We start from the raw sequence: 113,296 nt of genomic DNA, 5'->3' as shown, positions 1-113,296 counted from the left end.
AGATTTTGTAATAGGCCGATGATGACGGCAGGCCGAAGGCCTTGGCGAAGTTATTCGCCTTGCCGACATCGAAGCTCCAGATTCCGAAGACCGAAGCCTTGGCGATGCCGGAGATACCAAAGGTGCCCTTCGTGACTTCCGTCCAGTTGATGATGACGAGACGGATGATTTCACCGAAGGCAAGCGTGACGATCGCCAGATAGTCACCGCGCAAGCGCAGCACCGGAAAGCCGAGGATGACGCCCCAAAGAGCCGCAAAGATGCCGGCGAGCGGCAGCAGCACCCAGAAGGACAGGCCGAAATGGGCCGAAAGCAGCGCATAGGAATAGGCACCGACCGCGTAGAAGGCGACATAACCGAGGTCGAGCAGCCCGGCGAGGCCGACGACAATGTTCAGACCCCAGGCGAGCATCACATAGATCAGGATCTGGATGCCGAAATTGTCCACCCACTTCAACGCGCCCTGCGGGCCGAGGAAATAGGCAGTGGCAAGCGGATAGACCAGAAGGAATACGAGCGCGATCTTCAGGAAATGCGTCCGGAAGAAGCCCTTATCCGTTGAAATATCCAGTTCACCATGACGCGCCTTCGAAAGCTTGCGCTGATCAAGATGCGGCCTGACAAAAACGACCATGATAAAACGGCCGATGGCAGCGACCAGCACGAAGACTGCCAGCAGACCCCAGCGCTGAACGACGATCAGCTCGTTGTTGATGTTCTGCTGCGTGCCGAGACCGACATAGAGAACGAACAGGCCAAGCGAGATGAGACCGGCGAAGAAGGCTTCCCTAAGCCCCTTCTGGACAAGCCCGGCGTTGGACTTGCCAGCGGAAGTATCGATGTTTGCCATGACTTATACCTTCTCGACTTCCGGCCGGCCGAGAATGCCCGTCGGCTTGAAGATCAGCACGAAAGCGAGGATGGCGAAGGTGGCGACATCCTTGTACGCGATGGTGAAATAGGCCGACCACAGGGATTCGATGAGACCGATCATCAACCCGCCGAGAACGGCGCCCGGCAGCGAGCCGATGCCCCCGAGAACCGCCGCTGTGAAGGCCTTCACGCCCGGAACGAAGCCGTCGTTGAACGAGGCGACACCGTAGTACATCAGGTACATCGTGCCGGCGACGGCAGCGAGTGCCGCACCCATGATGAAGGTGATGGAGATCGTCTGGTCGACATTGACGCCGAGCAGGGCTGCCATCTTGCGGTCTTGTTCCGTCGCGCGCTGGGCGCGCCCGAGTGCTGTCTTGTTGACGATGTACCAGAAGGCGGCAAGCAGGACGACGGTCACGATGATAATGATGATCTGCTTCAGCGAGATCGAGATATTGCCGACATTATAAACCGTGCCGACAAGTGGCGGAATCGGTTTGTTGCGTGGACCCTGCGTGACCTGGATGAAGTTCGATAGCGTGATCGACATGCCGATCGCGGTAATCAGCGGCGCCAGGCGAAAAGAACCGCGCAACGGGCGGTAGGCGACACGCTCGATCGTCCAATTCCACAAACTCGTCATCAGCATCGCGATCACAAGCATCGCCAGCAGCAGCACGGCTACCGGAAGACCTGCGAAGATGGATGTGAGAACGAGAAAGACGATAAGAGCAGCGAAGCCACCGAGCATGAAAATGTCGCCATGGGCGAAGTTGATCATGCCGATAATGCCGTAAACCATCGTATAGCCAATAGCCACAAGGCCATAGATGGATCCGAGAGTCAGCCCATTGAAGAGCTGCTGGACGAAATACTCCATATGTCATTTCCCCTGGATGCGAACCAAATTTAAGTTGCATCTCTTATTGGTTTTATCGCTCGTGCTTTCACACGAACCACTAGCTCGCATTGCATAGCGGTTTCGTTGGAAATGTGAAGACAAAAAGGATTTACCGCGTCAGAATCTTGGGTAAACAGGCCTAAATGGCGCAATTCAAACCAAAATCCACACAAAAGCGGCATCGTTTGGCAAATTTTTAGCCAGATCCGGCTTCGTCAATTAATCTTTGTGTACTGAACGAAACCGAAAATGTTCGCCCTCTGCGCAAACTGTTCCACAAGTAAGGAAGTTGACGAAATTTCAAACTCGAAGATGCCATCAATTGCAAATGGCATTTCACGGGCAAATGCTCATGACGTGCTTATGCAAACTGGCAAGCCCGTGCTAGTGTTATGGGGTTTCAGTGAAGGGATGCGGCAGCTCCCGGTATGCACTATATATGACACGGCGATCTCAAGACGAATTCGCAGACGAACGGCAGGAATATGCTGAGGACATTTGAACGGGCGGCGCTCGAAGCCGGCAAGGCTATTTTGGAGGTCTTCTGCCACGGCTGCCCGGTGGAAATGAAGGCTGATGAAAGCCCCGTGACGATCGCCGATCAGGAGGCCGAGCGCATCATACTGGCGCATCTGGAACGCGATTTCCCCGAGATCCCTGTCATCGCCGAGGAATCGGTAGCAGCTGGCAAAGTGCCTGATATCGCCGGAAACTCCTTCTTCCTTGTCGATCCGCTCGATGGCACCCGTGAATTCCTGGATAAGCGCCAGGAATTCACCGTCAACATCGCCTACGTGGAAAACGGCGTCCCCGTCGCCGGTATCGTCTATGCCCCAGCGCTCGGCATCGCTTTTTCCGGCGAGCGCGGAAGCGCGGAGAAGCTGATAATCGATGAAAACTTTGCGATAACAGAGAGAATGCCGATCAAGGTGCGCAAACAGCCGGCAGAGAGTATGGCGCTCGCGAGTTTCCGGCATGACAGCCCAGAGACCGGTCTTTTCCTCGCCAGGCATGCGATCTCCAAATGCACCAACATCGGCTCGTCCCTGAAATTCTGTCTGCTGGCAGAAGGCAAGGCCGACGTCTACCCACGCTTCACCCGCACCATGGAGTGGGATACCGCGGCCGGCGATGCGGTCTTGCGGGCAGCCGGTGGATCGACTGTCACGATGGATGGCCAGCCGCTCATCTACGGCAAAACCGGTGCATCTGCCGATTTCGACTTCGCAAATCCCCATTTCGTCTCCTGGGGTGGCACGAAGCCTGCGCTCAAGCGGGCGTGACGGTCGCCGAAGTTAGCGTCTCTTTCAGCTTCTTCGCAGTAATATTGCAGCAGGGCGATTTACATCGGCGCCTGGATGCCCTCCGGCTTGAAGAATCACCCGGCAGCTCCGGTCTCGGTCCTCAATTTGATTCAGAACCAACGCCCCCTTCCCTTCCCGCCGCATGCCCTCTCGACACAATGTCGCCACAATCGCCGCCGCGCACATCGTGTGACTTCGGTAACATCGCTGTGGCAGGCAGACATAATTATGATAGCTAAACCATAGTTTCGGAACACCAGTCCGGGCAATTCCACTCACTCCCATTCTGGTACAACAGGCGATAAATTCGATCTTGGCGGGACCGGGATCACCCCAGCCCCGCCGGGAATGGAGCGTTTTGGCACGGTGTAAGCCACGACTATCACAACCGTCGTTTGCTGTCTCGAATCTGCCAAGCACATATAATTCCTAATAAAAACCTCGGTTGAAAAATAAAACTCCTGATTTTGCATTAACTTAACGCAACTGCGAAGTTTGCTGCGATGCGAAATTTCTCTGGACTCGGTTAAACAAATGTCGCAAATTTAGGATGTAGTAGGGTTAAACGCCGCCTAACATTGTAGCGCCTTAATGTGGCGCTAACCAAGCCATCGAATGACACCCCGAAAGCTTCAAAATACAAAGGGTAGATCCTTGAGCGTCATGGACCTTAACAAAAGTATTTCTGAAGAGAGCTTTCGCGTTACGCCTGTTCATCAGGTCAACGCGAGGTTCCCAGTTGCCGCACTCGACAGCATCGTTCCGCCGCCTGCCTCCGTGCAGTTCGCGCTGAAACGAGCCTTCGATATTTTTGCCTCGATCAGCGCACTCATCGTGCTTGCTCCGCTTCTTCTGGTCGTCGCCGCCCTGATCAAGATGGACAGTCCCGGTCCGGTGCTTTTCAAGCAGACCCGTTGGGGCAAGAATTGCCGTTCCATCAAGGTCTACAAGTTCCGCTCGATGCGTACCGACATGTGCGACGTCACGGGCGTTGCCCAAACCGTGAAGAACGATCCACGCGTCACCCGCGTCGGCGCTTTCCTGCGTCGCTCGAACATTGATGAGTTGCCGCAGCTTCTCAACGTGCTGAAGGGTGACATGTCGGTTGTCGGACCGCGCTGCCATGCAATCGGCATGCGTGCCGGCGGCATGCTCTATGAAGAGCTGGTTCCGCAATATCATCACCGCCACGCCATGCGTCCCGGCATCACCGGTCTGGCGCAGATGCGCGGCCTGCGCGGCCCGACGGACCGCCCGGCCAAGGCCCGCGCCCGCATCGCCAGCGATCTCCATTATGTCGAGAACTTCTCGCTTATGATGGACATCCGCATCATCATCGGAACGCTGATTTCCGAGCTGAACGGCGGTAAAGGCTTCTGATTGGAAAAAAGCGTATCGGCTGTTAGAGCAGCCGATACCGGAATGCTCGGGCGACAGCCTGCATGCGGTTGACCGAATCCAGCTTGCGCATGGCGCTCTTCAGATATCCCACCACTGTATGCGATGAGAGATCGAGAATGATCGCAATTTCGTCGCTGCTCTTGCCCGCGGCCGACCAGCGCAGGCATTCGATCTCCCTCCGTGTGAGGCTTTCCGATGGCCGGTCTTCCGGCTTCTCGTCGCTCGGAAGCGTGTCCAGAAGCTCCATGCAGCCATAAAGCAGCGCCGTTGCTTCTTCGCGAGAGGGCATGGCACGCGTACCCGAAAAAGCGAAGATGTATTGTTTCAGGTCAGCGTCGTGCAGCGCGAAGGCGAAGGTATGCTTCAACCCGTGCATCTGAAACATCGTGTTCAGACGGCGGTTTTCCTGATTCGCTGCATTGCCGCCAAAAGGCCCCTCATCGCAGAAGACGGGCATGATGGTGCGCTTCATGACAGCAACCAGCTTGCTGCAATAGAAGAGGTCCGCCTCCTCGTAAAAGTTGACGAGACTCGGCGGCCAGTTGCTGATCAGCTTGTTTTCGAGAAAGGCCGTCCGGTCCCCGCGCGGGAACACGGAAAACAGGTGGAATTCGAACCCGGCAGCCTTCGTCAGCTCGTCCAGGCGGCTTGCGCCGTCGATGACGGAAATGCCCGTAGAACGGGCTCCGAAAGGCGAAAATGCGGTATCATCGGCGCAGTCGCGGACTGCGCGTTCACGTCTCTTCATTCTCTATGTTCCTTCACGGGCCTGGCTTCGGCTCGGCTCCGCAACCGGCCGCGGATTGGACGCGCCGGACGATCAGGAAAGACGGCGTTTGCTCCGCATCCGAAGGATACGAAGCATTCAAATGGCAATCTTTATTGATACTGCGAGAAGAACGGAGACGAAGTCTTTGCGCTCATGCTTATGTTGCAGCGCTTATAAAATTGCCTGGGAAAAATATGTAACATTTATTCCGCATGGCTCCCATGCAGCCGCCTCAAATTGACGTAACGGCAGGCGATCCGCAAATCACCCGCAACCGGCGTCTAAAGTTGTTATCAAAGTCTTACGATGAGTTTAGGCAATTTTTAAATGTGGCAAGTTAGAGTGGCGTCCGTGGTCTTGCGTTGTGTAGAGAGTCCAATGACCGAAATGATACGTCCCCGAGTAAAATATGTCATCGGCCCCGATGGCAGCCCCCTGACGATTGCGGATCTTCCGCCGCCAAATACGCGGCGCTGGGTCATCCGTCGCAAGGCAGAGGTTGTCGCGGCTGTTCGCGGTGGCCTGTTGAGCTTGGAAGAAGCCTGCGAGCGTTACACGCTCACTGTCGAAGAATTCCTTTCCTGGCAGTCCTCCATCAACAGCCATGGTCTCGCCGGCCTGCGCACCACGCGCATCCAGCAGTACCGCCACTGATCACGTTCCATTCGATTTGATTATTTCGGGCCGGACGCATTTCCCTCGAGGGAATGAAGAAGGCCCGAAATCATTGCCGAGGCCGCGCAACACCAGAGGCCGGGCTGCGTAAACGCATTCGCGAGTCCAGTCGTCTTCGCTGCCGCAATCACGATCGCGACGAGCAGCACGTCCATCATGGACCACTTGGACAGATGCGGCACGACGTTGCGATAAAACAGGCTGCCGGTGCTGCCGGCAGCCATGGATTCCGCCGCGACCCCGATCATCTTCAGAACCGGCAGCACAATCGAGACGAGCGCAACGAGTGCCGCAAGCGCCACGTCGCCGCCACCCCAGAGCGAGGCCACGATTTCCAGGAGCGACGGCGTCTCGTCGAAGAACCAGAGCTTCTCGAAGCGGACGAGCGGCAGGACAAGGCCAAGCGCCAGAAGAAACAGTGCTGCCACCAGCAGAACGGGCCGAATCGCTGAGAGCCTGTTCAATTTCCCGCCTCCTCTTTGAACACACTGTCTCCTGCCGCCACGGCTTGGCATGCCGATGCCGCCATGTCACGTTCCCGATCACATAATTCGTCAGGAGACAGACATGGATATTAGGATTGAGGAAAATACGTCGGGCGGCCGCTATGTTGCAGCGCTGGAAGGCCATGAAGCGGAAATGACCTATTCCCGCACATCGCCGAACCTGATCATCATCGATCATACCGGTGTGCCGGACGCCTTGCGCGGCAAGGGCGTCGGCCAGGCGCTCGCCCTTCATGCGGTTGAGGCCGCCCGAAAGGGCGGTTGGAAGATTATCCCGCTCTGCCCTTTCTTTAAATCACAGGCGCAGCGCCATCCCGAATGGAACGATGTGGTGAACTGATCGCGCCCGTTATCCGACGGAAACACCAAAAGCCATGCATGACGGACACCGCGCCCGTCATGCATGGCTTCTGTGGTTATCCCCAAGGCGCCGGGATCGGCGCCTGCAATATTCGTCAGGCCCGGGCGCGAACTGCGCCGTCGCGCTCTTCGAGCGCCGTTGCCCTGGCATATTCCGCCTGCATTTCCTCCAGCACCAGTTCCAGCGCCTCCTCCTGAACCTTCAGTTCCTTGATCGAAACCTGAAGATTGTCGGCGCGCTGACGTGCGGCCTTTGCAAAGGTCGGATATGCGAAGTGATTCGGGTCAGAAATACCGGACTTCTTTTCCTCGACGACGATCTGGCTCTCCAGATCCTTCGTCATCCGTTCAAATTCGGACATCATCATCTGCAACTGCTGCAGCTGACGACGTTTTTCGTTCACCTGAAACTCTTTCAGGCGAACGAGGCTCTCTCGCGACTTCATACGCATTACTCCCGTGATGCGAGACCCCGGCTCAACTTGAAACCGCCCTTACGCGCCGCTTTGACACGGTTTGCCGAAAAAATTCCTGCGATATTAACAAAAACCTACCGCTGGTAACCTTTCGTTTACGGGCATCGTTAATGATAGGCCCGATGATTTAAGGGTCGGTAAACACCAGGACAGGAATACCGAACCTTTTCATTGGCGAGTCAGATGAATCACTTAGCGCGGCTTCTTAATGTCATAGTTGAGAAATGTGTTTTGAGATTCTCATTGGAAAACAGTGAAATGGAAAAATTATTTAATAAATTCGATACACCTTGCCAGAGTGAATTAGAATTTGTTAACCATTTCGTGGCAGCTTCCAAATCACGTAGCTTATTCGGTATCGCGTAGGGGGCCATGCCACCTTTCGGCGGCGGTAAAGGGGATAATTATGCGGGTACTTCTCATTGAGGACGACAGCGCTACGGCGCAGAGTATCGAATTGATGCTCAAATCTGAGAGTTTTAATGTTTATACGACAGATCTCGGCGAAGAAGGCGTGGATCTGGGCAAGCTGTATGATTACGACATCATCCTTCTTGATCTGAACCTTCCCGACATGTCCGGATATGAAGTGCTTCGCACTCTCCGCCTGTCGAAAGTCAAGACACCGATCCTGATCCTCTCGGGCATGGCCGGCATCGAAGACAAGGTTCGTGGCCTCGGCTTCGGCGCCGACGACTACATGACGAAGCCGTTCCACAAGGACGAGCTCGTCGCCCGCATCCACGCCATCGTCCGCCGTTCTAAGGGCCATGCTCAGTCGGTCATCGTCACGGGCGAGCTTATCGTCAACCTCGACGCCAAGACCGTCGAAGTCGGCGGACAGCGCGTTCACCTGACGGGCAAGGAATACCAGATGCTGGAGCTTCTCTCGCTCCGCAAGGGCACCACGCTCACCAAGGAAATGTTCCTGAACCACCTTTACGGCGGTATGGACGAGCCGGAACTGAAGATCATCGACGTCTTCATCTGCAAGCTGCGCAAGAAGCTCGCAAATGCTGCCGGCGGCGCCAACTACATCGAAACCGTCTGGGGCCGCGGCTATGTGCTGCGCGAGCCCGATGGTGCCGAATACGCCGAAACCGCCTGATCCGCCGAATCCCCTTATCGAATAAAAAGTCCCGCCTCTCTGGCGGGACTTTTATTTTGTCGGGAATATGCGGAAAAAAAGCCGCCCAAAGGGACGGCCCCGTTAACGATTTACGCGACCTGCTCAGGCGGCGATTGCGCGATTTCCGAACACGGCGGTGAGGATCTTGCGGTCGAAGGGCTTGAGCAGGAAATCGGTGGCCCCTGCCCTCTTGCCGGCCATCAGCTTCTTCAGGTCGGCCTCGATGACACAATAGTAGATCTTCACCTCTTTGCCGCCGTCCATGGCACGGATGGCCGCAATAAGATCGAGTGCTCCCTCCATACCTGAATCGACGATCAGATATTCGGGAAGTTCGGCCTGGCAGTGCTGCAGCGCCTCTTCGGCACTCGAAGCTTCGCTGACCAGAAAATCGAGTTCGGAAAGGATTCGCTTGCCGACCTTGCGAACAATGTCCGAACTGTCGGTGATCATGAATCTCTGCATGGCGGCTCCTTATCCCTCGCGCTGTCTCCGTCGAGGGCCTTCCTAACCTTTGAGGATAGGTTCATCAGGCTAAGGAATCGTTACCGCCCCGCTTCGGTCAGCGATCGATGAACTAGGCTGCGGCGACCTTGGCTGTGAAGACGATCTCTTCGGCGCTGGCCGAATAATCCAGAATCATGCCGCATTCTTCCGCCAGCAGCACAGTGTAATAAGGCTGGATCGAATGCGCATCGATCGCTTCCTCGACGGTACCAGTGGCGATTTCGACGAATTTCGGCGGCATGCGCATCAATTTGCCCCTGGCGACGAGCCTGAAGCTGGCATCGAATTCCGGGTTTTCCAGCGTAATATCCAGATTGCCGCCGCGCGGAATGGAAGAATAGGCGACGAGGAAGAGATTGAGGAGCAGCTTGACCCTGTTCTTGGCGACGATCGCGCGCGGGCCGCTCCAGCTCACCTCGGTCTTCTTTTCGGCCACGGCAAAATCCTTGGCTGCACGTTCGGCCTCGCCGGTATCGATCGAGGCGCCGACGGAACCGGATGCACCGAAGGCAAGGCGAGCGAATTTGAGACGGACCGAAGCATTGAGCGCACTGGTGCGGATGAGATCCATCGCGTCCGAATCCGCTCCGCCTTCATCCAGAAGCTCCAGACCGTTATTGATCGCGCCGACCGGCGAGATCACGTCATGGCACACACGACTGCACAGAAGCGCAGCCAGGTCCGGGCCGGACAGAGTGAGATTCGGGTTCTTGGACATCATCGTCTCCTGAGGGCGGCAGTGTCATTCCGCCCGGTAGTGTGCCTGATCAAAATTGCGCGAAGTTTGCGACCGTACTCGTCGCCATAATGACACCATATTTGGTAAACCGATTGTTAAGACGATCGGCGCAAAATGCATCAAATGCCAATGCCCCGACAATGACGAATGGATGACATCATGCGCCTCCAATTTCTCGGAAGATTTATCGGCTTCTGCAAGTTGCTGACCGCTATCATGGTATCGTCGATGATGATTACGGGACAGGCCGCAGCGCAGCAGAACAACGGCCAGTACACGGTGCAGGAAATCGTCGATGCCGGTCACTCCTTCTTCGGCGAGACCAGCGGCGGCCTTGCCAAGGTCGTTGAAAGCGCCTTCCAGAAATACGGCCTGCCAAACGGCTACATTCTCGGCCAGGAAGGCGGCGGCGCCTTCATCGCCGGCCTCACTTACGGCGAAGGCCAGCTCAATACCAAGAATGCCGGCGAGCACCCGCTTTACTGGCAGGGTCCGTCTCTGGGTCTCGACTACGGCGGCCAGGGCTCGCGCGTCATGATGCTGGTCTACGACCTGCCCTCCATCGACTCCATCTATGCGCGCTTTGGCGGCGTCAGCGGATCCGCCTATGTCATCGCCGGCTTCGGTATGACGCTTCTCAAGAACAACAATGTTCTGGTCGTGCCGATCCGCACGGGCGTCGGCGCCCGCCTCGGCATCAATGTCGGCTATCTGAAAGTCACGCCGAACCCGACCTGGAACCCCTTCTGAAAAGCTGAAATCGGCGCTAATATCCTTGGGAATATGGTCTTGCCGGTGCCCGCAGCCTTGCCGATGCGCCTACTGCGTGCTTAATCAACCGGACTGACCCGTATCAACCTTCGAATCGATGGCCGCGCCGTGATCGAATATGCTCTCTTGTTCGGATTGGGCTTCCTGACCGCGGCCTTTCTCGTCTTTCTGGTCTCGCCTGCCGTCCACCGCCGCATCGTCTGGTATACTGAAAACCGCCTCAAGGCGACGATGCCGCTGAGCCCGCAGGAAGTGCGGGCTCAGAAGGATATGGTGCGCGCCCTCTACGCCGCTGAAAACGCCCGTACTGCGCAGGACCTTCATCGCGAACGCGAGAAGTCGCTTTCCCTGCAGCTTCGCCATGATTCCCTTGCCGTCGATGCCGGCAGGCTTGCCTCGGAAGTCAATGAGGCGCGCGCGCAGATCGGCGAGATGCAGGTGGAGGCTGCAGAACAGCGCTCACACCTGCGCAAGGATGAGAACTATATAAGCCAGTTGAAGACGAGCCTGCACATTGCCGAACAGGCGGGCGCCAACAAGGATGCCGAGCTGGAAACGCTGCGTGCCCGGCTTTCCAGGCTCGCGGAACAGACCGACAATCTGAAGATCGACCTTGCCGCGCGCGATACTGAGGCCGAGAGCCTGAAGTTCCGCACCAATGCCCTGCGCGACGAACGCGATACGATGCGCCAGGACATGACCGTACTGCAGAAGCGCGCCAAGGACGCCGAACAGAAGCTCAGCCAGCAGCAGCACATGGTCATTCGCCTGGAAGACAAGGCCGCCCGTGAGGCCGCCTCTGCCGCGGACAAGGAAGCCCTGCTCGGCCGCCGGCAACAGGAAATCGCCAAGCTGAAGGATCAGTTGAAGGCTGCCAATGCCGAACTCCGCAAGGCAGCCAAGGTGCTGCGTGATGCCGGCCTCTCCAAGGCTATTGCCGATCTGCCCGCCGAAACGACCGGTGAAGCAGAAACCTCTGAACTCGATCTCTCTGCTGTGACAGCGCAGATGAGCGACAATGTGCGCCGACGCAGTGCAGCACTTGCCGACCATCTGCAGAAGGCAAGAAACAATACCGGCCGTGATGGCGCTCTTCGCGAGGAAATCACCTCGATCGCCGCCAACGTGGTAGCGCTCACGGCGCTCAAGGAAGGCCCGTCCTCTCCGATCCTGCCCCTTCTGCCCGATGGCAGGGAGAAGAAGGGTGCAAACGATCGTGTGAACCTCGCGGACCGCGCAGCTGCTGTTATCGCCGATCCGCAGCGCTGAACCCGTCAGATACGCGCCATCGCCGAAGATATGGCAAAGAGCGCAATGCCCGTCGCCGTCGCCACGTTGAGACTATCCAGCCCTTCGGACTGCGGAATGTGTGCGCTGCGGAAACGGGAAAGCACCGCCTCTGGCAGCCCCTCGCCCTCGGTACCGACGACGAGCGCCATGCGATCAGAAGCCGGTATCTGCCGGATATCCGTCTCGCCACGTGGGGAAAGCGTCCAGATCGCAAAGCCGCGCTCGGCAAGACCAGAAAGAAGAGCGAGCGCATTGCCGCCGCGATGATAGGGCATGCTCAAAACCGAACCGACGGAAACGCGTAGCGCCTTGCGATAGAGCGGGTCACAGCAGGTCTCGTCGAAGAGGATCGCATCCGCCTTGAAGGCAGCGCCGTTGCGAAACATCGACCCCGCATTGTCGTGATTGGAAATGCCGCAACCGACGAGCACCAGCGCCTGCTCCGGCAGCGTATCGAGGAACACGGTTTGCGCCGGCTGTTCCCGGCGACCGAGCGCTAACACACCGCGATGCATGTTGAAGCCGACAATGCCGTCAAGAACATCGGCGTCCGCCACATAAACGGGCACGTCGTCGGGAAAGCGGTCGAGAATTTCCGCCACGCCGTCGAGCCGGTTGCGGAGCAGCAAGATCTTCTCCGCCGAAAATTCTCTGCCTGAGGCATGTGCCTCGGCGAGCATGCGCAACACGACCGTACCCTCGGCGATAAAGCGGTTCTGCCGGCCCGTCAGGTCGCGCTCGCGAATATCACGAAATTCCACAATACGCGGATCGTCGGCGCTTTCGATCGTGAGGGGCTGTCCGGCCATACCGGCCTCAATTGCCCGACAGCGTGATGTCAGCCACGATGCGGCTCGTTTTGATATCGAAGACTAAGGCCTTGCGCCTGCCGTTGACATCTGTGCCATAGAACAAGATCTGCCCGCCTGAAAGCGACGTCTGCTCGATCTTGAAGCCAAGCGGCAGTGAGGCCGTCGCACTCACCGGCGCGTCAGAGGGAACGCTGGAAGAGCCTGCAGATGCTGTGGTCTGGGAGGGTTCCGCGCGCGTCACCTTATAGACAACGGCGCCGAAGACCGCCATAAGGCTCACGAACATGATGGCGCCTGAGACGATCTGCAGGCGAACCATCTTGCGCCGGACATTTTCCATAGCCGGGTCGAGGGGCTTTTCTTCCTGCTCGTCGTCGGCTGGCTCGAATTTCGTCATCTATGGCGTCCCGTTCTAAAAATACGTCGGAGAAGAAGCGTCTTGAGCGACCCCTTTAAACAAGCAGATGACAATAGAAAAGTCCTGACCGCCGACGAGACAGCCGAAGGCCGCCTCGACGCATGGCTGACCGCGCAGGTTGGCGAGGAATTTTCCCGCAGCCGCATCAAGGCGCTGATCAAGGACGGGCAGGTCTTTTTGAAGGGCGCGCCGATTACCGATCCGCAACGGAAGGTGCGAGCCGGCGACAGCTACGAGATCACCCTGCCCGAGCCCGAAGATCCGGCCCCGAAGGGCGAGGACATTCCGCTCGATATCCTCTACGAAGATGAAGACGTCATCGTCATTTCCAAGCCGGCTGGCCTCGTCGTCCATCCCGGCCCTGGCAACTGGACGGGCACGCTCGTCAACGCGCTGATCCACCATTGCGGCGATACCCTCTCCGGCATCGGCGGTGTGCGCCGCCCCGGCATCGTTCACCGCCTCGACAAGGATACGACCGGCGTCATGGTCGTCGCCAAGAACGATATGGCGCATCGCCATCTCTCGCTGCAGTTCGCCGATCACGGCCGCACCATGCCGCTGGAACGCGCCTATCAGGCGATCGTCTGGGGCCGTCCGCGCTCGCTCTCGGGAACGATCGACGCGCCGCTCGGCCGTGCCACCGGCGACCGCACCCGCCGCGCCGTCAAGCGCCCTGAAAACGAGAGTGCCGACGAGGCGATCACCCATTACGAAGTGCTCGAGCGCTTCCATGAAAGCCCGGATGCGAGCGCGCTTGCCTCGCTCGTCGAATGCCACCTGGAAACCGGCCGCACGCACCAGATCCGCGTCCACATGGCCCATATCGGCCATCCGCTGCTGGGCGACGCCGTCTACGGCGCCGGCTTCAAGACCAAGGCCAATCTTCTGCCCGACGAGGCCCGCAAGGTCGTCAAGGCTTTCGACCGCCAAGCGCTGCATGCCTACATGCTGCAATTCGAGCATCCGCGCACCGGCGAGGTGATGCATTTCGAAGTGCCGCTGCCGGATGACATGGTGGAGCTAGCTGACGCCCTGCGCGGATGAGAAATGGCGGCTGCTATTTCTTGGAGCCAGCACTCAGGACCCGATGCGTGGCATTGTCGAGAGCGTGGCTGGTGTCGCGCCCGTCCTGCGCCAGTCCCCTGGCGGTGTTCCCACAGGATGAAAGAGCGGCCGAAAGCGAAAGCAGCAGGATGACGGCAAGGGCTGGTCTGATCATCTGGTTCCCCTCATCAAAGCGGCTGGGCAAGAGTGCCACCGTCACTGGAAAAATGCGGCAGCTGTCGGTAAAATCAATGCCCCTTGTTGGCTCCGGCAAAGGCCGGATAACACCCTCGTGAACGCCGAGGCGACCTTGAATCGCTGTTTCGCCATACTTATTTGTAAATAGACTTATTGCGGGCTTGGAGAGAGCCGCATGTCCCGGTTTGCCTTTAACGCGAGGGCGCGTTCCATCGGGAACCGGAATCCATATAAGGAGGGTGCATCATGGCCCGAAATAACTTGCCGTCTATTACCGCCGGCGAAGCCGGTCTCAATCGTTACCTGGACGAAATCCGTAAATTCCCGATGCTGGAGCCGCAGGAAGAGTACATGCTCGCCAAGCGTTACTCCGAGCACGGCGATCGCGACGCCGCCCACAGGCTCGTAACCAGCCATCTTCGCCTCGTCGCGAAGATCGCCATGGGCTATCGCGGCTACGGCCTGCCGATCGGTGAAGTCGTGTCGGAAGGTAACGTCGGCCTCATGCAGGCCGTCAAGAAGTTCGATCCGGAACGCGGTTTCCGTCTCGCCACCTATGCAATGTGGTGGATCAAGGCCTCGATCCAGGAATATATCCTGCGCTCATGGTCTCTGGTGAAGATGGGTACGACCGCCAACCAGAAGCGCCTGTTCTTCAACCTGCGCCGCCTGAAGGGCCGTATCCAGGCCATCGATGACGGCGACCTGAAACCGGAGCATGTGACCGAGATCGCGACAAAGCTGAACGTCTCCGAGGAAGAGGTCGTTTCGATGAACCGCCGCCTTTCCGGCGACGCTTCGTTGAACGCGCCGATCAAGGCCTCCGAGGGCGACAGCGGCCAGTGGCAGGATTGGCTCGTGGACGACCACGATAGCCAGGAAGACGTGCTGATCGAGCAGGACGAGCTCGATACCCGTCGCCGCATGCTGGCCAAGGCCATGAGCGTGCTGAACGACCGCGAACGCCGCATCTTCGAGGCTCGCCGCCTCGCCGAAGATCCGGTAACGCTGGAAGACCTTTCGGCCGAGTTCGACATCAGCCGCGAACGTGTCCGCCAGATCGAAGTCCGCGCCTTTGAAAAGGTGCAGGATGCGGTCCGCAAAGAAGCGCTGGAGCGTGCCAAGGCCGTGCGTGTGGTCGAAGCCACCGCGTAAGCCGATTGTGTCTGCATGAAATCAAAAAGGCGGGTCCTTGTGGCCCGCCTTTTGTTTTGCGCGCTTTTTGAGCTCCGAAAGCACCAGCCTTACTGGCTGGTGGAGAGGTCCCCGAGCGCAGTCCATTCCTTGATCGCCGTGGTAAAGGCATTCCCGCCGGTAGCGCCCTTCTGCATGGTCAGCAGCGCACGACGGCCGTTGCGGTAGGTGATTGGAATGTCGATCCAGTCGCGGGTGCCAAGCAGATCCAGATTGGCCTTGCGCGCATCCGGATAGTCGTTGAGCGCGATCATGTGGAAATCGTCGGTAATCTTGGCGGGCACGGCAATCAGCGGATCGCCGCGATCCTGTTCCGTGCGCTTCATCGAGATGCGCTGGACACTGTCGATGCTGCCCCCCTCGAAATTCGGCGGAACGGAGAATACGATCTCGACGAGATGGCTTGCCGGCAGCGACGGGTCGGAATTGCGCTTGAAGGTCAGGAGAGCAGAAAGGTTACGCTCCGGCACGGTGACGTTGCCCTGCACGGTGGCTTCCTGCCGGCCGTCTTGCCCGGCTTCATGCTGTATGGTCCAGACAATCGAACCTTCGATCGCCGTCGGCGAGCTTTCGCCGATCCGCTCTTCGTAGAGGAACATCTTTTCCGTGGTGCCGACTGGCGCATTCTGCGCCGGTGCAGCCACCGGACCATTCGGCGTCAGATTTTCGGCAGGCGCAGCATCGGACTGGACGCTCGGCGTGCTGGTATCGGCTGCAGCGACATTCTGCTCAGCAACCGACTTGCCTTCCGCCGTCGGCGTACCCGGCATTGCTGCCGCGCCGCTATCGACTTCTGTGCCATCGGCGAGCAGCCGCTGGGTGAACTTGGTATTGGCGGCCGAGCCGTCCAACGAGGCAACTTCCTGATTGGGCCGCGCCGGGGGCACCGCGGCACCCTGATTTGCCGGCGGCGTCGTGGCCGGCGTACTGCTCGGCGGCACCGGTGTTGTCGCCGGCGTGGCAGTTTCGTTGCGCACGGCTTGTGACGGTGCGGAGCTGACGAGGCCGTCGACCATCTCCTTCACCGCCTCGCGGTTCATCCAGCCGGCATAGGCACCACCACCGATAATGCCGAGCGTAACAAGGATCGCCAGAATGGTCCCAATGCCGAAGCGGCGACGCTTCGGCTCCATGCGGAAGCTCTTGCCCTGCATCTTGGAAGCAACGATCTGGTCCAGATCCATCGGCGGGTTGCCGTCGTCGTCATCGGCAACAGCAGCGTTGCGGCGGTCGTAACCGCGCAGCGCGCGCGCCTCACGCCAGCCTTCGCCTGGCGCGGCCGGTGCTGGAGCCGCAGAGCCGGAACCATTGCCGGCATGCACTTCGGCGAAGATATCGACGTCGTCGAAATGAGCCGAAGCCGGTGTCTTCTTGCCCGTGCCGGCCTCGATCGGCGGCAGATCGTCGAAAGCGGCCGCTTCCCAGGAGAAATTCTCCTTGGCTGCCGGCATGACGGCCGGCGAAGCGCCGTTTCCGAGCGTCGAGATGACCTCATCGAAAGCGCGTGCCGAAGCATCGGCGGGAACAGCAGGCGCAGCCTCGGCATAGGACTGGAGTTCTTCGCGCGCCCATTCGGTCTCGGCTTCCTGTGGCGCAGGGGCCGGCGTTTCCGCAGCCGGTTCGGACCACATGCGATCGAAATGCGCCGCCGCATCCGCAACAAGCGGCTCCTCGCGTGTATGCTCGACGAATTTCTCCACTTGCGGCGGCGGCTCGAAATCGGCCATCGGCTCTACGAGCCGGTTCGACGCACGCTCCATGCCGCGTGGAACCGGCTGTTGAATCTCTTCGTGCCGAAGCTCTTCTTCCACTTCGTGAACGGTTTCGGCCACCGGCTCGGCAGCGACCTCTTCGGGCAGCTGCTCTTCCGGATAGTGCTCTTCTGCAGGCTCATGAACGCGCCCGGGCTCGGCATGAATGTCTGCCTGCTCCGGCGCACGCCATTCCTCTGCTGGAGCCTCTTCCTCATGAGGCGGATGCCACTCGGCATGCTCGGGCACTACCTCTTCGGCGGAAGCGGCCGCATGAACGACCTCTTCCGGTTCGGCGGGCTGCTGCTCGGGGGCGGGATGTTCGGCTTCCTGCTGCTCATGGCTTTCATCAGCAGAGGCTTCGGTAACAGGCGCTGCCTCTGCGACAGACTCGTGTTCTAGAGCAGGTTCCTCTTGGGAGATCTCGGGCTCCGGAACGGCTGCGACCAGCTCTTCGACATCAGCGGCTTCTGCATGCTCGGCCTCGACGTCACGGATTGCGGCCTCGAGCTTGTCCAGCTGGCGTTGCAGCATGGCTTCCGGCGGACGCGGCTTCATGTTCTCGAGCTGCCGCTGCACAGCGCCGCGCGCACGCTCGTAGACCTTCACCCGCATCTCGGGCGTATTTTCAGACAGGCCGTCGACTGCCCGCCGAATAACTGCAATAAAATCCGCCATCAGTACTTTCTCAAGAAGTCCGGCACACTCCCGAACGGTCGCCCTAGGTGACCCGCGACATTAATCCTCAAACGGATCGGTCACAAGTATGGTGTCGTCACGCTCAGGACTTGTGGAAAGAAGCGCGACAGGCGCCCCGATCAGCTCTTCGACCTGGCGAACATATTTGATCGCCTGCGCCGGCAGATCCGCCCAGCTGCGGGCGCCGACCGTCGATTCCTTCCAGCCTTCCAGCGTAACGTAGATCGGCTCGACGCGAGCTTGCGCCGCCTGGCTTGCCGGAAGATGGTCGATCTGTTCGCCATCGAGCATGTAGCCGACGCAGATTTTCAATTCATCAAGGCCGTCGAGCACATCGAGCTTTGTCAGCGCAATCCCGCTGATGCCGTTGGTGGCGACCGACTGGCGCACGAGTGCGGCGTCGAACCAGCCGCAACGGCGCTTACGGCCCGTCACCGTGCCGAATTCGTGGCCCTTCTCGCCGAGGAACTGACCGATCTCGTCCGTCAGCTCGGTCGGGAACGGACCTTCGCCGACGCGCGTCGTATAGGCCTTGGTGATGCCGAGGATATAGCCGAGCGAACCCGGACCCATGCCCGAACCCGCAGCGGCCTGACCGGCCACGGTGTTGGACGAGGTCACGAAGGGATAGGTGCCGTGATCGATATCGAGCAGGCTGCCCTGCGCACCTTCGAAGAGGATGCGGGCGCCCTTGCGGCGCTGCTTGTCAAGGAACAGCCAGACCGTATCGCGGAAAGGCAGAACGCGGTCGGCGATCGACGTCAGTTCGTCCATGATCGTCTGGTGGCTGACTTCGGCAACGCCCAGACCACGGCGAAGTGCGTTGTGGTGGGTCAGGATGCGATCGACCTTGCCCGGCAGGGCTTCGAGATCGGCGAGATCCATCACGCGGATGGCGCGGCGGCCGACCTTGTCCTCATAGGCCGGGCCGATGCCGCGCCGCGTCGTGCCGATCTTGGTGCCGCTGTTGGATGCTGCATCTTCTCGGTAAGCATCGAGCTCGCGGTGCAGGGAAAGAATGAGGGTCGCGTTGTCGGCGATGCGCAGATTTTCCGGCGTGACCTTCACGCCCTGCGCTTCCAGCCGGCCGATCTCGGCGATCAGCGCATGCGGATCGACGACGACGCCGTTGCCGATGACGGCCATCTTGCCGGGGCGCACGACGCCGGAAGGCAAGAGCGAGAGCTTGTAGCTCGTGCCGTCGATGACGAGCGTATGGCCGGCATTGTGTCCGCCCTGATAGCGCACAACGATGTCAGCGCGTTCCGAAAGCCAATCGACAATCTTGCCCTTGCCTTCGTCACCCCACTGCGAACCGACTACGACCACGTTCGTCATCAAACTCTTCCTGTTACCGGCGGAGAACCGCACACCTGCTCAAACCCGCGCATCTATAAAGCTTTGTTTTTGGGAAAGCGACCCTGTTGTCACAGCAGATTCGGCTTTTTACGTGACAAATCAGCCGCCGGCAGGCTAAGCCCGGTCATAAAAGCCTGCCAGCGACGACCCAAAGACGACAGAGACGGGAAGATCACCCTTTGCAAGCCACAGCCTATATCTGCCTCGTCATTGCAACTCTTTGCTGGGGCGGAAATGCCGTTGCAGGCAAGCTGGCGCTCGGCCATGTCAGCCCGATGATGCTGACCTTCCTGCGCTGGTTCCTGGCAGCAGTTCTGATCGCCGCCGTTTCGCTGCCGCGGTTGAAGAAGGACTGGCCGGTGGTGCGCAAAAACCTGCCCCTCCTCTTCTTCTATGGCGTGATCGGCTACACGACCTTCAACGCCATGCTCTATTCGGCCGTGCAGTACACGACGGCGATCAATGTCGCCATCGAGCAGGCCGGCATTCCCATGCTGATCTTCCTGCTGAATTTCGTCTTTTTCCGCACCGGCGTTTCGCTGGCCCAGGTCGTCGGTTTCGGCATGACGCTCGTCGGCGTAGGACTGACGGCGGCCCATGGCGATCTCGTCACCCTGCTGCAGCTCAGCCTGAACCGCGGCGATGCGCTGATGCTGATCGCCGTCGCCGCCTATGCCGTCTATACGATCTTCCTGCGCTGGAAGCCTATCGTCGACTGGCGCACGCTGATGGCAATCCCAGCTCTCGGCGCGGCGCTGACCGCCCTGCCCTTGCTCTTGTGGGAAGCCTCCCGCGGCGCGGCCCAATGGCCTGACGCAGAAGGCTGGGCGATTGCCTTCTACACGGCGATCTTCGCTTCCCTGCTGGCGCAGATACTTTATATCAGAGGCGTCGAGGAAATCGGCGCCAATCGCGCCGGCCTGTTCATCAACCTCGTCCCGGTTTTCGGCACGCTGCTGTCCGTCGCCCTGCTCGGCGAAACGCTGCAGCTTTTCCACATGATTGCGCTGGCGCTGACACTCGGCGGCATCGCCATCGCCGAAAAGGGACGTCCGAAGGCTTCCGCAGCCACGGTGCCCGCTTCGCCTGTCGACTAACCAAGCTCCAGTGTCGTCACGCCATAGACGTTCTTCAGCGGGATTTCCGGCGCCGGACCGCGATACATGCGTGCGGTTTCCATGACCGGCTCGAGCCCCACGCTTTCCGCCAGCGAGATCGCCTCGGCATTGGCAGCGGGGATATCGATAAAGATCGACGCGCCGTGCGCCTGGGGGATGAGGCCGGCCAGAAGGGCGGCGGCACTGTCCGCATCACTGGCGAAAAGCGGACCGATCTTATAGCCTTCATAACAGCGGCGGATCGTGCCGTAACCGCGGATCTTGCCGCTCTTGCGCACGACGACCGAACTGCGCCCCTTGCGGCCCGTGCACCAGGCGGCAAGGAAAGCCGCACGAGGCTGCGGAAAAATGCCGCTGTCGTATCGCACAAGGCCTTCGAGCCGCGCATCGGGAACCGGCTGCGCGACGAGCGACGCCTGCGGCACCGATGTCGGCACGCCGCCATAGCGGATTGTCGTGTAGGCGGCGTCGAAACCGGCTTTGCGATAGGCTTCCTGCTGGGCGGCAACGCCATCGAGACCGATCGTACGGTCTCCCGCCGAAGCGATGCCGGCGTTCCAGATCGCCTTGCCGAAACCCCGGCCACGGAAATCGGGATGCACGATGTAAAGACCGAGGAAGGCGAAGGTATCGCCATATTTGACGACCGAAATGGAGCCGACCGGCACTTCGCCGATGGCACCAACGAAAAATCCGGAAGGATCGGCTTCATGGAATGCGATCGCATCGTCGAGGCCTGGATTCCAGCCCTCCTGACGTGCCCATTCCAGCGCAAGCTCCAGTTCACCGGGCCGCATGGAACGAACGGCAAATTCCGAATTCATGCAACCTTCCCAGATTGAAACCCGCAAGTCCATTCCGCGATCCACCAAGCAATCGTCAAGTCGATTGTCAATGTGCTCAGACCGGTCATGATGAACTCGCGTTCATGGCTTGAACGATGCGTGTCGTCGTTTTTCAATACAATGCAAAAGAACTTCGACCCCGCATTACCATGAAACAATGTAATTGCAATCTCAAGAAAATTACTGCGCCCGCAAGATGCTTCCGACGGGCGCAAATCGAAAGAGGGCAGCATCAAGTATTTAAGCTTCAGCGCAGAAGCGGACCCAGCGCTTCGGCAGCACCGATGGTCTGAGCAGCCTGGGTCAGAACGCTGTCGAAAACGAAGCCGACGGCAATGGTCAGCTGCCGCGAATAGGCTTTCAGCTCATATCCCTCGCTCTCGACCTGAGCCGGAGCGTGCAAAGCGAAAGGAACGTTCGGGCGAACGAAGCCGGCGCTCGTGGTCAACGGCTCCTCCGGCATATGACCGATGGCCGAGGTGTACATGAGGTCGCGGCCGAAACCACCCGGGCCAAAAGCAAAAGCCGACTGGCTTGCGGTCGATACAGTGATTGCGAGCGTCGCGGCAAGAAGAAGTCTGCTCATCTTGAAGTCCCCGTTTTCCAGGCGGCCGGGCGATGTCTGCCTGGCCGCAGCGCCGGTCGCATCTGTCCATGCCCGGCCGCTTTCATGAGGGTCACTCTACATGCCAGTATTTGCAGGGTTTTTAAGCCGATCCGTACAATTTTATTGAAACGCGATTTTTAGACTGCCGCTCTTCAAGCAGAAAACAATCTTTACCATACGCCTTGACGGGATCTTCGCATCCCTACTTCTAAGGTGCCTCAAAACGAAACAGGGGCAAAAACGATGCACGAAGTTCCAGTCAAATCCAGGATTATCCAGAACGTCTATTTCAGCCAGGAGGATGGGCGCCTGCGCATCTGCTTCCGCAACGGTGAAGAGCGCCTGTTCGAAGGCGTACCGGCCGACGACGTCAATACGATGGTGACGGCACCCTCGCCGGGTCAGTATTACATCGACCGAATCAGAAAACAGTACCGTCGCATCGCAGCTTAACGTGGCTCGATATTTTTTCCGGCGTGGCTTTAAATCGAATATGTCACGCTCCGGTCGAGATCGATTGCCACATCGGCGCGAGCCTTATAAATGATGACTTCCGTTGTCCGAGGTCTCGCGAACTGACGATGCCATCGTCTGATCAGAATATGAAACTGGCGCCGCAGCCGCGAAAGGGCCGCGCCGTCATGTGGCTGCTGATTGTTCTGTCCGTTTCGATAGTTGGCGCAACGGTGCTGCTGTCGAATGACATGCGGCACCTGAAGTCGCTGGCCCACTACTTCGGCATAGAGCTTTTCCCGCCCGCGGCACCTCCACCTCCCCCACCGCCCAAGATCTTCCGCCGCACCGAACCCGTCAGCATCAAGATCGCGCCGCGCATGTTCGACCCACCGCAGCCGGCGCTCGCGAGTGTTTTCCTGCGCACCTGGCGGATTTCCGGCCCGGCCATGTGCGAGGCACTGCGTTCTGCCGGCATCGAAACAAGCGAATGGGCGGAAACGGCCTTCAATTCCGATACGTTCGAATGCTCCTACGAACATATCTATAAGAAGGAGAAGGACCACGTCGTCAGCTCGCTCTTCCTCGTCGTGCGCGGCAATGGCAGAGGCACGATTACGAGCATGCGCGTGAAGCTCGTCGGTCCCGCGACCGACGGCAACGGACAGCTTGATCCGAGCATATTGCGCGTCTTCGAGACCATGCTGACGCAGCCGGCGTGGCTGGATTTCCATGATGCGCTGGCGGCAATCCGCAATCTCAGGGATGTGAAGGAGGAAGGCTTCGGTGCCCTCATCAACTTCACTCAGGAATATTCGCGGCCGGGCGCCTTCAACTTCACGCTCCTGCTTCAGGAGACCTCCGCCCAACAGCGCCGCACAAAGGATTATTTTTCCCCTAAGACCTGGTTGCCCGCGCCCAATCCCTCCTGGCAGGTGCCGGAACTCATCTTCTGGCGACGCGCCTGATCATTTCGCGCTGGCAACGAGCTGCACCTCAGGCATGTCGTTGAGCAGCCCGGCAAGATCCTGACCGTCCCGCCGGCAGAATCACCCGCGAGGACATCCCATTTCAAGGCCGGACGAAGCGCTCTGAACGCTCGCTGAAGGAGCATTGTTCCGCTGCAGGTTGCGCTTAATGGTCATAATGCTTTCGGGCTAATTTAGCGCGTCAAACTTCAGACGCATTTAACTCAAAATAGGTGCGGCCAAGCTCTTTCGATCCTTGACTTGAATCGGCCAGGGATTAGCTTTGACGCTGTCTTGAACCGCTCGTCGGATCCAGCAGCCACTTCTCTCGCGCTAAACACTTCGGGGAGTACCGCATGGAAACTAGACTGCAGTCCAAACTCATTGAAGCGATCAACTACAAGCGCGAGACCCGACACCTCACGCTCTATCTGACCAACGGCCAGCGCCGTCATTACGAAGATGTCCCTGAAGGCATCGTCGTCGGACTCGCCGCAGCTGCTTCTCCTGGTGACTTCTACATGAGCCAGATCCGGGGCCGCTTCCGCACGACCTGAAAGTACGGCACGCACCCAAGGCGTGCCGTCTCGGTGCATTGAGGATTACTTCGACGCATTCAACAGCTGGGCCATTCGCAACCGAGATTGGTTCTCTTCCATTCATCGATTGGATTTATACGGTCTGAGAAATCTCAGCCGGCCACACTGCGCGATTTGCCGTTGTGGCCGGTTGGTGCAAGAAGGCGCCCCGTATCGGCGGCGCTTGAGGGATAGCCGAGCGCAAAGCCCTGCAGGCTGTCGCAGCCGAGCCACGACAGCGTCACGGCATGAGCTTCGGTCTCCACCCCTTCGGCGATCACTTCTACACCGAGAGCCTTGGCGATTTCGACGATCGATCCGACCACACGCCTCTGCTCAGCCGATTCCACGACATCGGTGACGAGTTGGCGGTCGATTTTAAGTCGCTTCGGTTTCAGTCGTACCAGGCCGATGAGCGAGGCATGACCGGAACCGAAGTCATCGATCTCGATATCGATGCCCATCTGCTTGATGAGGTCGATATTGGCGAGGAATTTCTCATCGCAATCGTCGAGGAAGATCGTTTCCACCAACTCGAAGACGATGGCGCCCGGCGGAATAGCGAGCCGGCGCAGCTTGTCCAGCAGAGCTGGATCGGCAAGACGCGCAGGCGAGATATTCACGGCGATTCGCGGCACACTGCAACCCATGGCCTGCCAGGCGGCGCGATCTTCGAGCGCGCGCTGCAGGACCATGGCATCGATCTCTGCGGAAAGCCCATATTCGTCGGCAATGCGGAGGAAGACGCCCGGCGCAAGCACGCCCTTTTCCGGATGGTTCCAGCGTGCCAGCGCTTCCAGTCCGGTGATCTCGCGGGTGCGCGCATCGAGCTGAACCTGATAGTAGGGAACGACCTGACCCTGCTCCAGGGCTTGAGCGAGATCCTCGGCGAGGCGGCGCCTGCCCCGCAGGTCTTCCTGAAGCTGCCGGCTGAAAAATTCGATACGGTTGCGGCCGAGTTTTTTCGCCTGATAGAGTGCCAGATCGGATTCAGCGAGCAGATTGCGCGCCCGCCTGTCGCTGCTCCAGGATACGCCGATAGACGCGCCGGATTGTAGCATCTCCTGCCCGAAACGGATTTTCTTCCGCAATCGCCGCTGCACATCCTCGACGATAGCCTTCAGTTCGTCGAGGCCGACGAAGTTGATCAGCACGATGACGAATTCGTCACCGCCGACACGCGCCGCCATCCCATTTGCGGGAATGGCAGCGGCGATTCTGAGCGATGCCGCCCGCAACACGGCATCGCCGGCGGCGTGACCATGGCTGTCATTGATCTGTTTGAACTGGTCGAGATCGAGATGCAGAACGGCAAGCGTGGACACGCTCTTGTCCGTTGGCAGCCCGGCAAGCCGCTTGTCGAGCAGACGCCGGTTCGGCATCCCCGTCAGGTAGTCGTGGTCGGCCACATGCTCGATCCGCGCATTGCTTTCCTCAAGTGCCTGCGCCCGGGTCTCCGCCACCATCTTCTGCTTGCCGAGTTCGGCATTGAGCAATACGTCAGATGTCACGTCCCATTCCGCGCCGATGAAGGACGGAGTACCTTCCTCATCGACGTAAAAATGTGCACGCGACCTTAAATGCCTGATCTCTCCACTCGGCAGGATGATGCGAAACTGTGAGTCATAGGCACCGCGGGCGGCGACCGCTCGCTCGAAATCCTGCTCGGCCCGTTCCCGGTCCTCGGGATGCAAGGCATTCGACCAGAACCAGGTCGGCACTGTCCGATCCGCCTGGCCGGTACTATACAGGCGATGCATCTGCGCATCCCAGAGAATAACATCCCTGTTGATGCTGTGCTCCCACACACCGATCTGCGAAGCGTCCAGCGCAAGCTCCAGTCTCCGGAGAAGATTCTGGAACTCTCGCTCGGATCGCGTTGGTTTGTTCTCGGGCAATTCGGTTTCAGCCTTCGAAGCCTGCAAAACTCATAGTATAGTCGCAAGCCCCCATTAATGAAGCCTTTTCAGAAGTACCGAACTAGTTACTAGGTGAACTGTTCGTTACGACTGCCTCCTTTTCGATCAGTATTGTTTTAGCCGGAGAATACCCTCAATCAGTGATTGTGACGTGGTGGATTCTTGGCAATCTGCCGGAAGTCAGATGCCCCCTCGATGACAGCACCGTCCGAGAGCTGCGTCACCGAATTGCGGTAGATGCGCTGCCACGGCGTCGCATCGGTCGGTACTGGCGGAATTCCGTCGCCCTTGCGCCGCTCGATTTCGGCATCGTCGACCAGCATGTCGCAACGCCCATGGTTGAAATCGATGCGGACCATGTCGCCCGTCCGGAGCCAGGCAAGTCCACCGCCGGCGGCACTTTCGGGCGAAGCATTGAGGATCGAGGGGCTGTCCGAAGTGCCGGACTGGCGCCCGTCACCGATCGTCGGCAGGCTGTTGATACCACGCTTCAAGATATGATCCGGCGGCTGCATGTTGACCACTTCGGCAGACCCCGGCCAGCCGAGCGGACCGGCGCCGCGGATGACGAGGATCGTGTTCCCGTCGATACCAAGCTCCGGATCGTTGATGCGCTTGTGGTAATCTTCGGAGCCATCGAAAACGACGGCCTTGCCTTCGAACACGCCTTCGCGGCCCGGTTCCTGCAGATAACGCTTGCGGAAATCCTCGGAGACGACGCTCATTTTCATAATGGCGAAATCGAAGAGATTGCCCTTGAGCACAAGGAAACCGGCCCGCTCCTTCAAAGGCTCGTTGTAGGGCTTGATGACATCGCGGTCGCGCGCCTCACGTCCTCTCAGATTCTCGGCCATGGTCTTGCCGGTGACGGTGCGACAGTCCCCGTTCAGCTTATCCGCCTGCAGCAGCTCCCACATGACCGCAGGCGTGCCGCCGGCACGATGGAACTTCTCGCCAAGATAGGCCCCTGCCGGCTGCACATTCGCCAGCAGCGGAATGTCAAAGCCGTGCACCTGCCAGTCATCAGGATAAAGCTCGACGCCCGCATGTTTCGCCATGGCAGCAAGATGCGGCTGAGCGTTGGTCGAGCCACCGATTGCAGAATTGGTCTTGATGGCATTGAGGAAGGCGTCACGCGTCAGGATATCCGACGGCTTCAGGTCTTCGAACACGATCTCGACGGCGCGACGGCCGGTGCGATAGGCCATCTGGCCGCGTTCGCGATAGGCGGCGGGGATGTTGCCACAGCCCGTCAGTGACAAGCCGAGCGCCTCGGCCAGCGCATTCATTGTCGAGGCCGTGCCCATCGTGTTGCAATGACCGACGGAGGGTGCCGAATCGAGCGCCGTCTGCAGGAATTCCTCTTCGTCGATCTCGCCGGCCGCAAGCTTCCGCCGTGACTGCCAGATCGCCATCCCGGAGCCGGCAAGCTTGCCCTCGTGCCAGCCATCGAGCATCGGCCCGCCCGACAGAACGATGGCGGGAATATCAACCGTCGAAGCCGCCATGATCGCCGAAGGCGTTGTCTTGTCGCAGCCCGTCGTCAGCACGACACCGTCGAGCGGATAGCCGTAGAGGATTTCAACGAGGCCGAGATAGGCGAGATTGCGGTCGAGTGCTGCCGTCGGGCGCTTGCAGTTCTCGAAGATCGGATGGGTCGGAAATTCAATCGGGATGCCGCCCGCATCGCGGATGCCGTCACGAACGCGCTTGGCCAATTCGATATGGACGCGGTTGCAGGGCGTCAGGTCGCTGCCGCTCTGGGCAATGCCGATGATCGGCTTGCCAGACCGCAATTCCTCGGGCGTCACACCGTAATTCATGAAGCGCTCCAGATAGAGTGCCGTCATGTCGATATGATCGGGATTATCGAACCAGTCCTGCGAACGCAGGCGGCGTTTGGCGGTCTCGCTATCGGTCATCTCTTTCCTCCCGGTCGGGCATTCCTGTCTTCGAGATGGAGCAACAGGGCACTGTGATCCGTCTCACCGTTGCCTTTAGCAACAAATTCGGTGAATTCGGCATGCACCGCTTCCGTCAGCGGCAGCGTGAGGGACAAGGCCTTCGCCGTCGCCATGACCGCGTCGAGATCTTTCAACTGATTGGCTGAAGAACCGCCCGGCGCGAACTGCCGGTCGATCATGCGTTTGCCGTGGATTTCCAGAATGCGGCTGTCGGCAAAGCCGCCGCGCACGGCATCCCGGAACGCTGCCGGCGAACCACCGCCTGCCTCAATCAGCATCATCGCTTCTGCGACAGCGCCGATCGTCACTGCAACGATCTGCTGGTTGGCGAGCTTGGCAAGCTGCCCTGACCCATCAGGCCCGACATGGGTGACGCGCCCCATCGGCGCAAAGACATCAGCCAGTTCGGTAATGACGGAAGCATCCCCGCCCGCCATGATGGCAAGCGTCCCGGATGAGGCCCCGATCACGCCGCCGGAAACCGGCGCGTCGATATGGCGGATACCCCGTGCGGCAAGCTTCTCCGCATGCGCGCGCGCGAAAGGCGGCGCGATGGAACTCATGTCGATGACGACAGCGCCTGGTCTCATGGCCTCGACAGTGCCCATGTCGAACAGCACCTGTCCTACGGCCTGAGCATTGGTTAGCATGGAGATGACGATATCGGCTGCAGAGGCGGCTTCGGCGGGCGCGGAAGCGACATTGGCGCCATCGCTGGAAAGAGCCTCCGCCTTGGCGCGATCACGGTTCCAGACAGTGACGGAAAAGCCTGCGCCAAGCAGTCGCCGCACCATCGGCGCCCCCATGAGCCCGGTGCCGAGGAAAGCGATCTTGCGCTTTCCATCGTCTTTCGATGCGTGTGTCACCCAGCCCTCCCCGAACTGTTGCCTGCCCTTGATAATCTCCTCACCTCAGCATGCAACCGTTTTGATGGACGTAACGCATTTTTTGTCGGAGCGCTCAAAAACGAAACGGGCGAGGACTAAGGTCCCCGCCCGATTTACCCGACAAAGGAGAGGTTACTCCGCAGCGACCTTCATATGGTCGTCTTCGTCCTGCGGATGATTGTCGTTGTGCTGGATGAGCGGACGGTTGCCCGTCATCCGGCGCAGGAGCACATAGAACACCGGCGTCATGAAGATACCGAAGAAGGTCACGCCGATCATACCCGAGAACACCGCAACGCCCATGGCCGCGCGCATTTCCGAACCGGCACCAGTCGAAGTGACGAGCGGCACGACGCCCATGATGAAGGCCATGGAGGTCATGAGGATCGGGCGCAGGCGCAGACGGCTTGCCTCGATTGCGGCTTCCCGCGGCGTCCTGCCTTCGAACTCCAGTTCGCGGGCAAATTCCACGATCAGGATCGCGTTCTTGGCCGATAGACCGACAAGGACGACGAGGCCGATCTGCGTGAAGATGTTGTTGTCTCCACCGGTGAGCCAGACGCCCGTCAAGGCGGCAAGAACACCCATCGGCACGATCATGATGATCGCCAGTGGCAGCGTCAGGCTCTCATACTGGGCAGCGAGCACCAGGAAGACGAGCAGCAGGGCGAGCGGAAAGACGACGACGCTGGAGTTGCCGGCAAGGATCTGCTGGTAGGTCAGGTCGGTCCACTCGAAGTCGATGCCGGCAGGCAGCGTCTCATTCAGGATCTTTTCGATCGCAGCCTGTGCCTGCCCGGACGAGAAGCCCGGAGCCGGACCACCGTTGATATCGGCAGCGAGGAAGCCGTTATAACGGTTCGCACGTTCCGGACCTGTACTTGCATCCACCTTCAGGAGAGCTGCGAGCGGAATCATCTGGCCCGATGCCGAGCGAACCTTCAACTGACCGATATCTTCCGGCTGAGCACGGAACTTGGCATCGGCCTGTACACGAACGCTGTAGGTGCGGCCGAAAGCGTTGAAGTCGTTCACGTAGAGCGAACCGAGATAGATCTGCAGCGTCTGGAAGACATCAGTGACGGAGACTCCAAGCTGCTCGGCCTTGGCACGGTCGAGATCGGCATAGAGCTGCGGCACGTTGATCTGGAAGCTGGAGAACAGGCCAGCGAGTTCAGGCGTCTGATAGGCCTTGGCAAGCACCGCCTTGGTCGCCTCGTCAAGTGCTTGGTTGCCCAAGCCTGCGCGATCCTCGATCTGCAGTTTGAAACCGCCCGTCTGGCCGAGGCCGTTGACCGGCGGCGGCGGGAACATGGCGATGAAGGCATCCTGGATGGCGCCGAACTTCTGGTTCAGGGCCATGGCAATTGCCCCGCCCGAAAGATCGGGCGTCTTGCGCTCCTCGAAATCCTTTAACGTCACGAAGACGATGCCGGCATTCGACGAGTTGGTGAAGCCGTTGATCGACAGGCCCGGGAAGGCGATCGCGTTGGCAACGCCCGGCTGCGCCAGGGCGATGTCGGTCATGCGCTTGATGACGTCTTCCGTACGGTCCAGGCTTGCGGCATCCGGCAACTGGGCAAAGCCGATCAGATACTGCTTGTCCTGCGACGGCACGAAACCGCCCGGCACCGTATTGAAGATGCCGTAGGTCGCTCCGACCAGCGCAAGGTAGATCACCATGACGATGCTCTTGCGCGACACCAGACCACCGACGCCCTTGCCGTAGGCGTTCGAACCGGCGCCGAAAGCGCGGTTGAACCCGCGGAAGAACCAGCCGAAGATCGCATCCATGAACCGCGTCAGCCAGTCCTTCGGCGCATGATGCCCCTTCAGGAGAAGGGCGGCGAGAGCCGGAGACAGCGTCAGCGAATTGAAGGCTGAAATGACAGTCGAGATCGCGATCGTCAGCGCGAACTGGCGATAGAACTGACCCGACAGGCCGGAGATGAAGGCGAGCGGTACGAAGACCGCGACGAGTACCAGCGCGATCGCGATGATCGGGCCGGAGACTTCCTTCATGGCCTTGTAAGTCGCCTGGCGTGGACTGAGCCCGGCCTCGATGTTGCGTTCGACGTTTTCAACGACGACGATCGCGTCGTCCACGACGATACCGATCGCCAGCACCAGGCCGAAAAGGCTGAGCGCATTGATCGAGAAGCCGAACATATACATGACCGCGAACGTACCGATGATCGATACAGGAACGGCGATCAGCGGAATGATCGAGGCACGCCATGTCTGCAGGAACAGAATGACGACGAGAACGACGAGCGCGATGGCTTCGAGCAGCGTATCGATGACCTTCTCGATCGAGGCGCGAACGAACTTCGTCGTATCGTAGACGATCTCGTACTTCACGCCTGTCGGCATGGCCAACTGCAGCTCATCCATGGTCGCACGGACATTGTCGGCGATCTCGATGGCGTTCGAACCCGGCGCCTGGAGAACGGCGACAGCGACAGCCGGCTTGCCGTCGAGCAGCGAACGCAGCGTGTAGTCGGCGGCACCGAGTTCGATCCGGGCAACGTCGCGCAGGCGGGTGATTTCGCCATTGGCGCCCGTCTTGACGATGATGTTGCCGAATTCCTCGGGCGTGCGCAGACGGCCCTGGGCATTCACGTTGAGCTGGAGATCGACCCCCGGCTGGCTGGGAGAGGCGCCGATGATACCGGCAGCAGCCTGGACGTTCTGTGAGCTGATCGCGTTGCTGATGTCGCTGGCGGCAAGATTATGCTCGGCAGCCTTCTGCGGATCGATCCACACGCGCATCGAATAGTCGCCGGCGCCGAAGACCTGCACCTGGCCTACGCCGGCGATGCGGGCGAGCCGGTCCTTGATGTTCAGCGTCGCATAATTGCGCAGATAGGTGATGTCATGGCTGTTCCCATCGGAAACGAGGTTGACGACCATGATGAAGTCCGGCGAGCTCTTGACCGTGGTAATGCCGAGTGCACGAACTTCCGCCGGCAGGCGGGGTTCGGCCTGCGACACGCGGTTCTGAACGAGCTGTTGCGCCTTGTCCGGGTCGGTGCCGAGCTTGAAGGTGACCGTGACGTTCAAAACGCCGTCCGATGTCGCCTGGCTGGACATGTAGAGCATGCCCTCGACACCGTTGATCTGCTCTTCGAGCGGTGTGGCCACCGTTTCGGCAATGACGGTCGGGTTTGCGCCGGGATAGGTGGCGCGCACGACGATCGACGGCGGCACGACCTCGGGATATTCCGAGATCGGCAACGCCCTGAGGCCGATCAGGCCGGCGACCACGATGAGGACCGAAAGAACACCGGCAAACACCGGGCGGTCGACAAAGAATCTGGATATGTTCATTTTAAAGCCCTCTCCGGGGTGAACATGGATGCAAAATCCCTCTCCGGCGGTCTGAAGGCTCGCCGGCGGGTCATGTTATTTCGGCCAATGGCCCCTCCCTGAAGGAGGGGACTGCATCTTACTGAGCGGTCGCGACCTTCTCTTCCATCTGAGGTGCGACGACTGCACCCGGACGGATGCGCTGCAACCCATTGACGACGATTTTGTCGCCGACCTCGAGGCCGCCTTCGATCACGCGTTGGCCATCGAACAGCGAGCCGAGCTGGATCTGCCGGTAATTGACCTTGTTCTCACCGTCGACGACGAAGACAAACTTCTTGTCCTGGTCGGTGCCGACGGCCCGGTCACTGATGACGATCTTGTTCTCGGCCTTCGGCTGGCCCATGCGCACTCGCACGAACTGGCCGGGGATCAGCCTGCCACCGGGATTGTCGAAGACTGCCCGCACGGCAATGGTGCCGCTGGCAGCATCGACTTCGTTGTCGACGAGCTGAAGCTTGCCCTTGATCGGCGTTCCCTCATCGGCAAGCGTGCCGATTTCGACCGGGATCTGTTCAACCGCCGGCAATGCGGCGTCAGTTGCCGGAAGCTCCGAAAGAGCCTTCGTGACCATCTCTTCGCTCGCGTTGAAGCTTGCATAGATCGGATCGACGGAGACGAGCGTCGTCAGCTCAGGCGAGGCCGAGCCGGCGGCGACAATATTGCCGACCGTGACCTCGATCTTACCGATACGGCCGGAAACCGGTGCGCGAACCTGCGTGTAATCGAGATCGAGCTGCGCGGACTGGAGAGCCGCCTGTGCCGAACGCAGGCTCGCCTGGGCTTCGGCCAGCGTGCTCTGGCGCTGGTCGAGATCGCTCTGCGAGATTGTACGGTTGTCCGAGAGACGGCGTCCACGATCGAGTTCCGTCTGTGCCAGGCTGACCTTGGCTTCAGCCGAAGCGACCTGGCCCTGGGCCTGGGCGACGGCTGCCTGATAGGGGGCAGGATCGATGGCGAAAAGCAGGTCGCCTTGTTTCACCAAGGCACCTTCACGGAAATGCACGGACTGGATGGCACCCCCAACGCGGGGGCGGATCTGCACACGGTCGATAGCCTCAAGACGACCGGAGAAATTCTCCCAGTTCGTCACATCCCGGCTGGCGACGACGGCAACCGTCACCGGCACAGCGGGCGGCTGCGCAGGTTCGGAGGCGGCCGTGGCGGTTGCGCTCATCGGCAGTTCGAAAAAGATGGCAGCGGCCGAAACGGACGCAGCAACACCCAGACCGGCGCCCACCAGGGCCCAGCGCTTACTTCTGGACGTCATTGGTACTCTCCTTGCGGCCCCGAATGGCCGTAAAAAATCAGTTCGTCTTCAATGCAATTGTGGCTGAACGCTCACGTCCTGAAGGAAATCTCCGAAATGGCGGCTGACGTTGCCCTGCCACGTGGAAATCCCCTCAGATTTTCCGCCGTAAATGGATGGCCAACCTGTCCCGGCGGGAAGAACATGCTGGCGCACGCCAACGCCTGCCTTCTTCAGGCGAGCGGCGTAACCGATTGTTTCGTCATGCAGCGGATCATCCTCCGCCGTAAAAATCAGGGCCGGTGCAACACCTGATATACGCGAACAGAGGCATGGCGCAGCATAAGGATGGCAGCCGCCGCCGCTCAGATAATGGCTCCAGCCTTCAGTCCAGCGCTGGCGCATGCCGATCTTGTCCGCCTTGCGGATCGAAGACGTACCCATGAAAGGATCGAGAAGAGGAGAAATCAGGATCTGGCCGTCAAGCGCATCCGGAATCTGGTCACGCGCCTTTAGCGCGACGCCGGCAGCGACATTGCCACCCGCCTCTTCACCGGCGACGAAAAGCAGCGACTTGCGGTCACCAAGACCGGCTTTCTTGAGGGCAAGATAGGAAAGGATCGAGAAAGAAACTTCAAGCGCCTTCGGAAAAACGTTGCCCGACAGCGTGCTGTAATCGGCAGATACGACGATCGCACCCGCCTTTGCGAGGCTGCTGGCGATCGGGCGGTCGGCATTCGGATCGCTATCGAGGAATGCCCCGCCATGCAGATAGAGCACGATCGGCGGACCCTTGCCGAAATCGGCACCCATATAGACGCGCGCAGAAACGGGGCCAGCGGCCACCTTTTCCAGCACCATGTCTTTGATCTCGGGCACCATCGTCTCTATCTCTTTGCATATGACGGACAACGCCCGCCTCTTGCATTTTGAACCAAAAAGATATTGTTATTCAATTCGGGGAATAAGAAGCGATATCGCGATAACACTATTCCAAATTCCGAACAATGTTGCAACGCAAACTCCGGACTTGAACCGATGGATCAGCTCTCGGCAATGCGCGTCTTCATCCGCGTGGTGGAGACGGGCAATTTCACCCGCGCCGCCGACATGCTCGCCATGCCCAAGGCGACGGTGACCAATCTCATTCAGGGGCTGGAAGCGCATCTGCGCACCAAGCTTCTCAACCGCACGACGCGCCGGGTCATGGTGACGACGGACGGTGCCCTTTACTACGAACGCGCCGCACAGATCATTTCCGAACTTGAGGAGCTGGATGGCAGTCTTTCAAACTCTCAGAGCCTGCCGACGGGACGGTTGCGGGTCGAGATGGCCGGTGCCTTTGCCGACTCCATCATCGTGCCGGCGCTTTGCGATTTCTACCAGCGTTACCCTGATATCCGCATCGACCTCGGAGTCGGCGACCGCACTGTCGACTATCTCGCTGAGAACGTCGACTGTGCGCTGCGTGCCGGCACGCCGGCCGACCAGTCGCTGATCGCCAGACGCGTTTCCGAGATCGAGATGATCACCTGCGTTGCGCCTCTTTATGTCGAGAAATTCGGCCTGCCACAGCGGCCGGAAGAGCTTGAAACGGAACATTATTCCGTCAATTATTTCCGCGCCCAGAACAATCGCACGGTGCCTTTCGAATTTCGCAAGGACAATGAGGTTGTCGAGGTCAATCCGCGCTATATTGTCTCCGTCAATGACAGCCGCACCTACATGACCGCGGCCCTTGCCGGCCTCGGCCTCGCCCAGATTCCGATCTTCATGGCACGTGAACCACTGGCAAAAGGCGAGCTGGTTCAAACCCTGAAGGAATGGACGCGTGAGTCGCTGCCGCTCTACGTCGTCTATCCGCCGAACCGGCACCTCAGCAACAAGGTTCGCGTCTTCGTCGACTGGCTGGTGAAATTGCTGGCGGATGCGAATCTCAACGCCCGCTGAAAACGCCCGCTTACAAAAGAAAGCGGCCCGTGATGGGAGGGATAACCGTCACGGGCCTTGATCTGATGTCTTGAACTGAAGGTGTGTCGCACCGCAGGAAAGGCGCGGCAGGCCCTGGAGTGGAGGTCGGGACGCTGGCGGCGGTGTGCCACCCGCGTCCGTCTATCCTGATATAGGTGCGCTTAGCCGGATAGTAAGGGGCTGTACTCGGGAGACCGTTCACAACTTTGCGACAGGCGGTTATCTCCTGATAGCAGGCTTCAGCAGATCCTCGATACCGATGCGGCGGAAAAGTTCGGCCCGGACACGATCGGCAACGCCGTTGACGATTTCCGCACCGTCTTCCGACGGGTCGATATGTGTGCGGAACGGCCGCTTGCCGAAAGGCATATTCACCACGTCGACAATCGCAGTCGCAACGGAAGCAGCATTCGCATCGGCAGGTTCGAGCGAGGCAAGACCCTTCAACGCCAGTTCCGGCAGACCCCTATAGGGACCTTCGTTATATTCAGCAGCGCGGGCCGTATCGGCAGGCGAACCGGAATGGGCGAAGTGGTTCGTGCCCTTGGTGAAGGCGCCGGGAACGATGATCGTCGTTTCGATGCCCCAGCGGGTCAGTTCACTGGCATAGGAGACGGCAAGCGAGTCCATGGCGGCCTTGGCGGCGAAATAGGGAGCAAGATAGGGAGGCGTGCCGCCGCGGGTGCTCGAAGAGGAGACCCAGACGACCAGCCCCTGCCCCTGCTTGCGCAGATGCGGAAGCACTGCGCGGTTCACCCGCTGGGTCGAAAGCACGTTGATATCGAAAAGCTCGGCATATTGCTCCGGCGTGAAGGCTTCGGCCGGGCCGAAGGACATATGGCCGGCATTGTGGATGATCGTGTCGATATGGCCTTCGGCGGCGATCACCTTCGCGATACCGGCTTCGACGGAAGCATCGGAGGCAACATCCAGTTCGACAGCCTTCAGATCGACGCCGTTTTCCTTGGAGAAAGCTTCGACGGCCTCGACCTGCGGCCGGTTGCGGCATTCGGTTTCGCGCATCGAGGCATAAACGGTATGGCCGGCCTTGGCGAGCGCGCGGGCGGTAAGGGCGCCGAAGCCGCTGGAAGCGCCGGTGATGACGATGACTTGCTTGCTCATGATCCTGTTCCTTCTGTGAGTGGGTTGGCTGAAAGAATGCGAGGGAAAACGTTGGCGGCGCGTCACGCCGCCACGAAACCTGCGTCAGACCATGCCGCCATTGGCGCGCAGCACCTGACCATTGATCCATGCGCCGTCAGGGCCGGCGAGAAAGGCAACGACGCCAGCGATATCCTCAGGCGTGCCAAGGCGTTCGAGCGGGTTTGCCTTGGCAAGGCGATCGATCAGCTCGTCGGACTTGCCGTTGAGGAAGAGGTCGGTGCCTGTCGGGCCGGGAGCGACCGTATTGACGGTAATCCGGCGACCGCGCATTTCCTTCGACATGATAGCGCTCATCGTCTCGACGGCAGCCTTCGTGGCGGCATAGACGCTGTAGGTTTCCGGCTTCAGGCCGACGACCGAGCTCGAGAAGTTGATGACCCGGCCACCGTCATGCAGACGCTTGGCAGCCTCGCGCAGCGTGTTGAACGTACCCTTAAGGTTGACGCTGATCTGGCGGTCGAACGTCGCGTCGTCGACATCGGCAAGGCGGGAAAGCAGCATGATGCCGGCATTGTTGACGAGGACGTCGACACCGCCGAAGGCTGCTTCTGCAGCGCCGAACATACGGCGCACGGCCTCGGCATCGGCAACATCGGCCTGTGCCGTCAGCGCCTTGCCGCCGGCCTTTTCGATCTTCTGGGCCAGTTCTTCGGCAAGTGCCGCATTGCCTGAATAGTTGATGACGACGGTGAAGCCGTCCTTTGCGAGACGTTCGGCGATCGAAGCACCGATGCCGCGGGAAGCGCCGGTAACGAGAGCGACCTTGTTTTGATTGGCAGACATGTTCTTCTCCTTTGATTTCGGCGCCGCAGCGCCTTTTCGATGAGGAGAAGATGCCCCTTTCCACTTTGCGGATAATCAGCCATTATTCGGCATCACTATCCGGGAAATACGAACAAATAAGATGGACAGATTTGATGCCATGCGGGTCTTTTCCCGCGTCGTGGAGCGCCGCAGCTTCACGCTTGCCGCCGAAGATACCGGCTTGCCGCGCTCGACGGTGACAGATGCTGTCAAGCAGTTGGAGGCGCGCCTTGGCGTGCGTCTGCTCCAGCGCACGACGCGCCATGTCAGCCCGTCGCTCGACGGTGAGGCCTATTATCAGCGCTGCCTGTCGATCCTCGCCGACATCGAAGATGCCGAAGGCGCCTTTGTCGGCGCCAAGCCGAAAGGGCTGCTGCGGGTCGACGTTCATGGCACGCTTGCCCGGCACTTCGTGCTGCCGAGCCTGCCATCCTTCCTGGAGACCTATCCCGATATCGAGTTCTATATGAGCGAGGGTGACCGGCTGGTGGATCTGGTGCGCGAAGGCATCGATTGTGTGCTGCGCGTCGGCGTGCCGCAGGACAGCGACATGGTTGCGCGCCGCGTCGCCATGCTGGATGAGATTACTCTTGCCTCGCCGTCCTATATCGTCGCGTTCGGCAAGCCCGAACACCCTGATAGGCTCGATGCCCACCGCATGGTCGGCTTCCGCGCGACCGGCAGCGCCGGTCCGCTGCCGCTGGAATTCATCGTCGACGGCAGCGTTCGCAACATCGCCATTCCTGCGACCGTGACCGTCAATGCGGCCGAGAGCTACATTTCCGCCGCCCGCATGGGCCTCGGCATGATCCAGATCCCGCGCTATCACGCCGAGCACGATCTTGCCGCCGGCACTCTCGTCGAAGTGCTCGCCGATTTTCCGCTCACGCGGACGCCGGTATCGCTGCTTTATCCGCGAAACCGCCAGCTTTCGCCGCGCGTGCGCGTCTTCATCGATTGGCTCGTGAAGGTCTTTGCTCGACAAACCGCCGAAAACACGGTTCACTCATATTAGCGTTTTCGGAGGAACGGACATGGCACTCAGCGATATCATCGTCTACCAGACCGGTGAAGGCTTCGTCGTCGAGTTCGGCGGTGAAGGCGAAGACCGGATCGCGGTCACCCTGCGCGAAGCGCCCGATCTCACCCACGACAATGCCATTGCCAGAGCCAGAGCGCTGCTGACCTCTGCATTCGAACCCGTTCACGGTGATAGCGCCCGCAGCAAGGATGCCGCAATGCTGGAGGAGGAGTTGAACGAAGGGTTGGAGGATTCCTTCCCTGCAAGCGATCCGGTCTCCGTCACCGTCACCTCCATTCCAATGCGCGATCCCAACGCCGGACACTAAACCTGTGTCGAGACGATGTTATCGACGCGGACCTCACCGCGGACGACGCCACGCTCGGTGATCTCAGTGTGCGCCGCTTCTTCGATGACGGTATAGAGTTTTTCGTTGCGGAACGCGCTCGCATTCTTTGTCGACTTGTCTTCCGCCGGCGAACCGTCGATTTCCAGAAAATCGAGCTCGGCTTCTGCGGCGACGATACGTGCATCGCCAGGCGTCAGCGCCGCAACGACCACCACGCCATGGGAAGGCGCAAGATCCCAGTTGGGATCATCAGGAGCGGCGATAGGCACCAGCCGATAGAGCTTGAGATCATCCATGATCCATTTCCTTGCAATTGTTGGCTTGCGTTCCAAACGCCAGCCGGCAAATCATTGTTCCGGGTGGTGGATGAGCAAAGAGGATGTTATCGGCACTCTTCATGACAACCGACATGATCAATGGCGCGATCGGCGCCGGCCCGCTTGCCGGGGAAAGCCTGCGCCATTTCTTTGAACGTGATGCGATCGAGGTCGCCCGCGACCTGCTCGGCTGCCACCTCACAGTCAACGATGCAGGCGGGCGGATCACCGAGACGGAAGCCTATTACCCCGACGACCCGGCCTCCCACAGTTTCCGCGGACCGACCAAGCGCAACGGCGCCATGTATGGCCGTCCGGGCAATGTCTATATTTACCGCATCTACGGCATGTACTGGTGCCTGAACTTCGTCTGTTCACCGGGCTCGGCGGTGCTGATCCGTGCCCTGGAGCCGGAAATCGGCCTGCCGGCCATGATGGAGCGGCGGGGCACCGATGTGCTGGCGCAACTCTGCAGCGGCCCCGGCAAGCTCTGCCAGGCACTCGACATCGATATAGCCATCAACGACCGGACGCTCGACAAGCCGCCTTACGCGATCTCACCGTCTGCGCCCGTACCAATCGTCTCAGGCAAGCGCATAGGCATCACGAAAAATGCCGAAGTACCGTGGCGCTTCGGCATTCAGGGATCGCGATATCTGAGCAAGCCGTTCCGCTAATGGCGGAACTTCACTGTCACTCCATAACGGCGCTGTGGTCCATGGCCGGCGCAGCCTTCGGCTTGCGAAGCAGCAGCACCAGCGGCATGACGGCAAGCGACATCAGCATCAGCAGTTTGAAGTCGTCCATATAGGCGATGATGGTCGACTGCAGCGTGATGACGTCGTTGAGCGCCGCACGGCCGACCGCCGTCAAAGGACTGAGACTCTGCGCCGCCGTCGCATTGAAGGCGTGGTTGAACGGCGTCACATAGGCCGCGATCGACTCGTGATTGCTCTGCGTATTCTCGACGATCAGCGCCGAGACGATCGAGATGCCGACCGAGGAGCCAATGTTACGCGACAGATTGTAGAGGCCCGTCCCATCGCCGCGCATCTGGGCGGGGAGCGTCGCAAAGGCAATTGTCGTCAGCGGCACGAAGAGGAAACCGAGGCCGGCACCCTGGATGAAGCCGACCGAGATGATCGTCCACTGCGACACGTCAGGCGTCCAGCCGGTCATGTCGTACATTGCCCAGGCCGTCAGGCCGAGACCGAGCAGCAGCAGCCAGCGCGTATCCACCTTGCCGATCAACCGGCCGACGATGAACATGCAGAGCATGGTGCCGAGGCCGCGCGGTCCCATGACGACACCCGCGGTGATGACCGGATAGCCCATCAGCGTCTGCAGATACGGCGTCATCAGCGCCAGCGAGGCGAGATAGGTGATGCCGATCACAAAAATGAAGACCATGCTGACGGTAAAATTCTGGTCGAGGAACAGCCGCGGATTGACGAAGGATTTCTCCGCCGTCAGCGTATGCACTAGCAGCAGATAGAAAGCCGCGGCGCAGACGATCGCTTCGATCATGATTTCGCCGGAGGAAAACCAGTCGAGCTGCTCGCCGCGATCAAGAAAGAGCTGCAGCGCAGCGATGAACAGGCTCATCATCCCGAAGCCGAACCAGTCGAGCTTGGCGAGCGCATCCCTCTTCGTCTCCGAGACGAATATGACGATGCCGGCAAAGGCGAGCGCGCCGATCGGAATGTTGATGTAAAAGACCCAGCGCCAGCTGATATTGTCGGTAAGCCACCCCCCGATGACTGGCCCCAGAACCGGCCCGACCATGACCGAGACGCCAAATAGGGCCATGGCCGAGCCGCGCTCCTCGACGGAATAGATGTCGAGGAGGATGCCCTGAGAAAGGGGAACGAGCGAGGCGCCGAACAGGCCCTGCAGCAAGCGGAAAGCAACGATCTGCGGCAATGACTGCGCGAGACCGCAAAGAACGGAGGCGACGACGAAGCCGACGATTGCCGTCAGCAGCACGCGCTTGCGGCCGAACTTGGCGGCAAGAAAGCCCGACGGCGGCGTCATGATCGCGGCCGCGACGATATAGGAAGTCAAGACCCAGTTGATCTGGTCGGCGGAAGCCGAAACGCTGCCCTGGATATAGGGCAGCGCCACGTTGGCGATCGTCGTATCCAGCGCCTGCATGATGACGGCGAGAATGACGCAGGCCGTAATAGCGCCGCGATTGGCGACGGGGGTTGCCGGTGATGCAGGAGCATTGCTCATGGCCGTTACTCGTGGCTCTTGGCCTGGCCCAGAAGATTGCTGATGAAATCGGGAAGACCACGCGCATGGCCGGTATCGACATCGACGACCGTGCTCATGCCGACACGGAGCGGCGGTTTGCCCTGAGAGTCGTCGATGCTGACGCGCATCGGAATACGCTGTACGACCTTCACCCAGTTGCCGGTCGTGTTCTGTGCCGGCAGCAGCGAGAAGGAGGAACCGGAAGCCGGGCTGATGCTCTCGACCTTGCCCTTCCATAGGACGCCCGGATAGGTGTCGACGTAGATATCGACCGACTGGCCGGGCTTGACGTAGGTCAGCTCGGTTTCCTTCGGACTTGCGGCAATCCACAGGTGCGAGGTCGAAACCAGCGAGAAGGCCTGCTGCGAAGCCTGCAGATAGGAACCGACCTGCAGTGCGTTGACGTTGGTCACGATGCCATCGAAGGGTGCCTTGACGACGCTGTGGTCGAGCTCGCGCTGGGCGTTGTCGACCTGCGACTTGGCCTGCAGATAGAGCGGGTTTTCCTCGATCGGCTGGTCGGCATTGCCGCCGAGCTGGGCGAGCGTCGTTGCGGCTTCCGCCTTGGCGACGGAGACCTTCTGCTGCGCGGCCTCGAGATTGTGCTTGGCTTCGTCATAGGCCGATTGCGTCGCGCTGCCGTTGTTGACGAGGCTCTGCTGCCGGTCGAACTGATCCTGGTAATAGGGCAGATCGGCTTCGGCCTGGGTGATCTCGGCAAGCGACTGCTGGTAGCTGGCCTTGAGGTTCATGATCTGGTTGCGCTGCGCGCCGAGCTGCGCCTTGGCGCCGTCAAGCGCGATCCTGAAGGCGTCGGACTGCAGGCTGAAAAGCACCTGCCCCGCCTTGACCTGCTCGTTCTCGTGCACGTTGATCTGCGCGACGATGCCCGAAACATCGGTCGTGATGCCCACCATGTCCGCCTGGATATAGGCGTTATCGGTCGACATGACCTGACCGCCATTGACGTAATAATAGCCGCCGACGGCGAGCGCCACGGGCAGCAGGGCAAAGAGGACGGGGCGGGTGAAGCTGCGCCGGCGGCGGACCTTGTTGCCGCCAGGCGCAGCCACCGCGGCAGCCGCAGGCGCTGAATTGGATGAAGGCGCCTCAGCTACCGTTTCCGGTTGTTGGGGAATGTCTTTTTCTTCGACAGGGTTCTTGGCACTCGCATCGGACACGACGCGCAGCGGGGATTGGTCAGCCATGTTTCGTCTCATTCTCGGCGACCGGAGACCGGCACGCCTGCACCAGGTTCGTCTTCATTACGGACAGGATGTGGAAAAGCTGGTCGCGCTGTTCGGGCGTGACGCTTTCCAATGCTTCGCCGCGCGTCACGTCGCCGATCCCTCGCATTTCGGCGAGAATCGGATGAGCTGCTTCACGCATGTAAAGCAGCCAGATGCGCCGGTCGGTCGGGTGCTGGCGGCGCTCGATCAGGCCGCGCTCGGCAAGCTTGTCGAGGATGCGGACCAGCGTGATCGGCTCGATTTCGAGGATTTCGGCAAGCCCGCTCTGATGGATGCCCTCATTATTGGCGAGATAGGCAAGCGTCTGCCACTGAGACCGCGTCAGCCCAAGGTCCTTTGCGCGCTGCTCGAACCGCTTGCGAAGCAGACGGGCAACGTCGTGCAGAAGAAAACCGAGTGTCGGATTGTTGGTCATATACCTTCGCCGGCTAGTAATAAGCATCCTTATGATATTGGTAGATATATTGAGCATAGGCAGCGCACAAGGATGCAGCCTCAAGATTCCGCACCTGCGGCCAAAATGCCGCAGCCGGCACTAAGGGGAGCCTTCGATCCGGTCTTTCGAAAGATCCAAGCAGCGGCCGGAACTCGTCACAGCAATGTGATAAAGCGACACATCGGCGGAAATGCCGGGGTTTGGGGAACTCCAAATCAATGCAATCAATTGACGTTTGCAATTTTTGGATTCTCCCGTTTATAGTCTGCCTTCATAGAGTTAGGGGGAAGCAGAATTTTCTCCCTCCGGTTGATTTCGAGGCGCTGGCTTGCACCTGTCATCTTCCCGGCAGCCAAACATGAGTAGAATTCGGACTTAGGACGAAGGCTCATGCTTTCGTTCCAGCAGGTATGAACAGCTTATCTCAGGCATAGGTTCAGGCGGCTGCGTTCGGCCGCCCGCAAGGGGGACCGGAATGGCTTATTCACTTCGACAGACACTGGCGCTCGGCTGCTTCGCAGCCTTCCTGCCACTTATTGCCGAGGCGCAGCAGGCGCCTGCTCCCCCACCCGTCACCGTTGCCAAGCCCGTCGTGCGCGATGTGGTCGACAATGATGAGTTCATCGGCCGTTTCGAGCCTGTCGATGAGGTTTCCGTCCGCTCGCGCGTCGGTGGCTATCTGCAGGAGATCGACTTCACCGACGGCGCACTGGTGAAACAGGGCGACCGGCTCTTCGTCATCGATCAGCGGCCGTTTGTCACCGCGCTCAATCAGGCGAATGCCGCGCTCGAAGCGTCGAAATCGGCTCTGGTCTTTGCCGATGCGCAATATAAGCGCGCCCAGTCGCTTGCTTCGAGCGGCAGCCAGTCGGCGCAGACGCTGGACGATCGCCGCCGTGAATTCGATTCGGCGCAAGCCAATGTCCGCGGCGCTCAGGCTGCAGCCGATCGCGCGGCTCTCGACATGGAATATACGGAGATCACCGCGCCGCTTAGCGGCCGCATCGACCGGCGCCTGATCTCTGCCGGCAACCTCGTGCAGACAGATCAGACCGTGCTGACGACGATCGTCTCACTCGATCCGATCGATTTCTATTTCGATGTCGACGAGCGCCGCCTGCTGAACTTCGCCGACACGGCGCGCAAACTGGGCAAGGCTCTCCAGCAGGGCGGCGGCGGACTGGATGTAACCGTCACGATCTCGGATCCCAATGCCAAGCCGTTCCAGGGAAAACTCGATTTCGCCGAGAACCGGATCGACAACGAGAGCGGCACCATTCGTCTGCGTGCCCGCTTCCCCAATCCTGATCTCGTCCTTCAGCCCGGCCTCTTCGGCCGCATCCAGGTCGAAGCTTCTAACACCTATCAGGCCATTCTCGTCCCCGACGAGGCAATCGGTTCCGACCAGAATGAGCGCGTCGTTTATGTTGTCGCACCAGACGGCACGGTTTCGACCAAGCCCGTCCGGCCCGGCCCGCGGCTCTACGGCTACCGCGTCATTCGCGAAGGCCTCGACGGCACCGAGACGATCATTGTCAACGGCCTGATACGCGCCCGGCCCGGCGCAAAGGTAACACCTCAGATGACCGAACTGCCGAAGGAGCGGACAGACGCGCCGCCGGAAACCGCCGGTGCGGAGAGCAGCCAATGAGATTTGCCCATTTCTTCGTGGACCGGCCGATCTTTGCGGCCGTCATCTCCATTGTTCTTCTCGTCGTCGGCAGCATTGCCTACACGCAATTGCCGGTCTCCCAATATCCGGAGATCGCACCGCCGACCATCGTCGTGCGCACCTCCTATCCGGGCGCCGATCCGCAGACGATCGCCGACACGGTTTCGACCCCGCTCGAACAGCAGATCAACGGCGTCGAAGACATGCTCTACATGTCTTCCTACTCCAGCGCCGATGGCGCCATGTCGCTGACGATCACCTTCAAGCTCGGCACCGATCTCGACAAGGTTCAGGTGCTTGTGCAGAACCGCGTTTCCATCGCCCTGCCCCGCCTTCCCGATGAAGTCCAGCGGCTCGGCGTGACCACCGACAAGAGCTCGCCTGACCTGATGATGGTGGTGCATCTACTGTCGCCGTCGCACCGCTATGACCAGCTCTACGTCTCGAACTACGCCCGCAACCGCATACGCGACGTTCTCGTGCGCCTTGACGGCGTCGGCGACGTGCAGCTCTTCGGCGAGCGCCAGTATTCGATGCGAATCTGGCTGGATCCGGAAAAGCTCTCTGCCTACGGAATGACATCCGATGACGTCGTCGCCGCATTGAGAGACCAGAACGTCCAAGTATCTGGCGGCAAGATCGGCGCCCCGCCCGTCACCGGCAAGAATGCGTTCGAATATACGGTACGAACGGACGGACGCTTCTCGGACGTGCGGCAGTTCCGCTATGTCATTGTAAAATCGACAGCAACCGGCCGGCTCGTGGCCTTGCAGGATGTCGCCCGCATCGAACTTGGCGCACAGGATTACGTCACCAACAGCTATCTCAATAATGACCCGGCCGTCGCCCTCGGCATCTTTGCTCGACCGGGAACCAACGCACTGGATACCGCCCATCAGATCCAGGCCATCATGAAGGACCTGTCTCAGAATTTCCCGCAGGGGCTGGAATATCGCATCGTCTATGACACGACCGAATTCATCGCGGATTCGATCTACGAGGTCTATAGGACCATCGCTGAAGCGGCGATCCTCGTGGCGATCGTCGTCCTCGTTTTCCTGCAATCCTGGCGAACCGCCCTCATTCCGATCATCGCCATCCCCGTATCGCTGATCGGCACTTTCGCAGTCCTGCTCGCCTTTGGCTTCTCGCTCAACATGCTCACCCTGTTCGGCCTCGTACTGGCGATAGGTATCGTCGTCGACGATGCGATCGTAGTGGTGGAAAATGTCGAGCGAAACCTGGCGCGCGGCATGACGCCGAAACAGGCGGCGCACGTTACGATGGACGAAGTCGGAACCGCCGTCGTCGCCATCTCGCTGGTGCTGATCGCAGTGTTCGTGCCGACGGCCTTCATTCCGGGGATTTCCGGTCAGTTCTACAAACAGTTTGCGGTGACGATATCAGTCACCACGGCAATTTCCGCATTGAATTCACTGACCCTTTCGCCTGCGCTCGCAGGCATCTTGCTCAAAACCCATGATCATGAAAGCAAGCGCAAGAATATCTTCTCCCAGTTGGGGAGCGGTCTTGCAAATGGCTTCAACCGCGGCTTCGATCGAATGAGCTTGGGCTATTCCTGGATCGTCCGGCATCTGGTCAGCAGCTGGGTCGGATTGACCGCTTCGCTCGTCGTCTTCGCCGGCCTGCTGGGCGCGACCTGGTACATGGGCCAGAAGGTTCCCTCGGGCTTCATCCCGACCATGGACCAGGGTTATGCGATCGTCGTCATCCAGCTTCCGGACGGCGCCTCGCTGGCGCGTACCGACGCCGTCGTCAAACAGGTGGGTGACATCGCCCGCACGGTGCCAGGCGTCGGCAATGCCGTGCAATTTGCCGGCTTCAGCGGGGCGACCTTCACCAATGCCTCGAATGCCGGCGTCGTCTTCGTCCCGTTCAAATCCTTTGCCGAACGTGAAGAAGGCGGCGAGACCGCCAACAAGATCATCGGCGAGCTCTACGGCAAGCTTCAGAGCATCCAGGAAGCCTTCATCATTGCCATCCCGCCGCCATCCGTGCGTGGCGTCGGCAATTCGGGCGGCTTCAAGATGCAGATTTTGGATCTTGAGAGCTCTGACATGACGCGTGTCCTGGGTCTCGCTCGCCAGATGATGGGCGCCGCTGCAACGACCCCGGGACTGACCGGCGTCTTTACGACATTCTCAGATGCAAGCCCGCAATATTTCCTTGCAATCGACCGCGACAAGGCACGTTTCCTGAACGTGCCGATCCCCAATATCTTCAACGCATTGTCCATCAACCTTGGTGTCGCCTATGTGAACGATTTCAATGCGTTCGGGCGCGTCTACCAGGTTCGCGCCCAGGCTGACCGGCAATATCGCATGGAGAGGGACGACATTCTCGCGCTGAAGGTTCGATCGGCAACCGGCGCGCTGGTTCCGCTTGGCACTCTGATGGATATCCAGGATTCCAGCGGTCCGGCACTTGTCCAGCGCTACAACATGTATGTCTCGGTGCCGATTCAGGGCAACCCGACGCCCGGCACATCGACCGGCGACGCCATCAAGAAGATGGAAGCGCTGGCGGGGCAGATCCTGCCGCCGGGAACGAGCTTCGAGTGGACTGAGCTTGCCTATCAGGAAACCCACACCGGCAATACCGCAATCTATATCTTCGTCCTGTCGGTGATCTTCGTCTTCCTTGCGCTTGCGGCACAATATGAAAGCTGGGTCCTGCCTCTGGCGATCATCCTCATCGTTCCGCTCGCAGTGCTTGCCGCATTGATTGGCGTGTGGCTCAGGGGAATGGACAACAACGTCCTGACACAGATCGGCTTGATCGTGCTGATCGGTCTTGCTGCCAAGAACGCCATCCTGATCGTCGAGTTTGCAAGACAGGCAGAAGAAGAAGGGAAAAGCGTCGTGGATGCCGCAATCGAGGCAAGCCATCTTCGCCTGCGCCCGATCCTGATGACGGCCTTCGCCTTCATCTTCGGCGTTCTGCCGCTCGCCATCGCCACCGGCCCCGGTGCTGAAATGCGCCAGTCGCTCGGCACCGCCGTGTTCTCCGGCATGCTGGGGGTAACGATCTTCGGCCTGTTCCTGACGCCGGTCTTCTACGTCGTGCTGCGCCGCTGGCGCAAAAAGCCGGCGGAGGTGCCGGCTGCACATGCAGACGCCGAGGAAAACGCGGCCTGAGCGGGGCTTAGGTGGAGAATAGGTGAACCTGCCCCTGCCAGAAGCGGGCAACGGAGAGCTTGCCGCTCCTGAAGGCGCGGGTATCGAGGTTCAGCCGCATCGGCTGTACATCCGGCTGGTCGCTGGGTGTATGTCCGTGCACGATGAGTTTCGGCAGCGGCAGTGGGCTTTCCAGGAAACGCTGGCGGATGAAGGCCAGGTCGTCATCCGCTTGCTCTTCGAGCGTCACCCGCGGATCGATACCGGCATGCACGAAGACGACGTCAGGCGTGTCAAGCATGATCGGCATGGCGCGGATAAAGTCGATATGCGTATGCGGCAGCGATTGGCGGATGAAGGCGTCGAGCTGCGCACCGGAGCGGAAGACAAGCGGCAGATGATCGGGATCGAGACCGTAAGATCGCAGAAGCTCGGCAGCACCCATGGTCATCCAGTCGTCATAGGATGCCCAGCCGTCGATATAGTCGAGCATGACGATCTCATGGTTACCGGCAAGGCAGATGCGCTCGAAGCCTTCGGGCGCCGGATCCATGAGATGGCTGAGAACATGCGCCGATTGAGGGCCGCGATCGACATAATCGCCGAGCATGACGATGAGCTTGGTGCCCGGCAGATGCTCGGCATCGCGCACGATCGCCTCTTCCGCTTTCTGCAGCAGGTCGAGACGACCGTGCACGTCGCCGATGGCATAGGTCGGGATTTCGGCTATATCCATGCTCACGCGCGGACGCGGCTGACGTCCAGCCTTCGAACCCTCGCGGCTTCGTGCAAGAGAATCGCTCATCATCATTCCTGATCAGTTGGCCGTCCCTTAACCATAACTAGAGCATACGGCAAGTCGATCAAGCTGGTAGGAAAATTCGGCCGGTCGGGCTTTTGTGGAAAAACCGGTCTTACGCAAGCCGATGCAATCGCGCACTTTTTTAACATAAGGAAAGAGTGGCAGATGGGCACCGTATCGCAGTTGCACGACAATGTGCGCCCTCCGGCGCATCGCATCGAGACCGAGGAAGAAGCCGTTTCCACGGCCCGCGAGCTTGCGGCCGCCTTTCGCCGGCAGGCAAACGAGCGCGACATCAATCGCCTCATGCCCAATGCCGAGCTCGACACGCTCTCGCAATCCGGCCTGACGGCAATCACCGTGCCCCCGGAATATCAGGGGCTCGATGTTTCGAACGCCCTGCTCGCCGAGATCGTCGCCATCATCGCCGAAAGCGACGCCTCGATCGGCAACGTGCTGGCATCTCACTTCCGCGTGCTGGAAGGGCTGCGAAACCAGCCTTCGGAAGAGTTGAAGAGCACCCTCTTTGCCCGCGCACTGGACGGCGACCGCTTCGCCGCCACCCGCTTTAGCGAGCAGGCAGGCCTCGTTGCCGAAGGCTCCGGCTTTCGCCTGACAGGCCGGTCGGAACAGGCAGCAGCTATTCTCTTTTCCGACTGGATCGCCGTGGCAGCGATCGATCCCGGCGGCCGCAGGGTAACGCTCCATCTTCAGCGTGACAGCGACGAATTGCAGGCGGTGGACGATTGGGACGCCTTCGGCCTCCGCACCAACGGCACGGCAACGCTGATTGCCGGCAAGCTGCATGTAAATGCCGATACCGTCACCGCCGCCCTTTCCGGCGATCACGCAACGGAAAAATCTCTGGGCCTTCTGCTGCATGCAGCCGTCGGCCTCGGCATAGCCCGCGCCGCCTTTTCCGACCTGCTTCTCATGGCGAAGGACCCCTCTGCCTTCTCCAGCAAAATCGGCGAGCATGCAATCCGTATCGAAACCGCGACTGGAGCGCTGGAACAGGCCGGCCGCAAGCTTGATATCGCCCAGGTAAGCCCCGCCGGGGCAGCCATGGCGGAAGCCTGTTTCTCCGCCTCATCCGCCTGCCTCACGGCAACCGAGGTGGCGCTGGCAACGGCAAATGCTCTCTTCGAACTGGCTCGGGGCACAACGGGTAGCATAGCGCTCAACCTCGACCGTCACTGGAGGAACGCCCGTATCCACGACATGGCGATTCAACGCGAACCGCTGCTGAACGCAGCGGGAGCGCATATTCTGAAAATCAGCGAAAACTGAAGCAATTCCGGCAGAAGTGTGCAGCGGCTTTGCCGGAATTGCGGAAAAACGAAGAGAGCGGATCAGCTCGCGGCAGAAACCGGGACCTTTTCCTCGACCGTTTCGATGCCGCCACCGGCAACGAACTGCTCGAGTGTCATATTGTCGAGAATGGCGGCGATCGCGTCCCGGACTTCGGTCATCGAGCGCCGCACCTGACAGGTCTCGGGATCGGAACAATCATCGCAAGCCTCATAGGCCGTGCGGCTAGCACAGCGGATCGGCGCGAGCGGCCCGTCCAGCGTGCGGATGACGTGACCGATGCGGATCTCCGACGCAGGGCGCGAAAGCGAATAGCCACCGCCCGGCCCCTTCTTCGACCGCAGAATGCCGACATTGCGCAATTCCAAGAGGATCGTGTCGAGGAACTTCTTCGGGATGTTGTTGCGCGAAGCAATATCATTGATGAAGGCGGTTTCGCCCGGCGCCAGCCGCGCCAGATCAACCAGCGCCTTCAATCCGTATTTTCCCTTTTTCGTCAGCATCTCGGTCGCCCTGCACTTTGCGGCATTATTCTTCTGTAATAGCAGGCAAATAGAGTCAAAACCATGAAGAGACAACAAAATAACCCGTTTTTATGGGTTATTTTGGCGATTTATGTTGCCGCGAAACCGCTCTTCCGAAGTCTTCTGAAGTTTAATGCCGGTCCCCACACCAACAGGCTGATGCGGGACCGGAAATCGCGGGAGCTAGACTGTTTTCAGCATGCCGCCATCGACGAAATAGGTAGAACCGATGCTATAGCTCGACCGGTCGGAGCAGAGGAAAACGAAGAAATTTGCGAGCTCCTCCGGCGTGCCGAAACGCTTGGATGAGGCATGTTCATCCGCCACGCTTTGCAGGTAACCCTCCCAGTCACCGCCAGTCTCGGCCGTCAGTTGCTTGGCAGTCTTGATCCAGTCGGGTGTCAGAATGAGGCCGGCATTGACGCAGTTGACGCGGATCTTGTCCTTCACAAGCTCCGTGGAAAGCGTCTTGGAAAACATCATGAGCGCCGCCTTGGTGACATTGTAGATCGGCTCGTACCAGAGCGGTTGCACGGCGCAGATCGAGGCATTATGGAGGATCACTCCGCCGCCGCGCTTCTTCATCAGCGGCGCAATTCCGCGGGCAAGGCGCACGGCGGCCATCACATGCAGATCAAAATACGCCTGCCACTTCTCGTCGGGCGCCTCCATGACCGTCTCATTGGAGCCGGTGCCGGCATTGTTGATGAGAATATCCGCTCCACCATGGTCGGCTGCCGCCGCGATGATCGCCTCCGTACCTTCGACAGTCGCCACATCGCTTTCGACCGCAATGGCGCTGACATCATATTTTTCAGCGATGCGCACGGCTTCGGCATCCAGCCGCTCGCGTCCACGCGCAGACAAAATGAGGTTGGCGCCCTCGGCCGCCAGCCCTTCGGCGATCGCCAGCCCGATGCCGACGGAACCGCCGGTGATGACCGCAGTCTTTCCCTTCAATCCCAGATCCATGAAATCCTCCCGAATGCGGCCGGCAGCTCCGGCCGATCCGCCAACTCTTCCGGCATTGGTTCTGCCCGTCAAGCCACGGCGGAAAATCATCAGCATCAGGAGCCGATCCCTCTTGCCGCAGGCTGGGATCTGTCACATGCCTGAAGCGATAGTGGAGGAGTTTTCATGCGACTTTATTCAGCTTGCATCGAATGGCTGTTTGCCGAGGACGGCGACATTTTCGCCGATCGCATCCGCCGTGCCCATGCCGCCGGTCTCGATGCGATCGAATTCTGGCGCTGGACGGACAAGGATCTCGACGCGATCGAAGCTGCATTGAAGGAAACCGGTCTCAAGGTAACGAGCCTTGTCGCCGAGCCGATGATCGCGCTCACCAACGCCGCCAATCGCGAGACCTGGCTGAACGGCCTTGCCGATTCCGTTGCCGTCGCAAAACGCCTCGGCGCGCCTGTCCTGATCGCGCAGGCCGGCGACGATCTCGCGGGCTTCACGCGGGATGAACAACGCAAGGCGCTGACGGAAACACTGCGAGCCGGCGCCGATATCCTTGATGGTAGCGGCGTGCGCCTCGGTGTGGAACCGCTCAACATCCGCATCGACCATATCGGTTATTTCCTCGATTCCACCAGCGAGGGCCTGGACATCGTCGATGATGTCGCCCGTCCGGAAATAGGCATCGTTTATGATATCTATCATTCCGCTGTTATGGACGAACGCACGGAAGATGTTCTGGCTGGCCGCATAGACCGCGTGTTTCACGTCCACGTGGCCGATCACCCAGGCCGCAACGAACCTAGCACCGGCACGATCGATCTCGCTCACCGCCTCAACTGGATCTTCGCCAACGGCTACACCGGCGCTATCGGGCTGGAATACAAGCCCCTCGCGCCGGGTGCCGATGCAGTGAAGGCGGTTGCAGCGAGGTTGGGCTGACGTTCAGCTTTCTGCCGCCATCCGGCAACTCCAGCCCAATCACTTCACGAGCGCGTTGTTCTGAGCGATTTCCGATTGCGGCTTTACTGGATCGGTCGCTGCCGCGACCTTGCACGGACCGGCAGACCGGCGCTCGACGATGCGTGACGCGATCATGACGCGGCGGGCGGGCATGCCGGGCAGACGCGGATTTTCTATCCGCTCCAGGAGCAGCCGGAGACCGACGGCCCCGCCCTCCTGCCCTTCCATTTTCACCGTCGTCAACGGCGGCGAAATCTGCGTAGCCGGTGAGAAATCGCCGAAGCCGACGACCGAGACATCATCGGGAATGCGATAGCCCTGGCCCAGCAGTTCGGAAACCACCGTTAGCGCCAGTCCGTCATGGGCACAGAAGAAGGCTGTCGGGTGAATACCCTTTGCCTTGAGGTCCTTGAAAACCTCGCCGAAGCCGACCTGCTCGTCGAACCGCAGCACATGCAGCGAGACATCCTCGCAGCGTTCTGCAATCTCCCGCGCCCCATAGAAGCGCTCGCGCCGGCCTCGGAAACCGGGCGTGCCGTTGACATAGCAGATCGACCGGTGACCAAGCCCGATCAGATATTGAAGCACGGCCTGGCCCGCCTCATGGTCCGTGCCGGTGATCTGATCCGCCTGCTCCAGCGGATCAACCCAGCCGAAACGCACGATCGGCACCCCGATTGCTGTTGCTGCGGCGATTGCCTCCCGGTCATGCGGACCGACAAGCAGCAACCCGGCGCAGGAACACGCCAATTCCTCAAGCTGACCAGCGCTATGTGTCCAACGGATGCGTAGTGCCATGCCCAGCCTGTGTGCCTCACGCTGCACGCCATTCTGGATCTGCATGTAGAGTTCACTGTTGACGGCATCGAGATCGTGGAAAACGACAGCGATATCGTTCGTCTGCGATTGGCCGGCAGGGCGCGTATAGCCCAGCCGCTCGGCCGTCGCGCGGATCAGCGCGCGCGTCTCCTCACTGACGCCGCTCTTGCCTGCCAGCGAGCGCGAGACCGCATATTTCGAGAGGCCGACCTCCCGCGCGATCGTCTGTAAAGTAACTCGCCCCCTGCTTCCCACTCTACACCTCGATTTCCCGTCCGGCATTCGGAGCGCTTCGCTACACCTTCCCTACCGGAATTGCAAATTCTTGCCATAACAAAACATAACGCTTTACCTAACAATATCCAAATGTATTCTTTCCGTTATCTCAGCCTGAAGCCAAAAATAACGATAAGGGCTGGGGATTTTTGGAGGAGAACCCTATGATCAAGCTGAAACGTCGTGCGTTTCTGGCCGGGACTTCGGCCGTTCTGATCCTGCCGGCCCTGCCGGTTTTTGCCGCCGACTTCAAAGAAGCGGACATTCTGAAGGAGAAAGTTTCAAGCGGCGTGCTACCGGCTCTGAAGGACCGGCTGCCGGAAAGTCCGCTCGTCATCAAACCGGTTGAAAGCGTCGGCAAATATGGCGGCGACTGGAATATGGCGCTCGTCGGCGGCGGTTCGCTGTCGATGCTGTTCCGCTATCAGGCCTATGAGCCGCTGCTGCGCTACACGCCCGATTGGTCCGGCGTGACGCTGAACGTCGCCGAAGCCTTCGATGGCAATACGGATTCCACCGAATACACCATCCGCCTGCGCAAGGGTATGAAGTGGTCGGACGGCCAACCCTATACCACCGCGGACGTGAAATTCTGGTACGATACCATCCTTACCGACAAGCGCGTTGCCGTGAACGGCCAAGGTCACTGGAAAACTGCCGGCAAGCCGGCCAAGCTCGAAATCGTCGACGAACAGACGTTTAAAGTTATCTTCGCAAAACCTAACGGTATGTTCCCGCTTCAGGTCGCCTGGTCCAATAGCGACCACACGACCCGCTGCCCCAAACATTACCTCGAGCAGTTCCATATCGATTATAACCCGAAGGCCAACGAGCTTGCCAAAGAGCGCGGCTTCGAAAGCTGGATCGCCGCCTTCCAGTCCGCCTCCGGTTTCCAGGATGACAATGCCTTCTTCCTGAACTCCTCGAAGAAGCCCTGCCTGCATGCCTGGATGTTTACGACAGCGCCCGGCGAGAATACCGAACGCGCTATTGCCGAACGCAACCCTTTCTACTGGAAAGTGGATACGGAGGGTAACCAGCTCCCCTACATGGACCGCATCGTCTATCAGATGGTAGCGGACCCGCAAGTGCTGCTCCTGAAGGCCATGCAAGGTGAAGTCGACCTGATGGACCAGTATATCGCCACGCCGAACAACAAGTCGGTGCTCTACGATGCGCGCGAACAGGGCAAGTATGATTTCTATACGCTGACTTCGACCGAAGCCAACGTGATGAATTTCATCTTCAACCTGAACCACAATGACGAGACCAAGCGCAAGCTCTTCCGCAACAAGGATTTCCGCGCCGCGCTCTCCATGGCGCTCGATCGCCAGTCGCTGATCGATGCCGTGCTCGTCGGCCAGGGCGCTCCTGCCCAGCCCTCGATCAAACAGAGCGATCCACTCTACAACGAGCAGCTTGCCACACAGTTCACCAGCTACGATGTCGACAAGGCGAATGCCATGCTCGATACGCTGATCCCGAAGCGCGACGACCAGAACTTCCGTCTCGACGAAAAGGGCCGCCGCCTGACGGTGATCTTCGAGATCGACCAGGCGCGCGCCGTCTTCCTCGATCTCTTCCAGCTGGTCATCCCGATGTTCCAGGCGGTCGGCATCGATGCGCAGATGCGCACCATGGACCGTTCGCTCTGGGAAACCCGCGTGCGCCAGGGCCGCGATTTCGATGCGACGGCCCACCAGTTCGGTGCGAATGGCGGCGTCGCTGCGATGCTCGACCCGCGCTACTACGTGCCGACGGATTCGAATGCCATGTATGCCCCGGCCTGGCAGCTTTGGTATCTCGACCGCAACAATGCCAATGCGGAAGAGCCGCCGGAAGAGACGAAGAAGCAACTCGAGCTTTACGACAAGCTGAAATCGACCTCCGATCCAGCTAGCCAGCAGGAGATCATGAAACAGATCCTGCAGGGTGCTGCCGAGAACTTCTATGTCTTCGGCATTTCCCTGCCGCCGGATGGTTACGGCATCGTCAAGAACAACATGAAGAACATCACCAAGACCATGCCGAATTCCTTCGGCTGGCCGACCCCCGCTCCCACTATGCCGGAGCAGTTCTACAAGGTCTGACGGCCTGAAACAGCTTGATGCATTGCAGGCGCCGGCCGCGCTAGCCGGCGCCGCGGCCCCTCTTTTGCCGATGATTGGATGAAGACGATGCTCGACGCCAGAAGACAGAATACCGACACGCTGCGAACGCCCGACTGGTTCAAGACCGCAACGCGCTGGACCCAGCTCACCTTCGTGGAGGACGACCCGGAGAAATATGATCCGGCCTTCTGGGTCGACGTCTTCAAGCGCACGAAATCGAATGCGGTCTGCCTCAGCGCCGGCGGCTATATCGCCTATTATCCGAGTGAAGTTCCCTATCACTACGTGAGCAAATATCTTGGTGATAAGGACATCTTCGGCGCGCTCGTCGATGCCGCCCGCAAGCTCGACATGCATGTCATGGCCCGCGTCGACCCGCATGCGATCCATGACGATGCCGCCAAGGCTCATCCCGAATGGGTGATGATCAATGCCGATGGCACGCCGCGCCGCCACTGGGCCTATCCGGATGTCTGGGTCACCAATGCTTATGGCGATTACAACACGGTCTTCATGCCTGAGGTCGTCAAGGAAATCGTCCGCAAATACGATATCGATGCCGTCTTCGCCAATCGCTGGCAGGGTCACGGCGTCGATTACAGCGAAGACAGCGCCCGCCGATTCAAGGATATGTTCGGCCACGCTCTGCCGAAAAAGCCCGATGCCGAGGATCCGGCCTGGCAGGCCTGGGTACAGTGGCGCCGCCGGGTTCTGACCGACATGATCGCCCAGTGGGACGATGCGGTCAAAGCGATCCGCCCGCATGCGAGCTTCATCCCCAACATGGGTGGCGCTTCGCTCATGGAATTCGACCTCTCAGTCATCGCCAAACATTGCCCCTTCCTCGTCGTCGATCATCAGGGCCGTAAAGGCCTCGAGCTCGGCTGGTCCGCCGGCCGCAACGGCAAGCGCATCCGCGCCACCTTCCCCGATCGGCCTGTCGTCCTCATCACCTCGATCGGTCCTGAGGAGGAATATCGCTGGAAGGATGCTGTCACCTCGGGCGAGGAGATGCAGCTCTGGATCAACGATGGCACGGCCCATGGCCTCTATGCCTGGTTCACCAAGTTCAATGGTGTCGTGCCAGACAAGCGCTGGGTGGAGCCGGTCGCCGATTCCTTTGCCCTGCAGGCTGCCGTCGAGCCCGTCCTCGAAAGCATGCAACCGACGGCCGAAATCGCTGTCATCGATCCCTCGACCACGCTCCGCCACTGGGCGCCGGAAGAGCGACACAGCGCCGAGAAGCATGATCTCGGTTTCTACCATGCCCTCGTCGAAGCCCGCTTGCCCTTCGAGCTTCTCTCCGATCAGGTTCTGACCAAGGAAAACCTCGACCGGTTCAAACTGATCATTCTCGCCAACGCTTCCTGCCTTTCGAATGCTCAAAACGAGGCGATCCGCGCCTATGTGGAGCGCGGCGGCAGCATTGTCGCCTCCTATGAAACCTCGCTTCGCGACGAATTCGGCAAGAAGCGCAGCGAGTTCGGCCTTTCCGACGTGCTGGGTGCGAAATTCGTCTCCGGCCCGCGCGGCATCGTCAAGAACACCTATGTGGCGCTCTCGGGCGATCATCCGGTCAATCAGGGCTATGACGGTGCCGAGCGCATCATGGGCGGCACGCGTCTCATCCACGCCGACCCCATCGGCAGTGCGACGACGCCCTTCCTCTATGTGCCTGATTTCCCGGACCTCCCGATGGAAGAAGTCTATCCGCGCAAGGCTCCGGAAGGCGCCGGCGTTATCGCCCGTGAAACCGGCAAGGGCGGCCGCACGGTCTATATCCCCTGGAACATCGGCGAAGTCTTCTGGGAAGTCTTCGCCGTCGACCATGGAAGGTTGATTGCTAATGCTGTCCGCTGGGCACTCGGCAAGACCTCACGCGTCACCGTGGTAGGCCCCGGTGTCATCGACATGGCGCTGCGCGAGAGCGCAGAAGGTATAGCCGTCAGCCTCTTCAACCTTACCAACCCGATGATGATGAAGGGGCCGATACGCGAAAATTACTCTCTGGCGGCCCAGACGATTTCGGTGGAAATTCCCCACGCCAAGTCGGTGGCCAAAGCATGGCTTGTCGTTGCCGACCGAGCCGCAAACTTCAGCGTCAAAGATGGCCGCGCACAGGTGGAGATGCCTTCTATCGAACGGCTGGAGGTGCTGCACCTCACCTGGAAATGAGGTGCTGAGACAAGGAGGAGCGCTTTCGGCCTGGAAGGGCCGAAAGCGGATGAAGATCCGAAGGAAGCGTCTGACCCGGCGCTCTCAACGGGAGGAGAAACATTCCGATGCTTGGCTATATTTTCAAGCGCGTGCTCTACATGATCCCGACGTTAATCGGCATGTCGCTGATCTCGTTCCTGATCATCCAGCTGCCGCCGGGTGACTATCTGACTTCGATGATCGCGACGATGAGCGACAGCGGCCAGGCTGTCGATCCCGCACAGATCGAGCGGCTGAAGGAAATCTACGGTTTCGACGATCCCTTCTACATCCAGTATCTGAAGTGGATGTGGGGCATCGTCAGCCGCGGCGATTTCGGCTGGTCCTTCGAATGGAACCAGCCCGTTTCCGGCCTCATATGGGCGCGTATGGGCTCGACGCTGGTCATCTCGCTCCTCAGCCTCCTCTTCGTCTGGATCGTCGCGCTGCCGATCGGCATCTATTCGGCAGTGCGCCGCCATTCGATCAGCGATCACATCTTCACCTTCTTCGGCTTCATCGGCCTTGCCGTGCCGAACTTCATCCTGGCGCTGACGCTGATGTATATCGCCTACCGTTATCTTGGTCAGAGTGTCGGCGGCCTCAACTCCCCCGAATTTGCCGAAGCACCCTGGAGCCTCGCCAAGGTCGGCGACTTCCTCGCCCATCTCTGGATCCCGATCATCATCATCGGCGCGTCAGGCACCGCCGCCCTCATCCGCATCCTGCGCGCCAATCTGACGGACGAGCTGCACAAGCCTTATGTCATCACCGCGCGTGCCAAGGGCCTGCCGGAATACAAGGTGATCATGAAATACCCGGTGCGCATTGCGCTGAACCCCTTCGTCTCGGCGATCGGCTGGGTGCTGCCACATCTCGTCTCCGGCGTTACAATCACCGCCATCGTCCTGAATCTGCCGACCGCAGGCCCGCTGCTCTTCCGCGCGCTGGTCTCGCAGGACATGTATCTCGCCGGCAGCTTCATCCTGCTGCTTTCCGCGCTGACCCTCGTCGGCATGCTCCTGTCGGACCTGCTGCTTGCGCTGCTCGATCCGCGCATCCGGTTCAATTGAGGAGACGCCGATGACGCACGAAACATTCGGAACCCATACCGGCCCCCTGAACGTCGTCGCCGACGGCCCCTCGATTAGCCCGCTGAAGCAGGGCAAGACCGTATCGACAGCGGCCATCGGTCCCTGGCGGCTGATTGCTGGCAAGCTGATCCGCCAAAAGGTGGCGATGGTTGCAGGCGTGATCATCCTTCTTCTTTATCTCATTGGCCTCTTTGCCGAATTCCTGGCGCCTTCCCTGCCCGCGACGTCGAAGCCGCAATATACCTACGCGCCGCCGCAGGGCTTGAGCTTCTTCGTCACCAAGCCGGATGGCAGCTCGGAATTCAATTTCCATGTGAAAGGCTACAAGGTGGAGATCGACAAAGTGGCGCTGAGGCGCACCTTCGTCGTCGACGATAGCAAGGTCGTGCCAGTCGGCTTCTTCGTCAAAGGTCCGGCCTATTATCTATGGGGCCTGATCCCGATGACCACGCATTTCTTCGGTCCGATCAATCCCAATGATCCCATGTACCTGCTTGGCGCCGATCGCCTCGGCCGTGACGTTCTCAGCCGGCTGATCTACGGCACCCGCATTTCCATGTCGATCGGCCTCGTTGGCGTCGCCATGTCGCTGGTGCTCGGCGTCGTACTCGGCTCTATCTCCGGCTTCTACGGTGGCTGGGTGGATACGCTGATCCAGCGCGTGATCGAGGTCGTGAGCGCCATGCCGACCATCCCGCTCTGGCTCGGCCTTGCGGCGGCGATTCCGCTCACATGGTCGCCCGTCAACGTCTATTTCGTCATCACCATCATCGTCTCGCTGCTCGGCTGGACCAGCCTTGCCCGAGAGGTGCGAGGCCGTTTCCTGGCGCTGCGCAGCGAAGATTTCGTCACCGCCGCAAAGCTCGACGGCTCAAGCGAGGCTCGGCTGATTTTCCGCCATATCCTACCGTCGCTGACGAGCCATATCCTCGCCGTCGTCACTCTTGCAGTGCCGACGATGATCGTTGCCGAAACCTCGCTTTCCTTCCTCGGCATCGGCCTCAAACCGCCGGTCGTCAGCTGGGGCGTGCTGCTGCAGGACGCCCAGAATATCCGCACGGTCGCAACCGCGCCCTGGCTGTTGATCTGGCCGTCTCTCGCGGTCGTCATTGCCGTCCTGTCCTTCAACTTCTTCGGCGACGGCCTGCGCGATGCAGCCGATCCCTATGACAATTGAGGAGAAGCTATGACCGATCTTCCCGATGACGTCGCTCTCTCCGTTGAAAATCTCTCGATCGATTTCCGGCTGCGCACGCATATCCTGCATGCCGTCGAGGATGTCAGCTTCCAGCTGAAGCGCGGCCAGACGCTTTGCCTCGTCGGTGAAAGCGGCTCGGGCAAGAGTGTCACGGCCCGCTCGCTGCTGCAGATCGTCGACAAGCCCGGCGCCATCGTAGGGGGCCGCATCCTGCTGAGAAACGGCAGCGAAATCACCGATATCGCCACTCTTCAGCCCGGCAGTCGCGCCATGCGGGAGATCCGCGGCCGGCGCATTGGCTTGATCTTCCAGGAACCGATGAGCTCCCTCTCTCCGGTCCACACGATCGGCTCGCAGATCATCGAGGCGATCCGCCTGCACAGCAATCTCGACAAGAAGGCGGCACGCGCCCACATGGTCGAGCTGCTGCGACAGGTGGAAATCCCCAATCCCGACAAGATGGCCGACCGCTATACGTTCGAATTCTCCGGCGGCATGCGCCAGCGCGCCATGATCGCCATGGCGCTTGCCGGCAATCCCGATATCCTGATCGCCGACGAGCCGACCACCGCTCTCGACGTGACGACACAGGCCGAAATCCTCGACCTTATCAAGCGCCTGCAGGTCGATCGCGGCATGGCGATGTTGCTCATCACGCATGATATGGGCGTGGTGGCCGAAGTGGCGGATGATGTCGCCGTCATGCGCTTCGGCCATATCGTCGAGCGCGGCTCGGTCGATGAGATCTACCATGCCGCCACCCATCCCTATACGCGCCAGTTGCTGACATCGACGGTAAAGCTCAGCCATCACGTCGAAGGCAGACTGCCGCCCATCGCATTGTCCTCGGAAGCGCCGCAGCCGATCCTTTCAGTGCGCAATCTCAGCAAGACCTTCGGCTGGCATGGCAACGCCAATACGCTGCGCGCCGTCGATGACGCCAATTTTGACCTCTATCCCGGCGAAAATCTCGGCATCGTCGGCGAAAGCGGTTCCGGCAAAACGACGCTCGGCCGCTTGATTCTGCGTACCGTCGAGCCGACGACCGGTACCGTCCTCTATCGTGACAAGGATGGCGGTGAGACCGACGTCATCAAGCTCGGCAAGAAGGAACTGCGCAATTTCCACCGCGAAGTCCGCCTCGTCTTCCAGGATCCCTTCGCCTCGCTCAACCCGCGCATGACCGTCAAGGAAGTGATCGGCGATCCGCTGATCGTCAACGGCCTTGCCAAGGGCAAGGCGCTGGAGGACCGCGTCGCCGAATTGATGCGCCTCGTCGGCCTAGATCCGATGGGCATGGAGCGCTATCCGCACGCCTTCTCGGGAGGCCAGCGCCAGCGCATCGGCATTGCTCGAGCACTCGCGCTCGATCCGCGCATCATCATCGCCGACGAAGCGACGTCGGCGCTCGACGTATCCATCCGCAGCCAGATCCTCGACCTGCTGCTCGATATCCGCCAGCGGCTGAACCTGAGCTTCATCTTCATTTCCCACGACATTTCCGTGGTACGCTACTTCTGTGACCGCGTGGCGGTCATGCATCGCGGCAAGATCGTCGAACTCGGCGAGGCCGAACAGATCTGCACTGCGCCACAGGAAGCCTATACGAAGAGCCTCATTTCCGCCGTTCCCAATCCCGACCCACGCGATAAGCGGATGCTACACCGGCATCGCTTCATCGCTCCCGCCAATGCCTGAGGATGTTCCAGTGCCGAAATTCTCCGCCAATCTTTCCTTCCTCTATCAGGATCTTGCCTTCCTCGATCGTTTCGCCGCCGCCGCAACAGACGGCTTCGGCGCGCTCGAATATCTCGGCCCCTATGCCGAGCCGAAGGAAAAGGTCGCCGATACGCTCAAAGCAAACGGCCTGAAGCAAGCGCTCTTCAACGTGCCCTCGGGAGATTGGGCCAGCGGCGAGCGCGGCATTGCCTGCCTGCCCGATCGTATCGAGGAATTCCGCAACGGCATCTCGCTCGCCCTCGACTACGCCAAGGCGCTCGATTGCCCGCAGGTCAACGTCATCTCCGGCCTCGCGCCAAAGGGGGCCGATCTCGAAACGCTGGAAAAAGCACTGGTGGAGAACCTGAAATATGCAGCACGGCGCACGGCCGATGCAGGCGTGAAGCTGTTGATCGAGCCGATCAACTTGCGCGATATCCCCGGCTTTTTCCTGTCGACAACCGATCATGCCGAGCGCATCCTCGAAAAGGTCGGCTCCGACAATCTCTACATCCAGTATGATTTCTATCACATGCAGATCATGCAGGGCGACCTGATCCCGACCTTCACACGGCTCAAGGACCGGATCGCCCATGTGCAGATCGCCGACAATCCCGGCCGCAACGAACCCGGCACGGGCGAGATCAATTACGGCTTCATCCTCTCCGAACTCGACCGCCTCGGCTATGACGGCTGGGTCGGCTGCGAATACAAGCCGAAGGCAGGCACCAGCGAAGGCCTCGGCTGGATGAAACCCTATCGGAAGTGAGCACGACATGAATATCGGTTTTATCGGACTGGGCGTCATGGGCCGCCCGATGGCGGAACACCTGATCTATGCCGACCATACGCTGCATCTGAGCCGCGTGAAGGAAGCCTCGCAGCATCTCGTCACCAAGGGCGGGAAGGCCGCACATAGCGCCAGGGCTGTCGCGGAAGCCTCCGACATCATCATCCTGATGCTGCCGGATACGCCCGATGTCGAAGCGGTGCTCTTCGGTGAAGACGGCGTGGCTTCCGGCCTTTCCGCCGGCAAGCTCGTGATCGACATGAGCTCGATCTCTCCCGTCGCCACCAAGGGCTTTGCCAAGCGCATCGAAGCCCTCGGCTGCGACTATCTCGATGCGCCCGTCTCCGGCGGTGAAGTCGGCGCCAAGGCCGCCTCGCTGACGATCATGATCGGTGGCAAGGAGGCCGCCTTCGAGCGCGCCCGACCGCTCTTCGAGAAGATGGGCAAGAACATCACGCTGGTCGGTGGGGTCGGCGACGGCCAGACGGCCAAGGTCGCCAACCAGATCATCGTGGGTCTCACCATCGAGGCCGTCTCCGAAGCGCTGCTCTTTGCCAAGCGCGCCGGCGCCGATCCGGCCAAGGTGCGCGCAGCCCTCATGGGCGGTTTTGCCGCCTCGCGCATCCTCGAAGTCCATGGCGAGCGCATGGTCAAGGAAACCTTCGAACCGGGCTTCCGCATCCGCCTGCACCGCAAGGACATGACGCTTGCGGTTGACGCCGCCCGTGCGCTCGACCTTTCGCTGCCGAACACGGCAGCCACCCAACAGCTCATGAATGCCGCTGTTGCCAATGGCGACGGCGAACGCGACCATTCCGCCCTTATCCGCACGCTCGAACTCCTCGCCGGAGGGCCGCGCTAGATCAGGACCACCTAGAACACCCGGACGACATCTTCGATTGCCTCCTGCCGGAGCCTTTTCTCCGGACGGCGAAGCCATGTCCGGACATCGATAGAGAAGGACAGGACAATGCTTAGAAACGATATCCAATTCCCTTTCGGCGCCGTCTATTTTCGCAAGTCCAATCCGCCGCGCGACGATTGGGAACGCGACTACACGACGGCAGGCGAAGATGGCCTGAACATCTTCCGCCACTGGTTCATGTGGAGTGCGATCGAAGTGGCTCCCGGCATCTACGACTGGGAAGAATATGACCGCCAGCTCGATCTCGCCGCCAAGAACGGCATCAAGACCGTCATTGCCGAACTCATCCATGCCGTGCCGGACTGGGCCGTGCGCAAATATGCCGATGCCCTGCAGGTTAATGCCGACGGCACCAAGCTCGGCTCCTACATGGGCGTCTCGGCAGCGACCGGCGGCTTCTCCAACAATGGCGGCGGCGCTGGTGCACTGACGCTGAACTGCCCCGAGGTAAAGGAAGCCGCCGGCAAATTCCTGACCGCACTTGCCACCCGCTACAAGGACCATCCGGCGATCTACGGCTACGACGTCTGGAACGAGGTCAACTATTCCGCCGATGTCGACTACAGCCGCTATGCCAAGGCTGCCTTCCGCAAATGGCTGGAGAAGAAATATGGCAGCCTGAAAGTGCTCGCCAAAGCCTGGCACCGCTACAGCTACGCCGAATGGGACGATGTCGAGCCGCCGGTCCACATGGCTCCCTACCCGGAGTGCATCGACTGGCTACAGTTCAAGCGCGACAATTTCTATGGCCAGATGCAATGGCGCATCGACACGATCCGCGCCGTCGATCAGAAGAATGTAATTGCCGCGCACGGCATATCAGGCGCGATCCCGAACATGGCCGCCAACGGCTGCGACGACTGGCTCGCCGCCTCCAAGGTGGAAATCTACGGCTTCACCTGGATCCAGGCCCGCAAGGGCACCGAACCCTGGAAGACCTGGTACGGCGTCGATATCAACCGCGCCGCCGCCCGCGGCAAACCCTTCTGGCATGCCGAGCGTCAGGGCGGCCCGCTCTGGCTGCAGCCGCAGGTAATCGGCCGCGACAAGGAAGACGGCCGCGTCGCCGAGCCCGAGGATATCCGCATCTGGAGCATGACTTCCTTTGCCGGTGGCGCTCGCGGCGTGCTGAACCTGCGCTGGCGCCCGCTGCTCGACGGCCCGCTCTTCGGCGCCTTCGGCGCCTATGGCATGGACGGCAACCGCACGCCGCGCTCCGACATGCAGAGCGCCATGGCGAAATGGGCGAACGACCCGGCACAGAAGACGCTCTGGGACGCAAAGCCGGTGCGTGGCGAAGTCGGCATTCTCGTCGTTCCCGAAACGCAGGAATGGGATTACCTGCTGAATTACGACCGCAAGGAAAAGCCCTATCCGGAAGCCATGTGGGGCGCCTATCGCGCCTTCCTCGCACAGGGGCTGCAGCCGGATTGGGTCCATATCGACGACATCGACGCCTACGATTTCCTCTATTTCCCCTACCCGATCATGTTTACCGTCGAACAGGCAGCGCGCCTCAAGGCCTGGGTGGAAAAGGGCGGCACGCTGATTGCCGAAGCCTGCCCCGGCTATTTCGGTGACCGCGGCCAGGTCGGCCAGGTGCAGCCGAATATGGGGCTCGACGAGGTCTTCGGTGCCCGCGAGGAAGAAGTGGAATTCATGCCCGATATCGGCAACCGTATCCACTTCAAGTTCGACGACTTAGCCGTCGATGGCGGCGGTCTCCTCCAGTCTTACCGCCCGACCAGCGGCACCGGCCGTGGCACGTTCGACGGCGGGCGTCTCGCCGTCGTCGAAAACCGCTTCGGCAAGGGCCGCACCCTGCTGATCGGCACCAATCCCTCGGTCGCCTTCTACCGCACGGACGGCAAGGCCAATGCCGCCTTCTTCGCCGAACTTGTGGAGTGGAGCGGCAGGGTGCGTCATGTGACGCTTTCCAATGATGCGGTCTTCGCCCGCATCCACAAGGGCGAAAAGGGCAGCTTCCTCTGGCTGGTCAATCCGACGCGCAAGCCCCAGACGACGACAGTCACGCTTGCAAACGGGAAACTGTCAGGCGGCAAGCCCGCCTGGCCGGTAAACCATGCCTATGATGCCGAGCGTATCGAAGTGCCGGCTCGCGATGTGCTGATCCTGCCGATCGCCTGACTAGCGGACAGAAAGCTGCTCGACCCAGCCGCCTTGCGAAAGCGCGGCGCGGTCGAGTTCGCTTTCGATGTGACCGGCTTGCATCAGCACGGCCCGGTCGCACATATGCGCGACGACACCAGGATCGTGGCTGACGAGCACGAAAGTCATCCCATGCGAGGTCTTCAGGTCGTTCAGCAGGTTCAGGATTTCGGCCTGCACCGAGACATCGAGCGCCGAGGTTGGCTCATCGAGCAGCAGCAGCTTCGGCTTCAGGAGCAGCGCACGGGCAATTGCCACGCGCTGCCGCTGCCCGCCGGAAAGCTGGTGCGGATAACGCCCGGCGGCAGCAGCCGGCAGGCCGACCTGATCGAGCGCGATGCACACCTCTTCCTCGACATTGCGGATGCCACGCAGCGCCAACGGCTCGCCCAGAATACGGGAAATGCGATGGCGCGGATGCAGCGAGGAATAGGGATCCTGAAACACCATCTGGATATTGGAGCGCAGCGCGCCGGTAATCTTCCGACCCGGCAGCAAGGCCTCATCGAAGACCGTGATGGAGCCGTGCCAGTTGATATTCAGCCCGGCAACGGCACGCAGCGCCGTCGTCTTGCCGCAGCCGGATGGGCCGATAAGCCCGAAGGTCTCGCCCGGCGCGACCTCGAAGCTGACGCCACGTACGGCGGTAAAACCCTTGCCGCTGCTTTGAAAAGTCACGGAAAGATCGGAAACGGAGAGCGCGCTCATACCTCGCCTCCGTAAACCGGCAGTCGCGTGCCGTAGGTCGCAGCCGAAGGCCGCGCCGCCCAGAGCGCCCGCGTATAATCCGATCTGGCATTGGCAAGATCGGCCGACGCCATCTGCTCCTCGATCTTGCCGTGCCGCATGACCATGACGCGATCGGCATAACGCGAGACCTGCCGCAGATCATGGCTGATGAGCAGCAATCCCATGCCGAACTCTTCGCTTAGCGACCGCAGCAGCGTCAGGATCTGGTCCTGCAAGCCGCGGTCGAGCGCCGAAGTCGGCTCGTCGGCGATCAAGAGCTTCGGCCGGTTGATCAGCATGGCGGCGATCATCACCCGCTGCCCCATGCCGCCGGAAAGAGCCGCCGGATAACTCGAATAGACACGCTGCGGATCGGGAAGGCCAACCTTGTCTAGCATGTCGAGCGCCCGCTCGCGCCTTTCGGAAGCCGAGAGCTTCGTGTGCAGAAGCAGCGCCTCTTCCACCTGTCGGCCGACCTTATGGGCCGGATTCAGCGAATATTTCGGATCCTGGAGAATTAGCCCGAGACCACTGCCGCGCAACCTGTTCCAGCCGGATGCGGACAGCGTCGTCAGTTCCTGCCCGTCGAAACTGAGGCGTTTTGCTCGCACCTCCGCCCGACGCGGCAAGAGCCCCATGATCGCCCGGCCCGTCATCGACTTGCCGGAGCCGGATTCGCCGACGAGCGCCACGACCTCGCGCCCGACCGAGAAGGAGATACCGTCGACAACACGCACCGACCCTGCCTCCGATGGAAAGGCGATCGACAGATCCTTAACGGAAAGCAGCGGCTCAATCATGGCGCGGATCCAGGATATCGCGCAGGCCATCGGCCAGCAGGTTGAACGCAAAGGAGGTGATCAGGATGGCAAAGCCCGGCACGGCCGCCACCCACCACTGATCGAAGATCACCTGCGTGCCCTCCGAGACCATCGAGCCCCATTCCGCCGTCGGCGGACGAACACCGAGACCGAGAAAACCAAGGCCGGCAGCGGCAAGAATGATGCCCGAGAGGTCGAGTGCCAGACGAATGATCGCGGAGGGCAGCACTAGCGGCAGGATATGCCCCCAGAGCAGCCGCACGCCGCGGATACCGACCATTTCGGCCGCCGCCAGATAATCGCTGCGTCTGAGCGCCGCAGTCTCGACGCGGGCCTGGCGCGCATAGGCGGGCCAACTCGTCAGCGCCAGCGCCAGCGCGCCGTTGATCAGCCCCGGCCCCATGATGGCAACGAAGGCGAAGGCGAGCAGAAGCCGCGGGAAGGACATGACGATATCGGTGATCCGCATCAAAACGCGCTCGACCATCCCGCCGAAGAAGCCCGAGAGAATGCCGACGAGAATGCCGAGCGGAGCCATCAGTAGCACCACGACAAGCACGAGCAACAATGTCGGCCGCGCGCCATAGATAATGCGCGAGAGAATATCCCGTCCGAAACCGTCGGTGCCCAACCAATGCGCAGAACTCGGCGGCATCAGGCGATTGGCCGTTTCCTGCAGGTTCGGATCATAGGATGTAATCAGCGGCGCCAGTATGGCCAGCACCAGAATGAGGAGAACGACCGCGCTGCCCACCGCCGCCGAGGGCGAGCGCAGGATGCGGCGTAGGAAGGATGGACCGCCGAGCGGTGCCTGTACGATGGCGCTCATCGTTTCTTCCCAGATTCCAGCCACGCGACACCGAGATCGGTCAGCGCATTGAGAAGCACGAAGGAGGCGCCGACGACCAGCGTCGCGCCAAGGATCGCCGGCATGTCACCGGCAAACATCGCCGTCGTCAGATAGCGGCCGATGCCCGGCCAGGCAAAGACCGTCTCGGTCAGCACCGCACCTTCCAGAAGGCTGGCATAGGAAAGGGCAATCACCGTCAGCAGCGTCCCGGAGATATTCGGCAGGATGTGAACGAAGATGATGCGACGCAGGCTCGCCCCTTTGGCTCGCGCGGTCGTCACATATTCCTGTCCAAGCTCGGTGAGGATCGCGGCACGCGTCAGCCGCGAAATCGCGGCAAGTGCATGAAAAGCCAGTACGATCGCCGGCAGCGCCAAATGAGCCAGCGCATCGCGAAAGGCACCCGCCTTCCCCGATATCCAGGTATCAACAAGCGCAAAGCCGGTGACGGATTTGACAGTATATTGAAAGACCACATCCGCCCTGCCTGGTCCCGGCGCCCAGTGCAGCCGCGCATAGAACAGCAGCAGCATCAACAGGCCAAGCCAGAAGATCGGCACGGAGTAACCGAAGAGTGAGACGAAACGGGCGAGACCATCCACCCACGTTCCCTGCCGTATGGCGGCGGTGATGCCGAGCGCAAGACCGATGACGGCACCAAGAATGATCGCCGCCGTCGCAAGCTCGATCGTTGCCGGGAAAGTGCGGGCGATATCCTTTGCAACCGGCTGCCCGGTCGAGATCGACTGGCCGAAATTTCCAGACAGCGCCTTCTCGACATAGCGGAAAAACTGTACCGGCAGCGGCTGATCGAGCCCGAGTTCGAGCCGCGCCTGCTCATAAGTCGACTGGCTGGCATGATCGCCGACGAGCTGCAGCGCCGGATCGATCGGTGACAGCCGCGTCATCGCGAAGGTCACCAGCGCCAGCCCGAAGAGCGTCAGTCCAAAGGACCACAGCCATTTCGAAAGCGGCCAGACGAACGACAACTCCCGCCAGCTGTTGCGCTGGCGGGAGTTGGTCATGTCGGCATTATCAGTCGTTGCCGTTTGCGGCACTTATTTCGCTACCTTGTCGTAATAGACCTGGTCTGCATTGAGACCTTGGGCATAGTTCTTCACCTTCTCGCTTAGCACGACCTGGTCATTGCCTTGAAGCATGAAAACGAAGGGCGAGCTTGCCTGGATCTTCTTCTGCAGATCCTGATAGAGCGCAGCGCGCTTGGCGGCATCCTGCTCCTTGACGGCTGCAAGCGTCTCGTCGGTCAGTTCCGGGATCACCCAGCCGGCCTGCTTGGCAACGGTATTGGCCGAGTTGTCCTTGTTGATCGCAAAGGCGCTGGCGTTGGAGTGCGCGTCGAAATAATCCGGGATCCAGTAGCGCAGCGTCATCTCGAACTTGCCGGCGCGGCCGCGGGCATAGATGTCGGTCGCAACACCCGGCTGGATATCAAGCGTGATACCGGCTTGGGCGAAGGTGGACTGCAGCGACTGGGCGATCGACAGGAACGGCTGGTCGTTGAAGACGATGAATTCGATCTTGAACGGCGTCTTGATACCGGCGTCGGCAAGAACCTTCTTCGCCTTTTCGACATCGAGCTTGAAGGGCGTGTCGCTGAGCGCGCCCGGGAAGCCGTTCGGCAGGAAGGCCTGATGAACGCTGCTCTGGCCGCGCAGCAGATTCTTGGTAATGCCGTCATAATCGACGAGATAACGCGCCGCTTCCCAGAAAGCCGGGTTGCCGAGCGTCGGGTTCGCCTTGCTGTTCAGCAGGATATAGTCCTGGCGGGCCGAGGGCACGGAAAGCACCTTGATGCCGCTCTTGTCCTTCAGTGCTTCGATCTGGTCGGCAGACAGGCCGCGGGCAATATCGGCATCGCCCTGCTCCACGAGCAGGCGGCGGGCACCGACGTCAGGCACGTTGCGGATGATGACGCTTTCGAGCGTCGGCTTGTCGGAGGAATTGGCATTGGCCTGCAGCACCAGCGCCTCATGCGGCGTGTAGGTGGCGATCGTATAAGCGCCGCTGCCGGCCGAGTTGGTCTTCAGCCAGCCATTGCCGAAGTCATTGTCCTTGGCCTGCGGCGAAACCGTCTGCTCATCGACGATGGAGGCAATCGGTGCCGTCAGGATCGAGAGCGCGAAGCCGGAGCCGACATCCGCCGTCCAGGTGAGCTTGACATGCTTGTCGTCAACCTTGGTGATCGCGGCATCGACATTGTCGGCCTTCCAGCCGAGTTCGTTGAGGATGAAGGCCGGCGACTTGTTGAGCTTCACGGCGCGCGTCAGCGAGAAGATCACGTCTTCGGGGCGAACCGGATTGCCGGAGGCGAACTTGGCGTCGGCGAGCGTAAAGGTCAGGCTCCTGCCATCGCTTCCGGCTTCCCAGGAAGCGGCAAGGGCTGCTTCGATCTTCGTGCCGTCATCGCGGTTGGACTGAACGAGGCGCTGGTAGAGGTTGTTGAAGGACTGAACGGTCGTGAGCTCAAAGCCTTCTGCCGGGTCGAAGCTGACGGCATCGTCGATCGACTGGGCGACGACGAGAACATTCGCAGGCGTTTCGGCGTGAACGGCCGGCGCGCTGAAAGCCAGCGCCAGGCTGAAGACGGTGCCGAGCAGCTTGGCGCGACTGGAAATGATGGACATGGAAAACTCCCCTCGGGTGATGAAAATTCAGTTAGCGCTTTCAGCAAAGGCCTCAAGCTCGGGGTCGAAATCGACCTCGACAACATTGATGTAGACGGCAGTGGCAATCATGATGCCGGCAAAAGCCACGAGATCGACGAGTACCTTGGTGTCATAACGCGCCTTCAGCTCGGCCCAGATATCGGCAGGAATAGCCTTGGAATCGGCGACAACGGCCGTGCAAAAACGTTTAAGCAACGATTCCGTTTCGCTGAGTTCCAAAGCATCCGGGTTGAACCCGTTCTTGATCAGCGCCCGGCGAAAGAAGGTGATGGCGATATCGGACTTCAGCGCCTTGGAGATCGAATGCGAAAAGATCCAGATTTCGCGGTCGCTGATAGCAGGATTGAGCTCGGCTCGGAGCGTGAACCACTCCGCATAGATACGATGAGCCTCCGGCGAATGCAGTAACGTCCGCTTCATATTGGTCATGTTGCCGCGAACACGCACTTCCTCGTCATGTGCTGCGCGAATCTCTTCGGAAGCGGTGTCGTAATCGATATGAGGAAGCTGGCTCATGCGGATTGCTCTTTCTTTGTGCGATAAAGGCTAACGAGGTGGCGAGATATTGTGCAGTCCATATTCATCCAGCTTTTCCGCCTTTTGACGAAAAATATTCCGCCGAACGTTACCGGCAAAAACGAACTTTTCGTCACAGATATATCAGCATTTCATATCAGGCGTTCTTGACATCAGAGCACACAAACGACACGATGAAACCGGTTTCAATCACACATAGGGAGTGATCGTGCGGTTCGACCTTTCGATCCTCTTGCCCCATCTGGGCTTTCTCGCGCAAGGCGCGCTGCTGACAGCGGAGGCCTGTGCGCTGGCGCTGATCGGCAGCGTCATCATGGGCGCTTTCGTCGCCATTGCGCGCACCTCTTCCTCCGCCCTCCTGCGCAGGATTTCCTTCGTCTACGTCGATATCTTCCGCAACGTCCCCTTCATCGTGCAGCTGTTCTTCTTCTATTACGGCCTGCCGGAGATCGGCATCTATATCGATGCCTTCACGACAGGTGTCGTGGCGCTGTCAATTGCCGGCGGCGCCTATGCCTCCGACGTTATCCGCGCCGGCATTCTGGCGATCGATCCCGGCATCATCGAAGCCGCCGAAGTGAGCGGCCTGTCGCGCCGAGTGGTCTTCACCAAGATCGTGCTGCCGATCGCGCTCAGAACCTCCGTTCGCCCGCTTGGCTCCGTGCTGATTAACATGATCCTGACATCGTCGATCCTCTCGACGATCACGCTGAACGAGCTGACCGGCTCGGCGCAGATCGTCGTTTCGCAAACCTACCGGCCCTTCGAAGTCTATGTCGTGCTGCTCGTTGTCTACGCACTGCTGACCTATCTCGTGTCACTCGGCATCGCCCTCCTCCACCGCCGCCTGAACCGCGACATGATGGAGGCCGTGGCCTGATGCGTTTTTCTGATTTCACCCCTTTCGATATCTGGCTGCTGCTGCAGGGCCTTGGCGTCAGCCTCGGCCTGTTCTTCTCAACCTCGCTGATTGGCCTCTTCATCGGCACGCTCTGGGCCATCTGCCGCTTCTATCGTGTGCCGGTGCTGACACCGATCATCACCTTCTTTGCCGAACTCCTGAAGAACTCGCCTGTTCTGGTGCAGCTCTTCCTCGTCTTCTTCGGCTTGCCCGGCCTCCTGCATATCCGCATCACGCCGACGACGGCCGCAACCATCACGCTGTCGGCCAATACAGCAGCCTTCGTTTATGTCATCGCGGTCTCGGCAATCGAATCCATCGGCCGCGACCAGATCGAGGCTGCCCGCGTCTTCGGCCTTACCCGCTGGCAGGTGCTGCGCCATGTCGTGGCACCGCAGGCCATGGCCTTCGCCATCGGCCCGCTCACAGCGCTTCTCGTCAACCAGTTGCAGGTCACCTCGCTGATCTCGGTCATCGGCGTCGTCGATCTCACCAAGATCGGCAACATCCTGAACCTGCGCACGCTAAAACCCTTCATCGTCTGGACGGTGGTCGGCCTGCTCTATTACGTCTGCGCCAAGCTGCTCGCATGGCTCGGCGCACGCTTCGAAAACCGCCTCAGGGCGCATGCCGCCTGGAGAGGGCTCTGATATGCTCAAAGTAGAAAACGTCAAAAAGGCCTTTGGCCCTACAACCGTCCTCGATGGCGTCAACCTCAACATTAATCCCGGCGAGGTCGTCTCCATCCTCGGCTCCTCCGGATCGGGCAAATCGACGCTGATCCGTTGCATCAACGGCCTGGAGAAGTTGAACGGCGGCCACATCACCGTCGATGATTTCGACGTCGGCAAGCCGAAAGAGCTGGCGGAAGCCCGTAAGCGCTCGGCCACGGTCTTCCAGCTCTTCAATCTCTATCCGCACATGACGGTGCTCGGAAATATCACGCTGGCGCCGATCGAGGTGCTGAAGAAGCCACGTGCCGAGGCTGAAGCCACCGCCCGCGCGTTGCTGCAATCCGTCGGCCTCGGCGACCGCGCCGATGCCTATCCCGCCCAGCTTTCCGGTGGCCAGCGTCAGCGTGTCGGCATCTGCCGGGCGCTTGCCATGCAGCCGCGTTACCTGCTGCTCGATGAAGTGACCAGCGCGCTCGACCCGGAAATGACGGCGGAAGTGCTCGCAATCCTCGCCAAGCTCGCAGCCGAAGGAACGACCATGCTCTTCGTCACCCACGAGATCGAATTCGCGCGGCAGATTTCCAATCGCATCGTCTTTCTCGACAAGGGCAAGCTGCTTGTCGATCTGCCGACTGCGGATTTCTTCGCCGCCGAGGGCGGCATGGCGCATCAGCGTATCGCCCAGTTCCTATCCAAAATGCGCAAAGATTAGAGGTATTCATGCTGCTCTTGGCCAATAAAGAAGCCTGGCCCGGTTTCCCGACGACGGTAAAGATGCTGCGCGAAGGCGCCGTCAGCCTCGACGCCATGGTCGCCGGCATCAGCAAGGTGGAAAGCGAAGTCCAGGTGCGCAGCGTCGGTTACGGCGGCTGGCCGAACATGCTCGGCAATATGGAGCTCGATGCCGCCGTCATGGATGGCAATACCCGCGATGTCGGCACCGTCGGCGCCGTGCCGAATACACTACCCGTCGCCCACCTTGCCCATGAGGTCATGAAGCGCCTGCCGCATGTGATGCTGACCGGCGACGGCGCTCGCCGCTTTGCCAGTGAAATCGGTTTCTCCGAAGATGACGTGCTCTTCCAAGACAGCAAGCGCGTCTGGTGGGAGCGCCTGGAAAAGGAACTGTCCCCGGAGGAACTGGCGAAATTCCCCGATATCCCGCTGGCACCCTTAAGCCGCGCCATCACCGATCCCGAGCGTGTGCGTGACACGACCGTCTTCCTGTCTGCCGATCCCACACGCGGTATTCACGCCGCGACCTCCACGTCCGGCTGGGCCTGGAAATATCCGGGCCGCCTAGGTGACAGCCCCATCCCTGGCGCCGGCTTCTATGCCGACAGCCGTTATGGCGCGGCCGCCTGTACCCATACCGGCGAAATGACCATGCGCTGCTCGACTGCGCGCACCGTCGTCCTGGCGCTCAAATTCGGCTATTCGCTTTCCGACGCCGTTAAGCTGGCCGTTGAAGAGCTCAACGAACTTTCCTCCGGTTTCCTGGCCGGCGTGGTCATCCATGCCGTCGATGCCAAGGGCAACCACGAGGTCGTGAATTTCAGATGCGAGGGCGAAATCCGCTACTGGCTCTGGGAGGACTCAATGCCCGAACCGGAACTTCGGGCCGCGAAACAGGCATAATCAAGAAGAGGGAAATGGAACCATGAAACGCATTCTCACAGCTATTGCCGCGCTGGCCGTCGTTGCCGGCTCTGCGCTTCCATCCTTTGCCGGCATGATCGACGATATCCGCTCGCGCGGCGTCGTGCGCATCGGCGTATCGCTCGGCGGCGAGCCGATTGGCTTCCGCGATGCGCAGAATAACCCGGTTGGTTATGACGTCGACGTCGCCACCCGCCTGGCTGAGAAACTCGGCGTACCGGTCGAATTTACCGATGTTTCCGGTGACGCCCGTATCTCCATGCTCGTCTCCGGCCAGATCGACGTGGCGATCGCCAACACCTCCGCCACGCTCGAGCGCGCCAAGGTCGTCAACTTCTCGATCCCCTATAACCGCGCCGGCCTGCGCGTCATCGTCCAGAAGGACGCTGCCATCAAGGAACTGAAGGACCTCGCCGGCAAGAAGGTCGTCGTCGGCCGCGGCACGACAGGCGAAACCTTCCTGAAGTCTGCCGTCCCGGATGCGCAGCTCGTCTATGTCGACCAGTTCGCTCCCGATGGCGTGCTGCAGCTCCAGCAGAAGCGCGTCGATGCTGCGATCGAAGACTCCTCGCTGCTCGACTACCTCGCCACCAAGAACCCGACGCTCGTGACCCTCGCCGGCCTCTATTCCAACGACCCGATCGGCATTGCGGTTGCCAAAGGCGATCCGGATTTCGTTCGCTGGCTCGACATGTTCGTTTCCGACTACATCCAGTCGGGCGCCTACGAAGCCAACTACAAGAAGTGGTGGGGCGCCGAAGCCAACCCGCCGGCTCTGAACCCGCAGTGGTAAGATGATACTCACAGGCCACCTTCGGGCGGCCTGTTTGCTATCAGGAGGTCAGGCGCGGAAAATAGGTCGTCGGCACGATGACCGGCGGCTGGCCGGGTTGAAAATCGCCGGGATTGGCGATGAAATCCACGATATGCTCGACATAGATGCCCTTGTCGTAGCCGATCGAGGAGATCGGATAGGCATCGAAATCGGTGAGCGACAGATTGTCGAAACCGTAGAGCCGGAAGCGCATCGGCCGGTTGGCGGGAAAATCGGCTCGGCAGACATCGAGAATGCCCATGGCCATCGCATCCGACGTGCAGAAGATCGCATCCGGGCAATCGGCGCCGGTCAGTTCCTTGGCCGCCGCATGCCCGCTCTCATAGGAATAGTCGCCTTGCACCGTGCGCACCAATTCTATGCCGTTCGTCGCGAAAGCCTGCTTGTAGAAAGCGATGCGCGCCTGCTCCATCGGCGAGGACGAACGGCCGGTAACGAGCCCCGCCCGCTTCACGCCTTTCTTCGCCGCATCGGCGACGGCTTCGGCGATGCCGATGCCCTCATCGGGAATGACAACAGGCGAAAGATCGTCATGCAGACCGTTCAGCATGACGACGAGATCGGAGCGGAACATGCGCCGCACCGTGGCCGCATCCGCAAAATCCGAAAAGACCAGCGCCGCATCGACATGATAGGCAACGCCATTGCGCAGGAATTCCTCGACGCGGGCGACCGAACCGATGCGGATCATGATGACCTGCTTGCCGATCGCTTGGATCTGGTCCAGCAGCCGGTCGAAAAGATCGAGGTCCGAGAGGTCATGGATGTGGTTGACGACGACGGCGACGAGATTGACCGTCTTGGTCGTCAGGCTCTGCGCCAGAAGATTCGGCTTGTAGCCAAGCTGGGCCGCCGCCTCGACCACGCGTTCACGTTTATCGGCCGAAACCGGCCGTGGCTCGTTGGAAAGCGCCCGGCTCGCAACCGCGCGCGACACTCCTGCCAGCTTTGCAACATCGGCAATCGTCGGAGCGGCATCGCGGCCAGTGTTCTGTGTCATATCGAGCGCTTTCCAACTTGTCATGGCGTGATAGCGCAGAGAAGCGCATCTTCGCTATCGGAAACTTGAGATCGTCCACTTTCATGGCACTGAAACCGGTGCCACCGGCCTTTTTCGCCGCAATGCCAGCCAGCAGCTCTTTGCCGCTGGCCTCGCCTTACCTAGATTGCCATCAAAAGCAGGAGGAGCGGCATGAGCGACGATCACGACCAGGAGCATATCGACTGGCGCGAACATGGCGTGAAGGTCATCCCCGGCAATGCGCTCGATCCGAATACCGCCCAGACGCCGGGCATGAATCGCGCGACCGCCATCAACAATGCACGTGCGGGTGCGGAAAAAATCTGGGCCGGCACAGTGACGATCCATGCCAACGCCAAGACTGGCGCCCATCACCACGGCGATCTCGAGAGCATCATCTATGTGGTGAAAGGCAAGGCCCGCATGCGCTGGGGCGAAAAGCTCGAATTCACCGCTGAAGCCGGCCCCGGCGATTTTATTTATGTGCCGCCCTTTGTGCCGCATCAGGAAATCAATGCCAGCCGCGACGAGACGCTGGAATGCGTAGTCGTACGTTCAGGCCAGGAACCCGTCGTCGTCAACCTCGATATCGAGCCGGTCGAAAAGCCGGAAGACGTGCCGTGGATCGACCCGATCCATCGGCACTAGGCGCAAATTTAGGCAGCGGCGAGGATCATCGCCGCACCCTTTTCCGCCACCATCATCGTCGGAGCATTGATATTGCCGGCCGTGATGTTCGGGAAGATCGAGGCGTCGACGATCCGCAGCCCATTGATGCCGTGCACCTTCAGCGAAGCATCGACGACGGATGTCGTTGCATCCGGCCCCATCGCAGCCGATCCGCAGAGGTGATAGATCGAACCGGAATTGCCGCGGAAATAGGTGAGCAACTCCTCGTCCGTGCGAGCCTCTGCCGAAGGCGGCATCTCCATTTCGGTGATCGCCCGCAGCGCTGGCGCTTCCATGATCCGCCGCACAAGCCGGCTGCCCTGGATCACCTCTTCTTCGTCATGGACGGTGCCGAGATAGTTCGGCCGGATCTGCGGCACATCCGTCAACTCGGGCGAGACGATGCTGACAGTCCCGCGGCTTGTCGGCCGGCAGGAATTGAAGGCCAGCAGGAAGCCCGAGTAGGGCTCCGGCCTCAGCCCCGCCTTCGGATCGGTCGGGATGCGGTAGGAGAGCGGGTTGAAGTAAAGCTGGATATTCGGCCGCTCTTCCTCCGGACTGCCGCGCAGGAAAGCGCCGGCCTGATTGACGCTGAGCGCCAGCGGCCCCCGTCGCGTCAGGATATAACGCAAGGCCTGCCGCGCCTGCCCGAAGATCGTGCCGAGTTCGTCATTCAGCGTCGGCACGGTGGAGCGGTAATAGAAGCTGGCGCAGAGGTGGTCCTGAAGATTCTTGCCGACCGCCGGCAGATGCCGGATCAACGGAACGCCGAGGGATTGCAGCTGGGCACCATCGCCGATACCGGAAAGCTGCAGCAGTTTGGGCGTATCCACTGCACCGGCCGAGAGAATAACCTCCTGGCGCGCCGAATAGCTGGTGATGCCACCCGAACCGATCACCTCGACACCGGTCGCGCGGGCTTCAGCATCGACGATCACCCGGCGCACCCGGCTATCGCGCAGGATCGCGAGATTGGGTCGCCCGAGCGCCGGCCGCAGATAGGCGAGCGATGAGGAGGAGCGCACGCCGTTCCGCGTGTTGATATCGTAAATGCCGGCGCCTTCGATGCTTTCGCCGTTGAAATCCGCGTTCAGCGGCAGCTGCAATTCGGCGCAGGCCTCTAGGAAGCGCTCGGTAATCGCGTGCGATTGGCCCCGCATCGGCGTCACATGGATCGGCCCGCCGCCGCCATGATATTTGCTCTCACCACCCGCATGCGTCTCCAGCTTGCGGAAGAAGGGCAGCACGTCCTCATAGCCCCAGCCGAGATTGCCGGCGGCCTTCCAGTCGTCGAAATCGTCGGCCGCACCGCGCACGAAGATCATCGCATTGATCGAGCCCGAACCGCCCTGCACCTTGCCACGCGGAGCATAGATGCGCCGGCCATTGAGCGCCGCTTCCGGCTCACTCCAATACATCCAGTTGACCTTCGGATCGTAATAGGAGCGTGCATAGCCGACCGGGACACGAAACCACGGCGAACTGTCATTGCCGCCAGCCTCGATCAGCAGCACGTTGTGTCTGCCGCTCTCGCTGAGGCGTGCGGCCAGAATGCAGCCAGCCGAGCCGGCGCCGACGATGATGTAATCGTATGTCGTCATCTTCGTTCTCAGCCGCGGGCCGGGGCAAAGGCCTTCACGTCGGCGGGCTTTTCATCCATTTGCAGATGCAGTCGCTGCCCTTCGTAAGGCGAGTGTTTGGCAACGACATCGAGATTAAGTTCCACGCCCAGTCCCGGCTCGTCAGACGGGATCAGGTAACCGTCCTCGAAGCGCAGCGGTGTCTTCAGGATCTCGGCAAAGAAGCCCGAGAAATCGACAACCGCCTCATGAATCAGGAAGTTTGGCGATGACGCGGCGAGCTGGATGCTAGCAGCTGCGCCAATGGGGCCATTATAAAGATGCGGCGCGATCTGTGCATAATGCGCCTCCGCCATGCCGGCGATCTTCTTGGATTCGAGAATGCCCCCGGCACGTGCCACGTTCATCTGCAGGATCGAGGCCGCACCGGTTTCCAGCACGCGCTGGAATTCGTATTTCGTCGTCAGCCGTTCACCAGTCGAAATCGGGATCGACGTCTTACGGGCGACTTCCGCCATCGCCTCTTCCCGGCCGGGCGGCACAGGCTCCTCGAACCACAGCGGATCGTATTTCTCCAGCCGCCGCGCTAGCCGGATCGCCGAAGACGGCACCATCTGGCCATGCGTGCCGAACAGCAGATCGGCACTGCTGCCGACAGCCGCGCGGATTTTGGCGCAAAACTCTTCGCAGCGGTCCATCACCCCGAGCGACACCTGATGACCGGAATAAGCCGTATAGGGGCCGGCCGGATCGAACTTGACGGCGGTAAAGCCCATCTCGACCAACTTCACCGCGCATTCGGCGGCAAGGTCCGGATCGTTATAGTCGTATTCTCCGGCGGCGTTCTTCGGATAGAGATAGGTATAGGCGCGCAGCTTCTCATGCACGCGCCCGCCAATCAGCTTGTGCACCGGCTTGCCGGCCGCCTTGCCGATAATGTCCCAGCAAGCGATCTCAAGGCCGGAGACGATGCCCATCATAGTCGGATCCGGGCGCTGCGTAAAACCGCTCGAATAGGCAAGCCGCCAGAAGCGCTCGATATCATGCGGATCATGGCCGAGCAGATAGCGCTGGAAGACATCTTCGATCAGCGGCACGAGCGCCTTCGGATGGAAGGCGGTGGAATAGATCTCCCCGACGCCTTCGATACCGTCAGCCGTCGTCAGGCGCACGAAGATCCAGTACATGCCGCCGATATGCGGCGGCGGGACGGCGACGACATGGGTGGAAAGCGATGCGATCTGCATGACCGTGATCCTCAATGCTTGAGTATGACGAGGCGTGTCTGGGTGAATTCGAGCATGCCGTGCTTGCCGTCATCGCCGCCGAGACCGGAGCGCTTCCAGCCGGCGTGATAGCCCTGATAGGGATCGGCAGGGAAACGGTTGACGTAGAATTCGCCGGCCTCGATCGCGTCGGAGAACCGCATGATCGTGCGGTGATTGTTGGTAAAGAGCACCGAGCTCAGTCCGAACTGGTGGTCATTGGCGAGCGCGAGCGCTTCATCCGTCGTGTCATAGCCGACGACAGGCAGCACCGGCCCGAAGGTTTCTTCGGCGATGATCTCCATGTCCTGACGGCAACTGGATAGCAGCGTCGGCGGATAGAAGAAGCCTGGACCTTCCGGAAGGATACCGCCAGCCTCGATATGCGCCCCCTGCTCCACCGCCTTCAAAACAGCCTTATGCACGTTCATCTGTGCAGACTTCGTGGCGAGCGGCCCGACACGTGACGCATCGACCGAACGGTCGCCGAAGGCGCGTGTGGCAAAGCCGGCCTTCAGCTTGGCAAGCAACGCGTCATGGATGGAGCGATGCACATAGACACGCTCCGGCGCGGTGCAGAGCTGTCCGCAATGATTGGTCTTGGCGGCAACGAGCTGTGCGGCAACGGCATCGAGATCCGCATCCGGCTCGACGATGACCGGCGTCTTGCCGCCGAGCTCCAGCGACGGTTTGGCAATGTTCGCCTTGCAATAGTCGAGCACGACGCGACCAGCCTGCAGGCTGCCGGTCAGCGTGATCATCCCGACCTTAGGATGGGTGCAAAGCGTCGCCGCAACCTCATGCGACATGGTGAGGATGTTGACGAGCCCGGCCGGCAGCCCAGCCTCGGCTACGGCTTCGGCGATCTCGAAAGCCGAGGTCGGCGTCGAATTGCTCGGACGGACGACGACGGCATTGCCGGCGATGAGCGCCGGCGCAATCTTGCGCACCAGCGTGTAGATCGGGAAATTGAAGGGTATCAGGCAGGCGACGACGCCGATCGCTTCGCGCTTCAGGAGCAGCGTCTCATTGGCATTGTCGCTCGGGATGATTTCGCCCTCGATGCGACGTGCCCATTCGGCGTGATAGCGCATCAGTTCGGCGCCATAGATTGCCTCGCCCGTCGCATCGGCAAGGCTCTTGCCGGACTCCAGCGCCAGGGCGGCACCGATCTTTTCCGCCCGCTGCTCGATGACGGCGGCGAGCTTGCGCAGCGCATCGCCGCGCGCAATCGCCGGCAACGCCCGCCATTCCTTCTGCGCCTTCGCGGCAGTCTCGACGGCCTCGATGGCTTCATCGGCAGTCGCCGACGGCACGTTGGCGAATTGGGCTTCTGTTGCCGGATTGAGCACCGGCACCAGAGCACCGGAAGACCGGAATTCTCCGGCGATGAAATTGCGATATTCCGTCATGACGACATCCTCGGGACAATAGCTGACTCCACGCATGCCGGCTCAAGCCGGCCATGCGTTGAAACGGAACAGGGTGCCGACGCCCGGAAGGCGGCAGCTAGAACGTGCTGCGGCCCGGCGCCGCGTCGAGAAGCGTTCTCGTATAGGGATGCGTCGGTGCCCGCAGCACCTGGGCTGCACTGCCACGCTCGACGATTTCACCCTTCTGCATCACCACGATCTCATCGCTGATCTGGGCGGCGACACGCAGGTCATGGGTGATGAAGACGATGGCGAGCTGAAGCTTCTCCTGCAGTTCGCGAAGCAGTTTCAGAACCTGCGCCTGTACCGACACGTCGAGCGCCGAAACGCTTTCGTCGGCAATCAGCACATCCGGCCGCATGGCAAGCGCCCGGGCAATGCCGATACGCTGCCGCTGACCGCCGGAAAATGCGGATGGCTTGCGCCAATAGGCGCTCTTCTGCAGGCCAACGAGATCGAGCAACTCCTCCGCGCGCCGCCGTGCCTCGCCTGCCTCGACACCGGCAAGCATGGCGGAACGGGCGATCATCGGCCCGACGCGGCGGCGCGGATTGAGCGAGCCGAACGGATCCTGGAAGATCATCTGGATCGAGCGGCGGCGCGCCCGCAACGGCGCCGGCGCAAGACCGAGAAGATCGGCACCAGCAACCTCCACCCGGCCGCTTTTCGGTTCGATCAGACGGATCATGGCCTTGGCAAGCGTGGACTTGCCGCAACCGGATTCACCGACGATAGAAACCACCCGGCCCGGCGGCAGGGTCAGTTCCACATGCTTCAGAACCTGAACGCTGCCATAGGAATGCTGGAGATCATGCACCGCAAGCACCGGCTCCTCACCCTGCGGCGGTGCCGGCCGATCATGCGGCGTCAGGCTCGGAACGGCCGCAATGAGTTCCTTCGTATAGGGATGGCTTGGTGCTGTCAGTACCTGCTTCGCATCACCGATCTCGACGATCTCACCATGGCGCATGACCGCCACGCGGTCGGCAATATCGGCGACCACGCCGAAGTCGTGGGTGATGAAGACGATGCCGTGGCCATGCACGTCGCGCAACTCGCGCACCAGCTTCAGCACCTGTGCCTGGGTCGTCACGTCGAGCGCCGTCGTCGGCTCATCGGCAATCAACACGCGCGGGTTCATGGCAAGCGCCATGGCGATGACGACGCGCTGGCACTGGCCACCCGAGAGCTCATGCGGATAGGCCTGCAGGATGCGATCCGGATTCGGCAGATGCATGGATTCGATCAGCGCCCGAGCGCGCTTCTTCCGCTCGGCGGCATCGAAATCCGAATGCAGTTCGAAGACTTCCTCGACCTGCGCGGAAACCGTCATCGCCGGATTGAGCGAGGCGATCGGCTCCTGGAAGATCATTGCGATATCGCTGCCCCGGATCGCCCGGAACGCCCGCTCGGAGAGGCCGACGAGATTGGTATCGCCGAGCACCACCTTGCCGTCAGCAATCTTGAGACCCTCGGGCACCGCTCCCATCAGCGCGCTCGACAGCACCGACTTGCCCGAACCGGACTCGCCGACGATGCAGAGAATTTCACGGGGCCTGAGGTCGAAGCTTGCAGCTTTCACGGCATAGGGCCGGTCGGCGCCCTTCGGCAGGGCGACGCTCAGATTTTCGACCCTGAGGATCGGTTGGCTTTCGTTGCTGCTCATGCACGCCTCCCCTGCGCTTCCGAGACTTCCCGCAATCCGTCTGCCAGCAGGCTCAAGCCTAGCATCAGCGACGAAATCGCAAGGCATGGAAAGATGACGAGATGCGGGAAGGCGATTGCCATAGCGCGGCCTTCATTCACCATCGTGCCCCAATCCGGCGTTGGTGGCGGTAGGCCGAGGCCAAGGAAGCCGAGCGTGCCAATGGTGATCGCCGTATATCCAAGGCGCAGGCAGAAATCGACTGCGAGCGGCCCGCTGGCATTGGGCAGAATATCGAAGAGCATGATGCGCCAGGTGCTTTCACCCTGGGTCACGGCGGCCGCCACATAGTCGCGGCTCGAAACGTCGATGGTGATACCGCGCACGATGCGGAAGATCGCCGGCGCGCTACCGAAGGTGACGGCAAGCACGATGTTGAAAGGCGAGGAGCCGACCACCACGATGATGACGATGTAGAGAACCAACACCGGGAAGGAGAGCACCACATTGGCGATGTAGGACAGCACCGCATCGCCCCAGCCACGCCAGTAGCCCGCAACGAGCCCGAGTACCACGCCGACCACATAGGCAGTCACCGTCGCGAGTGTCGAGAACACGACCACAGTGCGCGCGCCGTAGATCAGGCGCGAGAGAATATCGCGGCCGAGCTTGTCGGTTCCGAGCCAGAACACATCGCCGGACCGATCGGCAGCACCCGGCTTTGCAAGCGGCAGCAGCGTGCGGATCGGATCATAAGGGGCAAGGATTGGCGCGAAAATCGCCACCAGCAGCCAGCCGATCGTCAGGAAGCCGCCGATCAGGATGATCGGATTGGAGACGTAGGGTTGTACGACCTTCACCATGGCGCCCTCACTTCCGTCCCTTGGCTGCATCGAGCAGCGAGACGCGAGGATTGAGCCAGCCATAGGCGAGGTCGGAGAGGATTTGCGTCGCGACGACGACGACGACGCTCACCATCGCGCAGGCTTCGACGAGGCGGATATCGCTATTGAGCGCGGCGTCATAGAGCAGCGTGCCAAAGCCCTTATAGGCATAGAAAACCTCTACGACGATGACGCCGGACAACAGCCAGGGAAACTGCAGCATGATGACGGTAACCGGCGTAATCAGCGCATTGCGCAATGCGTGGCGCCAGACGATGCGTGCCGTGCTCGCACCCTTCAGCCGCGCTGTACGGACGTAATGCGTGCCCATGACTTCGATCATAGAGGCGCGGGTGACACGCGCCAGGTAACCGGTGGAATAAAAGCCGAGCACCAAAACCGGCAGAATGATCTGCTGCAGCGAGAAACCGGATAGCATGGTGCTGGCGCCTGGCAGCCAGTGCAGCCAGAACACGAACACGGCGGAGAAGAAGACGGCGGAAGCGAAGTCCGGGATCGAGGTCGTCGCGATCGCGACAAAAGAGACGATACGATCGAGAACCGAACCCTGACGCATGCCGGCAATGATGCCTGCAAACAGGCCGACAGGCACGATCACCAGCAGCGCACCGCCAGCAAGGATTCCGGAAGCTGCAAGCCGATCGGGGATCAGCTGGGCAACGGGCGCACGATAGTAGGTGGACATGCCCCAGTCGCCGGTCACGAAGGACCAGAGCCAGCGGCCGTAACGAATGATGAAGGGATCGTCGTAACCGTTGGCCGTCAGCCACTGAGTGCGCTGTGCCGGCGTCGAGAACTGGCCGAGGACCTTGACGGCGACATCGCCGACATTGACCTCGAGTGCCAGGTAAACGAGCAGCGACACGGTGAACATCACCGCGAGCGCGCTTGCCAGTTTACGGAGAATAAAAAGGAAAACGGTCACGAACCACCTCTTTACCGGGTCGGGGCCGCGCCTGGCGGCCCCGCCGAAGATCAAGCCTTGGCGAGCCAGACGCCATCCATGCGGAAATAATCCGCCGGATGGAGCACGAAACCGCGGACGGTGGTGGCGGCGGCGCTGAAACGGTTCGGCCAGTAGGGTTGAATGATGACGCCAGAATCCTGCAGGATCTGCTGGACATCCTTCATGGCCTCAGGGCGCTTGGCCGGATCGACGACGGCCATCGCCTTGTCGAGCGCGGCGTCGAACTCCTTGCTTGCGAAATGGCTCTCGTTCCAGGCACCGCCGGAACGGTAGGCGAGGTCGAGCGTCATGGCGCCGAGCGGACGGTGCGCCCAGTAGGTAAGGCCGAAAGGAACCTTGTCCCAGATCGGCCAGTATTGAGAGGCCGGCAGCACATTGAGCTTCAGCCGGATGCCGACTTCGGCCAGATTCTGCTGCAGCACCTGCGCAGTATCCTGTTCCCAGGTACCCTGCGTATTGCCGAGAGTCAGCTCAAGGTCCAAACCGTCCTTGTAGCCGGCTTCTGCGAGCAGGGCCTTGGCCTTCTCGACATCGCGGGGCACAGCCGGCAGCGCGAAGTAATCGGGCTGAACCGGCGAGACGTGGAAATTGGCACCAACTTCGCCTTCGCCGCGATAGGCGACGTCGAGCATCTGCTTGTTGTCGGCGGCAAGCTGCACGGCCTTGCGGACGCGAACATCGTCGAACGGCTTCTGGTCGGACTGCATGCGCATGACGAGCGTGTGTGCCGCCTTGCCGGTCAGGATCTGGATGTTCGGCAGCGACTTCATGAGATCGTATTCGGCGATCGTCGCGCGGTAGATGATATCGATCTGGCCGCTCGAAAGGGCTGCGAGATGCGTGGTGATATCGGTGCCGAGGTCGATATACTGGATGCCGTCGAGATGGGCCGGCTTGCCCCAGTAATCGGCGCGCTTGGAAAAGACAGCCTGACGGCCGACTTCGTAAGCGTCCAGCTTGAACGGACCGGTACCAACAGGATTGGCCGGCCAGTTGGCGCCGCCCTTGACGAAGTCGCGGTGCAGCATTGGGCAGGTGTAAGAATAAAGCTGCTCGGGCAGCGAGGAAACTGCTCGCGACAGCGTGATGCGAACGGCGTGATCGCCGGTCTTTTCCACCTTCTCGACAGCCGAGAAAGCGGTCTTGTTGGAAGATTGCGAATCCGGGGCGATCCACCGCTCAACGTTGAAGATCACGTCTTCAGGCGTGAAGGCATCGCCATTCGACCACTTGGCGCGCTCGTCGAGCTCGAAGTCCCAGGTCTTGAGATCGGCAGACGGCGTCCAGCTCTTGGCGAGATAGGGATGCGTGACATTGTCGGCATCGACGAAGGTCAGGAATTCCAGGCTGTTGCGATAGAGGTTCGAAGCCTCGATCCAGCTTGTCATCATCGGGTCGGTCAGTTCCTGGATCTGGCAGCCGAAACGCAGCGTGCCGCCATCCGTGGGCGTTTCCTGCGCGAGCGCCGGCTTGCTGTCACCAAGGAAGGCGCTGGCGGAAGCCGCCGTCACACCGAGCCAGGCGACGGCGCGCAGGAAGCCGCGGCGGTCGATCTTGCCGGCACGGACTTGTTCGCACAGTTCCGGCACCGAGGGATGCAGCGGCTTGCCGCTGCTGGTCTTCAATTCAGTCATGATCTGCCTCCTCCTTGAATGGGCAGTATGGTCGCTATCAGGCACCCTCTGTGCCGGACACGATGCGCAGGGCGGGCCTTTCCCCTTCGTTCACCATGCGATTGCTGAAGCGGCTGATGATCCAGGATCGAAACCCTGTAATCAGTGGATCCACCAGCCCTTCCGCATCGGTCTTCAGGTAATAGCCGAAGCCTTCGTAATAATGTGCGGTGATCGGGGCAACCAGGCGGCCGCTTTCTATTTCCTCCCGAAACAGTGCCGGATCTGCCAGCACCAAACCCTGCCCCGACAAGGCGTATTGAACCCCGAGGCTGGCGCTGTCGAATGTCACGCCGCGCGCCACGGAAACCCCGCCCAGACCGTTCTGCACGAGGAAGCGCTGCCAGGTGAGGTAGGGCTCCATGTCGACGATCTTGATGTGAATGATTTCGTTTGCCGCGATGAAAGCCGCGATATCCGAAACCCCTCCCCTGACCAGATCGGGATGGCAAAGGATCGTCGGCCGCTCCTCCCAGAGCAGGTCGGTGATCCATTCATCGACGGCCGGTCGCGTGTAGACGACCGCGACATCGAATTCGCTGTCCGGTACGCCGTAAGGTGTCGAAATCTCCAGCAGCACATCCGGGAAGCTGCGCCGGAAATCGGTGAGCAACGGGACGGTGAGCTTCATCGCAAAGCTCGGCGGCAGGTTGATGCGCAGCTTGCGCTGGCGCTGTTCGTCCGGCGCACAGACCTCCTTCAGCGCCTGCTCGATACGGTCGAAACCCTTGCCAATACCGGTGGCGAGCGAGCGTCCGTCATCCGTCAGCGTCGTGGCCTTATGGCCGCGTTCGAACAGCTTGCGCCCGATGCTCTCTTCCAGACCGATGACATGCCGCGAAAGCGCGCTCTGCGAAATGTTGAGCGCGGCGGCTGCCGCTGTGAAGCTGCCGTGGTGCGCGACAGCCTCGAAGGCCCTTAGCGCATTCAGCGGCAACCGGCGGCGATCGACCGCCGGCTCCTTCTTCGTCTGGGGAGAGCGATCCTCCGTCATTATCCCGCAAGCCCGCCGAACAGGACGTATTTGCTCTCGAGATATTCATCGAGCCCTTCGGCAGCACCTTCGCGGCCGAGACCCGACTGCTTGACGCCGCCGAAGGGAGCGACTTCCGTCGAGATTACGCCCTCGTTGATGCCAACCATTCCCGCTTCCAGAGCCTCGGCCACACGCCAGGCGCGGCCGAGATTCTGTGTGAAGAAATAGGCCGAAAGACCGGTTTCCGTATCATTGGCAAGCGCGATCGCCTCTTCCTCGCCCTTGAAGCGGAAAAGGCCGGCAACTGGACCGAAAGTCTCTTCGGCCGCAAGCGCCATCTTGGTCGTCATGCCGGTCAACACCGTCGGCTCGTAGAACAGGCCGCCACGTTCGTGCGGCTTTCCGCCGGTCAGTACCTTGGCGCCCTTTTCGACGGCATCGGCCACATGCCGCTCGACCTTCGTCAGCGCCGGCGCATTGATGAGCGGTCCCTGTGCCGCGCCGTCCTCGATGCCGGGCGCCACCTTCATGGCCACAACAGCCTTAGCAAGCGCCTCGGCATAGCGATCATAGATGCCGTCCTCAACGAGGATGCGGTTGGCGCAGACGCAGGTCTGTCCGGTATTGCGGAATTTGGAGGCGATCGTGCCGCGCACGGCCTGATCGATATCGGCATCGTCAAAGACGATCAGCGGCGCGTTGCCGCCGAGCTCGAGGCTGATGCGCTTCACCGTATCGGCGCTCTGACGCATGAGCAGCTTGCCGGTCGCCGTCGATCCCGTAAACGAAAGCTTGCGGACAACGGGACTCTTCATCCAGACGCCGACGACATCAGCCGGCGACTTCGTCGTCACCACGCTGACGACACCGGCGGGAACGCCGGCCTGCTCGCCGAGACGGGCAAGCGCCAGCGCCGAAAGCGGCGTGTCTTCAGCCGGCTTGATGATGATGGTGCAGCCCGCCGCAAGTGCCGGTCCGACCTTGCGGGTAATCATCGCCAACGGGAAGTTCCACGGGGTGACCGCCGCGACAACACCAACCGGCTCCTTCATGACGACGATGCGGGCATCGGCCTTGTGGGATGGCACGACGCCGCCATGGGCACGGCGGCCCTCTTCGGCAAACCAGGTCAGGAAGCCTGCCGCATAAGCGACCTCGCCGCGCGCCTCCGCAAGGGGCTTGCCCTGCTCGGCCGTCAGCAGCCGCGCGAGGTCTTCCTGATTGGCAAGCATTAGCTCCGCCCAGCGGCGCAGCACCGCAGAGCGCTCCGAGGCGATCGTCTTGCGCCAGGTCTTGAAGGCCTTCGCAGCGGCATCGACCGCCCGCTGGGCCTCAGTCGCGCCGCAATCCGGCACGGTCGCAAGCTCGCTGCCGTCGGCTGGGTTGAGCACGGCGAAGCGCTTGCCGTCAGCAGCACTGCCCCAGCCTTCGCCGATCAGCGCATTGTCTTCGATAAGTTTCATGTCAGGCGACCTTAGGCGTGAAAAATGGATTACCGACCGTTGCTACGCCTTCGGCAAGCTCGGCACGCGACGGCCAACCTTTCATCAGTGCACGCTTGGCTGCAAGATGCGTCGCAGCCTTGTTGTTATGATATACTTCTTCGGCGTCGTTTGCCGATGGATTGACCCAGACGGCGGCGATCGCCAACCAGTCGTCCTCGGCCTCGGCCGGCAGCGAAGCGTCGAGCAGTGCGGCGGTGATGCCGGCAGCGACACCGGCCTGCGCAGGCCCCCAAGTCATCAGCTCATGCGACGAACCGGATTCCATCACTGCCTTTGCAATGAAGAGCGTCACGGGTTTCGCCGGCAGGTTCGGCTTCAACACCGCCTGGAACGGCAGGTGGCCGGGACCGGGGCTTGCGGCCGCACCGGCGAGCGCGCCGGAAATCGGACCATTCTTCGGGCCGAGATAGAGATTGATATGGGCAGCGTTCGGGCCGGAACCCTCGAAGCCTTCACCGATATAAAGCATTGAAATCTCCAGTAGCGATGCGAGTCGAACCCATTATGCCTTCGAAAGAGAGCGGGGGCGACGGATCGGATTGTAATCGTTGATCATGTCGCGCGGGCGGTAGGGCTCTTCAAGGAAGATGCGTTCTTCCGCCGTCAGCTCGATCGCAGCAGCTTCGATTGCGGCAACGACATGCTCGGGGCTCTCCGTGCCGACGATCGGAACCGTGCTGTTGCCGGAACCAATGACCCAGGCCTGGGCGATCTGGCTCGCCGTCTTGACGCGCTTGGCAGCGACTTCGTTGACGCGCTTGGCAATCTCCTGGTCGATCTCGTCGCCGAACCAGTCGAGATAGAGGTCATGGGCGATGCGCGGCGCAGAACCGCCACCGGCAAGATAACCGCGGGCGAGCGGCGAGAAGGTCGTGACCGCGATCCCCTCGTCATGGCAGTAAGGCATCATTTCGCGCTCCTCCTCGCGGTAGAGCAGCGAATACTGGCACTGCATGTTGACGAACCGCGTCCAGCCGTTCTTGTCGGCGACATGGTTCATCTTGGCGAACTGCCAGGAATACATGGTGGAGGCGCCAATATAACGCGCCTTGCCTGACTTCACGATATCGTGGAGCGCGCTCATCGTCTCGTCAACAGGCGTTTCCGGGTCAAAGGCGTGGATGATGTAGAGATCGACATAGTCGGTACCCATCTGCTTCAGCGACTTGTCGATCGATGCCATCAGATGCTTGCGCGACAGGCCTTTGTCGTTCGGATCGTCGCTCATCGGGTAGAAGGCCTTGGTGGCGAGCACCAGCCTTTCGCGGTCCGTCAGCGACAAAAGCGTGCGCGCAACGACCTGCTCATTGACGCCGGTCGAATACCAGTCCGCCATATCGAAGAAGTTGATGCCGACATCGAGCGCCTTCTTGAGGATCGGCACCGACTTCTCCTCGTCGAGCACCCAACCCTTCCACCGGGATGTGCCGATACCCATAGTACCAAGGCAAAGCGACGAAACCTTCAGGCCGGTCTGGCCAAAGCGCACACATTCCACAGCAATGTCCTAAAAGTGTTTCTCCCTGTCAGGACTATGGCGTGGCGACACTATTGTGACAAATAGGTTTATTCGATGCGATTATCTCAAAATGAGATATGGCATTCCTTTCCCCGCGCAGACAAGTTTCAAAGCCATTCGCGCAGAAACGGACCTGCCGCTTCGTATGGCCGGACCAAAACCTAAGTATAGTTATGCGGAAAAGCTCTTCGATCTACCTTCTACTCGTAGCTCGGAACCGACCTGACCATTCACGGTTTCAAGCTGGTGGCACCGCCCCTTGCCACCTCTAGGGCAGGCGCTCCCCTCCGCCAAAGCCCCGCGGATCCTCCCATCCGCCATAGACCGTCCCGCCGCCCGGGACGGTCTTTCCTTTTGGTTTACCGGCACTTCTCACCCGTTACTTCCAACACTTTTGTATAGCTTTGCGCGGCCAAACACCGCATTAAGCTACACTAGAATTAACCGGTGTGAATAAAGACCGGAGCCACAGCGAGGGGACATGGGATCATCTGTATTGTCGAAGCTGATCAACCGGCGAGGAACACCGTCGCATGAAATCACGCTCGGGCTGATCGCACTGGTTCTTGGCGCCGCCGTATTCTACGTCGATACCTTCACCGAGATCCAAAGCGCCATCGCGGTCCTCTATGTGATCGTGCTGCTGCTGGCCGCCGAAATGCTGACGAGGATCGGAACAACGCTGCTTGCGGTCATCTGCGCCGCTCTAACACTTTTTGCCTATCTCTATTCGCACGGCCTGGTGGAAGATGTTCCGGCGCAGTTGCGCTTTGCGGTTTCTCTAGCCGCGATCACCATCACCTGTGCCCTCATTCTCCGAAACGAAACCGCGCGCGCCGGGCTTATCGAGGCCAACCTGCATCTTCGCGACAGCGAGACCCGCTTCCGCTATATTTTCGAGCACAGCCGCATCGCGCTCTGGGAGCGCGATTATTCCGCAGTGCGAGCCTTCCTGATGTCCTTGAAGGCGGAAGGTGTGAGCGACCTCAAGGATTACTATCGAACGAATCCCGGCATCATCGCCACCTGCACGGGCCTCATCCGCACCATCGCCTCCAACGACGCGGCACTGGAGCTGCTCGGCCATGTCGCCGGCGGCCTGCCATCGCGCACGATGCGCCGTTACATCGCCCCTGACGACGATACCTTTCTGGATCTGATGAATGCCATCTTTCGCGGAGAGCGGCATTTCGAGGGCAAAGGCAATCTGGTCGCTGAAAATGGCGAGACCCGGCTCGTCATCATGAGCATGAGTTTTCCCGAGGATCCCGCCGCCTTCAACCGCGTGGTAGTCGGCATGGTGGATATCACTCAGCGGGAAATGATGCAGAAGGCCCTGCGTGAAGCACAGGACGAGCTTACCCGCGCTTCACGCGCAGCAACCGTCGGCACGCTTTCCGCCTCCCTCGCCCATGAACTCAACCAGCCGCTTGGCGCCATTGTCGTCAATGCACAGACGCTGCTTCGCTGGTTGAACCGCGAACCGCCAGATCTTGCCGCCGTACGCCGCTCAGCCGAGCGCATTATCCGCGACAGCCAGCGCGCAAGCGAGATCATCCACAACACCCGCTCCATGCTGTCCCATACCGACCGCACGCCTGAATATGTCGATCTCGAAACGCTGATCGAGGAAACACGCGCCTTGATGGAGCACGATTTCCAGCGAGACATGGTGAGCTTCGAGGTCGACCCGGCCGAAAAGCCGCCCGCGGTGAAAGCGATCCGCATCGAGCTGCAGCAGGTGCTTATCAATCTCGTCACCAATGCCATACAGGCCATGCAGGAAACAGCAATCGACCAGCGCAAGATTCTGATCTCGCTCGCCAGGAAGGATGATATATTCGTGACGCTCTCCGTCAGGGATTTCGGCCCCGGCATCAGCGAGGAGGCCATGGCGAAGCTCTTCACCCCCTTCTTCACGACCAAGCCCGCCGGGATGGGCATGGGGCTCTCCATCTGCCGCAGCACGCTGGAAGCCAGAGGCGGCCAGCTCACCGCCAGCAACCACCCTGAGGGCGGCGCCATCTTCGAAATGATCATACCGATTGAGGACGACCATGACCGACACTAGTGCCGCATCGAAGGCAGCCGCTCAGTCCGCATTGCCGATCGTCTATGTCGTCGATGATGACGAATCTATCCGCGAGTCGCTGGTCGATCTCTTCCGGTCGATCCAGATGGAAGCCGCCTCCTTCGCCACGACGACCGCTTTTCTCGACAAGGCCGATCTGCACCGGCCCGGTTGTATCCTTCTCGATGTGCGCCTGCCCGGTCTCAGCGGCCTGGATTTCCAGCTTCATCTTGAACGGATCGGCAGCAGGATGCCGATCGTCTTCATGACCGGCTTCGGCGATATTCCGATGAGTGTGCGCGCCATGAAGGCCGGCGCCGTCGACTTCCTGACCAAGCCCTTCCGCGATCAGGATATTCTCGACGCCGTTGGCGTCGCGATCGAAAAGGACATGGCTCGCCGGCGAGAGATGGCCGCGAGCGACGCCGTTGCCTCGCTGGTCGATACGCTGACCCCTCGCGAGCGGGAAGTGATGGCTGCCGTCGTCAAGGGCTTGATGAACAAGCAGATCGCTTACGATCTCGGCATCAGCGAGATCACCGTAAAGCTGCATCGCGGCAATGTGATGCGCAAGATGCAGGTCCGCTCCGTGGCCGATCTGGTGCGCAAGTCCGAGATGCTGGAAGGCAGATAGCGGAACCTAGACCCTTGTATGGTACCGCGAGACAATCCCGAGCCTCATAATGAAACCCAGGTAATACAAGAATAAGCAAGGCTACCAATCTCGTGTCACATACATCCACAATCGCGGTCGTCGACGACGACCAGGCCATTCGGGAGGCGCTCGACGATCTGATCCACTCCTGCGGCTACCAGAGCAAGCTTTTCGCCTCCGCGGAAGAGTTCCTAGCATTTGACAACAGGGCGGCAATCGATTGCATGCTGGTCGATGTCAAGATGCCGGGCCTCAGCGGCATCGAACTGCAGGAAATCCTCAACGGCGAACCTGAAAAGCCGCCGATGATCTTCATGACATCCTATCGCGACGAACGAACCCGCACGGCCGCGATGGAAGGCGGTGCGCTGGCCTTTCTGGGCAAGCCGGTCGAGTTCGATTCCCTCATCAACTATCTGGAAATGGCTTTGAAGCCGTAAGGCTCCACTGCGTCCCATTCCGGAGTATTATTTCCATCTCTAGATTAATTCGAATTATACACCTATGTATAATTCAAGACGGAAGTGCAAAATAGTAATATACATCTTGTTAAATCCAATTCACTGGATAGAAAAACGAGGTGAACGCCATGATAAAGCTCAAGCGCCCGATATTTATCAGCGTCGGGAAGAACATCCTGATGGATGTGATCTTCTCCAACATCGTGACCGGTGCGAATTACAAGTTCCATTGTGCGCTTCTGCGTCTGGAACCGGAAAATGCGATCTATGAATACCAGCCGGTCCGCATTGCCGCGCATCGCCGCCCGGAAGACATCAGCCGGACGCATTTCTGATCCTCCCCTCCTCTGGCGCTGACGGCTTTCCGCAAGCCGACAAGCTCGGCTTGCGCACCAACATCATCGCCGGTAACTGGCCGCAGGGACTGATCGACCGCTATGATGCATCCGATCTTTTCCGACGAAGCCGGCAGACGTCATGCGGGTGAAACAGGCGTCACCTCGATTAGGACCCATTTGTCACGATTTTCGTCGTATACCGTCTGAGACGGCTCCAATCCCTGTTTGTCGTCGAAGCAACCGAATGCGACCGCTGTGAGCCCAGGCCGGAATTCGGGTTTCCAAAAAACCGTGGTACCGCAAGCTGGACAAAAGTAAAATTCCAGCGATCTGCCACTGTCTCCGATCCGGCGATAGACGGCGGCCTTGCCAGTTTCTTCGGTTGCCTCAGCTGCAAAAAAGACCGCCACTCCGAAGCTCGATCCGGTCCGGCGCTGACATGCGTTGCAATGACAGACCGATACCTTTCGAGGACGGCCATGTGCTATAAGTGCAAGGGCGCCGCATGAACATGAGGCTTTTCTCTTCATCGAAGGGGGTCTCCTCTTTTTCGCAAGGTCCAGCAAAACTGTACAGCCGTTTTGCTGGCATTGCATAAAAGCAGAGAAATCAGGTCGGCGGCGCGTCAAGCGCATGCAGAATGCCGCGCAGCTCGGCGAGGCCACGAAGACGGCCGATTGCCGGATAGCCGGGCGTGACATTCTTCTGCAGGTCGTCGAGCATGCGGTGGCCATGATCCGAGCGGAATACGATCGACTGATCGGCGCTGCGGCGGCGATCCTCGGCAACCAGTTCCTTCAGCACGGCAACCATGTCCACATCGCCTTCGAGATGCGCGCTTTCATGGAAGGTGCGGCCATCGCCCTCACGGGTCGTGGCGCGCAGATGGGCGAAATAGATACGCGAGGCAAAGCGACGGGCAATCGCCGGCAGGTCGTTGTCGGCGCGCACGCCGAGACTGCCGGTGCAGTAGCACATGCCGTTGGCCGCAGCCGGCACGGCATTGAAAAGCGCTGCATAATCCTCAGCCGTCGAAGCGATGCGCGGCAGGCCAAACAGCGAGCGTGGCGGATCGTCAGGGTGCAGCGTCAGCTTTACACCGCGCGCTTCCGCAGCCGGCACGACAGCTTCCAGGAACTCGATGAGATGCTGGCGAAGCTTCTTCGCATCGATGCCCTGGTAGGCGACGAGCTTCTCACGGAACGCAGGAATGGTCAGCGGCTCGGTCGTCGAGCCGGGCAGAGCAGAGGTGATGATGCGGGTAATCTCGGCGATTTCCGCTTCGGTCATGCTTTCATAGACGATCTTGGCCCGCGCCTTGTCTTCGTCGGAATATTCCTCGGCTGCACCCGGACGCTGGAGAACGAACAGCTCGAAGGCGGCAAAGCGCTCATGGTCGAAGCGCATGGCAGTTGCGCCGGTCGGCGTGACATAGTCGAGGTCGGTGCGCGTCCAGTCGACCACGGGCATGAAGTTGTAGCAGACGATCGGGATGCCGCAGGCAGCAACGGCCTCGAGGCTGGCGATCCAGGCTTCGATTTCAGCCTTGGCCTGCGCGCCCTTGCGCTTGACGGCATCGGGGATCGGGATGCTTTCGACGACGCTCCAGGTCAGTTGCGAGCGGCCGGCAGGTGTCGTTTCGATCAGTGACTGGCGCTCGCGCACCTCCGCCTCGGTCCATACGCGGCCGATCGGCACCTGATGCAACGACGAAACGATATTTGTCGCACCGGTCTGGCGCACCTCGTCCAGCGTGACCGGCGCCTCCGGCCCGAACCATCTCCAACCTTGCCGCATTTCGTCTCTCTCCCTTGGTCTGTCGTTCGTTTTCTCAGCAGAAATAGTCGGGGAACTGCGATCGCAGTTCCGCCACGTCGGGTATAACGGCGCTCAAGTGATGAATCATGGCTTCGCGCGCCGCTGCGATATCATGCGCCGCGATGGCATCGCGGATCATTATGTGTTCGCGCACGACATTGTCCATGCGTCCGAGCACCGGCAGCGTCAGGCGTCGCGCCCGGTCGATCTGCACCTTCACCGTCTTCAGAATGATCCAGATGCCGGGATAGCCGGCAATCTGTGTGATCGCCTCGTGGAATGCCTCGTCCTCCTCATGAAAGCTTGAGGCATTGCCGAGTGCGGCATGCGTTTTCTGCCGGGCGATGATCGCATCCAGCCGCGCAATATCGGCCTCCGTCGCAATGCTTGCCGCCATCTCGACCGTCGTTCCCTCAAGCGCCTTGCGCACGACGACGGCCTCCGGAATCGCAGAGACCGGCACCCGCGAAACCACCGTGCCCGATTGCGGATAGATATCGACGAGGCCGCCTTCGGAGAGCCTCAGCAGCGCTTCACGCACAGGCGTACGGCTGACGCCAAAATCCTCGGCGATGCGCTTTTCCTGCAGCACCGTGCCAGGCGGAATCCTCAGCGACACGATATCGGCATGCAGCCGCTCATGGATTGCCGCCGCCGTCGTCACGCGCCGGATTTTTCCACCGGCATCGCGCGGTGCCGGGAAGGCGAGGATTTCAGGGTCGGAAGCCTGCCGCATGCATGGTCTCGGGACGTTGACACTTTCGTGCATACTAGTATATCAATTGAATTCTGTTGCCAAGACATGCCGCGGAGGAGAACGCTGGCATGGCATTGCATCCGGAGGAAAAGCTTCGAGCTGCGAGCATTTGATGCCGCCGGAAAACCGGCGCATCGAGGCATGGGACGTGCATTGCGATGCAAACGGGCGGCGCTCGGGGCAAATGCCGGCACCGCCGCAAAGGAGGAGGATAGAATGAAGATCACACGCAGAACATTCGTCGGCGGAGCTGCCGGCGTCGCCGCGGCCGGGATGTTGCCGTTTCGGGCTTTCGCTCAGGCGAAGGCGCCTGCAAGCCCGGTGACCATCACCATCGTCGATGTCGCCGGCAACCTGGCGCTGACGCAGGGCATGTTCGAAAACTACGCCAAAGCGAAGCCGGAATTCGTCTCCAGCTTCTCCTTCACCAAGGCCCCGGCCCCGGAGCTGCCGGCCAAGATCCAGGCCCAGCAGGCCGCCGGCAAGGTCGATATCGACCTCGTACTGACCGGCACAGACGCGCTTTCGGCTGGTGTCGACCAAGGCCTCTGGGTCGACCTGTCCAGCCACAAGTCGGCACTTCCCAACCTTGAAAGCATCCTGCTGCCGCAGGCATTCAAGATGCAGGCGCTCGCCAAGGATCAGGGCGTCGTCATCACCTATTACCCGTCCGGCCCGTTGATCGAATACATGCCTGACAAGGTGGCGACCCCGCCGAAGACGGCACAGGAGCTGCTCGACTGGACGAAGCAGAACAAGAACAAGTTCCTCTATGCCCGCCCTGCAAATTCCGGCCCCGGCCGCACACTGCTGATGGGCCTGCCCTATCTGCTCGGCGACAGCAACCCGCGCGACCCGGTCAATGGCTGGGCCAAGACCTGGGAATATCTGGCTGCGCTCGGCGAGAACATCGAATACTACCCGACCGGCACCGCAGTCGTCTTCAAGGAACTCGGCGAAGGCACGCGCGACATCGTCGCTACGACGACCGGATGGGATATCAACCCCCGCGCACTCGGCATAGTCCCCGAGGAAGCCAAGGTCGGCAAGCTTGAAGGTTTCCACTGGGTCACCGACGCCCACTATGCGGCGATTCCGAAGGGCGTTTCCGACGAGAAGATCGGCGTTCTGCTCGACGTCCTCAACCACATCTACCAGCCTCAACAGCAGGCGATCGCCTATGACGCCGGCTACTTCTATCCCGGCCCGGCGGTCAAGGACGTCACCCTCGAAATGGCCCCGGCAGAAAGCCAGGAAATCATCAAGGAATTCGGCCGGCCGGAATATGCCGACTGGATCGCCGGCAGCCCACTGGAAGTGCCGCTTGAGCCCAAGCAGCTCGTGCAGGCCTTCCGCATCTGGGACGAAAAGATCGGCGCCAAGAAGGGCTGATCGCTGATGATCGAATGAGCCGGCGCCGGTTTCCGGCGCCGGATTTCTAGCGGCATGACCGCCGACAAATGGAGATTGCATTGACTTTGCCGGTTCAAAACGCAGCAGCGCTGTCATCGCGGAAGAATGCGCGCCTTGAGCTTGATGGCATCAAGCGATCCTTCGGCGCATACAACGCCCTCGACGGCATCGATCTCACGATTGAACCCGGCGAATTCATCGCACTTCTCGGCCCCTCTGGATGCGGCAAATCCACGGCACTGAACTGCATTGCCGGCCTGCTTGGCCTTTCCGGCGGGGAAATCCGCCTCGGCGGCAATCGCATCGACCAGCTGGAGCCGGAAAAGCGCGGCTTTGGCATGGTCTTCCAGAGCTACGCCCTCTTCCCGCATATGAGCGTACGCAAGAATGTGGGCTTCGGCCTCGCGATGCAGGGCATTCGTGGCGAGGAAGCCGACAAGCGCGTCATCGATGCACTCGCCCTCGTGCGCCTCGAAAGCCAGGCGGACAAGCTGCCCGGCCAGCTCTCCGGCGGCCAGCAGCAGCGCGTCGCCATTGCCCGCGCTATCGTCATCCGCCCGCCGATCGTGCTGATGGACGAACCACTCTCTAACCTCGACGCCAAGCTGCGCCTGGAAATGCGCGCCGAAATCCGCGGCATCCACGACCAGATCGGCTCGACCACCATCTATGTCACCCACGACCAGGACGAGGCGCTGTCGCTTGCCGACCGTATCGTCGTCATGAGCCAGGGCCATATCCAGCAGATCGGCACGCCGCAGGATCTCTACCAGCGCCCGGTCAATATCAATGTCGCCGATTTCATGGGCTTCCGCACCCGCATCCCCGGCCGCGTCGTCTCCGTCTCCGGCAATGAGGCAGAAATCGAAGCCGCCGGCGCGCGGCTGACCGGCACCATGCGCGATACGCTCAAGGTCGGCGATGCCGCCGTTCTCTCCGTACGTCCGGAAGACCTCGTCGCGACCACCGACGGCACGGGCATCCCCGTCACCGTTGCCAGCACCGAATATCGCGGCCGCGCCTTCTTCGGCATGGCCCGCTCGAAGGATGGATCGGAACTCTATTTCCGCGCCGATGATGCTTTGCCGCGCGGTGCTGCTGCCTCGCTTCAGCCAGTTGCAGGCCGCTCGCTCGTCTTCAAGGGGGCAGCATGAGCGGCCCGTCGCTGAAAACAAGGCTTGCCGCACAAGGCCTCGACGGCACGACGCTTCTTGTGCTGCCAGGCCTCATATTCATGATCGCCCTCTTCATCTATCCTTTCGTCTATGGCGTCGCGGATTCGCTGATGCCGAAGGATGGCGGGATCTGGTACGAGAACTACGCGAAGTTCTTCTCCGACCAGTTCCAGTACGGCACGATCGCCAATACCATGTGGCTCGCCTTGCCTGTCACCATCGTCAACCTGGCCTTCGCAGTACCGATTGCCTTTCGCGTCCGACTGATGCGCCGCCAGCGTCTTCTGACGACGATCCTGGTGCTGCCGATCACGCTCGGCACCGTCTTCGTCGCAGATGGCCTGCTGACCTTTCTCGGCCCGCGAGGCTGGTTCAACGAGACGTTGATCCTGTTCGGCATCCTGGATTCGCCGGTCAAGCTCACCAACAACTACTGGGGCGTCTTTGCCTCGCTGCTGATTACCGGTTTTCCCTTCGCGTTCCTGCTGACGCTGTCCTACATCACCGGCATCGATCCAGCGATCGAGCAGGCTGCCGCCACGCTCGGTGCCAATGCACGGCAGCGCTTCATGCGCGTTTTCCTGCCGCTTCTGGTGCCCGGCCTTGCCGTGACCTTCTGCCTCTCTTTCGTGCAGGCCTTCGCCGTTTTCCCGTCAGCCGTCCTGCTTGGCGCTCCGGCAGGGCCGACGCGGGTCATCTCGATTGCCGCCTATCAGGCCGCTTTCGAGCAGTATGACCATTCCTACGGCACGGCGATCGCCCTGATCATGGGCGGCGTCGAGCTCATCGTTGTCGTCGCCATTCTCGGCGCACGTTCGTTCTTCTACCGCGGCCCTGCCGGCGGCACGAAAGGCTGAGCCATGATCCGTGACCAGGGCCTTACCTCGAAGATCTGGCGCATCGCCGTCTGGGCGCTCGCCACCCTCTTCGTCCTCAATCTGCTTGCAGTCATCGCAGCCGTGATCGTCAATTCCTTCGCCACACGCTGGCTCGGCACATGGCTGCCACGCGGCTGGACGGATCGCTGGTACTTCAGCGCCTGGAATGAGTTCCAGCTTTCCAGCGTCGTCATCGTCACCTTCGAGATGGCCTTCGTCGTCGTCCTCATCTCCGGCATTCTCGGCGTGATGACCGCCTATGCGCTGGCGCGGCGCGACTTTCCGGGCAAGCGCGCCATCATCCTGCTCTTCCTGCTGCCGCTGCTGATCCCACCGCTGACCTATGGTATTCCGCTGGCCACAGTGCTTTACCAGCTGGGTCTCGGCGGCACGTTCTGGGGCGTAGTACTGATCAATCTCGTGCCGTCTTTCCCCTTCGTCGTGCTCGTCATGATCCCTTTCATCGAGCAGATCGATCCGCGCATCGAGGCAGCCGCCCGTGTCTTCGGCGCCGGCACCACCAGCCTCTTCATCCGTATTCTGCTGCCGCTCCTGCTGCCCGGCATGCTGGCAGCACTTCTACTCGTTCTGGTACGCACGCTGGCGATGTTCGAGCTGACCTTCCTCATCGCCGGACCGCAAACGCAGACGCTCGTCGTCTCGCTCTATTACGCGGTCTTCGCATCCGGCGTACGCGCCAGCCAGTCGATCGATGCGATGGCGGTGATCTATATGGTAACGACGCTCTTCTGGCTCATCATCGCGCTGCAATTCGTCAATCCGACGCAGATCGTCGCCCGAGCCAAGCAGCAGTCGGCGCATTGAGAAGCCGCTGCCGGCAGAACCGGCAGCGGCTCGTACAAATCAGTAGGCTTCAGGGACGTAGAGTTCCGGCGGAACCGGGATACGCTGGTAGTCTTCGTGACGCACGCGCTCGGGAAGCACGATCTCTTCCTTCGGGACCTCTTCATAGGGAATCTGGCTCAGCATATGCGCGATGCAGTTCAGGCGCGCCCGCTTCTTGTCCACCGCCTGGACGATCCACCACGGCGCTTCGTCGATATGCGTGCGGTCCAGCATCTCTTCCTTGGCCTTGGTATATTCTTCCCAATGGACGCGGCTCTGCAGGTCCATCGGCGAAAGCTTCCACTGCTTCAGCGGATCGTGGATGCGCATGTTGAAGCGGAATTCCTGCTCCTCGTCGGTAATCGAGAACCAGTACTTGATGAGGATGATGCCGGAACGCACCAGCATGCGCTCGAATTCCGGCACCGAACGGAAGAACTCTTCCAACTCATCCTTCGTGCAGAAGCCCATCACACGCTCGACACCGGCGCGGTTGTACCAGCTGCGATCGAAGAGCACCATTTCGCCCGCTGTCGGCAAATGCGGAACATAGCGCTGGAAATACCACTGGTTCCGTTCGCGCTCGGTCGGCGCCGGAAGGGCGACCACGCGGCAGACACGCGGGTTGAGGCGCTGGGTCACGCGCTTGATCGCGCCGCCCTTGCCGGCGGAGTCGCGGCCTTCGAAAAGCACGACGACCTTGAGCTTCTTGTACTGGACCCAGTCCTGAAGACGAACGAGCTCATGCTGCAGGCGGAAGAGCTCGCGGAAGTAAAGCTTGCGGTCGAGCGTCTGCTCGGCCGGGCCGGACATGCCTTCAGCAACCAGCTCGTCGAGCCGGTCCTCCTCCATCTGCATTTCCAGCTCCTCGTCGAAGCTATCGGCGATTTCGTTCTTGATACGGTCGAGCTGAGTGTTTTCGATCATGGCACGCTCCCTATTCAATCCGCTCGATAAAGCACGTTCTCGCCATAGCTATATGACAGAGTTACGACGATCGAAAATTTGCTTTGGCAAAACGCAAAATCAGGAGGGGCGAAACACCGTCGGCCGAAGCTTTCATGGCCGTTTTGCCAAGCCCAATTGGCGGGGCTGACTGATGGCGGCAGCTTGTGCCATGTCAAGTTTTATGTATACATTGATGTTGCTGAGCAATTTCGCGACATCAGCTTTTTCCTCTGGAGGAGAGAGGGAAAACGTTCGGGTCGCGGGCATATCTCCCGGAGAGAGGTATGGTGCGCAACAATGGGAGGAGTATACATGATTTCGTTTTCGAGAAGACTATTGATAGCCGGCGCGGCGCTCGCCACACTTGCCGGCGCGCCTGCATTTGCACAGGAAACGGTCAAGATCGGCGTGATCCTGCCGATGACGGGTCCTTTCGCCTCAACCGGACGCCAGGTCGAGGCCGGCGCTCGCGCATACATGGCAATCAATGGCGACACGGTTGCAGGCAAGAAGATCGAACTTGTCCTGCGTGACGATACCGGTACCGCCGATCAGACCCGCCGCATCGCCCAGGAACTCGTCGTCAATGACGGCGTCAAGATGCTCGTCGGCTTCGGCCTGACGCCGCTTGCCATGGGTGTCGCCCCGGTTCTGAATCAAGCCAAGGTCCCGGCCATCATCACTTCGGCCACGACCTCAGCCATCATGAAACAGTCGCCCTATTTCGTGCGCACCTCGATGGCCGGCCCGCAATCCGCCGTTCCGGTCGCCACTTGGGCTGTCCAGAACAATCTGAAGCGGGTCGTCACGCTGGTGACCGATTACGGTCCAGGCATCGACATCGAAAAGGGCTTTACCGACCAGTTCAAGAAGGAAGGCGGCACGGTCGTCGAAGCGCTCCGTGTTCCCTTGCAGAACCCGGATTTCGCACCCTTCCTTCAGCGCGTGCGCGATGCCAAGCCTGATGCCCTCTTCGTCTTCGTGCCTTCGGGCGTCGGCGCAATCTTCATGAAGCAGTTCGTCGATCGCGGCCTCGCAGATGCTGGCATCAAGCTGATCGCCACCGGCGACGTGACCGATGACGACCTCTTGAACGGCATGGGGCCGGCTGCCAAGGGCGTGATTACCGGACACTTCTATTCGACCGATCACGACAGCCCGGAAAACAAGGCCTTCGTCGCCGAAATTCGCAAGACCAACAAGAACATGCGCCCGAACTTCATGTCGGTCGGCGGTTATGACGCCATGCATGTCGCCTATGCCGCGCTCGAAAAGACAGGCGGCGATACGGACGGAACCAAGCTCGTCGACGCCATGAAGGGCATGGAATTCGTCAGCCCACGCGGCCCTGTTACCATCGATCCGGCAACCCGCGACATCGTACAGGACATCTACATGCGCGAGGTCAAAGAAAAGAATGGCGAGCTCTACAATGTCGAGTTCGCCACTTATCCAAAGATCCACGATCCGAATACGGCTGCCAAGTAAGCCTGTGAAACAGGCGGCGGAAGCAATTCCGCCGCCTGGATGCAGTGAGGTCTCATGCTGACAATCCTGTTCGACGGCATCGCCTACGGCATGCTTCTCTTTGTTCTCGCCTGCGGATTGTCGGTCACGCTGGGCCTGATGAATTTCGTCAATCTGGCGCACGGCGCCTTCGCCATGGCCGGCGGCTATATCACCGTCATCATGATGAACCGCTACGGCATTTCCTTCTACTGGTGCCTGCCGGCCGCCTTCATCCTTACGGCGCTTGTCGGCGTGGTGCTCGAACGTCTGCTCTACCGTCGCCTCTATTCGGCGTCGCATCTCGATCAGGTGCTGTTTTCGATCGGCCTTGTCTTCATGTCGATTGCCGCGATTGACTATTTCATGGGCGGCCAGCAGCAGTTGATCAATCTGCCGCCCGAACTCAGCGGCCGCTTCGGCTTCATGGGTGTCGATATTGGCCGCTACCGGCTCTTCATCATCGTCATCTGCGCGGTGCTGACGATCGCGCTGCAACTGGCGCTCACCCGCACGCGCTTCGGCAGCCAGCTTCGCGCCGCCGTGGATGATGGACGTGTCGCGCGCGGCATGGGCATCAATGTCTCCGTCATCTTCGCGCTGACCTTTGCGCTCGGCTCCGGCCTTGCAGGTCTCGGCGGCGCGCTCGGCACCGAACTGCTCGGCCTCGACCCGAACTTTCCGCTGAAATACCTCATTTATTTCATGATCGTCGTCACCGTCGGTGGTACCTCATCCATCACCGGCCCCTTCATCGCAGCACTTCTGCTCGGTATCGCCGATGTCGCCGGCAAATATTACGTGCCGCAGCTCGGCGCCTTCATCATCTATGCCGTCATGATCCTTGTGCTGATCCTCCGGCCCCATGGCCTCTTTTCCCGGGAGGGCGGCCGATGAGCGGCGAATACAACAACGCCTCTATGGAGGCCATAAAGCTCTTGAAGCGCGCCGGCCGCTGGCAGATCTGGGAATTTGCTCTCTGGCTGGTCGCTATCGCCGCGATCTTCGTCCTGCCGTCACAAATGCTGATCCTGACGGAGATCGCCATCCTGGCACTCTTTGCCATTTCGCTGGATCTGATCCTCGGTTATGCCGGCATAGTCTCGCTCGGCCATACCGCCTTCTTCGGCCTCGGCGCCTATGCGGCCGGTCTCTTCGCTGTGCATGTCTCCGGCGAACCAATCGTCGGCCTGCTGGCAGCTGCTGTCGTCAGCGGCCTCTTCGGCTTCCTGACGAGTTTCCTCGTGTTGCGAGGCTCCGACCTGACGCGCCTGATGACCACCTTCGGCGTCGCCATGCTGCTTGCCGAAGTCGTCAATCAGGCAGCCTGGCTCACCGGCGGCGCCGACGGTCTGAGCGGTGTGATGCTGAATCCGATCCTCGGCTATTTCGAATTCGATCTCTGGGGCCGCACCGGCTATATCTACTGTCTGATCGTGCTTGTCGTTCTGACTTACATCGCCCGCCGCATCGTCAATTCGCCTTTCGGTCTGTCACTGAAGGCGATCAAGCGCAACGAGCGTCGTGCCTCCATGCTCGGCATCTCGCCCACCCGCCGCATCGTTGCGATCTACACGATCTCGGCTGCCTACGCCGGCATCGCAGGAGCCCTGCTGACGCAGACGACGAGCTTCGTCTCGCCCGACGTGCTCGCCTTCCACCGATCGGCCGAGGTACTGCTGGTGCTGGTCATCGGCGGCGTCGGTTATCTCTATGGCGGCGTCTTCGGCGCGGTCCTCTTCTCCATCCTGCGCAACTGGCTCTCGGTCATCACCCCGCAATACTGGATGTTCTGGATCGGCCTCGTGCTCATCATCATCGTTCTGGTCGGCCGCGAGCGTCTCACAAGCTGGCAGACCCTGCTGCCGGGCACGGCACGTAAACGCGAGACGCAGGTGCCGCACACCGTCGCGGAGGAAAACAAATGACGCTTGCGCTGGAAACCCGCCATCTCGTCAAGCGCTTCGGTGGCTTTATTGCCACCAACGACGTCTCGCTGCAGATCCGCCAGGGCGCCCGCCATGCGCTGATCGGCCCGAACGGCGCCGGCAAGACCACGATCATCAACCTGCTGACCGGCGTGCTGACACCGAACAGCGGCGAGATCCTGCTCGCTGGCGAGGACATTACCGGCCTGTCCTCCTATCGACGCGTCGGCAAGGGTCTTTCCCGCACCTTCCAGATCAACCAGCTCTTCGGCGATTTCACGCCTCTCGACTCCGTCATGCTGGCAATCAGCGAACGCAAAGGCCATGGCCGTTTCGCCTGGCGGCCGCTCTCGGCAGACCGCGAAGTGGCTGATGAAGCCGCCAGCTTGCTGGAGCGTTTCCGCCTGATCGATGCCATGGGCACGCCGACAACGCTCCTGCCCTATGGCAAGCAGCGCCTGCTGGAAATCGCGCTGGCGATTGCCATGCAGCCGAAGGTCCTGCTGCTCGACGAGCCCGCCGCCGGCGTTCCCGAAGAGGAACGCCATGAGGTTCTCGGCATCGTCCGCGACCTGCCGGCCAACGTCACGGTCGTGCTGATCGAACACGACATGGACCTCGTCTTTTCCTTCGCAGACCGCATCTCGGTGCTCGCCGCCGGCGCGCTCTTCGCCGAGGGGACTGTCGCCGAAATCTCCAGAGATCCGCAGGTCAAAGCCATCTATCTCGGGGAGGACGCCTGATGGCCGAACTGCTGCGGATCGAACGCCTCGTCGCCGGTTATGGCGAGGCCCATATCCTCGCCAAGGTCGATTTTACGCTGGAGGAAGGCCGCTCGCTGGCATTGCTCGGCCGCAACGGCGCCGGCAAGACCACGCTGCTCAATACGATCATTGGTGTCACCACCCACCATGCCGGCTCCATCCACTTGCAGCAGCGCGATATCACCCGGCTGCGGGCAGAGAAGCGCGCCCCGCTTGGCATCGGTTGGGTGCCGCAGGAGCGCAACATCTTTCGTTCGCTGACGGTAGAGGAGAACCTGACGGCCAGTGCCCGCTCCGGCGCCTGGAATATCGGCCGCATCTATCAGATGTTTCCGCGCCTTAGGGAACGCCGCCGCAATCTTGGTAACCAACTCTCCGGCGGCGAACAGCAGATGCTCGCCATTGCCCGCGCGCTGATGCTCAATCCGAAGGTTCTGCTGCTCGACGAGCCGCTGGAAGGCCTCGCCCCGATCATCGTCGACGAGCTTCTGGCAGCCCTGCGCCGCATCGTCACCGGCGAAGGCATGTCGGCGATCATCGTCGAGCAGAAGGCCCGCAAGGTACTGCCGCTGACGGACGAGGTCATCGTTCTCGAACGAGGCGCGGTCACCTACCGCAACACCTCCGAAGCGCTTCTCGCCTCACCCGAAACCCTGGACGCTCACCTGGGCGTTTGAGGATTAAGCTTCACGCGGCGGCACGCGGGTGATCCGCGCACCGAGCGCGTTCAGGCGTTCCTCGATCCGCTCATAGCCGCGTTCGATCTGCTGGGCATTGTTGATGACGCTGGTGCCCTCGGCGCACATGGCGGCGATCAGCATCGCCATGCCGGCGCGGATATCAGGGCTTTCCACCTGCGCGGCCCGCAGCTTAGAAGGACCGGCGACGATCGCGCGATGCGGATCGCAGAGCACGATGCGCGCGCCCATGGCGATCAGCTTGTCGACGAAGAACATCCTGCTTTCGAACATCTTCTCGAACATCAGCACCACGCCTTCGCATTGTGAGGCAGTGACGATGGCAATCGACATCGTATCGGCCGGGAAAGCCGGCCAAGGCTGGTCTTCGATCTTCGGAATATGGCCGCCGAAATCCGGCTGGATTTTCATCTCCTGCCCCGCCGGCACCACGAGATCGTCGCCCTCGATGCGGCAGCGAATGCCAAGACGCTCGAAGGTCATCAGCGTCGAGCGCAGATGCTCGACGCCCGCCCGACGGATGATGATCTCGGAACCCGTGACGGCAGCAAGGCCGATCAGCGAGCCGATCTCGTTATGGTCGGGACCGATCCGATGCACCGCGCCACCAAGCGGTTGGCCGCCATAAATGGTCATCGTATTGGTGCCAATGCCATCGATCTTCGCACCCATGGCGATGAGGAAATGCGCGAGATCCTGGACATGCGGCTCGGATGCGCAATTGCGCAGGATCGTCTTGCCTTCGGCCGCAACAGCCGCACAGAGCGCATTTTCCGTCGCCGTGACGGAGGGTTCGTCGAGGAACACGTCAGCGCCCCGTAACCGCTCGGCGCGGAAATTGTAGGAGCCATTGACGTTGATCTCGGCCCCGAGCTGTTCGAGCGCCAAAAAGTGCGTGTCGACGCGGCGGCGGCCGATAACGTCGCCGCCCGGCGGCGGCAGCGTGATTTCGCCGCAGCGCGCCAACATCGGGCCGGCCAGCAGGATGGATGCGCGGATGCGGGCGCAAAGGCCGGGATCGAGATCGGCCGGCTTGAGATCGCTCGCCTCGATTTCGAGTTCGTTGCGACCGAGCCAGCGTGCCTTGGCGCCGACGGACTGGATCAGTTCGACAAGTGCTTCGACATCACGGATACGCGGCACATTGGTCAGATGTACCAGCTTGTCGGTCAGCAAGGAGGCAGCAATGATCGGCAGGGCGGCGTTCTTGTTGCCGCTCGGTTGGATCTCGCCGGCAAGACGGTGCCCACCCTCGACGACATACTGAATTCGCTCATGCGGCTGGGCCTGTGCCACTGCTGTCATCCTTGTTCGATTCGATTTTCAGAGGGCATATCTGCTTTGTCATTGTGACATCGGAGTGATCGCCCATTGGGAAGTGTGGCTGTTTTTAGCGCCGCCACGCGTGGACGGCTAGAGGCAGGGCGACCGGAGGAAACCATAAAAAACGGCGCCCTCCCGAGCGCCGTCGTGAACACCGTGGATGGTGGTGTCGAACCTCAGCTCTTCTTGCTACGCCAGCTGTCGGCGTAATTCTCGCGAGCTTCACGGGAATAGGGCGTGGGCGACACGCGCACACGGATTTCCGCCTGCTTGTGCGGTTCGACCGAGGTCTTGCCGGAGCCGCCATCGGGTTCGCCCCAGACGAGGGTCAGCACGTCGCCAACCTCGACATCGGCATCGACGATGCCGAGCGAGAGCATGCAGCGCTCATTGTAACTGTAGCCGTTGAACATCGACATGCCGACCATCTTGCCGTCGCGCATGATCTTGTCGGCACTAGTCGAGGCATAGTTCGGCTGCGGGAAATCGATCCACTTGAAATGATCCTCACCCGGACGGAAAGCCGAGGCGATGACGTTGACGACATCTTCGGCATTCCATTCGAAGGTCACCTTCTTGCGGCTCGTCTGGCCCTTCAGTTTTTCAAGTGCGGATTTACCGATGAAGTCGTCCTTCTTCCAGCCGATGTAGAAGTCGTAGCCGAGCTCGAACGGAGTGACGTAATAGTCCTCGATATTGCTGGAAACGAAACTGCCACCGATCGCACCCGTCGCCTCATAGCTGTCGGCGCCGAGCCAGTCGCGATAGGCTGCCAGCATGCCATCACCCGTATAGATGCCCGGCAGCGGCGACGGGATCCAACCGGATTCCAGCGTGTTGGTAGAGTAGGCACGGCTGCCGCAACGCACGAGATCGACGCCCGCCGCCTTTGCCGATTCCAGGATCACCGACTGGATATAGGCCTTGTCTTCGTAAGGACCCCAGATTTCCAGGCCCGGCGCACCGGACATGCCGTGGCGCAGCGCATTCACCGTCTTCGAGCCGAGCTTGATCTTGTCGACATGGAAGAACTTGATGTCAGGGATCGGCCCACCATTCATCCTCTCGAATATCTTGGGAGCATCCGGTCCCTGGATCTGGTAGCGGTAATGCGTACGTAGCACACGTTCGCCTTCCGGTCGCGAAGGCGAGCGCGGATCATATTTCAGGCGCACATTCCACTTGCCGTATGCTGCACAGAACATCAGCCAGTTGGAAGTCGGCGAGCGGCCGACGAGGATGAACTTGTCCTCGCGTTCGCGGAAGATGATCTGGTCGCCAATCACATGACCGGCCGGCGTGACCGGCACGAAATGCTTGGCACGGTTCGTATCGAAATTCGAGAAGGAGTTGATGCCGTGATAGGCCAGGAACGTCTCCGCATCGGGGCCTTCGACTGTCAACTCGTCCATATGGTGCGACTGGTCGAAGAGGACGGCGGAGTTGCGCCACGCGGCCTGCTCCGAACGCCAGTTGGAGAACTCGGCCGCCACGACCGGGTATACATACATGCCGACCTTGGAGTTGCGCAGCAGCTCCACCGTATTGCCGGCCGACTTCAAAACTTCGGATAGGTTCGATCTCGCCACCTGATGTCCTCCCATTGACATGCGATAATGTATACATGAAATGCCCAATGCGATCAGATTGCAAGCCTATTTTCTTCTGACAGCACGGTATTCGATGCGGCAGAAACGCAAAAGGGCGGCCCCAGACCGCCCTCTCGAAGCTGGATTTACCCGACTACCGGTGAATGAGCGCAAGCCCCCTGATCTGCTCGATCAGGGTTGGATCCTCCGCCAGAATGTATTCAAGATTACGTCGCGCCGTGCGCGCATGCTCCCTGGCGATCGCTTCCGCGCGACTGCCTTCGCGTGCTTCGATCGCGCTGACGAGCGCCCTGTGCTGGTCCTGCGCGGATCGGAGCGAACGGCGGAAGGTAGCAATGTCAGCCTTGTCGGGCAGGAAGGCGGAGGGTGAGGCAAAGGGCAGCGAACTCGCCCGTTCCACCTCGCGGCGGATGATCTCGCTGCCGGCGAGCGCCGCAAGCTGGTGATGAAATTTCTCATTCAGGTCGGAATAGGCGTCGAAATCGACATCGTCGAGTTGCTCGCCGAAACAGGCGTCGAGCTTGATCACCGTATGCTTGATCTCGTCGAGCGCTTCGGGCGCGGCACCGCGCTCTGCAGCGAGCCTTGCTGCCATGCCCTCCATGACGCCGCGCACCTCGATGGAATCGACCACGTCGGCAAAGCCGAAACGGCGAACCACGAAGCCACCATTCGGCAGGCGATCCAGAAGCCCCTCCTCCGTCAGCCGCGACATCGCCTCGCGCACCGGCGTGCGCGAAATATCCAGCGCCTCCGCCAATGGCACTTCGAACAGCCGCGTGCCCCCCTGCAATTCGCCGCTCAAAATCTTTTCCCGCAACTCGATAACGGCGCGACGACCATGCGTTGCGGCTTCACTCTGCTTCATCGGCGCCTCCAATCCCGGCTAGAATGTATACAACAGCGCGAACGCATACAAAACCCCATCCCGAAGCCAATACCTTAGCATGGATCTGTATGCATAATAGCGCTGCCTTTCCTCAAAAAATGGCGATTATCGAACTAAATTCGCCAATCACTTGACATAATGTATACATTTATGGTGTCTGTTTTGCAGGAGGAAAATCGATGACAACGCTCGCGCTCATTCCAGGGCTCGTGTCCGACAGCATCGTCTGGGCACCGCTTGCCGGAGTTGTCACGCACCGTATGCCTGTGCATGCGGCCGATGTGTCCCACAGTTCTTCGATATCAGGCATGGCGGAGAGCGTTCTCGCGGCCACCGAAGGTGACCTTATTGTTGTCGGCCATTCCATGGGTGGGCGCGTCGCGATGGAAATGGCGCGCATCGCACCGAATCGCGTCAGCGGGCTGGTGCTCGCCAATACCGGCCACCACCCGAAACGCGATGGCGAGGAAATCAGGCGCCAGCAGATGATCGATCTCGGTCATCACAGCATGGAAGAACTGGCTGACCAGTGGCTGCCGCCTATGCTCAATCCCGCCCGCCTTACGGATGCGGACCTGGTCGGCAATCTGCGCGCCATGGTGCTGCGGGCCGGCCCCGATGTGCATGAGCGGCAGATCCGTGCGCTGATCAACCGGCCGAATGCCAGCGCCTATATGGCCGAGCTCGGCTGTCCCATCCTGCTTGTCGCCGCGCGCCACGATGGCTGGAGCCCGATCGTCCAGCATCAGGAAATTGCCGATGCGGCGCCGGATACGGAACTGGTCATCATCGAAGATGCCGGCCATTTCGCCCCTGTGGAGCGCCCGGCTGAAGTGACTGCCGCGATCATCGATTGGCTGACCCGTAGATTTGGAGGAATTGATGCCTGAGAAGACAGCGACCATTCCCGATACGCCACTCTTCGACCGGGCCGGCTCGATCCGCGGCTACCGGCTCAACAAGATGGCGATGGCGCTCGGCCAGCCGGAGAACCGCGAAGCCTTCAAGGCGGATGAGGACACCTATCTCGCTCGGTTCGGCCTGAGCGATGAGGAGAAGGCTGCAGTCAAGAGCCGTGATTGGCACGAGATGGTGCGCCTCGGCGGCAACCTGTTCTTCATCCTCAAGATCGCCGCTGTCGACCCGACGCCGATCACTGAGATCGGTGCGGCGCAGGCCGGCATGTCACATGAGGGTTTTCTCTACGAAAGACTGGGGAAGAAGAAAAATGGCTAAGATCATCGGCGGTCTCGGAACGAGCCACGTCCCCTCGATCGGCGCAGCCCTCGACAAGGGCCTGCGCGACACGCCGGACTGGAAGCCTTTCTTCGATGGCTACGAAGCCGGCAAGCAGTGGGTGCGTGAGGTGCGGCCCGATATCGCCGTCGTCGTCTTCAACGATCATGGCAACAGCTTCTTCCTCGACCGCGTGCCGACCTTCGCCGTCGGCGTGGCGGAAACTTATCAGCCGGTCGATGAAGGCTGGGGACCGAGGCCCATTCCAGCCTTCGAAGGTGCCGTCGATTTCTCCTGGCACTTCGTCGATAGACTGGTCGAACGCCATTTCGATCCTCTGGTCTGCCGCGAAATTGAGGTCGATCACGGCCTGCAGGTGCCGATGGAACTCTTCTTCGGCCGGCCTGAGCGCTGGCCGGTCAAGGTTCTGCCGATCTGGGTGAATACGATCCAGTATCCCATCCCCACACCGCAGCGCTGCTGGGAAATGGGCAAGGTACTGCGCGAGGCGATTGAAAGCTGGCCGGGGAACGAGCGCGTCGTCATCCTCGGCACCGGCGGCCTCTCGCACCAGCTTCAGGGCGCCCGCGCCGGCTTCATCAACCAGACAGCCGATCGCGCCTGGCTGGATGGCATTGCCGCCAATCCGGAGCCCTACCGCGCCATGAGCCGTGAGGATTATGTGGAGCAGTTTGGCTCCGAGGGCGCCGAACTCATCATGTGGCTGGTCATGCGCGCCGCCATGAACGAGCGGGTGAACCTCATCCACAAGCACTACCATGCCCCGGCCTCCATGACCGGCGCCGGCATGGTCGTTCTCGAAAACGCCGCCTGATGCCCGCCTTCTTCCTCATGCGCTGCCTGCATCATGCTGGGCAGGAGACTGCCCGCGACCTGCACCGGCCGGCCCATCGCGCCTGGGTGCAGTCAGGCGGCGAAGGCCTTGCGACGGTGCTGATCGGCTCTGCGCTGCAGGACGAGAGCGGAGCCTTGGTCGGCAATTTCGGCATATTGGAAACACCCGGTATCACTGAGGCGAAAGCCTTTGCGGAAGGAGACCCTTTCAACAAGGCAGGCATCGTGGCAAAGATCGAACTGACGCCACTGCCTGCGACATTCCAGGCTGGACGCATCAGCGATCCGATGACACCAAGGACATAGATTTCAGTTCCGCCACCAGCGGGAGGAGTGCGCCGGAGAGGGGCGATGAGGGGGCCGGCGAAGCAAGAGAGGGAACGACCGGAACGAGAGGGACGGTCGCTTGCAAGCCACGGCCCCCTCATCCAGGCCGCGACGGATCCTTGCTTGCTCAACTCTTCTGCGGTTTCAGCCGTATCTCCAGCACGCGTCCGACAGTTTCTTCCAATCCGTCTGCCTGCCCAACGCCGCAGGCGCCCATGCGCTCCTGCACTTCGGCGATCTCCGCCGCCAAGCCGCCGCGGAGCCCGAGCGCATCCAGCGTTGCGGCACTCTCCCGCATCTCGGCCGCCCGCCGCCGGCCATGCCGCGTCGTGCGCTCCATCTGGTATTCGGCAAATTGCGGCCAGTTGAGGCCGGGGAAGGAACCCGAAAGCGAGGAGAGGATTTCCTCATAGCAGCCGGATGCCTTTGCCGCGAGCAAGGCCTCGACCGTGATCGCCTCCAGCCCTTTCACGAACAGGGAACGCACCATCTTGATCGCTGTCGCGGCACCGGGCGCTATACTCGCAATCTCGGCAGAAAAACCGAGGCGGAGAAGTTCCGGCAATAACCTTT

108 protein-coding genes (2 of these 108 only partly in view) are annotated in these 113,296 nt (G+C 60.5%); 52 read left to right on the top strand and 56 right to left on the bottom strand.

The annotated features are described in order from the left end of the window. Positions 1-850: the 5' portion of a high-affinity branched-chain amino acid ABC transporter permease LivM gene (gene livM / locus FHT87_RS14870; protein ID WP_183732281.1), read on the bottom strand. 548 nt of this gene lie to the left of the window's left edge; 850 of the gene's 1,398 nt are visible here — the first part of the coding sequence; the start codon lies at positions 848-850; its stop codon lies beyond the left edge, outside the window. Between the two features lie 3 nt (positions 851-853). Continuing rightward, positions 854-1,756, bottom strand: coding sequence for a branched-chain amino acid ABC transporter permease LivH (locus FHT87_RS14865; RefSeq protein ID WP_183732284.1), 903 nt, complete (start codon positions 1,754-1,756; stop codon positions 854-856). 506 nt (positions 1,757-2,262) lie between these two features. Here FHT87_RS14865 and cysQ point away from each other — a divergent pair. Then, the gene (cysQ, locus tag FHT87_RS14860) at positions 2,263-3,060 is read left to right on the top strand and encodes a 3'(2'),5'-bisphosphate nucleotidase CysQ (protein ID WP_183732286.1); all 798 of its coding nucleotides are present in this window, start codon (positions 2,263-2,265) and stop codon (positions 3,058-3,060) included. 675 nt (positions 3,061-3,735) lie between these two features. Continuing rightward, positions 3,736-4,461, top strand: coding sequence for a sugar transferase (locus FHT87_RS14855; RefSeq protein ID WP_183732289.1), 726 nt, complete (start codon positions 3,736-3,738; stop codon positions 4,459-4,461). A 22-nt stretch (positions 4,462-4,483) separates the two neighbouring features. Here FHT87_RS14855 and FHT87_RS14850 read toward each other — a convergent pair whose 3' ends face one another. Then, entirely contained in the window at positions 4,484-5,230 is a 747-nt protein-coding gene (locus FHT87_RS14850; RefSeq protein WP_183732292.1) for a LuxR C-terminal-related transcriptional regulator, read from the bottom strand. 399 nt (positions 5,231-5,629) lie between these two features. Between FHT87_RS14850 and FHT87_RS14845 the strand changes: the two genes are divergently transcribed. Beyond that, positions 5,630-5,905 carry a DUF1153 domain-containing protein gene (locus tag FHT87_RS14845; protein ID WP_007533628.1) on the top strand — a complete coding sequence of 92 codons (276 nt, stop codon included), beginning with the start codon at positions 5,630-5,632 and terminating at the stop codon, positions 5,903-5,905. A gap of 20 nt (positions 5,906-5,925) precedes the next feature. Here the strand turns inward: FHT87_RS14845 and FHT87_RS14840 are convergent, their stop codons facing one another. Further along, positions 5,926-6,441 carry a paraquat-inducible protein A gene (locus tag FHT87_RS14840; protein WP_183802921.1) on the bottom strand — a complete coding sequence of 172 codons (516 nt, stop codon included), beginning with the start codon at positions 6,439-6,441 and terminating at the stop codon, positions 5,926-5,928. 52 nt (positions 6,442-6,493) lie between these two features. Here FHT87_RS14840 and FHT87_RS14835 point away from each other — a divergent pair, with 52 nt between their 5' ends. Beyond that, positions 6,494-6,772 (top strand): GNAT family N-acetyltransferase, encoded by a 279-nt coding sequence (locus FHT87_RS14835; RefSeq protein WP_183802918.1) that lies wholly within the window; start codon positions 6,494-6,496, stop codon positions 6,770-6,772. 115 nt (positions 6,773-6,887) lie between these two features. Here FHT87_RS14835 and FHT87_RS14830 read toward each other — a convergent pair whose 3' ends face one another. Beyond that, complete coding sequence (locus FHT87_RS14830) at positions 6,888-7,238, bottom strand: flagellar export protein FliJ (protein WP_132653380.1); 351 nt, start codon at positions 7,236-7,238, stop codon at positions 6,888-6,890. Positions 7,239-7,674: 436 nt separating this feature from the next. On the opposite strand from FHT87_RS14830, the gene ctrA reads away from it, so the two are divergent. After that, positions 7,675-8,376: a cell cycle two-component system response regulator CtrA gene (gene ctrA / locus FHT87_RS14825; protein WP_112562832.1), complete on the top strand. Its 702-nt coding sequence runs from the start codon at positions 7,675-7,677 to the stop codon at positions 8,374-8,376. Positions 8,377-8,499: 123 nt separating this feature from the next. Here ctrA and FHT87_RS14820 read toward each other — a convergent pair whose 3' ends face one another. Together FHT87_RS14820 and FHT87_RS14815 are read right to left on the bottom strand one after the other, a co-directional pair. Beyond that, positions 8,500-8,862 carry a response regulator gene (locus FHT87_RS14820; RefSeq protein WP_183732298.1) on the bottom strand — a complete coding sequence of 121 codons (363 nt, stop codon included), beginning with the start codon at positions 8,860-8,862 and terminating at the stop codon, positions 8,500-8,502. A gap of 112 nt (positions 8,863-8,974) precedes the next feature. Further along, positions 8,975-9,622 carry a histidine phosphotransferase family protein gene (locus FHT87_RS14815; protein ID WP_183732302.1) on the bottom strand — a complete coding sequence of 216 codons (648 nt, stop codon included), beginning with the start codon at positions 9,620-9,622 and terminating at the stop codon, positions 8,975-8,977. Between the two features lie 180 nt (positions 9,623-9,802). Here FHT87_RS14815 and FHT87_RS14810 point away from each other — a divergent pair, with 180 nt between their 5' ends. Continuing rightward, positions 9,803-10,393, top strand: coding sequence for an EipA family protein (locus tag FHT87_RS14810; protein WP_183732305.1), 591 nt, complete (start codon positions 9,803-9,805; stop codon positions 10,391-10,393). Between the two features lie 129 nt (positions 10,394-10,522). Then, complete coding sequence (locus tag FHT87_RS14805) at positions 10,523-11,683, top strand: hypothetical protein (RefSeq protein WP_183732307.1); 1,161 nt, start codon at positions 10,523-10,525, stop codon at positions 11,681-11,683. 5 nt (positions 11,684-11,688) lie between these two features. Here FHT87_RS14805 and FHT87_RS14800 read toward each other — a convergent pair whose 3' ends face one another. Then, positions 11,689-12,513, bottom strand: coding sequence for an RNA methyltransferase (locus FHT87_RS14800; protein WP_183732309.1), 825 nt, complete (start codon positions 12,511-12,513; stop codon positions 11,689-11,691). Positions 12,514-12,520: 7 nt separating this feature from the next. Further along, positions 12,521-12,913, bottom strand: a complete 393-nt coding sequence (locus FHT87_RS14795) for a hypothetical protein (protein WP_183802915.1) — start codon at positions 12,911-12,913, stop codon at positions 12,521-12,523. Between the two features lie 42 nt (positions 12,914-12,955). On the opposite strand from FHT87_RS14795, the gene FHT87_RS14790 reads away from it, so the two are divergent. Then, positions 12,956-13,981 carry an RluA family pseudouridine synthase gene (locus FHT87_RS14790; RefSeq protein WP_183802912.1) on the top strand — a complete coding sequence of 342 codons (1,026 nt, stop codon included), beginning with the start codon at positions 12,956-12,958 and terminating at the stop codon, positions 13,979-13,981. 13 nt (positions 13,982-13,994) lie between these two features. Here the strand turns inward: FHT87_RS14790 and FHT87_RS14785 are convergent, their stop codons facing one another. Continuing rightward, positions 13,995-14,156, bottom strand: coding sequence for an entericidin (locus FHT87_RS14785; RefSeq protein WP_183732317.1), 162 nt, complete (start codon positions 14,154-14,156; stop codon positions 13,995-13,997). A 269-nt stretch (positions 14,157-14,425) separates the two neighbouring features. Here FHT87_RS14785 and rpoH point away from each other — a divergent pair, with 269 nt between their 5' ends. After that, positions 14,426-15,334: an RNA polymerase sigma factor RpoH gene (gene rpoH / locus FHT87_RS14780; RefSeq protein WP_183732320.1), complete on the top strand. Its 909-nt coding sequence runs from the start codon at positions 14,426-14,428 to the stop codon at positions 15,332-15,334. 89 nt (positions 15,335-15,423) lie between these two features. Here rpoH and FHT87_RS14775 read toward each other — a convergent pair whose 3' ends face one another. Together FHT87_RS14775 and FHT87_RS14770 are read right to left on the bottom strand one after the other, a co-directional pair. Then, positions 15,424-17,802 carry a hypothetical protein gene (locus FHT87_RS14775; protein ID WP_183802909.1) on the bottom strand — a complete coding sequence of 793 codons (2,379 nt, stop codon included), beginning with the start codon at positions 17,800-17,802 and terminating at the stop codon, positions 15,424-15,426. A gap of 60 nt (positions 17,803-17,862) precedes the next feature. Continuing rightward, the gene (locus FHT87_RS14770) at positions 17,863-19,161 is read right to left on the bottom strand and encodes an adenylosuccinate synthase (RefSeq protein WP_007815162.1); all 1,299 of its coding nucleotides are present in this window, start codon (positions 19,159-19,161) and stop codon (positions 17,863-17,865) included. A gap of 200 nt (positions 19,162-19,361) precedes the next feature. Between FHT87_RS14770 and FHT87_RS14765 the strand changes: the two genes are divergently transcribed. After that, positions 19,362-20,279: a DMT family transporter gene (locus FHT87_RS14765; protein ID WP_183732326.1), complete on the top strand. Its 918-nt coding sequence runs from the start codon at positions 19,362-19,364 to the stop codon at positions 20,277-20,279. Here the strand turns inward: FHT87_RS14765 and FHT87_RS14760 are convergent. Continuing rightward, the gene (locus FHT87_RS14760; protein ID WP_183802905.1) at positions 20,276-21,124 is read right to left on the bottom strand and encodes a GNAT family N-acetyltransferase; all 849 of its coding nucleotides are present in this window, start codon (positions 21,122-21,124) and stop codon (positions 20,276-20,278) included. The genes FHT87_RS14765 and FHT87_RS14760 overlap by 4 nt on opposite strands. Positions 21,125-21,392: 268 nt before the next feature. Further along, the gene (locus FHT87_RS14755) at positions 21,393-21,731 is read right to left on the bottom strand and encodes a hypothetical protein (protein WP_183732332.1); all 339 of its coding nucleotides are present in this window, start codon (positions 21,729-21,731) and stop codon (positions 21,393-21,395) included. Positions 21,732-21,995: 264 nt separating this feature from the next. On the opposite strand from FHT87_RS14755, the gene FHT87_RS14750 reads away from it, so the two are divergent. The 3 genes from FHT87_RS14750 (at position 21,996) to FHT87_RS14740 (ending at position 23,730) form a co-directional block, all read left to right on the top strand. Next, entirely contained in the window at positions 21,996-22,205 is a 210-nt protein-coding gene (locus FHT87_RS14750) for a KTSC domain-containing protein (RefSeq protein WP_183732335.1), read from the top strand. 128 nt (positions 22,206-22,333) lie between these two features. Then, entirely contained in the window at positions 22,334-23,173 is an 840-nt protein-coding gene (locus FHT87_RS14745) for a DUF6030 family protein (RefSeq protein WP_183802902.1), read from the top strand. 356 nt (positions 23,174-23,529) lie between these two features. Further along, positions 23,530-23,730 (top strand): KTSC domain-containing protein, encoded by a 201-nt coding sequence (locus tag FHT87_RS14740; RefSeq protein WP_183732340.1) that lies wholly within the window; start codon positions 23,530-23,532, stop codon positions 23,728-23,730. A gap of 134 nt (positions 23,731-23,864) precedes the next feature. On the opposite strand, the gene FHT87_RS14735 is transcribed toward FHT87_RS14740, so the two are convergent. The 6 genes from FHT87_RS14735 to FHT87_RS14710 form a co-directional block, all read right to left on the bottom strand. Next, entirely contained in the window at positions 23,865-25,676 is a 1,812-nt protein-coding gene (locus tag FHT87_RS14735; RefSeq protein WP_183802899.1) for a GGDEF domain-containing phosphodiesterase, read from the bottom strand. Between the two features lie 131 nt (positions 25,677-25,807). Further along, positions 25,808-27,592: an IlvD/Edd family dehydratase gene (locus FHT87_RS14730; protein ID WP_183802896.1), complete on the bottom strand. Its 1,785-nt coding sequence runs from the start codon at positions 27,590-27,592 to the stop codon at positions 25,808-25,810. Then, entirely contained in the window at positions 27,589-28,500 is a 912-nt protein-coding gene (locus tag FHT87_RS14725; RefSeq protein ID WP_183802894.1) for an NAD(P)-dependent oxidoreductase, read from the bottom strand. Before FHT87_RS14725 ends, FHT87_RS14730 begins: the two co-directional genes overlap by 4 nt. 153 nt (positions 28,501-28,653) lie before the next feature. Next, entirely contained in the window at positions 28,654-31,851 is a 3,198-nt protein-coding gene (locus FHT87_RS14720) for a multidrug efflux RND transporter permease subunit (protein WP_183802891.1), read from the bottom strand. A gap of 118 nt (positions 31,852-31,969) precedes the next feature. Further along, complete coding sequence (locus FHT87_RS14715; RefSeq protein ID WP_183732356.1) at positions 31,970-33,160, bottom strand: efflux RND transporter periplasmic adaptor subunit; 1,191 nt, start codon at positions 33,158-33,160, stop codon at positions 31,970-31,972. 48 nt (positions 33,161-33,208) lie between these two features. Then, positions 33,209-34,021 carry an alpha/beta hydrolase gene (locus FHT87_RS14710; RefSeq protein ID WP_183802888.1) on the bottom strand — a complete coding sequence of 271 codons (813 nt, stop codon included), beginning with the start codon at positions 34,019-34,021 and terminating at the stop codon, positions 33,209-33,211. Positions 34,022-34,177: 156 nt separating this feature from the next. Here FHT87_RS14710 and FHT87_RS14705 point away from each other — a divergent pair, with 156 nt between their 5' ends. Next, positions 34,178-35,089: a LysR family transcriptional regulator gene (locus FHT87_RS14705; protein WP_183732362.1), complete on the top strand. Its 912-nt coding sequence runs from the start codon at positions 34,178-34,180 to the stop codon at positions 35,087-35,089. Positions 35,090-35,329: 240 nt separating this feature from the next. On the opposite strand, the gene FHT87_RS14700 is transcribed toward FHT87_RS14705, so the two are convergent. Continuing rightward, positions 35,330-36,232: an SDR family oxidoreductase gene (locus FHT87_RS14700; RefSeq protein ID WP_183802885.1), complete on the bottom strand. Its 903-nt coding sequence runs from the start codon at positions 36,230-36,232 to the stop codon at positions 35,330-35,332. Positions 36,233-36,316: 84 nt separating this feature from the next. After that, on the bottom strand, positions 36,317-37,057 hold the full coding sequence (locus tag FHT87_RS14695; protein WP_183802882.1) for an SDR family oxidoreductase: 741 nt from the start codon (positions 37,055-37,057) through the stop codon (positions 36,317-36,319). A gap of 121 nt (positions 37,058-37,178) precedes the next feature. Between FHT87_RS14695 and FHT87_RS14690 the strand changes: the two genes are divergently transcribed. After that, entirely contained in the window at positions 37,179-38,093 is a 915-nt protein-coding gene (locus tag FHT87_RS14690; RefSeq protein ID WP_183802880.1) for a LysR family transcriptional regulator, read from the top strand. 19 nt (positions 38,094-38,112) lie between these two features. Next, positions 38,113-38,427 carry a hypothetical protein gene (locus FHT87_RS14685; RefSeq protein ID WP_183732373.1) on the top strand — a complete coding sequence of 105 codons (315 nt, stop codon included), beginning with the start codon at positions 38,113-38,115 and terminating at the stop codon, positions 38,425-38,427. Here FHT87_RS14685 and FHT87_RS14680 read toward each other — a convergent pair. Continuing rightward, on the bottom strand, positions 38,424-38,744 hold the full coding sequence (locus tag FHT87_RS14680) for a hypothetical protein (RefSeq protein ID WP_210276773.1): 321 nt from the start codon (positions 38,742-38,744) through the stop codon (positions 38,424-38,426). The genes FHT87_RS14685 and FHT87_RS14680 overlap by 4 nt on opposite strands. An 83-nt stretch (positions 38,745-38,827) precedes the next feature. Between FHT87_RS14680 and FHT87_RS14675 the strand changes: the two genes are divergently transcribed. Then, positions 38,828-39,442, top strand: a complete 615-nt coding sequence (locus tag FHT87_RS14675) for a DNA-3-methyladenine glycosylase (RefSeq protein ID WP_183802879.1) — start codon at positions 38,828-38,830, stop codon at positions 39,440-39,442. A gap of 16 nt (positions 39,443-39,458) precedes the next feature. Here the strand turns inward: FHT87_RS14675 and FHT87_RS14670 are convergent, their stop codons facing one another. Genes FHT87_RS14670 through FHT87_RS14660 form a run of 3 tightly spaced genes read right to left on the bottom strand, consistent with a single transcriptional unit; the run spans position 39,459 to position 42,686 of the window. Further along, on the bottom strand, positions 39,459-41,000 hold the full coding sequence (locus FHT87_RS14670; protein WP_183802878.1) for a DHA2 family efflux MFS transporter permease subunit: 1,542 nt from the start codon (positions 40,998-41,000) through the stop codon (positions 39,459-39,461). Between the two features lie 5 nt (positions 41,001-41,005). Then, positions 41,006-42,229: an HlyD family secretion protein gene (locus FHT87_RS14665; protein WP_183732383.1), complete on the bottom strand. Its 1,224-nt coding sequence runs from the start codon at positions 42,227-42,229 to the stop codon at positions 41,006-41,008. Next, positions 42,222-42,686, bottom strand: a complete 465-nt coding sequence (locus FHT87_RS14660; RefSeq protein ID WP_183732387.1) for a MarR family transcriptional regulator — start codon at positions 42,684-42,686, stop codon at positions 42,222-42,224. Before FHT87_RS14660 ends, FHT87_RS14665 begins: the two co-directional genes overlap by 8 nt. A 496-nt stretch (positions 42,687-43,182) precedes the next feature. Here FHT87_RS14660 and FHT87_RS14655 point away from each other — a divergent pair, with 496 nt between their 5' ends. Further along, positions 43,183-44,358: an efflux RND transporter periplasmic adaptor subunit gene (locus FHT87_RS14655; RefSeq protein WP_183732390.1), complete on the top strand. Its 1,176-nt coding sequence runs from the start codon at positions 43,183-43,185 to the stop codon at positions 44,356-44,358. Then, positions 44,355-47,537 (top strand): multidrug efflux RND transporter permease subunit, encoded by a 3,183-nt coding sequence (locus FHT87_RS14650; RefSeq protein WP_183732393.1) that lies wholly within the window; start codon positions 44,355-44,357, stop codon positions 47,535-47,537. Before FHT87_RS14655 ends, FHT87_RS14650 begins: the two co-directional genes overlap by 4 nt. 7 nt (positions 47,538-47,544) lie before the next feature. On the opposite strand, the gene FHT87_RS14645 is transcribed toward FHT87_RS14650, so the two are convergent. Then, positions 47,545-48,321 carry a metallophosphoesterase gene (locus FHT87_RS14645; protein ID WP_183732396.1) on the bottom strand — a complete coding sequence of 259 codons (777 nt, stop codon included), beginning with the start codon at positions 48,319-48,321 and terminating at the stop codon, positions 47,545-47,547. 162 nt (positions 48,322-48,483) lie between these two features. On the opposite strand from FHT87_RS14645, the gene FHT87_RS14640 reads away from it, so the two are divergent. Continuing rightward, entirely contained in the window at positions 48,484-49,608 is a 1,125-nt protein-coding gene (locus tag FHT87_RS14640) for an acyl-CoA dehydrogenase family protein (RefSeq protein ID WP_183802877.1), read from the top strand. Positions 49,609-49,670: 62 nt separating this feature from the next. Here the strand turns inward: FHT87_RS14640 and FHT87_RS14635 are convergent, their stop codons facing one another. Together FHT87_RS14635 and FHT87_RS14630 are read right to left on the bottom strand one after the other, a co-directional pair. Then, a complete protein-coding gene (locus FHT87_RS14635; protein WP_183732402.1) occupies positions 49,671-50,132 on the bottom strand; it encodes an Rrf2 family transcriptional regulator in 462 nt (153 codons plus the stop codon). A 204-nt stretch (positions 50,133-50,336) separates the two neighbouring features. Beyond that, the gene (locus FHT87_RS14630; protein ID WP_183802876.1) at positions 50,337-51,125 is read right to left on the bottom strand and encodes an SDR family oxidoreductase; all 789 of its coding nucleotides are present in this window, start codon (positions 51,123-51,125) and stop codon (positions 50,337-50,339) included. Positions 51,126-51,290: 165 nt separating this feature from the next. Between FHT87_RS14630 and FHT87_RS14625 the strand changes: the two genes are divergently transcribed. After that, positions 51,291-52,058, top strand: coding sequence for a TIM barrel protein (locus FHT87_RS14625; protein WP_183802874.1), 768 nt, complete (start codon positions 51,291-51,293; stop codon positions 52,056-52,058). 39 nt (positions 52,059-52,097) lie between these two features. On the opposite strand, the gene FHT87_RS14620 is transcribed toward FHT87_RS14625, so the two are convergent. After that, positions 52,098-53,153 (bottom strand): LacI family DNA-binding transcriptional regulator, encoded by a 1,056-nt coding sequence (locus tag FHT87_RS14620; protein ID WP_183732411.1) that lies wholly within the window; start codon positions 53,151-53,153, stop codon positions 52,098-52,100. A 185-nt stretch (positions 53,154-53,338) separates the two neighbouring features. Between FHT87_RS14620 and FHT87_RS14615 the strand changes: the two genes are divergently transcribed. The 8 genes from FHT87_RS14615 (at position 53,339) to FHT87_RS14580 (ending at position 65,355) form a co-directional block, all read left to right on the top strand. After that, entirely contained in the window at positions 53,339-55,264 is a 1,926-nt protein-coding gene (locus tag FHT87_RS14615; protein ID WP_183802872.1) for an ABC transporter substrate-binding protein, read from the top strand. Between the two features lie 87 nt (positions 55,265-55,351). Next, a complete protein-coding gene (locus FHT87_RS14610; protein WP_183803980.1) occupies positions 55,352-57,460 on the top strand; it encodes an alpha-amylase family protein in 2,109 nt (702 codons plus the stop codon). Positions 57,461-57,567: 107 nt separating this feature from the next. After that, positions 57,568-58,554: an ABC transporter permease gene (locus FHT87_RS14605; protein WP_183732417.1), complete on the top strand. Its 987-nt coding sequence runs from the start codon at positions 57,568-57,570 to the stop codon at positions 58,552-58,554. Between the two features lie 10 nt (positions 58,555-58,564). Further along, complete coding sequence (locus FHT87_RS14600; RefSeq protein WP_183802870.1) at positions 58,565-59,752, top strand: ABC transporter permease; 1,188 nt, start codon at positions 58,565-58,567, stop codon at positions 59,750-59,752. Between the two features lie 9 nt (positions 59,753-59,761). Next, complete coding sequence (locus tag FHT87_RS14595) at positions 59,762-61,471, top strand: ABC transporter ATP-binding protein (protein ID WP_183732423.1); 1,710 nt, start codon at positions 59,762-59,764, stop codon at positions 61,469-61,471. A gap of 10 nt (positions 61,472-61,481) precedes the next feature. Beyond that, positions 61,482-62,261, top strand: a complete 780-nt coding sequence (gene otnI, locus FHT87_RS14590; RefSeq protein WP_183802868.1) for a 2-oxo-tetronate isomerase — start codon at positions 61,482-61,484, stop codon at positions 62,259-62,261. Between the two features lie 7 nt (positions 62,262-62,268). Beyond that, a complete protein-coding gene (locus FHT87_RS14585; RefSeq protein ID WP_183802865.1) occupies positions 62,269-63,144 on the top strand; it encodes a 2-hydroxy-3-oxopropionate reductase in 876 nt (291 codons plus the stop codon). Positions 63,145-63,252: 108 nt separating this feature from the next. Next, positions 63,253-65,355, top strand: coding sequence for a beta-galactosidase (locus FHT87_RS14580; RefSeq protein ID WP_183802862.1), 2,103 nt, complete (start codon positions 63,253-63,255; stop codon positions 65,353-65,355). Here FHT87_RS14580 and FHT87_RS14575 read toward each other — a convergent pair whose 3' ends face one another. The 6 genes from FHT87_RS14575 to FHT87_RS14550 are packed head-to-tail and all read right to left on the bottom strand — an operon-like array spanning position 65,356 to position 70,979. Then, complete coding sequence (locus FHT87_RS14575) at positions 65,356-66,084, bottom strand: ABC transporter ATP-binding protein (RefSeq protein WP_183802860.1); 729 nt, start codon at positions 66,082-66,084, stop codon at positions 65,356-65,358. Then, positions 66,081-66,905, bottom strand: a complete 825-nt coding sequence (locus FHT87_RS14570; protein ID WP_183802857.1) for an ABC transporter ATP-binding protein — start codon at positions 66,903-66,905, stop codon at positions 66,081-66,083. The genes FHT87_RS14575 and FHT87_RS14570 overlap by 4 nt, the downstream gene beginning before the upstream one ends. Then, the gene (locus FHT87_RS14565; protein ID WP_183802854.1) at positions 66,898-67,755 is read right to left on the bottom strand and encodes an ABC transporter permease; all 858 of its coding nucleotides are present in this window, start codon (positions 67,753-67,755) and stop codon (positions 66,898-66,900) included. Before FHT87_RS14565 ends, FHT87_RS14570 begins: the two co-directional genes overlap by 8 nt. Then, the gene (locus tag FHT87_RS14560; protein ID WP_183802851.1) at positions 67,752-68,834 is read right to left on the bottom strand and encodes an ABC transporter permease; all 1,083 of its coding nucleotides are present in this window, start codon (positions 68,832-68,834) and stop codon (positions 67,752-67,754) included. Before FHT87_RS14560 ends, FHT87_RS14565 begins: the two co-directional genes overlap by 4 nt. Then, the gene (locus FHT87_RS14555; RefSeq protein WP_183802848.1) at positions 68,835-70,421 is read right to left on the bottom strand and encodes an ABC transporter substrate-binding protein; all 1,587 of its coding nucleotides are present in this window, start codon (positions 70,419-70,421) and stop codon (positions 68,835-68,837) included. Between the two features lie 27 nt (positions 70,422-70,448). Beyond that, the gene (locus FHT87_RS14550) at positions 70,449-70,979 is read right to left on the bottom strand and encodes a hypothetical protein (protein ID WP_183802845.1); all 531 of its coding nucleotides are present in this window, start codon (positions 70,977-70,979) and stop codon (positions 70,449-70,451) included. Between the two features lie 229 nt (positions 70,980-71,208). Between FHT87_RS14550 and FHT87_RS14545 the strand changes: the two genes are divergently transcribed. Genes FHT87_RS14545 through FHT87_RS14525 form a run of 5 tightly spaced genes read left to right on the top strand, consistent with a single transcriptional unit; the run spans position 71,209 to position 75,027 of the window. Then, on the top strand, positions 71,209-71,880 hold the full coding sequence (locus FHT87_RS14545; RefSeq protein ID WP_183802842.1) for an amino acid ABC transporter permease: 672 nt from the start codon (positions 71,209-71,211) through the stop codon (positions 71,878-71,880). After that, positions 71,880-72,551, top strand: coding sequence for an amino acid ABC transporter permease (locus FHT87_RS14540; protein WP_183802839.1), 672 nt, complete (start codon positions 71,880-71,882; stop codon positions 72,549-72,551). The genes FHT87_RS14545 and FHT87_RS14540 overlap by 1 nt, the downstream gene beginning before the upstream one ends. A gap of 1 nt (position 72,552) precedes the next feature. After that, the gene (locus tag FHT87_RS14535; RefSeq protein WP_183802837.1) at positions 72,553-73,287 is read left to right on the top strand and encodes an amino acid ABC transporter ATP-binding protein; all 735 of its coding nucleotides are present in this window, start codon (positions 72,553-72,555) and stop codon (positions 73,285-73,287) included. Between the two features lie 8 nt (positions 73,288-73,295). Continuing rightward, a complete protein-coding gene (locus FHT87_RS14530) occupies positions 73,296-74,213 on the top strand; it encodes an isoaspartyl peptidase/L-asparaginase (RefSeq protein ID WP_183802834.1) in 918 nt (305 codons plus the stop codon). 22 nt (positions 74,214-74,235) lie between these two features. After that, a complete protein-coding gene (locus FHT87_RS14525; protein ID WP_183802831.1) occupies positions 74,236-75,027 on the top strand; it encodes a transporter substrate-binding domain-containing protein in 792 nt (263 codons plus the stop codon). A 40-nt stretch (positions 75,028-75,067) separates the two neighbouring features. Here the strand turns inward: FHT87_RS14525 and FHT87_RS14520 are convergent, their stop codons facing one another. Continuing rightward, positions 75,068-76,069, bottom strand: coding sequence for a LacI family DNA-binding transcriptional regulator (locus FHT87_RS14520; RefSeq protein ID WP_183802827.1), 1,002 nt, complete (start codon positions 76,067-76,069; stop codon positions 75,068-75,070). A gap of 192 nt (positions 76,070-76,261) precedes the next feature. Here FHT87_RS14520 and FHT87_RS14515 point away from each other — a divergent pair, with 192 nt between their 5' ends. Further along, entirely contained in the window at positions 76,262-76,738 is a 477-nt protein-coding gene (locus tag FHT87_RS14515) for a cupin domain-containing protein (protein WP_183802824.1), read from the top strand. 8 nt (positions 76,739-76,746) lie between these two features. Here the strand turns inward: FHT87_RS14515 and FHT87_RS14510 are convergent, their stop codons facing one another. From FHT87_RS14510 to FHT87_RS14460, 11 genes are all read right to left on the bottom strand, one after another. Next, complete coding sequence (locus FHT87_RS14510; RefSeq protein WP_183802822.1) at positions 76,747-78,360, bottom strand: GMC family oxidoreductase N-terminal domain-containing protein; 1,614 nt, start codon at positions 78,358-78,360, stop codon at positions 76,747-76,749. Between the two features lie 8 nt (positions 78,361-78,368). Continuing rightward, positions 78,369-79,586: a mandelate racemase/muconate lactonizing enzyme family protein gene (locus FHT87_RS14505; protein WP_183732476.1), complete on the bottom strand. Its 1,218-nt coding sequence runs from the start codon at positions 79,584-79,586 to the stop codon at positions 78,369-78,371. Between the two features lie 11 nt (positions 79,587-79,597). After that, positions 79,598-81,016 (bottom strand): aldehyde dehydrogenase family protein, encoded by a 1,419-nt coding sequence (locus tag FHT87_RS14500; RefSeq protein ID WP_183802819.1) that lies wholly within the window; start codon positions 81,014-81,016, stop codon positions 79,598-79,600. A gap of 97 nt (positions 81,017-81,113) precedes the next feature. Next, positions 81,114-82,703, bottom strand: coding sequence for an ABC transporter ATP-binding protein (locus FHT87_RS14495; protein WP_183802816.1), 1,590 nt, complete (start codon positions 82,701-82,703; stop codon positions 81,114-81,116). Beyond that, on the bottom strand, positions 82,700-83,545 hold the full coding sequence (locus tag FHT87_RS14490; RefSeq protein ID WP_183802813.1) for an ABC transporter permease: 846 nt from the start codon (positions 83,543-83,545) through the stop codon (positions 82,700-82,702). Before FHT87_RS14490 ends, FHT87_RS14495 begins: the two co-directional genes overlap by 4 nt. A 7-nt stretch (positions 83,546-83,552) precedes the next feature. Beyond that, a complete protein-coding gene (locus tag FHT87_RS14485; protein WP_348649366.1) occupies positions 83,553-84,512 on the bottom strand; it encodes an ABC transporter permease in 960 nt (319 codons plus the stop codon). Between the two features lie 50 nt (positions 84,513-84,562). Further along, on the bottom strand, positions 84,563-86,188 hold the full coding sequence (locus FHT87_RS14480; RefSeq protein ID WP_183802810.1) for an ABC transporter substrate-binding protein: 1,626 nt from the start codon (positions 86,186-86,188) through the stop codon (positions 84,563-84,565). Between the two features lie 37 nt (positions 86,189-86,225). Then, on the bottom strand, positions 86,226-87,221 hold the full coding sequence (locus FHT87_RS14475) for a LysR family transcriptional regulator (protein ID WP_183732486.1): 996 nt from the start codon (positions 87,219-87,221) through the stop codon (positions 86,226-86,228). Further along, positions 87,221-88,666: an NAD-dependent succinate-semialdehyde dehydrogenase gene (locus tag FHT87_RS14470; protein ID WP_183732489.1), complete on the bottom strand. Its 1,446-nt coding sequence runs from the start codon at positions 88,664-88,666 to the stop codon at positions 87,221-87,223. The genes FHT87_RS14475 and FHT87_RS14470 overlap by 1 nt, the downstream gene beginning before the upstream one ends. Before the next feature lies 1 nt (position 88,667). After that, a complete protein-coding gene (fae, locus tag FHT87_RS14465; RefSeq protein ID WP_183732491.1) occupies positions 88,668-89,177 on the bottom strand; it encodes a formaldehyde-activating enzyme in 510 nt (169 codons plus the stop codon). Positions 89,178-89,210: 33 nt separating this feature from the next. Next, entirely contained in the window at positions 89,211-90,206 is a 996-nt protein-coding gene (locus FHT87_RS14460) for an aldo/keto reductase (protein ID WP_183732494.1), read from the bottom strand. A gap of 502 nt (positions 90,207-90,708) precedes the next feature. Here FHT87_RS14460 and FHT87_RS14455 point away from each other — a divergent pair. The 4 genes from FHT87_RS14455 to FHT87_RS14440 all read left to right on the top strand — a co-directional run bounded on the left by FHT87_RS14455 (position 90,709) and on the right by FHT87_RS14440 (position 93,749). Then, positions 90,709-92,298, top strand: a complete 1,590-nt coding sequence (locus tag FHT87_RS14455; RefSeq protein ID WP_183732497.1) for an ATP-binding protein — start codon at positions 90,709-90,711, stop codon at positions 92,296-92,298. Next, positions 92,285-92,932, top strand: coding sequence for a response regulator transcription factor (locus FHT87_RS14450; RefSeq protein WP_183732499.1), 648 nt, complete (start codon positions 92,285-92,287; stop codon positions 92,930-92,932). The genes FHT87_RS14455 and FHT87_RS14450 overlap by 14 nt, the downstream gene beginning before the upstream one ends. A 92-nt stretch (positions 92,933-93,024) precedes the next feature. Next, the gene (locus FHT87_RS14445; protein ID WP_183732501.1) at positions 93,025-93,393 is read left to right on the top strand and encodes a response regulator; all 369 of its coding nucleotides are present in this window, start codon (positions 93,025-93,027) and stop codon (positions 93,391-93,393) included. A 149-nt stretch (positions 93,394-93,542) separates the two neighbouring features. Beyond that, entirely contained in the window at positions 93,543-93,749 is a 207-nt protein-coding gene (locus FHT87_RS14440; protein ID WP_183732504.1) for a hypothetical protein, read from the top strand. 140 nt (positions 93,750-93,889) lie between these two features. Here the strand turns inward: FHT87_RS14440 and FHT87_RS14435 are convergent, their stop codons facing one another. The 3 genes from FHT87_RS14435 to FHT87_RS14425 all read right to left on the bottom strand — a co-directional run bounded on the left by FHT87_RS14435 (position 93,890) and on the right by FHT87_RS14425 (position 96,306). Next, on the bottom strand, positions 93,890-94,282 hold the full coding sequence (locus tag FHT87_RS14435) for a GFA family protein (RefSeq protein WP_183732505.1): 393 nt from the start codon (positions 94,280-94,282) through the stop codon (positions 93,890-93,892). Between the two features lie 79 nt (positions 94,283-94,361). After that, positions 94,362-95,549 (bottom strand): mannonate dehydratase, encoded by a 1,188-nt coding sequence (gene uxuA / locus FHT87_RS14430; RefSeq protein WP_183732508.1) that lies wholly within the window; start codon positions 95,547-95,549, stop codon positions 94,362-94,364. Between the two features lie 34 nt (positions 95,550-95,583). Further along, on the bottom strand, positions 95,584-96,306 hold the full coding sequence (locus FHT87_RS14425) for a GntR family transcriptional regulator (RefSeq protein WP_183732511.1): 723 nt from the start codon (positions 96,304-96,306) through the stop codon (positions 95,584-95,586). Between the two features lie 237 nt (positions 96,307-96,543). Between FHT87_RS14425 and FHT87_RS14420 the strand changes: the two genes are divergently transcribed. The 4 genes from FHT87_RS14420 to FHT87_RS14405 all read left to right on the top strand — a co-directional run bounded on the left by FHT87_RS14420 (position 96,544) and on the right by FHT87_RS14405 (position 100,618). Next, positions 96,544-97,719, top strand: coding sequence for an extracellular solute-binding protein (locus FHT87_RS14420; RefSeq protein ID WP_183732514.1), 1,176 nt, complete (start codon positions 96,544-96,546; stop codon positions 97,717-97,719). Between the two features lie 68 nt (positions 97,720-97,787). Beyond that, positions 97,788-98,894 carry an ABC transporter ATP-binding protein gene (locus FHT87_RS14415; protein ID WP_183732517.1) on the top strand — a complete coding sequence of 369 codons (1,107 nt, stop codon included), beginning with the start codon at positions 97,788-97,790 and terminating at the stop codon, positions 98,892-98,894. After that, the gene (locus FHT87_RS14410; protein WP_183732520.1) at positions 98,891-99,772 is read left to right on the top strand and encodes a sugar ABC transporter permease; all 882 of its coding nucleotides are present in this window, start codon (positions 98,891-98,893) and stop codon (positions 99,770-99,772) included. Before FHT87_RS14415 ends, FHT87_RS14410 begins: the two co-directional genes overlap by 4 nt. A 3-nt stretch (positions 99,773-99,775) precedes the next feature. Next, positions 99,776-100,618: an ABC transporter permease subunit gene (locus tag FHT87_RS14405; protein WP_183732523.1), complete on the top strand. Its 843-nt coding sequence runs from the start codon at positions 99,776-99,778 to the stop codon at positions 100,616-100,618. Between the two features lie 39 nt (positions 100,619-100,657). On the opposite strand, the gene ppk2 is transcribed toward FHT87_RS14405, so the two are convergent. After that, positions 100,658-101,566 carry a polyphosphate kinase 2 gene (gene ppk2 / locus FHT87_RS14400; RefSeq protein WP_183732526.1) on the bottom strand — a complete coding sequence of 303 codons (909 nt, stop codon included), beginning with the start codon at positions 101,564-101,566 and terminating at the stop codon, positions 100,658-100,660. A gap of 333 nt (positions 101,567-101,899) precedes the next feature. Here ppk2 and FHT87_RS14395 point away from each other — a divergent pair, with 333 nt between their 5' ends. Genes FHT87_RS14395 through FHT87_RS14375 form a run of 5 tightly spaced genes read left to right on the top strand, consistent with a single transcriptional unit; the run spans position 101,900 to position 106,462 of the window. After that, positions 101,900-103,075: an ABC transporter substrate-binding protein gene (locus tag FHT87_RS14395; protein WP_183732529.1), complete on the top strand. Its 1,176-nt coding sequence runs from the start codon at positions 101,900-101,902 to the stop codon at positions 103,073-103,075. A 54-nt stretch (positions 103,076-103,129) separates the two neighbouring features. Next, positions 103,130-103,990, top strand: coding sequence for a branched-chain amino acid ABC transporter permease (locus FHT87_RS14390; RefSeq protein WP_183732532.1), 861 nt, complete (start codon positions 103,130-103,132; stop codon positions 103,988-103,990). Then, positions 103,987-105,021 (top strand): branched-chain amino acid ABC transporter permease, encoded by a 1,035-nt coding sequence (locus FHT87_RS14385; protein WP_183732535.1) that lies wholly within the window; start codon positions 103,987-103,989, stop codon positions 105,019-105,021. The genes FHT87_RS14390 and FHT87_RS14385 overlap by 4 nt, the downstream gene beginning before the upstream one ends. Further along, positions 105,018-105,764 (top strand): ABC transporter ATP-binding protein, encoded by a 747-nt coding sequence (locus FHT87_RS14380; protein WP_183732538.1) that lies wholly within the window; start codon positions 105,018-105,020, stop codon positions 105,762-105,764. The genes FHT87_RS14385 and FHT87_RS14380 overlap by 4 nt, the downstream gene beginning before the upstream one ends. Further along, the gene (locus FHT87_RS14375) at positions 105,764-106,462 is read left to right on the top strand and encodes an ABC transporter ATP-binding protein (protein ID WP_183732541.1); all 699 of its coding nucleotides are present in this window, start codon (positions 105,764-105,766) and stop codon (positions 106,460-106,462) included. The genes FHT87_RS14380 and FHT87_RS14375 overlap by 1 nt, the downstream gene beginning before the upstream one ends. Before the next feature lie 3 nt (positions 106,463-106,465). On the opposite strand, the gene murA is transcribed toward FHT87_RS14375, so the two are convergent. From murA to FHT87_RS14360, 3 genes are all read right to left on the bottom strand, one after another. Then, complete coding sequence (gene murA, locus FHT87_RS14370) at positions 106,466-107,788, bottom strand: UDP-N-acetylglucosamine 1-carboxyvinyltransferase (protein ID WP_183732544.1); 1,323 nt, start codon at positions 107,786-107,788, stop codon at positions 106,466-106,468. Positions 107,789-107,982: 194 nt separating this feature from the next. Then, positions 107,983-109,395 carry an aminomethyltransferase family protein gene (locus tag FHT87_RS14365; RefSeq protein WP_183732547.1) on the bottom strand — a complete coding sequence of 471 codons (1,413 nt, stop codon included), beginning with the start codon at positions 109,393-109,395 and terminating at the stop codon, positions 107,983-107,985. A 154-nt stretch (positions 109,396-109,549) separates the two neighbouring features. Beyond that, entirely contained in the window at positions 109,550-110,284 is a 735-nt protein-coding gene (locus FHT87_RS14360; RefSeq protein WP_183732551.1) for a GntR family transcriptional regulator, read from the bottom strand. 200 nt (positions 110,285-110,484) lie between these two features. Between FHT87_RS14360 and FHT87_RS14355 the strand changes: the two genes are divergently transcribed. The 4 genes from FHT87_RS14355 to FHT87_RS14340 are packed head-to-tail and all read left to right on the top strand — an operon-like array spanning position 110,485 to position 112,702. Further along, the gene (locus FHT87_RS14355; protein WP_183732554.1) at positions 110,485-111,195 is read left to right on the top strand and encodes an alpha/beta hydrolase; all 711 of its coding nucleotides are present in this window, start codon (positions 110,485-110,487) and stop codon (positions 111,193-111,195) included. Next, positions 111,188-111,541, top strand: a complete 354-nt coding sequence (locus tag FHT87_RS14350) for an extradiol ring-cleavage dioxygenase (protein ID WP_183802807.1) — start codon at positions 111,188-111,190, stop codon at positions 111,539-111,541. Before FHT87_RS14355 ends, FHT87_RS14350 begins: the two co-directional genes overlap by 8 nt. Next, complete coding sequence (locus FHT87_RS14345) at positions 111,534-112,376, top strand: class III extradiol dioxygenase family protein (RefSeq protein ID WP_183732560.1); 843 nt, start codon at positions 111,534-111,536, stop codon at positions 112,374-112,376. The genes FHT87_RS14350 and FHT87_RS14345 overlap by 8 nt, the downstream gene beginning before the upstream one ends. Beyond that, on the top strand, positions 112,376-112,702 hold the full coding sequence (locus FHT87_RS14340) for a YciI family protein (protein WP_183732563.1): 327 nt from the start codon (positions 112,376-112,378) through the stop codon (positions 112,700-112,702). The genes FHT87_RS14345 and FHT87_RS14340 overlap by 1 nt, the downstream gene beginning before the upstream one ends. A 148-nt stretch (positions 112,703-112,850) precedes the next feature. On the opposite strand, the gene FHT87_RS14335 is transcribed toward FHT87_RS14340, so the two are convergent. Further along, on the bottom strand, positions 112,851-113,296 hold the 3' portion of the coding sequence (locus FHT87_RS14335; protein WP_183802804.1) for a DUF1932 domain-containing protein. It continues 421 nt past the right edge of the window; the window shows 446 of its 867 coding nt (coding positions 422-867); the start codon falls outside the window, past its right edge; it ends in the stop codon at positions 112,851-112,853.

This window comes from Rhizobium sp. BK316 (assembly GCF_014193695.1).
In the GTDB taxonomy this organism is placed as follows: domain Bacteria; phylum Pseudomonadota; class Alphaproteobacteria; order Rhizobiales; family Rhizobiaceae; genus Rhizobium.
Note: the sequence above shows the minus strand (reverse complement) of the source record. Positions and strands in the feature narration are given on the sequence as shown.

What these genes read in the sequence shown, in the direction of transcription:
- FHT87_RS14845 (WP_007533628.1), top strand. Translation starts at nt 5,630, where the DNA reads ATGACCGAAATGATACGTCCCCGAGTAAAATATGTCATCGGCCCCGAT.
- FHT87_RS14450 (WP_183732499.1), top strand. Translation starts at nt 92,285, where the DNA reads ATGACCGACACTAGTGCCGCATCGAAGGCAGCCGCTCAGTCCGCATTG.
- FHT87_RS14635 (WP_183732402.1), bottom strand. Translation starts at nt 50,132, where the DNA reads ATGCTGACGAAAAAGGGAAAATACGGATTGAAGGCGCTGGTTGATCTG.
- FHT87_RS14730 (WP_183802896.1), bottom strand. Translation starts at nt 27,592, where the DNA reads ATGACCGATAGCGAGACCGCCAAACGCCGCCTGCGTTCGCAGGACTGG.
- FHT87_RS14610 (WP_183803980.1), top strand. Translation starts at nt 55,352, where the DNA reads ATGCTCGACGCCAGAAGACAGAATACCGACACGCTGCGAACGCCCGAC.
- rpoH (WP_183732320.1), top strand. Translation starts at nt 14,426, where the DNA reads ATGGCCCGAAATAACTTGCCGTCTATTACCGCCGGCGAAGCCGGTCTC.
- FHT87_RS14835 (WP_183802918.1), top strand. Translation starts at nt 6,494, where the DNA reads ATGGATATTAGGATTGAGGAAAATACGTCGGGCGGCCGCTATGTTGCA.
- FHT87_RS14795 (WP_183802915.1), bottom strand. Translation starts at nt 12,913, where the DNA reads ATGACGAAATTCGAGCCAGCCGACGACGAGCAGGAAGAAAAGCCCCTC.
- FHT87_RS14640 (WP_183802877.1), top strand. Translation starts at nt 48,484, where the DNA reads ATGGGCACCGTATCGCAGTTGCACGACAATGTGCGCCCTCCGGCGCAT.
- ppk2 (WP_183732526.1), bottom strand. Translation starts at nt 101,566, where the DNA reads ATGATCGAAAACACTCAGCTCGACCGTATCAAGAACGAAATCGCCGAT.
- FHT87_RS14410 (WP_183732520.1), top strand. Translation starts at nt 98,891, where the DNA reads ATGAGCGGCCCGTCGCTGAAAACAAGGCTTGCCGCACAAGGCCTCGAC.
- FHT87_RS14425 (WP_183732511.1), bottom strand. Translation starts at nt 96,306, where the DNA reads ATGCGGCAGGCTTCCGACCCTGAAATCCTCGCCTTCCCGGCACCGCGC.
- FHT87_RS14390 (WP_183732532.1), top strand. Translation starts at nt 103,130, where the DNA reads ATGCTGACAATCCTGTTCGACGGCATCGCCTACGGCATGCTTCTCTTT.
- FHT87_RS14820 (WP_183732298.1), bottom strand. Translation starts at nt 8,862, where the DNA reads ATGCAGAGATTCATGATCACCGACAGTTCGGACATTGTTCGCAAGGTC.
- FHT87_RS14515 (WP_183802824.1), top strand. Translation starts at nt 76,262, where the DNA reads ATGAGCGACGATCACGACCAGGAGCATATCGACTGGCGCGAACATGGC.
- FHT87_RS14685 (WP_183732373.1), top strand. Translation starts at nt 38,113, where the DNA reads ATGGCACTCAGCGATATCATCGTCTACCAGACCGGTGAAGGCTTCGTC.
- FHT87_RS14440 (WP_183732504.1), top strand. Translation starts at nt 93,543, where the DNA reads ATGATAAAGCTCAAGCGCCCGATATTTATCAGCGTCGGGAAGAACATC.
- FHT87_RS14405 (WP_183732523.1), top strand. Translation starts at nt 99,776, where the DNA reads ATGATCCGTGACCAGGGCCTTACCTCGAAGATCTGGCGCATCGCCGTC.
- FHT87_RS14495 (WP_183802816.1), bottom strand. Translation starts at nt 82,703, where the DNA reads ATGAGCAGCAACGAAAGCCAACCGATCCTCAGGGTCGAAAATCTGAGC.
- FHT87_RS14395 (WP_183732529.1), top strand. Translation starts at nt 101,900, where the DNA reads ATGATTTCGTTTTCGAGAAGACTATTGATAGCCGGCGCGGCGCTCGCC.
- FHT87_RS14800 (WP_183732309.1), bottom strand. Translation starts at nt 12,513, where the DNA reads ATGGCCGGACAGCCCCTCACGATCGAAAGCGCCGACGATCCGCGTATT.
- FHT87_RS14525 (WP_183802831.1), top strand. Translation starts at nt 74,236, where the DNA reads ATGAAACGCATTCTCACAGCTATTGCCGCGCTGGCCGTCGTTGCCGGC.
- FHT87_RS14665 (WP_183732383.1), bottom strand. Translation starts at nt 42,229, where the DNA reads ATGGCTGACCAATCCCCGCTGCGCGTCGTGTCCGATGCGAGTGCCAAG.
- FHT87_RS14630 (WP_183802876.1), bottom strand. Translation starts at nt 51,125, where the DNA reads ATGGATCTGGGATTGAAGGGAAAGACTGCGGTCATCACCGGCGGTTCC.
- FHT87_RS14385 (WP_183732535.1), top strand. Translation starts at nt 103,987, where the DNA reads ATGAGCGGCGAATACAACAACGCCTCTATGGAGGCCATAAAGCTCTTG.
- FHT87_RS14650 (WP_183732393.1), top strand. Translation starts at nt 44,355, where the DNA reads ATGAGATTTGCCCATTTCTTCGTGGACCGGCCGATCTTTGCGGCCGTC.
- FHT87_RS14705 (WP_183732362.1), top strand. Translation starts at nt 34,178, where the DNA reads ATGGATCAGCTCTCGGCAATGCGCGTCTTCATCCGCGTGGTGGAGACG.
- FHT87_RS14700 (WP_183802885.1), bottom strand. Translation starts at nt 36,232, where the DNA reads ATGAGCAAGCAAGTCATCGTCATCACCGGCGCTTCCAGCGGCTTCGGC.
- FHT87_RS14420 (WP_183732514.1), top strand. Translation starts at nt 96,544, where the DNA reads ATGAAGATCACACGCAGAACATTCGTCGGCGGAGCTGCCGGCGTCGCC.
- FHT87_RS14500 (WP_183802819.1), bottom strand. Translation starts at nt 81,016, where the DNA reads ATGACGGAATATCGCAATTTCATCGCCGGAGAATTCCGGTCTTCCGGT.
- FHT87_RS14680 (WP_210276773.1), bottom strand. Translation starts at nt 38,744, where the DNA reads ATGGATGATCTCAAGCTCTATCGGCTGGTGCCTATCGCCGCTCCTGAT.
- FHT87_RS14675 (WP_183802879.1), top strand. Translation starts at nt 38,828, where the DNA reads ATGTTATCGGCACTCTTCATGACAACCGACATGATCAATGGCGCGATC.
- FHT87_RS14415 (WP_183732517.1), top strand. Translation starts at nt 97,788, where the DNA reads ATGGAGATTGCATTGACTTTGCCGGTTCAAAACGCAGCAGCGCTGTCA.
- FHT87_RS14715 (WP_183732356.1), bottom strand. Translation starts at nt 33,160, where the DNA reads ATGACGTCCAGAAGTAAGCGCTGGGCCCTGGTGGGCGCCGGTCTGGGT.
- FHT87_RS14555 (WP_183802848.1), bottom strand. Translation starts at nt 70,421, where the DNA reads ATGTCCATCATTTCCAGTCGCGCCAAGCTGCTCGGCACCGTCTTCAGC.
- FHT87_RS14840 (WP_183802921.1), bottom strand. Translation starts at nt 6,441, where the DNA reads ATGCCAAGCCGTGGCGGCAGGAGACAGTGTGTTCAAAGAGGAGGCGGG.
- FHT87_RS14470 (WP_183732489.1), bottom strand. Translation starts at nt 88,666, where the DNA reads ATGAAACTTATCGAAGACAATGCGCTGATCGGCGAAGGCTGGGGCAGT.
- cysQ (WP_183732286.1), top strand. Translation starts at nt 2,263, where the DNA reads ATGCTGAGGACATTTGAACGGGCGGCGCTCGAAGCCGGCAAGGCTATT.
- FHT87_RS14750 (WP_183732335.1), top strand. Translation starts at nt 21,996, where the DNA reads ATGCACGAAGTTCCAGTCAAATCCAGGATTATCCAGAACGTCTATTTC.
- FHT87_RS14380 (WP_183732538.1), top strand. Translation starts at nt 105,018, where the DNA reads ATGACGCTTGCGCTGGAAACCCGCCATCTCGTCAAGCGCTTCGGTGGC.
- FHT87_RS14710 (WP_183802888.1), bottom strand. Translation starts at nt 34,021, where the DNA reads ATGGTGCCCGAGATCAAAGACATGGTGCTGGAAAAGGTGGCCGCTGGC.
- FHT87_RS14375 (WP_183732541.1), top strand. Translation starts at nt 105,764, where the DNA reads ATGGCCGAACTGCTGCGGATCGAACGCCTCGTCGCCGGTTATGGCGAG.
- FHT87_RS14505 (WP_183732476.1), bottom strand. Translation starts at nt 79,586, where the DNA reads ATGCAGATCGCATCGCTTTCCACCCATGTCGTCGCCGTCCCGCCGCCG.
- FHT87_RS14695 (WP_183802882.1), bottom strand. Translation starts at nt 37,057, where the DNA reads ATGTCTGCCAATCAAAACAAGGTCGCTCTCGTTACCGGCGCTTCCCGC.
- FHT87_RS14580 (WP_183802862.1), top strand. Translation starts at nt 63,253, where the DNA reads ATGCTTAGAAACGATATCCAATTCCCTTTCGGCGCCGTCTATTTTCGC.
- FHT87_RS14530 (WP_183802834.1), top strand. Translation starts at nt 73,296, where the DNA reads ATGCTGCTCTTGGCCAATAAAGAAGCCTGGCCCGGTTTCCCGACGACG.
- FHT87_RS14850 (WP_183732292.1), bottom strand. Translation starts at nt 5,230, where the DNA reads ATGAAGAGACGTGAACGCGCAGTCCGCGACTGCGCCGATGATACCGCA.
- FHT87_RS14775 (WP_183802909.1), bottom strand. Translation starts at nt 17,802, where the DNA reads ATGGCGGATTTTATTGCAGTTATTCGGCGGGCAGTCGACGGCCTGTCT.
- FHT87_RS14815 (WP_183732302.1), bottom strand. Translation starts at nt 9,622, where the DNA reads ATGTCCAAGAACCCGAATCTCACTCTGTCCGGCCCGGACCTGGCTGCG.
- FHT87_RS14830 (WP_132653380.1), bottom strand. Translation starts at nt 7,238, where the DNA reads ATGAAGTCGCGAGAGAGCCTCGTTCGCCTGAAAGAGTTTCAGGTGAAC.
- FHT87_RS14865 (WP_183732284.1), bottom strand. Translation starts at nt 1,756, where the DNA reads ATGGAGTATTTCGTCCAGCAGCTCTTCAATGGGCTGACTCTCGGATCC.
- FHT87_RS14510 (WP_183802822.1), bottom strand. Translation starts at nt 78,360, where the DNA reads ATGACGACATACGATTACATCATCGTCGGCGCCGGCTCGGCTGGCTGC.
- FHT87_RS14575 (WP_183802860.1), bottom strand. Translation starts at nt 66,084, where the DNA reads ATGAGCGCGCTCTCCGTTTCCGATCTTTCCGTGACTTTTCAAAGCAGC.
- fae (WP_183732491.1), bottom strand. Translation starts at nt 89,177, where the DNA reads ATGCTTTATATCGGTGAAGGCTTCGAGGGTTCCGGCCCGAACGCTGCC.
- FHT87_RS14595 (WP_183732423.1), top strand. Translation starts at nt 59,762, where the DNA reads ATGACCGATCTTCCCGATGACGTCGCTCTCTCCGTTGAAAATCTCTCG.
- FHT87_RS14660 (WP_183732387.1), bottom strand. Translation starts at nt 42,686, where the DNA reads ATGACCAACAATCCGACACTCGGTTTTCTTCTGCACGACGTTGCCCGT.
- FHT87_RS14535 (WP_183802837.1), top strand. Translation starts at nt 72,553, where the DNA reads ATGCTCAAAGTAGAAAACGTCAAAAAGGCCTTTGGCCCTACAACCGTC.
- FHT87_RS14345 (WP_183732560.1), top strand. Translation starts at nt 111,534, where the DNA reads ATGGCTAAGATCATCGGCGGTCTCGGAACGAGCCACGTCCCCTCGATC.
- FHT87_RS14755 (WP_183732332.1), bottom strand. Translation starts at nt 21,731, where the DNA reads ATGAGCAGACTTCTTCTTGCCGCGACGCTCGCAATCACTGTATCGACC.
- FHT87_RS14540 (WP_183802839.1), top strand. Translation starts at nt 71,880, where the DNA reads ATGCGTTTTTCTGATTTCACCCCTTTCGATATCTGGCTGCTGCTGCAG.
- FHT87_RS14480 (WP_183802810.1), bottom strand. Translation starts at nt 86,188, where the DNA reads ATGACTGAATTGAAGACCAGCAGCGGCAAGCCGCTGCATCCCTCGGTG.
- FHT87_RS14475 (WP_183732486.1), bottom strand. Translation starts at nt 87,221, where the DNA reads ATGACGGAGGATCGCTCTCCCCAGACGAAGAAGGAGCCGGCGGTCGAT.
- FHT87_RS14655 (WP_183732390.1), top strand. Translation starts at nt 43,183, where the DNA reads ATGGCTTATTCACTTCGACAGACACTGGCGCTCGGCTGCTTCGCAGCC.
- FHT87_RS14615 (WP_183802872.1), top strand. Translation starts at nt 53,339, where the DNA reads ATGATCAAGCTGAAACGTCGTGCGTTTCTGGCCGGGACTTCGGCCGTT.
- FHT87_RS14550 (WP_183802845.1), bottom strand. Translation starts at nt 70,979, where the DNA reads ATGAGCCAGCTTCCTCATATCGATTACGACACCGCTTCCGAAGAGATT.
- FHT87_RS14690 (WP_183802880.1), top strand. Translation starts at nt 37,179, where the DNA reads ATGGACAGATTTGATGCCATGCGGGTCTTTTCCCGCGTCGTGGAGCGC.
- FHT87_RS14340 (WP_183732563.1), top strand. Translation starts at nt 112,376, where the DNA reads ATGCCCGCCTTCTTCCTCATGCGCTGCCTGCATCATGCTGGGCAGGAG.
- FHT87_RS14355 (WP_183732554.1), top strand. Translation starts at nt 110,485, where the DNA reads ATGACAACGCTCGCGCTCATTCCAGGGCTCGTGTCCGACAGCATCGTC.
- FHT87_RS14585 (WP_183802865.1), top strand. Translation starts at nt 62,269, where the DNA reads ATGAATATCGGTTTTATCGGACTGGGCGTCATGGGCCGCCCGATGGCG.
- FHT87_RS14570 (WP_183802857.1), bottom strand. Translation starts at nt 66,905, where the DNA reads ATGATTGAGCCGCTGCTTTCCGTTAAGGATCTGTCGATCGCCTTTCCA.
- FHT87_RS14520 (WP_183802827.1), bottom strand. Translation starts at nt 76,069, where the DNA reads ATGACACAGAACACTGGCCGCGATGCCGCTCCGACGATTGCCGATGTT.
- FHT87_RS14605 (WP_183732417.1), top strand. Translation starts at nt 57,568, where the DNA reads ATGCTTGGCTATATTTTCAAGCGCGTGCTCTACATGATCCCGACGTTA.
- FHT87_RS14350 (WP_183802807.1), top strand. Translation starts at nt 111,188, where the DNA reads ATGCCTGAGAAGACAGCGACCATTCCCGATACGCCACTCTTCGACCGG.
- FHT87_RS14720 (WP_183802891.1), bottom strand. Translation starts at nt 31,851, where the DNA reads ATGAACATATCCAGATTCTTTGTCGACCGCCCGGTGTTTGCCGGTGTT.
- FHT87_RS14670 (WP_183802878.1), bottom strand. Translation starts at nt 41,000, where the DNA reads ATGAGCAATGCTCCTGCATCACCGGCAACCCCCGTCGCCAATCGCGGC.
- ctrA (WP_112562832.1), top strand. Translation starts at nt 7,675, where the DNA reads ATGCGGGTACTTCTCATTGAGGACGACAGCGCTACGGCGCAGAGTATC.
- FHT87_RS14760 (WP_183802905.1), bottom strand. Translation starts at nt 21,124, where the DNA reads ATGAATTCGGAATTTGCCGTTCGTTCCATGCGGCCCGGTGAACTGGAG.
- FHT87_RS14625 (WP_183802874.1), top strand. Translation starts at nt 51,291, where the DNA reads ATGCGACTTTATTCAGCTTGCATCGAATGGCTGTTTGCCGAGGACGGC.
- FHT87_RS14565 (WP_183802854.1), bottom strand. Translation starts at nt 67,755, where the DNA reads ATGAGCGCCATCGTACAGGCACCGCTCGGCGGTCCATCCTTCCTACGC.
- FHT87_RS14810 (WP_183732305.1), top strand. Translation starts at nt 9,803, where the DNA reads ATGCGCCTCCAATTTCTCGGAAGATTTATCGGCTTCTGCAAGTTGCTG.
- FHT87_RS14455 (WP_183732497.1), top strand. Translation starts at nt 90,709, where the DNA reads ATGGGATCATCTGTATTGTCGAAGCTGATCAACCGGCGAGGAACACCG.
- murA (WP_183732544.1), bottom strand. Translation starts at nt 107,788, where the DNA reads ATGACAGCAGTGGCACAGGCCCAGCCGCATGAGCGAATTCAGTATGTC.
- FHT87_RS14490 (WP_183802813.1), bottom strand. Translation starts at nt 83,545, where the DNA reads ATGGTGAAGGTCGTACAACCCTACGTCTCCAATCCGATCATCCTGATC.
- FHT87_RS14740 (WP_183732340.1), top strand. Translation starts at nt 23,530, where the DNA reads ATGGAAACTAGACTGCAGTCCAAACTCATTGAAGCGATCAACTACAAG.
- FHT87_RS14645 (WP_183732396.1), bottom strand. Translation starts at nt 48,321, where the DNA reads ATGAGCGATTCTCTTGCACGAAGCCGCGAGGGTTCGAAGGCTGGACGT.
- FHT87_RS14360 (WP_183732551.1), bottom strand. Translation starts at nt 110,284, where the DNA reads ATGAAGCAGAGTGAAGCCGCAACGCATGGTCGTCGCGCCGTTATCGAG.
- FHT87_RS14770 (WP_007815162.1), bottom strand. Translation starts at nt 19,161, where the DNA reads ATGACGAACGTGGTCGTAGTCGGTTCGCAGTGGGGTGACGAAGGCAAG.
- FHT87_RS14435 (WP_183732505.1), bottom strand. Translation starts at nt 94,282, where the DNA reads ATGAAGAGAAAAGCCTCATGTTCATGCGGCGCCCTTGCACTTATAGCA.
- FHT87_RS14600 (WP_183802870.1), top strand. Translation starts at nt 58,565, where the DNA reads ATGACGCACGAAACATTCGGAACCCATACCGGCCCCCTGAACGTCGTC.
- uxuA (WP_183732508.1), bottom strand. Translation starts at nt 95,549, where the DNA reads ATGCGGCAAGGTTGGAGATGGTTCGGGCCGGAGGCGCCGGTCACGCTG.
- FHT87_RS14785 (WP_183732317.1), bottom strand. Translation starts at nt 14,156, where the DNA reads ATGATCAGACCAGCCCTTGCCGTCATCCTGCTGCTTTCGCTTTCGGCC.
- FHT87_RS14745 (WP_183802902.1), top strand. Translation starts at nt 22,334, where the DNA reads ATGCCATCGTCTGATCAGAATATGAAACTGGCGCCGCAGCCGCGAAAG.